The sequence below is a fragment of the Streptomyces sp. V4I2 genome, from assembly GCF_030817655.1.
GTDB lineage: Bacteria > Actinomycetota > Actinomycetes > Streptomycetales > Streptomycetaceae > Streptomyces > Streptomyces plumbiresistens.
This window is the reverse complement of the sequence record NZ_JAUSZM010000003.1, coordinates 3,719,727-3,830,881: the sequence shown is the minus strand read 5'-3', so window position 1 is coordinate 3,830,881 and position 111,155 is coordinate 3,719,727. Positions and strand designations below refer to the sequence as shown.

The following is a 111,155-nucleotide window of genomic DNA, read 5'->3' as shown; positions in this document are numbered from 1 at the left end:
CGGGCACTGCCGGTGCCCGGGCGCCGGCCCTTGCTGCCACGACTCATGACGGCGTCTCCTCCAGCAGGAATCCGATGTACTGCGACACCGCCGCGGCGGTCCCGGGCCCGGGCGGATCCAGCGAGGGGACCCCGGCGCAGGAGAGCAGCGCCAGGCCCAGCAGGACGCTCGCCGTCGTCGCCGCCCCGAGCTCCGGGTCCCGCGCCCCCGCCGTCCGGCACATCTCACCGAGCGCGGACCCGAGGGCGTCGCTCAGCCGCGCGGCCGAGGGCCGGTGTGTGAGCGCGGCGGCGAGCGCCGCGCGGCCGGCGGAGGGGGAGTCCCAGGGCAGCCGGACGGCCTCGGTGCACAGCTGCTCCTTGCCCGCGAAGTAGTAGCTCACCAGCCGTGCGTCCACCCCCGCACGGTGCGCCACCGCGCGCAGTGTCGTCCCTTCGAAGCCGTTTCGGCAGAGTTCCTGACGGGCCGCGCTGAGAATTCGGTCCTTGTTCACGGATTCAGAATTACGGCTTCCACATGTCGGCCACAGTCGAATTCCGGCAAAGTTCCGGTCGACTGCGGTGTGGGTGGGTGTCCCGGCCGGGTGGGCGTATGTCCCGGCCGGCCCTGGGTGATTGTCACGGATGTGCGGTGACGGGTGCCCGTAGAGGTGTTTCGCACGACCGCCCTAGAGTCGCTTTCCGAACGAGATTCCGGATCACAGCTTCCGGGTACCGGCGAGCGAAAGGCGGCCGATGAAACGCGTGCACCGAACCGACGTGAAGGCGGAAATCGTAAGGGAGCCGGGAGCGAAGGAAACGACGCACCGGAAACTGATCGACACCCCGGACGGCGCGGACCGCTTCGTGCTCACCGAGTTCGAGGTCTCGCCCAATGGTTCCACCCCGCCCCACTTCCACGAGTGGGAGCACGAGATCTACGTGCTCGAAGGCTCCATGGGGCTCGTGCTGCCCGACCAGGGCCGCACCGAGGAGGTCGGGCCGGGCGAGGCCATCTTCATACCCCGGGGCGAGCCGCACGGCTTCGTCACCGGGCCCGGGCAGACGTGCCGGTTCCTCGTGGTCGCCCCGTGCGAGCGGCCGCCGGTGCGCAACGTGTTCCTCTCCGAGGACCCCTACGAGTACACGCAGATGCCCGAGTACACCAACCTCCTGGAGAGCAAGTGACCAGCCCTCAGGCCGCGCGGGCCTCCGCCGACGGGGACTCGTCCCGGGTCCACTCCATCCTGACCGCCTACCTCCAGTCCAAGGCCGTGTTCACGGCGCTCGGCCTCGGCGTCTTCGAGGCGCTGGAGGAGCGCCCGCGCACCTTGGCCGAACTGGCCCGCGGGCTGGAGCTGGAGGAACGTCCCGCCCGTGCCCTCCTGGTCGCGCTCAAGGGCCTCGACCTGGTGCGGACCGAGAACGGGACGTACCGCAACTCCGACGAGGCGAGCCGCTACCTGGTCGCCGGGCGGCCCGAGTACATGGGCGGGTTCGCCGCGCACCAGAACACCCACTTCGGGCACTTCTCCCGCCTCGACGAGGCGGTCCGCACCAACACCTCGCTCAACCAGCGCGTCCTGAAGCAGGGCTACCGCGACCAGGGCGCCGCGGCCGGCGAGGGCCGTGAGGGCACCGGGCGGCTCATCCAGGCCATGCGGGTCAGCTCGCGTCTCCAGGCGGGCAAGCTGGCCGCCGCGGCCCCGCTGGCCGGTGTGCGCCGGGTCGTGGACCTGGGCTGCGGCTCGGGCGACTACTCGATCGCCCTGGCCACGCACCACCCGGAGCTGAAGGTCACCGCCCTCGACTACCCCGCGGTGACGGACCTGGCCCGCGCCAACGTGCGGGAGGCCGGTCTGGCGGACCGGATCGAGGTCCGGCCCGCCGACATCATGGAGGACCCCTGGCCCGAGACCGACGCGGTCCTCCTGTCCCACGTGCTCGACGGCTACGGCCCCGAGCGCGCCGCGCACCTGGTGAAGCGCATCCACGCCCATCTCCCCGACGGCGGGCTCCTGTTGGTGCACTCCCACATGCCCGCCCTGGCCACCGGGCTCTTCCCGTCGATGTTCGGGCTGATCCTCCTGGTCAACACCGAGGAGGGCGAGGTCCGCGACGTGGACGAGATCCGCGCCTGGGTGGAGGACGCCGGGTTCCGGGAGACCGGGACGCGCACCGTGTCCCTGCTCTCCGGCCTGCTCACGGCCACCAAGTAGGACGCCACGATGACGGACACCTCGGCGCCGGCCGCGCCCCCCGCCTCCCCCGCCGCGGCCCTCGCCCGCTACACGACCGCCCCCGACCCCGCTCCGCTCCTGGCCCTGAACTTCGGCTTCGCCCGGGCCAGAGCGCTCGGTACGGCCCTGGAACTGGGCGTCTTCACCGAACTGGCCCGGGGCCCGCGCACCTGCGAGGACCTCGCGGCGGCCCTCGGCTGCGACTCCCGGGCGCTGGGCGACCTGCTGGCCGTCCTCACGGAGTTCGGGCTGCTCACCGAGGACGGGCGGGAGCTGACCGAGCTGTCCCGCGCCTACCTCGTCGAGGGTGAACCGGCCTACCTGGGCGACCACTTCGCCGAGGTGCTCGGCCAGTGGGACCGCTGGAGCGCGCTGACCTCGGTCGTCCGCTCCGGCGACCGCTCCGGGGACCTCGGCGCACCGGCCTCGCGCGGCCGGCACCCGGGATTGTTCGGCGGCGGCTTCCCGATCGCCGTACGGGTCGCCTTCGCGGCGGTCGAGGCGCTGGGGCTGCGCGGGGCGGGCCGGGTGGGCCGGGTGCTGGACCTGGCCTGCGGGGGCGGTGAGTGGGGCATCGCCCTGGCCGCCGCCGATCCGCTCGCCGAGGTGACCGCGCACGACGATCCGGTGCTGCTCGGCTCCGCCCGGGCGAGGGCGGCGGAGTTCGGGGTGGCCGACAGGTTCCGGTTCGTGTCCGCCGACTTCGCCGCCCCGCCGTTCGCCGACGCCGGCTTCGACACCGTGGTGCTGGCGCACGCCGGCCGCTTCGCGGGGCCCTCGGCCACGGCCCGGCTGGTCGGGGAGTGCGCCCGGCTGCTGCGCCCAGGGGGCAGCTTGCTGCTGGCGGATGTGATGCGGCCGGAGCCGGGGCGGCCCGCGCTGAGCCGGCCGATGCTCGGGCTCAGCCTCCGGGTGAACACCGCGGACGGGGCCGTAATGGCGGCGGAAGAATACCGCGCCCTCATGGAAGAAGCCGGAGTGACGGCGAAGGAATGCGTAACGCGCGGGCTGGTGACGGCCCAGACAGGAGAAAGGCGGTAACCATGCGAGAAGTGGTCGTCACCGGGCTCGGCGTGATCAGCCCGGCGGGAATCGGGAAAGAAGCCTTCTGGGACACGGTCTCGGCGGGAAAGAGCGTCACGAAATCCCTTTCCGACATCACGAGTTCCACACTCTTCACGTCCTTCGAATTCGCCTCCGACGCGATAGCCGAGGTTCCCGGATTCGAGGATCAGATACCCTCACTGCCCCCGGAGGTCCAACGGCTGGACCGCTATGTGCAGTTCGCGGTCGCGGCGGCCTTGCAGGCCGTCCGGGACGCGGGCCTCGACGCGGGCGGCTACGACGCCGAGCGCACCGGTATCTCGCTCTCCACGGCGATCTGCGGCACACCCAGGATGGAGGAGGAGTTCCTCGCCGTCACGGACGAGGGCCGAAAGCCCATCGACCCGGCGAAGGCGGGCCGCGACCTGTATCTCGCGTCCATGTCGAACACGCCCGGGACCGTCCTGTCGGCCCTGCTCGGTGCCCAGGGGCCCTGCGTCACCCTGTCCACCGGCTGCATCGGCGGCATCGACGCGGTCGGGCACGCCTTCGAGACGATCGCCCACGGCGACGCGGACGTCATGATCGCCGGCGCCAGCGAGGCCCCCATCACCCCGGTGACCGTGGCCTCCTTCGAGATCATCAACTGCCTCTCCCGCGCCCATCGGGACCACCCCGAGGCCGCCTCCCGCCCCTACGACGCGGACCGCGACGGCTTCGTGCTCGGCGAGGGCTGCGGTGTCGTCGTACTGGAGGAGAAGGAGCACGCCCTGCGCCGCGGCGCCACCACCTACCTCGAGATCAGCGGCTTCTCGCACACCTCCAACGCCATCCACATGACCGACCTGCTGTCCGACGGCGAGGACCTGACCCGGGCCATGAAGCAGGCCGTCGAGGCGTCCGGGGTCGCCCCCGGCGAGATCGACCACGTCAGTTCGCACGGCAGCTCGACCCGGCAGAACGACACCTGCGAGACCAGCGCGCTCAAACTGGCGCTCGGCGAGCGCGCCCACGAGATCCCGGTGAACTCGGCGAAGTCCATGCTCGGCCACGCCCTGGCCGCCGCCAGCGCCATGGAGATCGTGCTGTGCGCCCTGGCGAGCCGGCACTCCTTCGTCCACCCCACGGCCAACTACGAGACCCCCGACCCCACCTGCGACCTCGACTACGTGCCGGGCACCGGCCGCCCCTGGGACGGCGAGGTCATCCTCAAGGACGCCAGCGGCTTCGCCGGGCTCCATGCGGCGATGGTCCTGCGGGCCGTGCGGGACGGGGGCCGGTCATGAGCATCGTCATCACCGGTGCCGGAGCCGTCACCCCGGCGGGCGACGGTCTCGAACCCCTGTGGAACGGCGCCCGCGAGGGCACCTCGCACCTGGCCACCATCGACCGCTTCGACGCCGGCGACTACGCCTGCCCCGTCGCCGGCCAGGCCGACTTCGACGCCGAGGCCGAACTGCCGTCCCGCTTCGTCAAGCGCACCGACCGCTTCACCCACCTCGCCGTGCACAGCGTCCGCCGCGCCCTCGCGGACGCCGGGATCGCGGTCGGCACCGACGTGGCGCCCGAGCGCACCGGCGTCATGGTGGGCAACATCCTCGGCGGCTGGGAGTTCGCCGAGCGCGAGCTGCGCAAGCTGTGGACCGACGGACCGCGCGCGGTCAGCCCGTACCAGGCCACCGCCTGGTTCCCGGCGGCCCCGCAGGGCAACATCTGCATCGACCAGGGCATCAAGGGCCCGGCCCGCACCTTCGTCGCCGACCGGGCCAGCGGCGCCTACGCGCTGATCGGCGGCGCCGAGACCCTGCTGCGCGACCGGGCCGACGTCGTCCTCGCGGGCGGCGTGGAGGCGCCGCTGTCGCCGTACGGCTGGCTGTGCCTGGAGACCAGCGGGCTCGTCGCCAAGGCCCGCGGCTCCCTCGCCCCGCACGAGCTGTACCGGCCCTTCGACGCCGGGCACGGCGGCAGCGTCTTCGCCGAGGGCTCGGTGTTCCTGGTGCTGGAGCGGCGCGAGCACGCCGAGCGGCGCGGCGCCCGCATCCTCGGCGAACTCGCCGGCTGGGGCGTCAGCACCGACGGCTACATGCCGTACTACACGGTCGAACCGACCGGCCAGGTGCTGGGCCGCGCCATGCGCACCGCCACCGAGCGCGCCGGGATCACCGGCGGCGACCTGGGCGCGGTCTTCGCGCACGGCTCCGGCATCCCCTTCGAGGACGTGACGGAGGGCTACGCACTGCACGAGGCGTTCGGCGAGAACGCGGCCCGACTCCCGGTCACCGCACCCAAGTCCGGATTCGGGCACCTGCTCGGCGCGGCGGCCCCGGCCGACGCGGTCCTCGCCCTGCGCGCCATGGCGGCGGGCTCGGTGCCGCCCACGGTGAACCTCGACCGCCAGGCGCCGGGCATCGACCTGGACCTCGTGCGCGGCGCGGCACGGCCGGTCCCGGAGTGGGAGCACACGCTGGTCGTGTCCCGAGGTCTTGGGGGTGTGAACGCGTGTCTGCTGCTGAGGCGTTGATCGCGGAAGCCCTCCGGGACGTCCCCGCGGCGGTCCGCGGTATCGGCATCGACGTCGTGGACGTACAACGACTGCGGGCGATGCTCGAACGCCGCGGACAGCCCCTGTACGACCGGCTGTTCACACCCGCCGAACAGGCCCTGTGCGAGGGCGGCTCGCCGCGCCACCGGGCGTACCGCCTGGCCGGCCGGATCGCGGCCAAGGAGGCCGTCCGCAAGACGCTCGGCGGACACGGCCTGGGCTGCGGCTGGCGGGACATCGAGATCGGCCGCGCGGTGTCCGGGCAGCCGGTGCCGCGGGTGTCCGGGCGGGCCGAGGAGGCGTTCCGGCGGGCCTCGTTCACCGGACTGCACCTGAGCATCACGCACGAGGCGGGGCTCGCGGTGGCGATCGCCCTCGCCGTCTAGACGAAACCGCAGGAACCACGGAAAGCACACGAACCAGGAGAGGGAAGCGATGGACGTACGAGAGCAGGTGGTCGCCGTCATGCGCGGCGTCGGATTCGACGGGGACGAACTGGAGGACGGCCGGCGGCTGGCCGAGGACCTCGACATCGACTCGACCGAGCTGGTGGAGATCGTCGTCGCCCTGGAGCAGCACTTCGGGATCGGTATCGACGCCGATGCCGAGGGCGGGTTCACCACGGTGGGCGACCTGGTGGCGTGTGTCGGGCGGCTGCTGTCCGTCGGCACCGGCGCGCGGAGGTGACGGGATGCCGTGGATCGAGAACAGCATCGTGATCGGGGCCGACGCCCGGCTCGTCTTCGACGTCACCAACGACATCGCCCGCTGGTCGGAGATCTTCGACGAGTACAGCGACGCCAAGGTCCTCTCCGAGGAACGCGAGGGCCGCTGGACGGAGATCGTGTTCGAGCTGACCAACGCGGAGGGGGCGAGCTGGCGCTCGTGGCGGATCATGGACCACCGCGAGCTCGTCGTGGTCGCCGAACGCCGCGACCCCCTCTACCCGTTCGGCTACATGCACCTGAGGTGGAGCTACCGGGCGGTCCCCGAGGGGACGCGGATGACCTGGACCCAGGACTTCGAGCTCGACGAGAAGTTCGACGTCCCGCTCGCCACCGTCCTGGAGCGGATGAACACCCACACGCGGCAGAACCAGGCCGGGATCAAGAAGAAGATCGAGTCGGGGGCCGTGGGGCCGTGACCCGACCCCCGTCCCCGGCGCGCATCGCCGTCACCGGGTCCATCGCGATGGACCACCTCATGTCCTTCCCGGGCCGGTTCGCCGAGCAGCTCGTCGCCGACCACCTGCACAGCGTCTCCCTGTCGTTCCTCTGCGACCGGCTGGAGATACGGCGTGGCGGCGTCGCGGCCAACATCGCGTACGGCCTCGGGCGGCTCGGGATGGCCCCGGTGCTGGTCGGCGCGGCCGGGGCCGACTTCCCCGACTACCAGGTGTGGCTCAAGCAGCACGGCGTCGACACCGACTCCGTACTGGTCGTGCCGGGCGAGCACACGGCACGGTTCGTGTGCACGACCGACGCGGACCACAACCAGATCGCCACGTTCCACGCCGGCGCGATGCGGGCGGCGTACACCATCGCCCTGCGGGACGTGCGCCAACGCGTCGGGGAGCTCGGCCTGGTGGTGGTGTCGCCGAACGACCCGGCGGCGATGCTGCGGCACACCGAGGAGTGCCGCGGCGCCGGACTGCCCTTCGTCGCCGACCCCTCCCAGCAGCTCGCCCGCATGGACCGGGCAGACGTCCGGTTCCTGCTGGGGGAGGCCCGCTGGCTGTTCACCAACGAGTACGAGGCCGCGCTGCTCCAGGAGTGCACCGGCTGGGGCGCCGCGAGCGTCCTGGACCGGGTCGGCACCTGGGTGCCCACGCTCGGCGCGGGCGGCGTACGCCTGCAACGCGCCGGCCACGAAAGCGTCGTCGTGCCCGCCGTGCCGGGCGTCGCGGTGACCGACCCCACGGGCGCGGGAGACGCGCTGCGGGCGGGCATGCTGGCCGCCCTCGCGCTCGACGTACCGGTCGAGGCGGCGGCCCGGCTGGGCTGCGCCCTCGCGTCCTTCGCCCTGGAGTCGATCGGCACGCAGACGTATGCGCCGGGCGCGCGGGCGGTGGCGGGGCGGGTGCGGGAGGCCTACGGCGAGCGAGTGATGTCGACGCTGGCCGAGGTGCCGGCGCTGGCCACGGTGTGCGCGCCGTCGGCGCGGAGGCTTCTGTGAAGCGCCGGCGCGGACATGTGCCTGTGAGCCCGGTGCGTGCGGAGGGGCGTGTGAACAGGGGCCGCGGGGAGGAAGCCGTGAATCAGGGGCGCGGGTATGGGCCTGTGAACCCAGTGCACGTGGAGGGGCCTGTGAACAGGGGCCGCGGGGAGGAGGCCGTGAATCAGGGGCGCGGGTATGGGGCTGTGAACCCAGTGCACGCGGAGGGCTCCGTGAACCCGGTACGCGGGCAAGGCCCCGCGAGCCCAGTGCGCGCGGCCGGCCCCGTGTACAAGGGCCACAGTGAGGATTCCGTGAGCCGAGGGCGCGGGGAGGAGCCTGTGAACCGCGTACACGGCGACGAGCCCGTGAACCGCCGTCGCCGTATACGCCCCGGTCCGCTCCTGATCCCGGTGACCGTCGCCGGGATCGTGCCCACGGTGCTGGGGTTGTGGCTGCCCGGCCCGCAACTGCCCCTGTTCCGCGCGCTGTCGCTGCCGATCGGGGTCCTCCTCGTCCTGCTGGGCGCCTGGATGACCGTGGACGCCGTGGACCGCGTCTATCTGCGCCAGCCCACGCCCCTCGGCGACCGGCCGCCCGAACACCTCGTGCGCTCCGGCTGGTACGGCGTGATCAGGAACCCCATGGCCGCCGGGATGACCCTCGTCCTGGCCGCCGAGACCCTGCTGTGGTCCGCGCCGGTCATCGCCCTGTGGGCCGCGTTCGTACTGGCCGTCTCCTGGACGACCGCCCGCCGGATCGAGGAGCCGGGACTGTCCGAGACCTTCGGTGCCGAGTACGCCGCCTACCGGCGCGCCGTGCCCGCGTGGATACCCGGCACCAGGGCGGGCACGGGGCGCCGGGCCGTCCGCCGCCGGCGGAACGCGCGCGAAGAGCAGCAGTCGCGACCGACCGGGGACCAGCAGCCGGGACCGACCGGAGAGCAGCAGTCGCGACCGACCGGGGACCAGCAGCCGGGACCGACCGGAGAGCAGCAGTCGCGACCGACCGGGGACCAGCAGCCGGGACCGACCGGAGAGCAGCAGCCGGGACCGACCGGGGACCAGCAGCCGGGACCGACCGGAGAGCAGCAGCCGGGACCGACCAAGGAGTAGCCCGTGTTCGTCGATCTGAGCATCCCCGTCAGCCGCCGCGCCCCCGGCGTCGAGTTCGAGCAGTGGCTCCACCGGGACGGGATCCGCCACCTCTCCCGCAGGATCAGGGCGTTGCCCGGTGACAGCCGCCGGGACCGTTTCGTCAACCACCTGCGCTGGCTCACCGGCAGCCGCCGCCTGCGCGAACAGGACCTGCCCGACGGCTGCTTCATGTCGAACGAGTTCTACCGGATGTCCGTCCACCAGGGCACCCACGTCGACGCGCCCTTCCACTACGGCCCGGAGTGCGAGGGACGCCCCGCGAAGAAGGTCATGGACCTGCCCCTGGAGTGGTTCCACGGCCACGGCGTCGTCCTCGACGTGCGCGGCTGCGGCGGCCGGGTGACGGCGGCCGACGTCAAGGAGGCGCTGCGCACGGCCGGTCGGGAGGTCGGACCCGGCTGGGTGGCGCTGTTCCGCACCGACGCCGATCTGCGGCTCGGCACCCCGGCGTACTACACCGAGTCCACGGCGATCACTCCCGAGGCCGTCGACCTCCTCCTGGACCTCGGCGTCAAGGTACTCGGCACGGACTGCTGGAGCTTCGACGGGCCGGCCCGCCGGATGGTCGAGGACTTCTTCGCCACGGGCGACTCCGGTGCGCTCTGGCCCACCCATCTGCACGGCAGGCGACGGGAGTTCATCCAGATCGAGGGCCTGGCCAGGCTGCGGACCCTCCCCGACGGCCCGTTCACGTTCATGGCGTTCCCGATCGCCCTCGCCGACGCGGGCGCGGCCTGGTGCCGGGCGGTGGCGCGCACGGGGCCCACAGACCCCGCCCCCAGGTGAAGGGCCCCCACCATGGCTTACGACCCCTCCGTCCCCGACCCCTCCGACCCCGCCGTCCCCGACCCCTCCGTCCCTAACGCCCCCCGCACCACCCACCTGCTCACCCTCTCCGCAGCCACCCCGGACGCCCTGACCGCCACCGCCCGCGACACCGCCGCCCACCTCGCCACGCTCGGCGACGCCTCCCCCGCCCCGCTGTGCTCCAGGGCCGCCGGAGGGCCGCATTCCGGCCACCGGCTCGGCGTGGTGGGCCGTACGGCGGGCGAGTTGGCCGACCGGATCGGTGCCCACCTGGCGGGCGAGCCGGTCCGGGAGGTCTTCGCGGGCCACGCCGCCCCGGCCCGTCGGCCGCCCGTCGCCTTCCTCTTCAGCGGCCAGGGAGCGCAGTACGCCGGCATGGCCCAGGGCCTCCACCGCACGGAACCGGTGTTCAGAGACGCCTTCGACCGGTGCGCGGAGGCCGCCCGGCCCTTCGTCGCCGTCCCCCTCCAGGAGCTGCTCGACCCGGGCGCCGGGCCGTCCGTGGTGTACCGGCTCGCCCACGCGGCCCTCGGCACGTTCTGCGTCGACATCGCCCTCGCCGAGCTGTGGCGCAGCTGGGGCATCGAACCCGCGGCGGTGCTCGGCTTCAGCTCGGGCGAGTACGCCGCCGCCTGCTGGGCGGGGATCCTCGCCCCGGAGGACGCGGTGCGGCTGCTCGGTACGCAGGTCACGCTGGCCGAGCGGGTCACCGACGGCGCGATGGCGGTCGTCGCCCTGGGGGAGGAGGCCGCGCTCCGACTCCTCGCGGAGACCGAGCCGTCGGTGGGCCTCGCGGCGGTCATCTCCCCGGGCGAGGTGTCCCTGTCGGGCCGGGCCACGGCGCTGGCCCGGATCGTGGACCGGCTCACGGCCTCCGGCATCCGGACCAGCAGCCTGCCGGTGTCGTCGGGCCTGCACTCACCGCTGCAGGAACCCGCGCTCGCCGAACTGCGCGCCGTGGCCGCCACGATCCCCACGTGGCCGCCCCGCATCCCCTTCGTCTCCACGGTCACCGGCACCGGGGTCACCGGCGCGCTCGCCCCCGAGCACTGGTGCCGGCATCTGCGCGGCCCGGTGCGGTTCCTGGACGCGGTCCGCGCCCTCGATGAACTCGGCGTACGCGCCCACGTGGAGGTCGGCCCGGGCCGGGCGCTGGTCGGCCTCGGGGCGCGCTGCCTGCCCGGCGAGTCACGCATGTGGCTGGCCTCGATCGGCCGGAGCACCGACGGCACGGCTCCCATGCTCATGGCGCTGGGGCGGCTGCACACGGCGGGGGTGCCGGTGAGCTGGAACCGCGTGTACCCCGGGTCCCGTTCCGCCGTATAACCGTCTCCGAGCGGCCTCGAGCAGCCCCGGAGTCGTCCCTATACTGGGCGCAATGGTTGAAGAAGATATCGCCCGGTCCACTCCGGGCCGCCCCCGCAGTGCGGAAGTGTCCAGAGGAATCAATCTGGCCGCTCTCGCCCTGCTGCGGGAACGCGGCCCGCAGGGTGTCACGGTGGAGGCGGTGGCCCAGTATTCGGGCTCGGCGAAGACGACCATCTACCGCCGGTACAAGAACCGTTATGAACTTCTTCGGTCCTCGCTCGCTTTCGTCGAGGACATCCCGGAACCGTCCCCCGGACTTCCGGTGCGTGAGCGGCTCATCTATTTGCTCAAGCAATTCCGATACGGTCTCGAAGAGGTCGTCGGGCTCCGGGCCCTGGTCGCCCTGCTGCACGGCGACGAGGACCCGGAGTTCACCCAGGTCTTCCGCGAGACCATCCTCGGGCCCCGCCTGGAGGTCATCTTCAGGACCCTTGAGTCCGGCGTGGAGGCCGGCGAGCTGAGGGCGGACGCCGACTACGAGACGGTCGTCAGCATGCTGGCCGGCTCCTTCATCGCCCGGTTCGCCGTACGGGGCGCGCCGCCGCCCGCCGACTGGGCGGAGTCGGTGGTCGACACGATCTGGCCGGCGATCCGGGCCGCCTGAGACCTCGGAGTCAGGACACGTGCTCCGGCCGCAGCCCCACCCCGATGAACTGTGCCGTCCACCGGTTCAGGAACGGGAAGCGCCGCACCAGCCGCGCCGCGAACGGCCGCTCCACCACCGACCGCCGGTCCTTCGGATACAGGTCCGCCAGCATGTGCACCTGCGCCAACTGCACGGCCCACACCGGAAGTTCACGCCGCCGCTGCACCCGGCGCAGCTCGTGCGGTGTCGGCGTACGTCCCGTGCGCAGCACCGGTCCGAGCATCCGGGCGGCGGCCACCGCGTCCTGCACGGCGAGGTTGATGCCGACCCCGCCGGCCGGTGACATGGCGTGCGCGGCGTCTCCGACGCACAGCAGGCCGGGCCGGTGCCAGGTGCGCAGCCGGTCGACCCGGACGCCGAGCAGCTTCACGTCGTCCCAGTCGTGGATCTCCCGTTCGACGCGCTCGGCGAAGGGCGGGTGCACGGAGGAGACGTCGGTCCGGAGGCGGCCCAGGCCCTCCGCGCGTACGGCGTCGTACTGGCCCTGCGGAATGACGTACGCGACCTGCCAGTAGGCGCCGCGGTCGATGGTGATCAGCACGAAGCCCGCCCCGGTGTGCAGGAAGCTCATGGTCTCGCCGGGTTCGCGGGCGAGCCGGAACCACAGCACGTCCATGGGGGCCGCACTGGCCGACACGGTGAGCCCGGCGGCCTTGCGCATGGCCGAATGGCGGCCGTCGGCGGCGATCACGAGGTCGGCTCGGATCTCCAGCGGGCCCTCCGGGGTGTCCGCGCGCACCCCGCGTACCTGGTCGCCCTCCCGGATCACGGTGGTCGCCTCGGCCTTCTGCATCAGGGTGAAGCCGGGCAGTTCGCCGGCCTTGCGGGCCAGGAAGTCGAGGACGTCCCACTGCGGCATGAAGGCGATGTACGGGAAGCGGCCGCGGATCTTGGAGAAGTCGGCGAACGTGGTGGGTCCGGCGGGGGTCCGCACGGTGATGTCGGTGACCTTGGTGTGCGGGATCCGCAGGAACTCGTCCAGCAGCCCGAGTTCGTCGATGACCTGGAGGGTCGAGGGGTGGACGGTGTCACCGCGGAAGTCCCGCAGGAAGTCGCCGTGTTTCTCGAGGACGGTCACCCGCACGCCCTGCCGGGCGAGCAGCAGTCCGGCCATCATGCCGGCGGGGCCGCCGCCGACGACACAGCACTGGGCGGTCTCGGTCTTCATGGATCGCTCCTGGGGTGGGTGCGGATCGGGTGCGGGCCGGTCAGTGTCCGGCCGCGATCGGCAGGGGCTCGCCGTCGGGCGCGGTCGTGGCGAGGTCGCGGCTGCGAATGAGCGGGATCACGGCGAGCGCGCCCACGAAGGCCACCACCGCCGCCACGGTCAGGATCGAGTTCAGTCCGTCGACGAACGCGGAGTGCGCCGCGTCGGTGAAGATCCCCCGCTGCTGCGGCGGGAGTTCCGCGAGGGCGGGACCGATCTGCCCGGAGGAGACGGCATGGCCCAGCTCGCCCGCCCGTTCCTGGAGCGGGGTGCCCGCGAGCGCCTCGTGCACCGCGTCGCGCACCCGGTCGGCGAAGACCGCGCCCAGGGAGGCGATGCCGACGGCGATCCCCAGCGACCGGCAGGTGTTGCTCAGCCCGGAGGCGACCCCGACCCGGGCCGGTTCCACCGCGCCCATCGCGGCGGCGACCACGTTCGGGTTGACCAGGCCGACGCCGAGGCCGGTGACCAACTGCCCGGCGAGGAGGGCGGTCCAGTCGTCGGACGCGTCGAGCCCGCCCATGAGCAGCAGGCCGGCACCGATGCAGGCGAGCCCCGCGGAGACCAGCCAGCGGGCCGGCAGCACCGTGCCCAGCCGGGCCGCGATCGCCGAGGCCGCGAAGATGGAGAGGGTCAGCGGCAGCAGTCGTAGCCCGGCCGCCAGCGGTTCGTGACCGAGGACCGTCTGCAGATACAGCGTCAGATAGAGCAACAGCGCGAACGCCGTGGAGCTCATCGCCAGTACGCCGACGGCGGCACCCGTGGTGGTGAGCTTCCGGAACAGGGCGCCGGGGAGCATGGGGTCGCGCCGGGCGCGCTCGACCAGGACGAACGCGGCCAGCGACACGGCGGACAGGACGAAGCCGCTCACCACCTGGGTGCTGCTCCAGCCCTCCTCGTTGGCGCGCAGCAGGGCGAACGACAGGGCGCCGAGCGCGGTGCCGAAGGTGAGGAAGCCGGGCCAGTCGATCCGCCCGGCGCTCTCGGCCCGGGACTCGGCGACGCGCAGTGCGGTGGCGAGCAGGGCGAGGACGCCCACGGGCAGGTTGACCAGGAAGATCCACCGCCAGCCGGTGGCCTCGACCAGGACACCGCCCGCGAGCGGCCCGACCGCGAGTGCGGCGCCGCTGACGGCACCCCAGACCGCGAGGGCCACATGCCGGTCGCGGTGGTCGGGGTACGCCGCGGCGAGCAGCGCCAGCGAGGTCGCCAGCAGGGCGGCGCCGCCCACTCCTTGCAGCACCCTGGCCGCGATGAGCGTGAGCGGGTCCTGTGCGATCCCGCAGAGCAGGGAGGCGAGCGTGAAGATCCCCATGCCCCAGGAGAAGACGGCCCGTCGGCCGAACCGGTCGGCGAGGGAGCCGGCGGTGAGCAGGGCGGCGGACAGCGCCACGGCGTAGGCCGCGACCACCCATTGCAGGTCCGTGAGTGTGGCGTCCAGGGCCTCCTCGATGTCGGGCAGTGCGATGTTCACGATCGTGACGTCGAGCAGCAGCATGAAGCTGCCCACGGACACCACGGTCAGCGTCCACCACCGGTTGGGCGCCATGCCCCCTCCTCCGGTCGTTCATATGCGAACCATTCAAATACGCTACGAGGAGCGTATCGTATTTGCCCAGGAGGGGGCCAGGTGCACCGAAACGGCAGGTCGGACAGGTGGGTCAGGGCTCGGCGACCGGTTGCGGATCCAGGGAGCGCTTGGCGTACAGCGCTGTCTGCACGCGGTTCTGGGTGCCGAGCTTGGCGTAGATACGGCTGAGGTAGTTGCGGACCGTCTTCGGGCTGATGCCCAGACGCTTGGCTATGCGGTGTGTCGCCTGCTCGTCGGCCACCAGGAACAGGATCTGCCGCTCGCGCTCGGTGAGCTGGGACAGCGGTGAACCGCCGTCCGCCGGACGCCCGGACAGCAGCTCCAGGACCTGACCGGCCGCGACGGTGGACAGCGCGGCGCCCTCGCGGTGCACGGTGAGCAGCGTGTCGCGCAGTTCGTCCGCGCCGATGTTCCGGGAGAGGTAGGCGTTGGCGCCGGCGGCGAACGCCGCGCGCATGTAGACCGGTTGCTGGTTGGTGGCGAGGACGACGATCCGTACGTGCTGGAAGTCCCGGCGGATCGCCCGGGCGACCTGCGCCCCGTCGGACCCGGCGGGACACAGGCCCATGACGACGACATGCGGCCGCTCCCGGCGTACCTCCTGCAAGGCCGACATCCCGTCGCGGGCGACGGAGACCACGGAGAACTCGGAGAAGCCCTCCAGTAACTTCCGGAACCCTTCGGCCACTAGGCGCTCGCTGTCCACGAGCAGGACTCGAATCGATGACATGCGATCCCTTCGTTCGCGTCAAACATTCGCGTGCGTGAAGAGAGTGCGCGGGTGCAGCGGTGGTGCCCCCGTTGATGGCCCGACTTCCTTCGCCGGTGAATTAGTGGGCCGCTGTCAGTCGATGCTACACGTACTCGCTGGTTCGTTTCGGTCAGAATTGGGAGGATCATCCCGACCGTAACGACGGACGTTTATCCGCTGTTCCGCAGATCGGCCGCGCGGGCACGGAAATTCCCCCACGACCTGGCAGTTCTCCCTGTGGGACACGAATCCGGACTTTATTGTTCCGCTCTGTTTGTTCGGTCCGCCGTCAATTTGTCGATGCGCCGAAAATGCTTAACGTGCACTGTTTGTAGCAGTGCGGGCGTGACCGGCCGAATATCGCTCTTGCCGTCATCAGTCCCCTGCGCATCAATGAAACCAGTAGTTCTGATGGTCCGTCAGATTCGTGGAGATTACGGAAAGGGAGCCGGACCCCCATGAGAGGCAAGCGCAAGCGCACAGGAACAGGTGCGGCAGTCCTGGTCGGAGCCCTCGCGCTCACCGGCCTCGCCCTCGCACCCACGGCGGTGGCCGTCACCCCGGACACCGCCACCATCACCGCCGACTGCGGCACCTTCGGCGGCGGCGAGGCCACCCTGACGGCGACGCAGGACGGCACCGCCGCCACCATCACCGTCACGTCCTCGGCGATCACCGCGCCGATCGCCCTCGGGCAGGACTCGATCAGCTCCACCCTCACCCTGGTGAACACCGCGGGCGGCACCACCGCCTTCACCGGCACGAAGAACCCGGCCATGGCGGCCGGCGACCCCGTCACGGTCGGCCCGCTCGACGGCACCGTGGCCTCCGGCGACACCTTGGAGGCCTTCGGCGGGTCCCTCCAGATGACGGTCCTCGGGATCACCATCACCTGCACGGCGGCCGGCCCGCAGTCGCCGGGTCCGTTCGTGTTCGACTGAGCCGCGCGCGAACGCGGCCCCCTGCCTACAGCGCGTCGGGGCCGCGCTCGCCCGTCCGTACCCGTACGACCGTCTCCACCGGGAGCGCCCACACCTTCCCGTCGCCGATCTTCCCCGTCTGCGCCGCCTTGACGATCGCGTCGATCACGGCGTCCGAGTCCGCGTCCTCGACGACGACCTCGATGCGCACCTTGGGGACCAGGTCGATCTGGTACTCGGCGCCGCGGTACACCTCGGTGTGGCCGCGCTGACGGCCGTAGCCACTGGCCTCGGTCACGGTCAGACCGTGCACGCCGAGCTCCAGGAGGGCGGTCTTGACCTCGTCGAGGCGGTACGGCTTGACGATCGCGGTGATGAGCTTCATGCCTGGGACTTGACCTTCCGAGGGGAGGGGACGGAGGCGGTGACCGGGGCGGCGTGGCCCGGGACGCCGTGATCGTATGCGGTCTCGGCATGGACCGTAAGGTCCGCACCGGTCTGCTCCCGCTCCTCGCTCGCGCGCGGCCGGCGGTGAGGAGTCCGGCGGTGACGAGTGCGGGCGGACGCTTGTGCGGCGGGGCGCTGTGGATCAGGGAGAATGGGCCGCATGAGCGTTCGCAGCCAGTCATCCGAGCCGTCGGAATCGTCGGAGACCGCCCACCGCGCGGGCTTCGCCTGTTTCGTGGGCCGCCCCAACGCGGGCAAGTCCACCCTCACGAACGCTCTGGTCGGGCAGAAGGTGGCGATCACCGCCAACCAGCCGCAGACGACGCGGCACACGGTACGGGGGATCGTGCACCGGCCCGACGCCCAGCTGATCCTGGTGGACACCCCCGGGCTGCACAAGCCGCGCACGCTGCTGGGCGAGCGGCTGAACGACATCGTCCGTACGACCTGGGCCGAGGTCGACGTGATCGGCTTCTGTCTGCCGGCGAACGAGAAGCTCGGTCCCGGTGACCGCTTCATCGCGAAGGAACTGGCGGCCATCAAGAAGACGCCGAAGATCGCGATCGTCACGAAGACCGACCTCGTCGACGGCAAGACGCTGGCCGAGCAGCTCATCGCGATCGACCAGCTCGGGCGGGAGCTGGGGTTCGAGTGGGCGGAGATCGTGCCGGTGTCGGCGGTCGCGGACACGCAGGTGGGTCTGCTGGCCGATCTGATCGTCCCGCTTCTGCCGGAGGGCCCGGCCCTCTACCCCGAAGGCGACCTCACCGACGAGCCCGAGCAGGTCATGATCGCGGAGTTGATCCGTGAAGCCGCGTTGGAGGGTGTGCGGGACGAGCTTCCCCACTCCATCGCTGTCGTGGTGGAGGAGATGCTCCCGCGCGAGGACCGTCCCGCCGACAGGCCCCTCCTCGACATCCACGCGTTCGTGTACATCGAGCGGCCCAGTCAGAAGGGGATCATCATCGGTCCCAAGGGCAAGCGGTTGAAGGAGGTCGGCATCAAGTCGCGCAAGCAGATCGAGGCGCTGCTGGGTACGCCGGTGTTCCTCGACCTCCATGTGAAGGTCGCCAAGGACTGGCAACGGGACCCCCGGCAACTACGCAAGCTCGGCTTCTGAGCCGCCCCTCTTAGCGCGCCCCCAGGGGGCTCAGCGTAGGGAGCGGAGCAGGTTTGCGAACCAGGTGTACGACGCCTTCGGGGTTCTGGTCAGCGTCTCGTAATCCACGTGGACCAGGCCGAAACGCCGTGCGTAGCCTTCCGCCCACTCGAAGTTGTCGAGCAGGGACCAGACGAAGTAGCCGCGGACGTCCACGCCCGCATCGACGGCGTTGTGCAGCGCGCGGATGTGGCCGTCCAGGTAGGTGATACGGGGCTGGTCGTCGATGCCGTCGTACGAGCAGCCGTTCTCGGTGATGACGATCGGGGGGAGTCGGTCGCCGTAGCGGTCCCGGAAGCCGGTGAGGAGTTCGGTCAGGGCCTCGGGGACCACCGGCCAGCCGAAGTCGGTCACGGGGACGTTCTCGATCTCGCGGACGGAGAAGGGGAGTTCCGCCGGGATCGTCAGGCCGCCGAACTCGATGTCCTCGCCCTGCGGGGCGCCCACGCGGGTCGGGGCGTAGTAGTTGACGCCGTACCAGTCCAGCGGCTCTCCGATGACCTTCAGGTCGGCCGCCACGTCGCCCGGCATCAACTCGCCCAGGCCCTCCGGGTATTCGCCGAGCAGCACCGGGTCCGCGAACAGGCGGTTGAGGAGGAGGTCGTAGAAGGCGGCCGCCTCCAGGTCCGCGGGGTCCTGCGACGCCGGCCACGTCGGGCCGTGGGAGTTGGCGATGCCGATGTCGGTCGCGCCGGACGCGCGCAGGGCCCGTACCGCCAGACCGTGGGCCAGGAGCTGGTGGTGGGCGGCCGGGAGCGCGTCGAACATCAGCTGCTTGCCGGGGGCGTGGGCGCCCAGCGCGTGCCCGAAGAGGGTGTGTTCGGCGGGTTCGTTGATCGTGATCCACTTCTGCACGCGGTCGCCGAGACGGTCGGCCACGAGCGACACGTACTCCGCGAAGTGCGAGGCCGTGTCCCGCTCCAGCCAGTCGAGTGACACCGGCAGGTCCCAGTGGAAGAGGGTCGGGACCGGGCGGATGTCCGCCGCGCACAGCTCGTCGACCAGACGGTCGTAGAAGTCCAGGCCGCCCGCCGCACGCACCCGCGGCCAGGAGATCGAGAAGCGGTACGCGTCCACGCCCAGGCCGGCCAGCAGGGCCACGTCCTCGCGGTAGCGGTGGTAGTGGTCGCAGGCCACCGCTGCCGTGGAGCCGTCCTTCACCTTTCCCGGCTCGGCCGAGAAGGTGTCCCAGACGGACGGCTCGCGCGCGTCCACCGCCCCCTCGATCTGATGGGCCGAGGTCGAGACGCCCCACAGGAAGCCGTCGGGGAACGCCGGGAACTGGGGTATCGGGTTCGTCGCCATGCGCCGGATCATCCGTACTCGCGGGTAGGGAAGTCAACGGACAGGCGTGAACAACGAGTTACGCGCCCTCCTCAAAGAAACGACCTACGCGCCTTCCTTGAGCACCTTCGAGATCAGCTTCCGCTGCTCCTCCGTCAGCCGGGGGTCCGAGCAGTACACGGTCTTCCCGTCCACGGTGATCTGGTAGCTGAAGCCGTCCGGCACCCCGACCGGTGGCGTACCCCGGCCGGCGGCCACCGCCTTCTCGGCCAGGGCGTGCCATTCGTGGGCATCGGTCCGGCCCGAGGTGCTCACCTCGGCGTGCCGCTCGATGCCCGCGAAACCGCCCGTGCGCCTCACCTGAATACGCATGGTCCCTGTCTAGTACGGAGTCAGAGAATGCGCACCCCGACCTGCTCCCACGCCTTCTCCACGGCCTGGAGTTCCTCACCGCCGTCGCCGAACCGCTCCCGCGCTGCCTTCACGGTGAGCTTCGCGAAGTCGCCGAAGAACGCGCGCTCCGACAGTTCGCCGCCGGACAGTGCGTCGTACCAGATCTGGCCCGCCTTCTCCCAGGCGTGGCCGCCGAGTGCGGTGGCGGCCAGGTAGAACGCGTGGTTGGGGATGCCGGAGTTGATGTGGACGCCGCCGTTGTCGCGGCCGGTGCGGACGTAGTCGTCCATGGTCGCGGGCTGCGGGTCCTTGCCGAGGACGTCGTCGTCGTACGCGGTGCCCGGTTCCTTCATGGAGCGCAGGGCCTTGCCGGTGACGCTCGGGGCGAGCAGGCCCGCGCCGATCAGCCAGTCGGCCTCGGCGGCGGTCTGGCCGAGCGTGTACTGCTTGATGAGCGAGCCGAAGACGTCGGACATCGACTCGTTGAGGGCGCCCGGCTGGCCGAAGTAGGTGAGGTTCGCGGTGTACTGCGTGACGCCGTGGGCCAGCTCGTGGCCGATGACGTCGATCGGGATGGTGAAGTCGAGGAAGATCTCGCCGTCGCCGTCGCCGAACACCATCTGCTCGCCGTTCCAGAAGGCGTTGCCGTAGTTCTCGTCGTAGTGGACGGTGGCGTCCAGGGGCAGGCCGTCACCGTCGATCGAGTGCCGGCCGTAGGCCTGGAGGAAGAGCTCGAAGGTGGCGCCGAGGCCGGAGTAGGCGCGGTTGGCCGTGGCGTCCCGGCCGGGCTCCGAGCCCTCCGCGCGCACCTTGGTGCCGGGCAGGCCGGTCTTGTGCTCGGCGTCGTAGATGGTGCGCAGCGGCTGGTCCGACGGTGCCTTCGCCGTCGGGGCGGCCGCGAGACGGAACTCGGTGGTCACGCGGCGCCTGGCGCGCAGCTCGCTGTCGCGCATCAGGGTGCGCTGGGCGGGACCGGACAGTGCGGGGTCGTCGTTCCGGGCCAGCTTGTCGAGGACATGCGGCGGTACGACAGTGCAGAAGACGGGCTCGAAGCATCCGTTCGTCGTCATGCCCGGCACCCTTGCACTGAGTTATGACGCTGTCACTACTCGCAACCTTGATTGGTGAAATGTGGGGACAGGAAGCCTCACTCTCCGTGGTCGAGTGGTATGGCGCACTTTTTGTCCCATTGATCCCCGGGGTCCCGCATACTGATACAGGCCCGCGCGACAGGCGTGGCTCGGCTAGGCTACGGAGCATCATGCGATTCGGGCTGCTTCTCCTTAGCTGCCGCGGCGAGGGCCTGTAACCGAGGCCGACCCCCTCCCCGCGGAGTTTTGGCGTTGCGCCGTCGGCCGTCCTTCAGGACCCGCCTTCGAGGAGCCCCCGCATCATGGCGAACCGCCAGCAGCCCAGTTCCATGCCGATCCACAAGTACGGCCGGTACGAGCAGGTCGACATCCCGGACCGCACCTGGCCGGACAACCGGATCACCGTCGCCCCCCGCTGGCTCTCCACGGACCTGCGCGACGGCAACCAGGCCCTGATCGACCCGATGTCGCCCGAGCGCAAGCGCCGGATGTTCGACCAGCTGGTCAAGATGGGCTACAAGGAGATCGAGGTCGGCTTCCCGGCCTCCGGCCAGACCGACTTCGACTTCGTGCGCTCCATCGTCGAGGAGCCCGGCGCCATCCCCGACGACGTCACCATCTCCGTACTGACCCAGGCCCGCGAGGACCTGATCGAGCGGACCGTGGAGTCGCTGAAGGGCGCCAAGCGCGCCACCGTGCACCTGTACAACGCCACCGCGCCGGTCTTCCGCCGGGTGGTCTTCCGCGGCTCCAAGGACGACATCAAGCAGATCGCCGTCGACGGCACCCGCCTGGTGATGGAGTACGCCGAGAAACTGCTGGGCCCGGAGACGGAGTTCGGCTACCAGTACAGCCCGGAGATCTTCACCGACACCGAGCTGGACTTCGCGCTGGAGGTCTGCGAGGCGGTGATGGACGTCTACCAGCCCGGTCCGGGCCGCGAGATCATCCTCAACCTGCCCGCCACGGTGGAGCGTTCGACCCCGTCGACGCACGCGGACCGCTTCGAGTGGATGAGCCGCAACATCTCCCGCCGCGAGCACGTCGTCATCTCCGTCCACCCGCACAACGACCGCGGAACCGCCGTCGCCGCCGCCGAACTGGCGCTGATGGCCGGCGCCGACCGCGTCGAGGGCTGTCTGTTCGGGCAGGGCGAGCGCACCGGCAACGTCGACCTGGTCACCCTGGGCATGAACCTGTTCTCCCAGGGCGTCGACCCGCAGATCGACTTCTCCGACATCGACGAGATCCGTCGCACGTGGGAGTACTGCAACCAGATGGAGGTCCACCCGCGCCACCCGTACGTGGGCGACCTGGTCTACACGTCCTTCTCCGGCTCCCACCAGGACGCCATCAAGAAGGGCTTCGACGCCATGGAGGCCGACGCGGCCGCCAAGGGCGTCACCGTCGACGACATCGAGTGGGCCGTGCCGTACCTGCCGATCGACCCGAAGGACGTCGGCCGCTCCTACGAGGCGGTCATCCGGGTCAACTCGCAGTCCGGCAAGGGCGGAATCGCGTACGTCCTGAAGAACGACCACAAGCTGGACCTGCCACGCCGGATGCAGATCGAGTTCTCGAAGATCATCCAGGCGAAGACGGACGCCGAGGGCGGCGAGGTCACCGGCTCCGCCATCTGGTCGACCTTCCAGGACGAGTACCTGCCGAACCCCGAGAACCCGTGGGGCCGTATTCAGGTCAAGAACGGCCAGTCGACGACGGACACGGACGGCGTCGACACGCTGACCGTCGAGGCCGAGGTGGACGGTGTCGAGACCACCCTGGTGGGCACCGGCAACGGTCCGATCTCCGCGTTCTTCCACGCGCTGCAGGGCATCGGCATCGACGCCCGGCTGCTCGACTACTCGGAGCACACGATGAGCGAGGGCGCGTCCGCGCAGGCCGCCTCCTACATCGAGTGCGCGATCGACGACAAGGTCCTGTGGGGTATCGGCATCGATGCGAACACGACCCGCGCCTCGCTGAAGGCGGTCGTCTCGGCCGTCAACCGCGCGGGTCGCTCCGCTGGGTAAGGCCGCGACAGGTAGTGCCGCGATGGGTTGTCGGTTTTCTGCGGCGCCGTTGTGGTTGGTCGCGCCCGCGCGGCGGAGCAGCATGTTCAATGCAAGCCCCGCGCCCCTGAAAACGCTGCCCCGCCCGCCGTACATCGGCGGGCGGGGTCCGTCGTTTTCCGGCCATTGACCTGTGCAGGTCACGGAAAGGTCTCGTCCGGGGTGGTGACTCGGCCTCCTCAATGTGGCTAACATCACGCAAGCGCGGCGATGTTGCCGAGGGGGGCACCTCCCGCGCCCTTAAGGCTGTGGGGGCGTTACGGAGGTGCGACGTGCTGCCAGGACGGGGACGAAACGGCCATGCCGCCAGGCCTGGGCGCCTCCTGGGCACCCGTACCGCGTGGACACCCGCCGGGGACGGGGAGTTCTTCTGCCCCGGCTGCGGGGGCGACCGCAACTTCCAGCGGCTGACCGGCCGTCGCCGCTTCATCCTCCTCGGTGTGCCCGTGCTGCCGCGCGGCGAGACCGGTCCCGTCGTGGAGTGCGCGGCCTGCCGCCGCCACTTCGGCACCGACGTCCTCGACCACCCGACGACCACCCGCTTCTCCGCGATGCTCAGGGACGCCGTCCACACGGTCGCCCTCGCGGTGCTGTCGGCGGGCGGCAGCTGTTCCCGTACGTCCCTGGAGACCGCCGCGGCCATCGTGCGCGCCGCCGGCTTCGACGACTGCACGGAGGAACAGCTGGGCGCCCTGGTCGAGGCGCTGGCCCTGGACACCGGGCGGGTCTACGGCCGCCCCTGCGGAGCCGGTCTGGCCATAGAGCTGCACGAGGCGCTGGACCCGCTGGCCCCGCACCTCGCCCCGGCCGGCCGCGAGTCGATCCTGCTGCAGGGCGCCCGGATCGCCCTCGCCGACGGCCCGTACACCCCGGCCGAGCGCGAGGTCCTCGCCACCGTGGGCGCCGCCCTCACCTTCTGCGCGGACGACGTGACCCGGCTGCTGGTGTCGGCGCGGACGCCGTCCTGATACTCCGCATACTCCCCCGGGAGTAGTTCCGCCCGCCCGTCACCCCGGGCAGTACCGCGCAACTCGCCCTCCCGTCCGACGTATCGCCCCCTCCCCGCCGGAAGTCTGGAAGCGACCCAGACACACCGACCGGAGGGAGGCCCGTCCATGGGGGCCGCAAGGACACCTACACGGCGACGGCGCGCAGTGCCCTGGGCGGTGCTCGGCCTGTGGCTGGCCGCGCTCGTGCTCGTCGGACCGCTCGCCGGGAAGTTCAGCGACGTCCAGCAGAACCGGGCGGTCGACTACCTGCCCGACAGCGCGGACTCCACCCAAGTGGCCCGGGTCCAGGACCGGTTGCCGGGCGGCGAGGCGACCGACCTGGTGCTCGTGTACCACCGGGACGGCGGGCTCACCGCCGCCGACCGGCAGACCGCGGCCGACCAGGTCACCGAGGTCGGCGGCGCCTACGACCTCTCCGGCACCCCGCAGGGCATCCCGTCCGAGGACGGCTCCACGCTCATGTACCCGGTGTCCAGCAACCAGCCGGGCCAGGACGAGGAGGCCCGCAACGCCTTCGTGGACGGGGTGCGCGACATCGCCGAGAGCGGCGCGGGGCTCAGCGTCGAGGTCGGCGGACCGGGCGCGCTCAACACCGACATGAGCAAGGTCTTCGAGACCATCGACGGCACCCTGCTGCTGGCCACGCTCGCCGTCGTCACCGTGCTGCTGATCCTCATCTACCGCAGCCCGTTCCTGTGGCTGGTCCCGCTCGCCGTCGCGGGCGTCGCCGCCGCCATGGCGATGGCCGCCGCATACGGCCTGCACGAACTGTTCGACGTCACCATCACCGGCCAGAGCGGCGGCGTGATGACCATCCTGGTCCTCGGCGCCGGCACCGACTACGCGCTCCTGCTGATCGCCCGCTACCGCGAGGAGCTACGACGCCACGAGCGGCCGTACGACGCCATGCGCACCGCCCTGCGCGGCTGCGGACCGGCGATCCTCGCCTCCTCCGGGACCGTCGCGGCCGGGCTGCTGTGCCTGCTCGCCGCCGACCTGAACAGCAGCAGCGGCATGGGGCCGGTCGGCATGGTCGGCGTGCTCGCCGCGCTGGTCGCCATGACCACGCTGCTGCCCGCGATCCTGGTCCTGCTCGGGCGCCGGGTCTTCTGGCCGCTGATCCCCGCCTTCGGCAGCACGCCCAAGGCCCGGCGCTCCCTCTTCGGCGCCATGGGCACCTCGGCCACCCGCAGGCCGGCCGCCGTGCTCGCGGGCGGTGCCGTCCTCCTCGGCGCACTCGCCCTCGGCGCCTTCAACCTGCCCGGGAGCCTCAAGCAGGAGGACTCCTTCACCGAGAAGCCCGAGTCGATCGCCGCGATGCAGACGCTGGCCCAGGAGTACCCCGGGCGCAGCAGCCAGCCGGTCACCGTCATCGCCCCCACCGACAAGGCCGGCGCCGTCCTGGACGAGGCCCGCGCGACCGACGGGGTCGCCGAGGCGACCGCCGGGCGCAGCGGCGAGGGCTGGACCGAGATCGCCGTCTTCACCACCGCGGCCCCCGAGTCGGCGGGCGAGACGAAGACCATCGAGGCGCTGCGTGACAGCCTCGACGGCTCCTACGGCGCCTACGTCGGCGGGCCCAGCGCCCAGCAGATCGACCTGGCCGACAGCCAGTCCCGGGACCGCATGGTGGTCGTGCCGCTGGTGCTCGCCGCCGTGTTCCTGATCCTCGTGTTCCTGCTGCGCAGCCTCGTCGCGCCACTGATGCTGCTGGTCGCCGTGGTCGCGGTGTGGGGCGCGGCGCTCGGCATCGGCGGCCTGGTCTTCGGACCGGTGCTCGACTTCGGGGGCACCGACCCCGGACTCGGACTGCTGTCCTTCGTCTTCCTGGTGGCACTGGGCGTCGACTACGGCATCTTCCTGATGCACCGGATGCGCGAGGAGTCCATGAACGGCGCCGAACCGCAGACCGCGGCGCTCACCGCCCTGCGCACCACCGGCGGGGTCATCGCCTCCGCGGGCGTCGTACTCGCCGCGACGTTCGCCGTGCTCACCACGCTGCCGCTGGTGGGGATGGTCGAGCTCGGGTTCGTCATCGCGGTCGGGGTGCTCCTCGACACCTTCCTCGTCCGGACGTACCTGGTGACCACGGCGAGCGTGCTGCTCGGCCGGAAGGTGTGGTGGCCCGGGAAGCTGTCGCGGATCCCGGAACCGGAGCCACTGGAACGCCAGCCGGAGCCCGTGTGAGCCGCCGGCACACCCTCAGGGCGTCCCTCCTCTCCCGGAGGGACGCCCTCGTGGCGGAGGATGGGTCCGTGCCGGACACCAGCCGACCCAGCCTCAGCGACCGGATCATCGCGGCGATCCACCGCGACCCGCGCACCGCCCCGCACGCCACCCGCAACGACGCGCTCTTCGCGCTCGTGCTCGCCGTCGGCGCCGTATGCATCGCGCTGTCCACCGACCCCGCCCGCCGCCCGGACGCGCTCGGCTGGACGCTGCTGCTCGCCGCCCATGTGCCGATCGTGTGGCGGCGGCGCCACCCCCTGCTCGTCCTCGCGGTGGTGATCGCACTCGTCGCGCCCTACCACGCGCTCGACAACAACCACAGCGCCCCGACCCCGGCGGCCTTCACCGCGCTGTACACGGTCGCGGTCACCGGCCGCCCCCTGCGCACGATCCTGACGGGGGTCGTGGTCCTCGCCACCGCCCTGAGCGTGATGCTCACCGTCGACACCAAACAAGCCGTCGAACTGCTGCGGATCTCCGGCTGGATCATCGCCGTGCTCTTCTGCGGCGTCGACATCCGCTACTACCGCCAGTACGTCGCCTCGATCGTCGACCGCGCCGAGCGCGCCGAACGAACCCGCGAGGAGGAGGCCCGCCGCAGGGTCGCCGAGGAGCGCCTGCGCATCGCCCGTGACCTGCACGACCTGCTCGCACACAGCATCACCCTCATCGGCGTCCAGACCTCCGTCGCCGCCCACGTCCTGGCCGCCGACCCCGAGCGCCTCGACCGGGAGACGGTCGCCAAGGCCCTCGACGACATCTCCGAGACCTGCCGGAGCGCGCGCGGGGAACTCCGTACGACGCTGGAGGTGCTGCGGGCCTCCGAACACGGCGACGCGCGCGGCCCGCTGCCCGGCCTCGACGGCGTGCCCGACCTGGTGGAGGCGGCACGGCTCGCCGGCGCCCGCGTCGAGCCCGACGTCCGGGTCCGGCAGGCGCCGCCCGCGGTGGGTGCCGCCGTGTACCGGATCGTGCAGGAGGCGCTGACCAACGCGGTACGGCACGCCGGGCCCGGACCCGCCGTACGCGTCGAGATGTACGAGGCGGAGGGCGCCCTGCACCTGTCGGTGACCGACGACGGCACCGGGCCCACGCCGGGCGGCACGCCGGGGTACGGGCTGGTCGGAATGCGGGAGCGGGCCCGCAGCGTCGGTGGCACACTCGACGCCGGGCCGCGGGGGCGGGGCGGCTTCGAGGTGAGCGCGGTACTGCCGCTCGCCGCCGCGCCCGTGATGCCTGTAGGGGGAACCGGATGACCATCCGCGTACTGCTCGCCGACGACCAGACGCTCGTACGGGAGGCCTTCTCGATGCTCGTCGAGTCGGCTCGGGACATGGAGGTGGTCGGACAGGCGGGCACCGGGCGGGAGGCCGTGGAACTCGCGCGCGGCGCGCGGGCCGACCTGGTGGTGATGGACGTCCGGATGCCCGACCTCGACGGCATCGAGGCGACTCGGCTGATCGCCGCGGACGAGGATCTCGCGGGGGTGAAGGTGCTGGTCCTCACCACCTACGACACGGACGAGAACATCGTCGAGGCGTTGCGGGCGGGGGCGTCCGGGTTTCTGGTGAAGGACACGCGGCCGGCCGATCTCCTCGACGCGATCCGTACGGTGGCGGCGGGGGAGGCGCTGCTGTCACCGGGGCCGACGGCCCGGCTGATCGAGCGGTTCCTGCGCAGTCCGTCGGTGTCGGTGTCGGGGTCCGTGACGGGGGGTGGGCCCGAGTGTCTGTCGGAACGGGAGCGGGAGGTGCTGGTGCTGGTCGCGCGTGGCCTCAACAACACGGAGATCGCCGAGGCGTTGGGACTGAGTCCGCTGACGGCGAAGACCCACGTCAGCCGCATCATGGGGAAACTGGGCGCGCGGGACCGGGCCCAACTGGTCATCGTGGGATACGAGTCGGGGATGGTGACGCCGGGGGGCGGCGGGTGACGGGTCCGGTGGGGGCGCGCGTCCCTGGGGGCTCCGCCCCCGGACCCCCTGCCTGTGCCCACCGACCACCCGTCTCGGTGGGTCGAGAGGTGGAGGTCGAGGGTTACTTCTCGTCCGACCGAGTCGGGTGGTTGGTGGGCGAAGGTCCGGGGGTCCAGGGGGCGGAGCCCCCTGGGGCGGGGTTGAAGGGGCGGCGCCCCTGGGGCGTGGTCGTTACGGGAGGGTCTTCTGGTAGGACTTGTCCTTGTCGGAGTCGTAGATGAGCTTGCCGCCGGCGTCGTAGCCCTTGATGTGGGGGGCGACCGTGACTTGCTGGTTCAGGACGCCCGACGCGATGAACCAGCCGTGGTCGAGCGTGGCCTCGCTCGTGGCGCCGCCGTAGGAGACGGTCACCTTCGCCACCGAAGGAACCACCGTGCCGATGAACCCCCACCGGAACGGCAGCTTCCAGTTCCCCTTGTCGAGGAACGACTGCTGGTACAGCTTGCCGCCGTTGATGTCGGCCAGCACGGGCGGGGAATCCGGCAACCGGTCGCTGCCGCCGCTGGTGTTGAGCCCCGATGCCTCGCCGCCCTTGGTGTTGCAGATCAGCCGGGTCTCCTGAGGCTTGTCCCGCACGGCGACGACGTACATGCCGTCACCGGGTGCGTTGGTGTCGCCGGTGCTGTTCATCGCCAGGATGATCCGGTAGCTGTCGGCCGTCCCCAGGTTCAGCTTGATCCCGCCGCCGTCCTTCTCGAGGTCCCGGTTGTAGGCAAGGCACTTCTCCAGCCCGTCCGCGGCCTGCGCAAGCGTGATCCCGTCGAGCAGCTGCCCCGGCGTGGCCGGCCCGGCGGGCCCGGACGGCGTCGGCGAGGGAGAGGGAGTCGGCGTCGACGCCCGCGAGGCGCTGACCGACGACTGCGGCGACGCCGTGACCGACCCCCCGCCCGAACCCCCCACCGCATACGCCCCCACCGGCACCGCGGCCAGCGTCACCAGCACCGCCCCGGCCGTCGCCACCCGGCGCCGCCGCTCCACCACGCCCCGGCGCCGGATCGCGGGGTACGGCGCGGCCGAGGGCCGGATCGTGTAGGCGTCCTCGGCGAGCAACTCACGCAACTGCTCCTCGAAGCCCCCCTCGGCTCCAGTTCCCTGACCCTGACCCTGACCCTGACCCTGAGCTTGTTCCTCGCTCACCTGGTTCCTCCCTGCCCGGCGGACGACGTGCCGGCGGATGACGTGCGACTCTGCTCGGGCCGGTCCATGACCTGAGCGAGCCCCGGATATGTACGCAACTTCGCCAGCCCCTTGGACGCCTGGCTCTTGACCGTGCCGGGGGAGCAGCCGAGCATCTCGGCGACCTCCGCCTCGGACAGGTCCTCCCAGTACCGCATGACGATCACCGCCCGCTGCTTCGGCGGCAGCCCGGCCAGCGCGCCGAGCAGCACACCGCGCTCGTCGACCCGTGACACGGCCTCGTCGCGCCCCGCCGTCTCCGGCGGCGCCGCGGTCAGCGACTCCCTGACGCGCCGCTTGCGGAACCGGTCGCTGTTGCAGCTGACCAGCATCCGGCGGACGTACGCCTCCGGGCTGTCGCTGCGCGACACGCGCCGCCAGGAGCGGTACGCCTTCGCCAGCGCCGTCTGCGTCAGGTCCTCGGCGTGGTGCACGTCGCCGGTGAGCAGATACGCGGTCCGTACCAGCCGGGACCACCGGGCTCTCACGAATTCCTGGAACTGGGCCTCTTGTTCGGCCTGCATCAAGCACCCTCCCTCGCCCTCCAGACCACCGTTCCGCCGGATTCGGTTGCCCGGGATCCGATGCCGCGTTCGAATGGTCTGGTGGTGAGTATGGAGCGGTGGGACGAGCGGGACACCGGGGTGCTGCGGCTGCCGTCCGGGCGGCTGGTGCGGGGCCGGGGTCTGCGGCACCCCCTCGCACCGGGGGCGCCGAGCCCGTCGTACGGCATCTATCTGCTCGGCCGGCAGCCGCCCGTGGTGGAGTGGGAGTCCCGCTGGCTGCGCTGGCCCGACTTCCGGCTGCCCGCCGACCACGCGGTGGCCCGCGCGGTCCTCACCGAGGCCTGGGAGCGGGCCGCCGGCGAGCGCGTGGAGCTGGCCTGCGGCGGCGGCCGCGGCCGTACGGGCACGGCGCTGGGGTGTCTCGCGGTGCTGGACGGCGTGCCGGCCGGGGAGGCCGTCGCGTACGTCCGCCGCCACTACGACCGGCACGCGGTGGAAACGCCGTGGCAGCGGCGGTACGTACGGCGGTTCGGGGCGGCGGCGGGTTCAGGGGCGGCGGGCGCGGAATCGTAGGCCGCCGCTCTGCGGGTGCGTGTCGACGGACACGTCCGTGAAGCCGGCCTCCTTGAGGCGGGCCGGCAGACCCGCCGGGTCGAGGGTGTTCATCGTGTCCCGGAAGTGGAGGATGCGGAAGCGCAGGCCCGGCTGGCTGTCGCTGCCGGCGAAGGTGCCGCCGGGGCGCACGACGCGGAACGCCTCGGCGAAGATGCGGTCCTGGTGGGCGGCCGTGGGCACGTGGTGGAGCATCGTGAAGCAGACGACGGAGTCGAAGGACGCCCCCGGCAGGGGGAGTTCGGCGCCGTCCGCGAGGAGGATGCGGGCGCGGTCGCCCCACGTGTCCTGGAGCAGCCGGACCGTGTCCGCGTCGATCTCGGCGGCCGTCAGGCGGGGGACCAGGTCGGCGAGGACGCGGAGGTTGGCGCCGTAGCCGGGGCCGATCTCCAGTACGTCGGCGCCCAGTTCCACGTGTTCGAGGGCCCAGGGCAGGATGTGGTCCTTCGTCGTCTGCGCCCACTTCTCGGAGCTGCACAGTTTGCGGTGGGCTCGGTTCATCGGCATGGCATCGACGCTAGGCGGGGCGTACGGCCGTCCGCCACGCGCTAGTGTGCCGTCCCATGTCGCCGAACGGACAGCCGGACGGACAGCCGGACGGACAGCCGAGCGGTCAGCCGGGCGGACGGTACCGCCCGTACGGCACCGCCGGTTCGGGCATCTTCGTCGGTCACTTCAGCATGCCGCGCGGCAGCGCCTTCACCACTCACTGGCATGACTTCCATCAACTCGCCTGGTCGGCCAAAGGGTTGCTGCGGGTGCGCAGCGAGCAGGGGGTGTGGCTGCTGCCGCCGTCGCTGGCCCTGTGGATCCCGGCGAGGGTCGTGCACGCCACGGAGTCGGCGGGGGACGCTGTCATGCGCAGTGCGTACGTCGATCCGGAGTGCTGCCCGCACATCGACTGGCGCGAGCCGACCGTGGTGGCGGTGACTCCCTTGCTGCGGGCGCTCATCGACCATCTGATCCACCCGGGACTGGGCCCGGACGCCCGGTCACGCGCCGAGGCTGTCCTCCTCGACGAGCTGCGTCCGGTGCCGGTCACCAGCGTTTCCGCGCCCCTGCCCCGCGACCCGCGCGCCCGCACGGTGGCCGAGGCGCTGCGGGCCGACCCCGCGGACGGCCGGAGCCTCGCCGACTGGGGAGGCCAAGCCGGCGCCAGCGCACGGACCTTGGCCCGGCTCTTCGTCGCGGAGACGGGCCTTTCCTTCGGGCAGTGGCGGGAGCGGGCGCGGATGCAGTCGGCGATGCCGTACCTCGCGGCGGGCCTGCCGATCGAGTCGGTGGCCCACCGCGTCGGCTACGCGACGGCCAGCTCCTTCACCGCCGCGTTCCACCGGCTGGTCGGGGTGACCCCGAGGCAGTACTTCCCGGTCAGCTGAGGGCTTCGGCGAGCAGCGCCGCCGCCTCCGCGACCAGGGCGTCGTCCCAGGCCGCGTCCTGGTCGGGCTTGGTCGACAGGACGGACAGGACGACGGGAGCGCCGGTGTCGGTCCAGGCGATTCCCACGTTGTTGGTGGTGCCGTAGGAGCCGGAGCCCGTCTTGTCGGCGATCGTCCAGGTCGTCGGGAGGCCCGCGCGGAAACGTTTGCCGCTGGTCGTGTTGTTCAGCAGCCAGTGCGTGAGGAGGGCTCGGTCCTTGCGGTTCAGCGCCTCGCCGAGGGCCAGCCGGCCGTACGTCCGGCCGATGGCGTACGGGCTTGTCGTGTCCGTGATCCGCCATGGCTCGGCCGAGTTGAGGTCCGTCTCCCAGCGGTCGAGGCGCGTCACCGGGTCGCCCAGGGAGCGGGCGAAGCGGGTGATCGCGGTGGGGCCGCCGAGTTCGCGCAGGAGGAGGTTGCCCGCGCCGTTGTCGCTGTAGATGATGGCCACCTCGGCGAGTTCGGCGACGGTCATGCCCTCGGCCAGGTGCTCCCTGGTCTTGTCGGAACCCGTCGCCGGCAGGTCGGCCTCCGTGTAGTGGATACGGCGGGCCAGGAACTCGCCGCTGCGATCCAGGTCGCGCAGGACGGCCGCGGGCGCGAGCGTCTTGAACAGGGAGCACATCGGGAACAGCTCGTCGGCGCGGTGGCGGACGGACCGCTGGGTGGCGAGGTTGTGGGCGAACACGCCCAGCCGGGCGCCGTGTCGCTCCTCCAGGCGGCGGAGGCGGGCGGTGACGCCCGGGTCGCCGGTGGCGTGCGCGGGAACGCCGGCGAGCAGCGTGGCCGTGGTGGCCGTGCCGGCCGCGAGGAGGGTGCGTCGGGTCATCGGGGAGGTGGCGGAGCCTAAGATCTTGTTCTCCTTCGCTCGCTGTGCGTCGACGATCTCTCCAGTGACCGACGCCGGATCTCATCCCTTGGTTGCGGGGCCGTAGACCATCGGGGGACGGCGGTGCGCTCCCGCGCTCGGCACAGTGACGGCATGGAGAAGACGAAGGGAATCAACCGAGCACAGTTCCTGGCCGGGGCGGCGGCCCTGGGAGTCGGGGCGGCGACACTGCCCGCACGCCCGGCCGCGGCGACCGCACGGGAGGCCGCGGGGACCGGACGCGGGCTGAGGCACCACGGCGTCGTCTACACCGTCGGGGCCGGCGAGACCCCCGGCACGGCCTTCAGCACCGCCCGCATGCGTGCCGACGTCCGCGCGATCCGCGAGGACCTGCACGCCGACACCCTCGACGTCACCGGCGACGGCGTCGAGCGCCTGACCGCCACCGCCGCCGAGGCCGCCGAGCGCGGACTGCACGTGTGGCTCCAGCCGACCCTCGGGGACGTTCCGGAGGGGGACATCCTCGAACACCTCGCGGAGACCGGGCGGTTCGCGGAGCGGCTGCGGCGGCAGGGCGCGAGCGTGGACCTCAGCGTGGGCTGCGAGTTCTGGCTGTTCGTGCCCGGGATCGTGCCGGGGGAGAACGTCCTGGAGCGCATCGAGAACCTGCAGAACGGCACGGTCGACTGGGAGCTGATGCAGCGCCGCCTGGACCGCTTCACCGCGAAGGCGGCGAAGGTGGGCCGCTCGGTCTTCCGCGGCCGGCTGAGCTACGCCGCCGGCCAGGACGACCGGGTCGACTGGAACCTCTTCGACATCGTCGGCATCGACTACTACTCGTACTTCCGCGACCGGAGCGCCTACGTACGGGAGCTGAAGAAGTACCTCCGGTGGGGCAAGCCCCTCGCGATCACCGAGTTCGGCACGTGCACGTACGTCGGTGCTCCCGAGGCGGGCGGCATGGGCTGGTCCATCGTCGACTACGAGAAGGACCCGCCGGAGATCAAGGGCGACCTGGTCCGCAGCGAGCGCGTCCAGGCCGCCTATCTGACCGATCTGCTCGACGTCTTCGAGTCCGTGGGCCTGTACGCGGCCATGGCCTTCGAGTTCGTCACCGCCGACGCCCCGCACCGCCCCGACGAACCGCGCTACGACCTCGACCTGGCGAGCTACAGCATCACCAAGTCCATCAAGGACCGTCCGGACGACCCGTCTTCGGGATGGCACTGGGAGCGGAAGGAGGCGTTCCACGCCCTGGCCCGACGCTATGCCAGGGCGTGCCGCTCCCGTCAGCCGCGGTAGACGTCAGTCGCAGTAGACGTCCGCGTCGGGCCGCTCACCCGTGGCGAGGAAGCGGGACACCGTGTCGTCCCCGCAGGCGTTGCCGTGGGCGAGGTAGGCGTCGTGGCCGGTGGAGTTCACGATGACCATGACGGCACGGTCGCCGAGGGCGCGGCGGAGCTTGAGGGCGCCGGCGAGCGGGGTGGCGACGTCCCGTTCGTTCTGCACGAGCAGGATGTTGGACGGCCCGCGGTCGGTGATCCGTACCGGCGCCTGCTTCGGCGGGGTCGGCCAGGCGGCACACACCATCGCGTTGCGCGGCATGCCCGCGGTCAGCGGGTACGTGACCCGGCTTTCGTCGACGCCCTTCTGGTACTCGGCGGCCGACGCGGGCCACGCCACGTCGTTGCACAGGGTCGCGGCGCCGACCGCGGCGACGTTCTGCAGGACCTGCTCCGGCGGGGCGGCCGGCGCGGGCGGCACGGTGCCGGCCCGGGCGGCCAGGATCAGCTTGGCCAGGGCGGGGAAGCGGCTGGGCGAGTACAAGGTGTCCAGCAGCGTCTGGCGCAGCACGTTGCCGTTCAGCTCCTCGGGGTTGGCGCCGGGCCACGGGATGGGCTTCCGGTCGAGCCGCGCGGCCAGCTTCAGGAACAGCGGCCGCACCTCGGCCGCCGTCCCGGCCAGCCGGTCCGGGTTGTCCGGCGCCGACGCCCACGTCGCGAACTCGGGGAAGACGTCCTCGACGCCCTGCTCGTGCCCGGCGAGCCAGGCGCGGGAGACGCGGGTGGGATCGGGGTCGTCGTTGCTGTCCAGCACGATCCGGTCGGTGCGCTGCGGGAACAGCTGGCTGTAGACCGAGCCGACGTACGTCCCGTACGACACTCCCCACGCCGAGATTTTCCGCTCTCCGAGCGCCGCCCGGATGCGGTCGAGGTCGCGGGCCTCGGCGACCGTGTCGATGTGCCGCATCAACTCGCCGCCGTTGCGGGCACAGGCGTCCGCCAGACGCTGCGCGGTGACCATGTTCTCGGCGACGGAACCGTCCGCGGCGGGCCACGGCCGCAGTTTCGAGAGGGCGAGGTCGGCGTGCTCGAGCCCGCAGTCGACGGAGGTGGAGGGGGCGACCCCGCGCGGGGCGAAGCCGATCAGGTCGTAGGTGTCGCGTACGTCCTGGGGCAGCTTCTGCCCCTTGCCGGACGGGTCGTTGAGACTGGATCCGCCCGGTCCGCCCGGGATCAGCATCAGCGCGCCGCGCCGGGTGGCGGGGTCCTCCGCGGGGATGCGCGAGACGGCGACGCCGATCTTCCTGCCGCCCGGGCGGGTGTGGTCCATCGGCACTTCGAGGGTGGCGCACTGTTGGCGGGGGTCGAGGCCGGTGCCCGCGCACTTGGTCCACCGGAGGGAGGGGGTGGCGGTGGCGGCGGAGGCGGACGTGGTGAGGGGGGCGGTGAGACCGAGGAGGACGGCGGAGGTGGCGATCAGGGCGGCGTTTCTCTTGATCTGCGTCGTCTGCGTCATGTGGACGAGCCTCGCGGATCTTTCCCGGCCGCCCCATCCGGCCAACTACCCGGTACTCAGGGGGGATTGCCCCCCGACCTAGGGGGCGGCCGGCTCGTCGCGCGGCCCAACGGCACCGACGAACTCCGTCCACGCACCCGCCCCGATCAACAGCACCGCTCCGCCGGGCACCTTGCTGTCGCGGACCGGTACGACGGCACCGGGGAATCCGTCGGCGACCTGGACGCAGTTGCCTCCGTCGCCGTTGCTGTAACTGCTCTTGCGCCAGGATGCGTTGCTCAGGTCGTACTCGTGCATCGTCTGAAGTCCTCAGCCGCCGACTCGATCAGGGCGAGGGACGCCTCCGGCGACAGCGCGGCACCCCTGAGCAGATCGTATGCGCGCTGTGCTCGCTTCACCACGGCTGGGTCATCCAGCAACGTCCCCGAAAACGACGTCTCTGTATAGGCGACCGGGGGCGCATCGTCGAAGTCCATGAGCCGCAGGGAGCCGCTGTCGGCGGGTGCCCCCGCTGCGAACGGAAACACCTGGAGCAGTACCTTCCGGTCCCTTGCCGATGCAGCCACGTGCTCCAACGCCTGTGCCGCGACTTCTGGCCCGCCCACCGGGATGCGGAGCGCGGCCTCATGCACGATCGCCCAATACACGGGCCTTGTAGCGTCCCTGAGGATCTGGGACCGCTCCATGCGGGCGGCGGCCCTGCCGTCGGCGAACTCGTCTGTGGCGAAGGGGTGCGTCGCCAGAGTGAGTGCCCTCGCGTAAGCCGGTGTTTGCAGGAGCCCGGGAACGGCGGCCAGCTCGAAGTCGCAGATCGACGTTGCCAGCCGCTCCAGCTCGACAACCCCCGCGAAGTAATCCGCATACCGCGGATCATCGATGAGCTTCCGGCACAGCCGCTCGAAAATACCGTCAGTTTGTAGTGCCTCGTCAATCCTCTGCGCCACATCCAATTGCGGTTTCCGAATAGCCTGTTCGAACTGCCCGATGTACCCGCCGGACACGAAAACCCGTAAGCCCAGCTCCACTTGAGTGATCCCGGCATCCTCCCGCCGTCGCTTGAGTTCCGCCCCGAAGAACTCCCAGACTGCTTGCCGTGAACCATTGGCCACAGCCAACCACCCTCCGCTGACCTCCACTTGTAGTGCACAGACTCCTGCCGAGTGTAGGCCCCGCAGGGCACCCTGGAGATGAGAAGAGTGAAACCCGAAAAGGAAGGGGAGCACGGTGAGGTCTGTGGAGTCACGGCACTCGGCGCACTGCGTCGAAGAGGCGGAGGAAACGGTGAAAGAATTGCGCTCGGCGCTTCTTGTGGCGGGAATTACGCTGCCGTCAATCGGGCTCGACCCCGTAAGTCTTGCGCGGGAGGTGCCCTGTCCGCTCGTCGAATTGGGGCGGTGTTCCGTCGAGACCGCGCAGCGACTCGCGGCGGTACTGCGGTGAAGCCGCCGGTGGGGGCGTATGTCGTGGACACCCGGAGCGGGCGGATGGGGATCGTGATGGGGCATGAGGGGCCGTATGTGCAACTGAGACCGTATGGCGGGGGGCGGGAGTGGGACGCCGAGCCGGGTGCCGTGCGGCATGCCACGCCTGCCGAGCGGCTGAGCGTGATGACGGCGTACGCCAACGCGCGAAGCCGCGGCGAGGTGCCTTGAAGCCCGGGGACGACGGGGGACAGCCGGCGTAGGCGAGAATGGGCCCATGAGTCTGTTCCGTGACGACGGCATCGTGCTGCGCACCCAGAAGCTGGGTGAGGCGGACCGGATCATCACGCTGCTCACGCGCGGTCACGGGCGGGTACGGGCCGTGGCCCGTGGGGTGCGCAGGACCAAGTCCAAGTTCGGGGCCCGGCTGGAGCCCTTCTCCCACGTCGACGTGCAGTTCTTCGCGCGCGGCAGCGAGCTGATCGGGCGCGGGCTGCCGCTGTGCACGCAGAGCGAGACCATCGCGCCGTACGGGGGCGGGATCGTCGCGGACTACGCGCGCTACACCGCCGGGACGGCCATGCTGGAGACCGCCGAGCGGTTCACCGACCACGAGGGCGAGCCGGCGGTGCAGCAGTATCTGCTGCTCGTCGGGGCCCTGCGGACCCTCGCCCGCGGCGAGCACGCCCCGCACCTCATCCTCGACGCCTTTCTCCTCCGTTCCCTCGCCGTGAACGGCTACGCGCCCACCTTCACCGACTGCGCGAAGTGCGGCATGCCCGGGCCGAACCGGTTCTTCTCCGTGGCGGCCGGGGGCTCGGTCTGCGTCGACTGCCGGGTGCCGGGGAGTGTCGTACCGTCGCCGCAGACCCTGGAACTCCTCGGGGCGCTGCTTACGGGAGACTGGGAGACCGCGGACGCGAGCGAGCCGCGGCATGTCCGGGAGGGGAGCGGGCTGGTGTCCGCCTACCTGCACTGGCATCTGGAGCGCGGGCTGCGCTCGCTCAGGTACGTGGAAAAGGCGTAAGCCACCGAGGACAAGCGCCACCGAGGACAAGCGCCACCGAGGACAAGCACACAGAGGAGACGAGAAGCACATGGCCGTACGCGGGATCCTGGGGCGCCAGCGCCGTGAGTACAAGACGCCGGAGCCGCACCCGTCCGGGGCCCGCCCGCCGAAGCTCCCCGGCGAGCTGGTGCCCACCCATGTGGCGATCGTCATGGACGGGAACGGCCGCTGGGCCAAGGAACGCGGCCTGCCGCGCACCGAGGGGCACAAGGTCGGCGCCGAGCGGGTGCTGGACGTGCTCCAGGGCTCGATCGAGATGGGCGTGAAGAACATCTCCCTGTACGCCTTCTCCACCGAGAACTGGAAGCGCTCGCCGGACGAGGTGCGCTTCCTGATGAACTTCAACCGCGACTTCATCCGCAAGTCCCGCGACCAGCTCGACGAGCTCGGTGTCCGGGTGCGCTGGGTGGGCCGTATGCCCCGGCTGTGGAAGTCCGTCGCCAAGGAACTCCAGGTCGCCCAGGAGCAGACCAAGGACAACGACAGGCTGACGCTGTACTTCTGCATGAACTACGGCGGCCGCGCCGAGCTCGCGGACGCGATGCAGGCGATGGCGGAGGACGTGAAGGCGGGGCGCCTGGACCCGTCGAAGGTCTCCGAGAAGACCATCCAGAAGTACCTGTACTACCCGGACATGCCGGACGTGGACCTGTTCCTGCGGCCGAGCGGCGAGCAGCGCACGTCCAACTACCTGCTGTGGCAGAGCGCCTACGCCGAGATGGTCTTCCAGAACGTGCTGTGGCCGGACTTCGACCGGCGCGACCTGTGGCGGGCGTGCGTGGAGTTCGCCTCGCGGGACCGGCGCTTCGGCGGGGCGATTCCGAACGAGGAGCTGCTGGCCATGGAGGGCGAGCAGGAGTAGGCCCGCTGTCGGGGCTGTCGGGGCTGTCGGGGCTGCTGGGGCCGCTACGCCGTCTTCGCCGCGCAGTCCTCGCACGTTCCGAAGATCTCCACCGTGTGCGCCACGTTCACGAACCCGTGTTCCGACGCGATGGCCTCCGCCCAGGTCTCCACCGCCGGGCCCTCGACCTCCACGGCCTTGCCGCAGACGCGGCAGACGAGGTGGTGGTGGTGCTCGCCGGTGGAGCAGCGGCGGTAGACGGACTCGCCGTCGGAGGTGCGCAGGACATCGACCTCGCCGGCGTCGGCGAGGGACTGGAGCGTGCGGTAGACCGTGGTCAGCCCGACCGAGTCGCCCTTGTGCTTGAGCATGTCGTGGAGATCCTGGGCACTGCGGAACTCGTCGACCTCGTCGAGGGCCGCCGCCACGGCGGCCCGCTGCCGGGTTGCGCGGCCCTTCACGGACGGTCCTGCGGTCGTCACCGGTTGCCTCCCTAACGTCTGCACCTGCCGGGCCATTGTGCCAGTCCGGCCTGTCAGCGGTCAGACGCCGACCTTTCCGTCGGATCCACGGCTGGCCGGAATCGCACACTCCGCCGGGTCCCCGGCGGGATGCGCGGCCGCCAGGGCCCGCGCGCGGCGCCGGGCCAGCGGGGCCGCCAGCGCGGTCATGAGGACGAACGCCCCAATGGCCAGCAGCACGATCGTCGCGCCGGGCGGCACGTCCTGGTAGTACGACGTCACGGTGCCGCCGACCGCCACCGAGACCCCGATGGCCACCGCGATCGCGAAAGTGGCCGCAAAGCTGCGGCTCAGCTGCTGCGCCGCCGCCACCGGCACCACCATCAGCGCCGACACCAGCAGCAGGCCGACCACGCGCATCGCGACCGTCACCGTGACCGCGGCCGTGACCGCCGTCAGCAGGTTCAGGGCCCGCACCGGCAGGCCGGTGACCCGCGCGAACTCCTCGTCCTGGCTCACCGCGAACAGCTGGCGGCGCAGGCCGACGGAGACCAGCACCACGAAGGCGGCCAGGATGCAGATCGCCGTGATGTCCGACTCGCTCACCGTCGACAGGGAGCCGAAGAGGTACGAGGTCAGGTTCGCGTTCGAGCCCGTCGGCGCGAGGTTGATGAGCATCACACCGCCGGCCATACCGCCGTAGAAGAGCATCGCGAGGGCGATGTCGCCGCGGGTCTTGCCGTACCAGCGGATCAGCTCCATGGCGACCGCGCCGAGCACGGACACCAGCGTGGCCATCCACACCGGCGACCAGGACAGCAGGAAGCCGAGGCCGACGCCGGTCATCGCCACGTGGCCGATGCCGTCGCCCATGAGGGCCTGGCGGCGCTGGACGAGGTAGATGCCGACGGCCGGGGCCGTGATGCCGACCAGGACCGCGGCCAGGAGGGCCCGCTGCATGAAGGCGTAGTTCAGGAGGTCCATCAGCTCAGCAGTCCCGTCCGGATCGGTTCGGCGTCGTGAGCCGCGTGCGGGTGTACGTGGTCGTGGCCGGGCAGCGCGTGCTGGCCGAGGGCCTGCGGGGGCGGGCCGTCGTGGGTGACGCAGCCGTCGCGCAGGACGACCGCCCGGTTGATCAAGGGCTCCAGGGGGCCCAGTTCGTGCAGGACGAGCAGGACGCTCGTGCCTTGGGCGACCTGCTCGCGCAGGGTCGAGGCCAGCACCTCCTGGCTCGCCAGGTCCACGCCCGCCATCGGCTCGTCCATGATCAGGAGTTCGGGTTCGGCGGCGAGGGCGCGGGCGATCAGTACGCGCTGGTGCTGGCCGCCGGAGAGGGCGTTGACGGAGTCCTTCGCGCGGTCGGCCAGGCCGACCAGGTCGATCGCGCGGCGTACGGCCTCGTGGTCGGCCTTGCGCAGGATGCCGAAGCGGGCGCGGGAGAGGCGGCCGGAGGAGACGATCTCGGTGACCGTCGCCGGGACGCCGCCCGCGGCCGTGGTGCGCTGCGGGACGTAGCCCACGCGCGCCCAGTCGCGGAAGCGGCGGCGCGGGGTGCCGAACAGCTCGATCTCGCCGGCGCTGACCGGGACCTGGCCGATGACGGTCCGGATCGCGGTCGACTTGCCGGAGCCGTTGGCGCCGAGCAGCGCGACGACCTCACCGCGGGAGACGGTGAGGTCGATGCCGCGCAGGACCGGGCGCGAGCCCAGCTCGGCGCGGACGCCGCGCAGGGATATGACGGCCTCGCTCACGAGGTCCTCCGTAACTCCGTGCTCCGCAGCGGTCACTTGGCGCCGAGAGCGGTTTTCAGCGCGGTCAGGTTGGACTCCATGACCTGGAAGTAGTCGTCGCCCTTGGACTTGTCGGTGATGCCCTCGAGCGGGTCGAGGACGTCCGTCTTGAGGCCCGCGTCCTGGGCGAGGGTCTTCGCGGTCTTGTCGGACACCAGTGTCTCGTAGAAGACGGTGGTGACGCCGTCGGCCTTGGCCTCCTCCTGGAGTTCCTTGATCCGGGCCGGGCTGGGCTCGCTCTCCGGGTCGAGGCCGGAGATGGCCTCCATGGTCAGGCCGTAGCGCTCGGCGAGGTAGCCGAAGGCGGCGTGGTTGGTGAAGAAGACCTTGCTGTCGGTGTTCTTCAGGCCGTCCGCGAACGCGGTGTCGAGGTCGCCGAGCTTCTTGGCCAGCGCGGCGGCGTTCTTCTCGTAGTCCGCCGCGTTGTCCGGGTCGGCCTTCTCGAAGGACTTGGCGACGCCCTCGGCGACCTCGGCGTACTTCACCGGGTCGAGCCAGATGTGCGGGTCGAGGGCGTGCTCCTCCTCCTCGGAGGGCTCCTCCGCGGCGGGCTCCTCGCCCTCGTGCTCGTGCTCCACGGAGCCGTGGTCCTCCAGCTTGGTCAGGGTGGCCGCGTCGATCTTGTTCTTGACGTCGGCCTGCGCGACCGCCTTGTCGACGGCGGGCTGGAGGTCCTTGAGGTAGAGCACCGCGTCGGACTCCTGGAGCTGCGCGGTCTGCTTGGCGCTGATCTCCAGGTCGTGCGGCTCCTGGCCGGGCTCGGTCAGACTGGTGACGTTCACATGGTCGCCGCCGATCTGCTCGGCGAGAAAGGCCATCGGGTAGAACGAGGCGACGACGTCGAACTTGTCCGTGCCGCCCGCCGCCTCGCTGTCGCTGGAGCAGGCGGAGAGGGTGCCGAGGCCGAGGGCGGTGGCCGCGGCGACCGCGATGCCGGATATGTGCTGTCGTCGTACGTTCATGACAGTCATTTTCAACAAATATGGAAACCGTTGTCAACAAACGTGGTGAGAGACCTGGTACCGGGACCGATTTGATTGGAGGGGAGCCCACGCCGGTAACCTGAAGCATTCGCTCTGAAGCAATGCTCTGAAGCATCTCGCTTCGTCGCCCGTCGTCGTAATGAAGAGAGCACCGTGGCCGCCGACAAGATCGACACCATCGTCAGCCTGAGCAAGCGCCGTGGCTTCGTATTCCCCAGCAGTGAGATCTACGGCGGCACCAGGGCCGCCTGGGACTACGGGCCCCTCGGTGTCGAGCTCAAGGAGAACCTCAAGCGCCAGTGGTGGCGCTACATGGTGACGTCGCGCGAGGACGTGGTCGGTATCGACTCGTCCGTGATCCTGGCCCCCGAGGTCTGGGTCGCCTCCGGCCACGTCGCCACCTTCACGGACCCGCTCACCGAGTGCACCTCCTGTCACAAGCGGTTCCGTGCCGACCACCTTGAAGAGGCGTACGAGGCCAAGCACAACCGCCCGCCGGCGAACGGCCTGGCGGACGTGAACTGCCCCAACTGCGGCAACAAGGGTCAGTTCACCGAGCCCAAGCAGTTCTCGGGTCTGCTCTCCACCCACCTCGGCCCGACCCAGGACAGCGGCTCGATCGCCTACCTGCGTCCGGAGACCGCGCAGGGCATCTTCACCAACTTCGCCCAGGTGCAGACCACTTCGCGCCGCAAGCCGCCGTTCGGCATCGCCCAGATGGGCAAGTCCTTCCGCAACGAGATCACGCCCGGCAACTTCATCTTCCGCACCCGCGAGTTCGAGCAGATGGAGATGGAGTTCTTCGTCAAGCCGGGCGAGGACGAGCAGTGGCAGGAGTACTGGATGGAGCAGCGCTGGAACTGGTACACCGGCCTCGGCCTGCGCGAAGAGAACATGCGGTGGTACGACCACCCCAAGGAGAAGCTCTCCCACTACTCCAAGCGCACCGCCGACATCGAGTACCGCTTCCAGTTCGGCGGCAACGAGTGGGGTGAGCTGGAGGGCGTCGCCAACCGCACCGACTACGACCTCGGCGCCCACTCCAAGGCCTCCGGCCAGGACCTGTCGTACTTCGACCAGGACGCCCAGGAGCGCTGGACCCCGTACGTCATCGAGCCGGCGGCCGGTGTCGGGCGCGCGATGCTCGCCTTCCTGCTCGACGCCTACATCGAGGACGAGGCGCCCAACGCCAAGGGCAAGCTGGAGAAGCGCACGGTGCTGCGCCTCGACCCGCGGCTGGCCCCGGTGAAGGCCGCGGTGCTTCCCCTGTCGCGGAACGCCGAGCTGTCCCCGAAGGCCAAGGGCCTGGCCCAGACGCTGCGCCAGAACTGGAACATCGACTTCGACGACGCCGGCGCCATCGGCCGCCGCTACCGCCGCCAGGACGAGATCGGTACGCCGTTCTGCGTGACCGTCGACTTCGACACCCTGGACGACAACGCGGTGACGGTGCGCGAGCGTGACTCGATGAAGCAGGAGCGCGTATCGCTGGACCAGATCGAGGGGTACCTGGCGAGCCGACTGATCGGCTGCTAGTGATCGGCCGCTAGTCACGAAGAGCACACGAAAACCCCGGTTCCGTAACAGACGTAACGGAACCGGGGTTTCGCCCATCCAGGACACCTGCTGCTCCGAAGAGGAGGTCATACGCGGCTCGCAGAGTGCGGGGCGCGGTGACCGACCTACACGGGGGCATCATGCGCAAGCAAGCAGTCATCGGGGCGGCCGTTCTGGCCCTGGCCATCGGTTCCGTCGGCTATGTCGCCGCGAGCGACAGGGGGCAGGGGCAGGGCCAGGGGCAGGAGAGCGACTCCTCGGCGATCAGCACCCAGGGCGGCTCGGTGGCCGGGGCGCAGGGCGTCGCCGGCGACCGGCTCACCGTGATCGGCCTCACGGACGACCGGCGTCTCGTCAGCTTCCGCGTCGACCGGCCGGACCGCGTCCTCCCGCTCGGCAAGGTGGGCGGCCTCAAGGGCGACAGCAAGCTCGTCGGCATCGACTACCGGGTGCAGAACGGCAAGCTGTACGGCGTCGGCGACAAGGGCGGCATCTACACGATCCGCGAGATCGGCGCCAAGGCCACCAAGGTCTCGCAGCTGAGCGTGGCCCTGCAGGGCGCGGCCTTCGGCGTCGACTTCAACCCGGCCGCCAACCGGCTCCGGGTCATCAGCGACACCGGCCAGAACCTCCGCCACAACATCGACGACCCGGCCGGCGCGCCCGCCGCCGGCACCACCGCGGTCGACGGCACCCTCACCAACCCGCCCGTGCCGCCCGCGACGACCGGTGCCACGGCGGCCGGCGTGACGGGTGCGGCGTACACGAACAACGACCTCTCCGCGACCACCGCCACCACCCTCTTCGACGTGGACACGGTGAACGACCAGGTCGCCGTCCAGTCCCCGGCCAACGCGGGCAACCTCGCGCCCACCGGCAAGCTCGGCGTCGACGCGGGCCCTGACGCGGGCTTCGACGTCTACACCTCGCGGCGCACCGGCTCGAACACGGCGTACGGCGTCCTGGCGGTCGGCGGCGCCCAGCGCCTCTACCGCGTGGACCTGCTGAACGGCTCGGTCACCCGCACCGGCACCTTCGACGGCGGCCGCAAGGTCGTGGACCTGGCGCTGCCGCTGAAGCAGGGCTGAGTGGGGAGCGGGGCTGAGTGGGGAGGGGGCTGAGCGCGGCTCGCGGGGTACCCGTGCAGCGGTAAGTGGCTGGCACCTGACACATGACAGCTGACAGATATTGATATCTGTCAGCTGTCATGTCATGGTGGGTGTCATGACGATGCACACGCGCACTCTCGGAAGCACCGGCCCCCAGGTCTCCGCCCTCGGCCTCGGCTGCATGGGCATGTCCGCGCTGTACGGCGACGCCGACCGCGCCGAGTCGATCGCCACCGTCCACGCCGCCCTGGAGGCGGGCGTGACCCTGCTCGACACCGGCGACTTCTACGGCATGGGCCACAACGAACTCCTCATCGGCGAGGCCCTGCGCACCGCGCCCGCCGCCCGTCGCGAACAGGCCCTGGTCAGCGTGAAGTTCGGCGCGCTGCGCGACCCGGACGGCGGCTGGTCCGGATATGACGGCCGCCCGGCCGCCGTGAAGAACTTCGCCGCGTACTCGCTCCAGCGCCTCGGCGTCGACCACATCGACGTCTACCGGATCGCCCGGCTCGACCCGGCCGTCCCGATCGAGGAGACGGTCGGCGCGATCGCCGAACTGGTCGAGAAGGGGTACGTCCGGCATGTCGGCCTGAGCGAGGTCGGCGCCGACACCATCCGCCGGGCCGCCGCCACCGCCCCCGTCAGCGACCTCCAGATCGAGTACTCGCTGATCTCCCGCGGCATCGAGGACGAGATCCTGCCGACCACCCGCGAACTGGGCATCGGCGTCACGGCGTACGGCGTCCTGTCCCGCGGTCTGATCTCCGGCCACTTCACCGGCGACCGGCAGCTCGCCGCGAACGACTTCCGGGCGATGTCCCCGCGCTTCCAGGGCGAGAACCTCCAGCACAACCTGAACCTCGTCGAGGCGCTGCGGAAGATCGCCGAGCAGAAGGGCACCAGCGTCGCGCAGATCGCCATCGCCTGGGTGCTCTCGCGGGGCGACGACATCGTGCCGCTGGTCGGCGCCCGTACCCGCGAACGGCTCACGGAGTCCCTCGGCGCACTCGACATCACGCTGGACGCGGCCGACCTCGCCGCGATCGAGGAGGCCGTACCGGCCGGAGCCGCCGCGGGCGAGCGCTACCCGGCGGCCCAGATGGCGCACCTCGAGGCCTGAGGCGGGCGCCGGGTACGGTCTGCTCATGCCACCGACCAGCGAGATCCTGACCGCCGAGCGCATCCTCGAAGCGACCGAGGAGGTGCTGCGCCGCCACGGCCCGGCCAAGGCGACCGTGGTGGACGTGGCCCGCGCGCTCGGCGTCAGCCACGGCAGCGTCTACCGCCACTTCCGCACGAAGGCGGCGCTGCGGGAGGCGGTCACCAAGCGGTGGCTGGACCGCACGTCCGAGTCCCTGGCCGGGATCGCCGCCGACGCGTCCCGTGACCCCCGACAGCGCCTCGGCGACTGGCTCGCGGCCCTCTTCGAGGCCAAGCGCCGCAAGGCGGGCGACGACCCCGAGCTGTTCGCCACGTACATGGTGCTGACCGACGAGAACGGCGGGGCGGTCGCCGAGCACATCACCGACCTCACCGGGCAGCTGACCCGGATCGTCCGGGCGGGCGTGGACGCGGGCGTGTTCACGGTCGCCGACCCGGCCGCCACGGCCCGCGCCCTGTTCCAGGCGACCGGCCGCTTCCACGACCCCGGCTACCACCGGGAGTGGGAACTGCCGGGCGTGGAGGACGAGTTCGATGCGGTGGTGGGGCTGCTGCTGCGGGGGCTGGGGGTCTAGGGCGGCGGGAATCGCCCGGCACAGCGCCGGGTTGTCGGGTTCAGAACCCGCGATCTCCGAGGAGCCGACATGTCCGAGAAAACCTCCGGGGAACCCGCTGTCCGCGAACTCCGCCTGGTGGTCACGGCGGCCGACTACGACGCGGCCCTGCACTTCTACCGCGACGTCCTCGGTCTGCCCGAACGCGGCGCGTTCACCTCCGAGGGCGGGCGGGTCACCATCCTCGACGCCGGCCGGGCCACCCTGGAGCTGACCGACCCGAACCACGCCGCCTTCATCGACGAGGTCGAGGTCGGGCGGCGCGTGGCCGGTCACATCCGGGTCGCCTTCCAGGTCGACGACTCCGTCGCCACCACCGAGAAGCTGGCCGCCGCCGGAGCGGAGGTGGTCGCCGAGCCGACCCGCACGCCGTGGAACTCGCTGAACTCCCGGCTGGAGGCACCGGGCGCCCTTCAGCTGACGCTCTTCACCGAGCTCGGTGACTAGGCCGACCGGTCTGTCGGATCGACCGTCGCCTGATGCGCCTCCGCCAGGTGTTCCTCCGCCTTCAGCCAGGGCAGGAACTGCGCACCCTTGCGCCAGCCGCACGTGTCGCAGCTGATCGTGCGCTGCATTCCCGCCCGCTGGACCCGGACGACGTGCTCGCGCCCGTGCTGGTCCCAGCGGCTCACCTTGCTCGTGTTGATCTCCAGCATGCTGCCTCCAGAGGCCGCGCCCTGCGAGTCCGTTGACGCAGCAAGGAGTGTGCAGCAAGACCAACATCAACGGGGGATCCTTCACAGCTCGTTGGCCAACCCGTGTTCTTGGGCTCAGTCGATCGTCCTCGGCAGCCGCAGGCTCAGCAGACCGGTCAGGGCGATCGCCGCCAGCTGTACGAGAAGCGTGATGACCAGGGCGTCCCGCATGCCCAGACCCGGAGTCAGGGACAGGAAGAGGGTGCCGAGGGTGGCCACACCCAGCGCCAGCGCCGACTGCTGGGTGGTGGTCATCACACCGCTGCCGACGCCGGCCCGCGCGGGCGGCACCTCGGACAGGACGATCCGGAAGATCACGGGAAGTTGGAGGGCCTGGCCCACCCCGGCGATCGCACCGCCCGGCAGCAGGGCAACGACGCCGAGGTCCGGCCAGGAACGCCACGCGGCCAGGGCGATCAGGCCCACGCCCACGACCTGGAACAGGGAGCCGGCCGTCACCACCCGGGTGCCGTACCGGGCGATGAGCCGGGGACCGGCGAGCGAGGTGAAGAAGAACGTCACCGCCAGCGGGGCGAGGGCGAGGCCCGCCTGGACGGGGCCGAGGCCCGCGCCCTGCTGCAAGGCCACCGCGATCACGAACATGAAGCCGCTGAACCCGATGGAGAACGGCAGGATCATCACCAGCCCGCGCCGCAACGACACCAGCCGGAACAGGCTCGGCGGCACCAGCGGCGTACGGCCCAGACGGTCCGCCCTGCGCTCCACCGCGTAGAACGCCGCCGCCAGGAACGGGAACGCCGCCAGCGACAGCCACGTCCACAGCGGCCAGCCCGCCGCCCTGCCCTCGGTGAGCGGGGCCAGCAGGGCGATCAGCGAGGCGGCCAGCAGGAGCGTGCCGGGGCCGTCCACCGGTTCCGGGCGCTGCGCCCGGGTCTCCGGGATCGCGCGGGCGGCGAGGACGAGGCCGACGAGGACGACCGGCACGTTCACCAGGAACACCGAGCGCCAGCCGGTGCCCGCGATGTCGGCCGAGACGAGGACGCCGCCCAGGATCTGGCTCGCCACCATCGACAGGCCGGCCGTCGCGCCGTACAGGCTCATCGCCTTGGCGCGGCGCGGGCCCGCGGTGGCCGCCTGGATGGTGGCGAGCACCTGCGGCAGCATCGCGGCGGACGCCGCGCCCTGCGCGACCCGGGCCGCGACCAGCGTCCAGGCGGTGGGCGCGAGCCCGCACGCCAGCGAGGTCAGCCCGAAGGCGGCCATGCCGCCCAGGAAGAGGCGGCGCCGGCCGAAGAGGTCGCCGAGCCGGCCGCCGAGGACGAGCAGGACGGCGTACGCCAGGCCGTACCCGGAGACGACGAGCTCCAGGACCGACTCGCTCGCGGCGAGGTCCGAGCCGATGGTCGGCAGGGCGACGTTGACGATGAAGAAGTCGACGAGGGGCAGTGCCGCGGCCAGCAGCACCGTGAACAGGCCGAGCCCGCCGAGCTCCGGTGGGGTGGGGGAGGGGCGGGTCGGGCGTGGGGTGGTCGTGGTTTCGGTCACGGGTATGAGCCTGCGGCCGCTCCGAGACGGGTACCAGAGTCTTCTTATCCTGGTACAAGAAGCACCTGGAAACAGGGTGTGGACGAGGTGCGGGCGGCGGCAGGCTGGAGGCATGACGACCATGACCCAGGAGATGGCGGGGACGGCGGAGACGGCGGGGACGGCATCGGGATCACCGACGGGAACGCCGACCGGAATGCTGTCGGGAACGCTGTCGGGAACGGCCGTCGCGGAGATCCGGCGGCATGAACTCGCCGCCTTCCTGCGTCACCGCCGCGAGCACATCGCCCCCGAACGGGTCGGGCTGCCCCGCGGCCGCCGGCGCCGCACCCCGGGACTGCGCCGGGAGGAGGTCGCCCAGCTCTCCGCGGTCGGCGTCACCTGGTACACGTGGCTCGAACAGGCCCGGGACATCCAGGTCTCCGTCCAGGTCCTCGACGCCCTCGCCCGCACCCTGCTGCTCGACCCGACCGAACGCGCCCACCTCTTCCGGCTCGCCGGCGCCGTGGATCCGACGCCGGCCACCGACTGTCCGTCGCTCACCCCGGGGCTGCGGGCGGTCCTGGAGCAGCTGGAGCCGGCGGCGGCCGCCGTGCAGAACAGCCGGTACGACCTCCTCGGCTACAACCGGACCTACAGCCTGCTGCTCTGCGACCTCGACGCCGTGCCGCCCGAGGACCGCAACTGCATGATCCTCTCCTACACGCACCCCGAGTGGCAGTCGTCCATCGTGCACCTGGAGGACGCCCAGCGCATGATGGCCGCCCGCTTCCGCGCCACGATGGCCGGGCATCTGGCCGAGCCCGCCTGGAAGATGCTCCTCAAGCGGCTGCGCGCCGAATCCCCGGACTTCTGCGAGGCGTGGGACCGCCACGAGGTGATCGCCCACCGCAGCAAGCGCAAGGAGTTCCTGAACCGGTACGTGGGCCGTGTCGTCGTCGACCACACCGACCTGTGGATCGGCCCGGAGAACGGGCCGCGCATGGTCACGTACACACCGGCGGACGAGGAGTCACGGGCGCGGCTGGAGCGGCTGCACGCGATCGCCGTCGAGCGGTCGCGGTCACGCGGATGAGGTAGTCCCCCTGACTCGGGATGACTCTCCGAACTGCGGGAACTCGGGTCACCGAAAGGTGAGGCACCATCCCGAGGAGAGTCATGGCCGAGCAGAAGTCGACAGGATCGGCCGGGTCGGCAGGGTCGACAAAGGATCTTCCGCAACCGCTGCGGGCGGCCGCCTCGGTACTGAGCCGGGTGCCCGGCGCCGGAACGGTGGGCCGGGCGGCCGAGGGGACACTGGACAAGATCGGAGCGGTGTCCCCGCGCGGGCGCCGGATCGCCGTGTACACCGGCGCCGGGGTGCTCGGCGTCGCGGGCGTCGTGGAGTGGCCCGTCGCGATCACCGGAGCGGCGGTGGCGTGGCTGACGCAGCCGCGGCGGGAGGAGACGGAGAAGGCGGAGAAGCAGGGGGAGACCGCGGAGGCGTCCGGCACGCGGCCCACGCCGCAGGTGCTGGCGTCGTCCCCCGGCAAGCCGTCCGCGGAGGGTACGGCGGCACCCGCCACGCCCTCCGACAGGCTGCCCGCGCACCACACGCCGCCCCCCGCCGGCGGCGGGCCGAGTGGCGCGACGACGGCCCGACCTGCCCGTGCGAACGGCTGAGGGCGAGTGATGAGCGGAGGACTTCTCAGCCGTCCCACGGCGGCCGCCGCCGGACTCGTGCTGGCCGGCCCGCGTCTGCTGGCCCGCGGTACGGCACCCGCCGTGGGCGCCGCCGCCGGGGCGGTCGCGGGCACGGCCAGGGCGGGCGTGCGCAGCGCGGACTTCGCCCTGCGCGTCGCCCGCGTCACCCGCGCGGCCCTCCCGGGCGCCCCCCGCGACTGGCGCGCCGGCACCCGCACCCACCTGGCCCTGCGCGAGGCCACCCCGGAGGAACTCCGGCAGGCGGCCGGCCGCGCGGAACACGCGGCGGAGCGAGCGGAGAAAGCGGGCGACGCGGAACGGACGGCACGACAGGCCGACGGGGCCTACGCGGCCGACGGGGCCGACCGGGCCGAGCGGGCATCCGGGGCGGACGGGGCGGTCGGGGCGGACGTGACCGACCGGGCCGCTGGGACCGCCGGGGCCGACCGGGACTCCAGGGCTGAGGTGGCGGACGGGGCTGACAGGGCGGTCGGGGCGGACATGACGGACCGGGCCGCCGGGGCAGACGTGACCGACCGGGCCGCCAGGGCTGACGGGGCTGGCCGGGCTGACGTGGCGGACAGGACTGGCGGGGCTGGCCGGGCCGCCGAGGCTGACGTGACGGACAGGGCTGACGGGGCCGACGTGACCGACCGGGCCGTCGGGGCCGTCGGGGCCGACCGGGCCTCCGGGGTTGACGGGGCCGCCAGGGCAGATGTGGCTGGCGGGACCGCCCGGGCCGACGTGGCGGACGGGACTGGTCCGGCCGACGGGGCTGAGGGGCCCGACCGGGCCGCCTGGGCTGAGCGAGCTGAGGGGGTCGACCGGGCCGCTGCCGACCGGGCCGATCGGGCCGGTGGCGAACTGGTCGTGGAGCGTGAGCCGGGGGGCGGAGAGCAGCCGGGTGCCGGTGCACGGAAACACCCCCGCCGTACCGAACACCTCGCCCGCCGCGTGGCCGCCGCTCTCGCCGAGCATCCGGACGTCGCCTTCGCCTACTGGGACCAGGGGCTGGGGCGGCTGGTCGTGGCGGCGACCGAGGAGGCCGTGAGTGACCGGGTCGTGGAGCGGGCGGCGGCGCTCGCCGAGCGGCACGGTCTGGTGCCCGCCGACGACGACAGTGTCGAGGAGCTCGGTCACCCCGGTGACCCCGCGTCCGTGCGGACCGCCGCCGAGGCGCTCGCCGCCGACGCGGTGGGTGCCGCGGCCGCGCTGGTGGGGTCCGCGATGCGGCTGCCGCCCTCGCCGCGCCTGGTGACCGCCGTGGTCACGCTGCTGCGCGAGAACCCCCGCTTCCGCGCCTGGATGCGCGCCCGCCTCGGCAACGCCCGCATGGAAGTGTTCTTCGCCGTCGCGAACGCGGCCGTGCACGGCGCCGGGCACACCCCGACCTCGCTGCTGCTCGACGGGATGCTGCGCACCTCCCAGCTGGCGGAGGCGGTGGTGCGGACGGCCGCCTTCGAGACCGTGCACGACCAGCTGTGCGCACCGGGCCGGGACAGCGTGCCCGTGGATCCGTCCCTGCGCCCGCCGCTGCGGACCTCCCCGGCCCAGGAGTACGCCGCCCACGCCTCGACCGGCAGCGTCCTGGGCGCGGCGGCGGCCCTGCTCGTCAAGCACGACGTCGCCGAGGCGGCGGAGGCGGTCCTCGCAGGTTCGCCCAAGGCCGCGCGGTACGGGCCCGCCGCCTTCCACGCCGTCCTGAGCGGCGCCCTGTCCGGCGCGGGCGTGCTCGTGCGCGACCCGGGCCGGCTGCGGCAGCTGGAGATGGCCGGCACGATCGTGCTGCATCCCAGTGCGCTCAGGAAACCCGGCGCGGGCGCCGACCCGTGGGCCGAGCCCGTCCTGGACGCCGCCCGCCGGGCCGGGCTGCGGGTCGTGGTCGTCGACGACCCCGCACTCGCCGACTTCACCGGCCTGGCCGACCAAGTCGTCGGCGCGGACCGGCCGTTGCGCGAGGTCGTGGACGAACTGCGCGACGAGGGCGGGGTCGTCACCGTCGCCCGCCCCCGCCCGCACGACGACGCGGACGTGACCTCCGGACTCCTCGGCGGTGACGTGGCCGTCGCCCTCACCGACGAGGACGGCCAGGTGGTGTGGGGCGCGGACGTCCTCGCCCCGCACGGCCTCGCCGACGTGTGGCGGCTGCTCATCGCCATCCCGGCGGAGCGTGGCGTCGGCCGCCGGTCACAGACCCTGGCCCGGTCCGGCGCCGCGCTGTCCGGCCTGCTCGTGGCCGTCGGCGAGTCCTCCCGCCGGGGCCGTGGGGCACCCCTGCCCGGCCTGCGGCACGCTCCGGTCGACATCGGCGCGGCCGCCGCCCTGTTCACCGGAGTACGCGCGGCCCTCGGCGTGGCGGTGGCCCGCGCCCCCCACCCCCGGCCGAGGGTCGCCTGGCACGCCCTGCATCCGGACGACGTACGCGACCGGCTGGAACAGGAGGCGCCCCCGGAGCCGACCCCCCTCGCACAGGCGACGGCACGGGCACGCACGGCCGCCGGCACGGTCGTACGACAGCCCGTGCTGGCCCCCGCGCGCTGGTCGTGGCAGCTCGGCCAGGCCGTACGCGGCGAGCTGGACGACCCCCTCACCCCGGTCCTGGCCGTCGGCTCGGCCGCGTCCGCGATCCTCGGCTCGGCCGTGGACGCCCTGCTGGTCCTCGGCGCCCTCGACCTGAACGCCCTGGTCGGCGGCGTCCAGCGGCTGCGGGCCGAGCGCGCGCTGTCCGGGCTGCTCGCCCAGCAGAAGCAGAAGGCGCGGGTCACGGACGACGGGGACACGGCCCGTGTGGTCGACGCCGCCAAGCTCAGCCCGGGCCACGTCATCGACCTCAAGACCGATGACGTCGTGCCCGCCGACGCCCGCCTGCTGTGGGAGGACGGTCTCGAGGTCGACGAGTCCGCGCTGACCGGCGAGTCCCTGCCGGTCGACAAGGGCATGGACGCGACTCCGCGTGCCCCCGTGGCCGAACGGAACTGCATGGTCTTCGAAGGGACGACGGTGGTGGCCGGGCGCGCCCAGGCCGTCGTCGTGGACACCGGCGACCGTACCGAGGCCGCCCGGGCCGTCTCCCTCGCCGCCCGCGTCCCGCCGTCCGCCGGAGTGCAGGCCCGCCTCCAGGAACTCACCCGCAAGGCCATGCCGTTGACGATGGCGGGCGGTGCCGCCGTGACCGGCCTGTCGCTGCTGCGGGGGACGCCGATCAAGCAGGCGGTCAGCGGCGGAGTCGCCGTGGCCGTGGCCGCCGTACCCGAAGGGCTGCCGCTGGTGGCCACCGTGGCGCAGCTCGCCGCCGCCCGCCGGCTCAGCAGCCGCGGCCTCCTCGTCCGCACCCCGCGCACACTGGAGGCGCTGGGCCGCATGGACACGATCTGCTTCGACAAGACCGGCACCCTCACCGAGAACCGGCTGCGCCTGGTCCGGGTGGCCGACGCGGACGGCACGGTCCACACCCTCGACCGGCCGGCCGCCGCCGAGACGCTGCGGGCGGCGGCCCGCGCCTGCCCCCGCCTCAACGGCGACTCGGTCCGGCCGGTGCACGCCACCGACGAGGCCGTCCTGGACGCCGCCGGACCCGACCCCGACTGGGAGCAGACCGAGGGCGTCCCCTTCGAGGCCGCCCGCGGCTACGCCGCCGCCGTCGGCCGGGCCGCGGACGGCACCCCGGTCCTGGTCGTCAAGGGCGCCCCCGAGACCGTCCTGCCCACCTGCGCCGACCTCCCCTCCCACATCTTTGACCGGGCCCAGTCGCTGGCCGGCGACGGGCTGCGCGTCCTGGCGGTCGCCGGACGCCCGCTGCGGGAGGGCGAGAAGGCGACGGACGTACTCGAAGCGCCCTTGCAGGACCTGGAGTTCACCGGACTGCTCGCGCTCGCCGACGTGGCGCGTGAGACGTCCCCGGCCCTGGTCCGCGGGCTGCGCGAGGCGGGCGTACGGCCCGTCGTGCTGACCGGCGACCACCCGCAGACCGCTCACGCCATCGCCGTCGACCTCGGCTGGCCGGACGACGCGAACGTGGTCACCGGCGACGAACTCGCCGCCGCCGACCGCACGGTCCGGGCCCGGATGCTCCGCGACGCCGACGTCGTCGCCCGGGTCGCGCCCGAGCAGAAACTCCAGGTCGTCGAGGCCCTCAGGGACGCCGGCCGGGTCGTCGGCATGGTCGGCGACGGCGCCAACGACGCGGCCGCCATCCGCGCCGCCGACATCGGCGTCGGCATCAGCGCCCGCGGCTCGGCCGCCGCCCGCAACGCCGCCGACCTCGTCGTCACCGGCGACGACCTCTCCGTGCTCATCGAGGCGGTCCACGAAGGCCGCGCCCTGTGGCACAGCGTCGCCGACGCCATCGCCATCCTCATCGGCGGCAACGCGGGGGAGGTCGGCTTCGGCATCCTCGGCACCGTCCTGTCGGGCTCCGCGCCCCTGTCCACCCGCCAGATGCTGCTGGTCAACCTGTTCACGGACCTGTTCCCGGCGATGGCGGTGGCGGTGACCCCCAAGGAAGACGGCGGCGAGTCCACAGCATCCGACCAACCCCTCGGTACGGCCCTCCTCGGGACCCCCCTCATCCGCCAGATCCGTCACCGAGCCCTCACCACCTGCCTGGGCGCAACGGTCGCCTGGCTCTTCGGCCGCTTCACCCCCGGCACGACCCGCCGCTCGACCACGATGGCCCTGTGCGCGTTGGTGGGCACCCAACTGGCCCAGACCCTGACCGACCGCCGTGACAGCCCCCTGGTCCGCCTCACCTCCCTCGGCTCGGCGCTCGTCCTCTTCGCCCTGGTGGAAACCCCGGGCGCGAGCCAACTCTTCGGCTGCACCCCGCTGGGGCCGATGGCGTGGGCGGGAGTACTGGCGGCGATCGCGGTGGCACTGGCGGGCCAGAAGGCTCTGCCGACGGTGGAGGAGGCACTTCTCAAGCGATGGCCGAGCTTGGCTGATCAACTGGGCTGAGCGGACTTACCCCAGGGGCGCGGGGCTGTGTCAATGTGCGGCTCCGCCGCGTGGGCGCGACCAGCCACACACAGCCCGCACTCGCCATACAAGCAACAACCCCTACGGCACTGAGGCGCTGACCCCCGCAGCCTCCCGCACCTCCGCCGACTCCAACCGCTCGGCCGTCCGCTCAGCCGTCCGCCGAGCCCAGGCCCCACTCGTCACAGCCCCGAGCACCAGCACCACCAGCCCGCATCCCGCCAGAATCCACCACCCCGGCCGAGCCGCGGACACGAAGACCTCCCGGTACGACGACGAGCCCACGCCCGTGGCCAGCACCGCCCCCACCACCGCGACACCGAGCGTCTGCCCCAACTGACGGCTGGTGGACGCCACGGCAGCCGCGACCCCCGCCTGACTACGAGGCATCCCCGACACGGCCGTATTGGTGATCGGCGCGTTCACGAACCCGAACCCGACTCCGAACAGCACGTATCCGATGAACATCGTGACATTGGACGTCTCGGCCTCGAACCCGGCGAACAGCACACCGCTCGCCGTCATCGCCACACCGGCGATCAGCAACGGAACACGCGGCCCGACAGACCCGATCAGCCGCCCGGACAACGGCGCGCACAGAAACGTCGGCACAGCCATCGGCAGCATCCACAGCCCCGCGTGCAGCGCGTCCAGCCCCCGTACGTTCTGCAGATACAGCGTCGACAGGAACAGGAACCCGCCCAGCGCGGCGAACGAGCTGACCGCGATGACGGTCGCCCCACTGAACGGCGCCGAACGGAAGAACCGCAGGTCGATGAGGGGTTCGTCGCGCCGGGGCTCGTACCAGAGCAGGCCCGCCAGCGCGGCCACGGCCACCACCGCGAACGGCAGGACCGCCGTGAACCCGGCGTTCGGCGCCTCGATGATCGCGTACGTCAGGCAGCCGAACAGCGCGATCACCATGACCTGGCCGAGCGGATCGGGCCGACGGGCCTTGGGCGCGCGGGACTCGGGGACGTAGCGCAGGGTGAGCAGCAGAGCGGCGAGCCCCACCGGCAGATTGAGCCAGAAGATCGACCGCCAGCCGACGGACTCCACGAGCAGCCCTCCGACCAGCGGCCCGGCGGCCATTGAGATGCCGACCACCGCACCCCACGCACCGATCGCCCGCGCCCGCTCGCGCGGGTCGGTGAAGGTGTTCGTGATGATCGACATGGCGACCGGGTTGAGCATCGAACCGCCCACCGCCTGCACCATGCGGAAGGCGACGAGCGTCTCCAGATCGGGGGCGACGGAGCACAGCGCCGAGCCGAGCGTGAAGACGACCAGCCCCGTCATGAACACCCGCTTGCGGCCGATCCGGTCGGCCGTGGACCCGGCGAGCATCAGCAGCGAGGCGAGCACCAAGGTGTAGGCGTCGATCGTCCATTGCAGGCCCGCCGTACTGGCGTGCAGTTCCTTCTGCATGGAGGGGAGGGCGACGTTCAGAACGGTGTTGTCGAGACTCACGATCAGCAGGCTCATACAGCAGATCGCGAGGACCAGCATGCGTCGGCGATGGCTGAGCTCGGGCATGCGTTCCAGCGTACGCCGACATCGATAGTGTGTCTAACTAATGACCGCCGCCCCTTCACCTGCCGCGGATCACGCTGCCGAGCACCCGTCGCCGTACGCGACAATGGGGGAATGTCCACGCCCGCCTCGCCCCTGCAGATCGGCCCGCACACCGTCGGGCCGCCGGTCGTCCTCGCCCCCATGGCCGGGATCACCAACGCGCCCTTCCGCACGCTGTGCAGGGAGTTCAGTGGCGGCAAGGGCCTGTTCGTCAGCGAGATGATCACGACCCGGGCGCTGGTCGAACGCAATGAGAAGACCATGCAGCTGATCCACTTCGACGCGACCGAGAAGCCGCGCTCGATCCAGCTGTACGGCGTCGACCCGGCGACCGTCGGCAAGGCCGTCCGCATGATCGCGGAGGAGGACCTGGCCGACCACATCGACCTGAACTTCGGCTGCCCGGTCCCGAAGGTGACCCGGAAGGGCGGCGGCTCCGCCCTCCCGTACAAGCGGAACCTGCTGCGGGCGATCCTGCGCGAGGCCGTCAGCGGCGCCGGTGACCTGCCGGTGACGATGAAGATGCGCAAGGGCATCGACGACGACCACATCACCTTCCTCGACGCCGGCCGTATCGCCGTCGAGGAGGGCGTCACCTCCATCGCCCTGCACGGCCGCACCGCCGCCCAGCACTACGGCGGCACGGCCGACTGGGACGCCATCGCGCGGCTCAAGGAGCACGTGCCGGAGATCCCCGTGCTCGGCAACGGCGACATCTGGTCGGCCGAGGACGCGCTGCGGATGGTGCGCGAGACGGGCTGTGACGGGGTCGTCGTCGGGCGTGGGTGCCTCGGGCGGCCGTGGCTGTTCGCGGACCTGGTGGCGGCCTTCGAGGGGCGTACGGAAGACATCGCGCGCCCCTCCCTGCGCGAGGTCGCCGACGTCATGGTCCGCCACGCCACCCTGCTCGGCGAGTGGATCGGCGACGAGGCGCGGGGCGTCATCGACTTCCGCAAGCACGTCGCCTGGTACCTGAAGGGCTTCGCGGTCGGCTCCGAGATGCGCAAGCGGCTCGCGATCACCTCCTCGCTGGCCGAACTCCGCTCCGGGCTCGACGAGCTGGACCTCGACCAGCCCTGGCCGACCGGCGCCGACGGGCCCCGCGGCCGTACCTCCGGCAACAACCGGGTGGTGCTGCCGGACGGCTGGCTGAAGGACCCGTACGACTGCGCGGGGATCGGCGAGGACGCGGAACTGGACACGTCCGGGGGCTGATGCCCCCCTCGTGACAGGGCTCAGTCCTTGCTGGGGCGCGGCGTCGACCCGTACGCCGTCAGGAACCGGTCCCGGAACGAGCTCATCTTCCACACCGGCGCGTCCTTGGCGGGCTTCAGACCGTCCGTCCAGTTCCAGGCGGCGATCTTGTCGAGGACCTTCGGGTCCTTCGCGACGATCGAGACCGGTACGTCACGGCTGGCACCCGCGCCGCTGACCCGGGCGATGGGCTGGTGGTCGCCGAGGAAGACGAGGACGGTGTCGTCGGTGCCGTAGCGCTCCAGCCACTGGGTGAGGCTGGTGACGGAGTACTGGATGGACTTGCCGTACTCCTCCTTGGAGCGGGTGGAGTTCGTGAGGAGTTCCGAGGGGTCGACGCCGGCCTTCTGGATCGGGCCGAAGACCGAGCCGTCGCCGAGCTCGTCCCAGTCGACCAGCTTCGGGATGGGCGCCCACGGCTGGTGGCTGGAGGTCAGGATGATCTCCGACATCAGCGGCTTGTCGCGCTTCTTGCCGTGCACCAGACGCTGGAAGGCCTCCAGGGTGTACTGGTCCGGCATGGTCGACCAGCTGAACTTCGGGCCCTTGTAGCCCAGCTGGAAGGCGTTGTAGACCTTGTCGAGGCCGTAGTACTCCTGCTCCGGCCAGCCCTTCTGCACGCCCGGCATGACGCCCACCGTGTCCCAGGCGCCGGTCTTCCCGAACGCCTTGGTCAGGCTGAGGTGGTCGCTGGACATGACGGTCCGGTAGCGCTGCTGGTTGTCGATCCACAGGCCCGACATGGTGGTGGAGTGGCCGAGCCAGCTGCTGCCGCCGTACGTCGCCGAGGTCATCCAGCCGCTCTTCGCGCGGTAACCGGCCTTCTCCAGCGCCTCGCTGCTCGCATCGAGGGTCTGGTCGACGCCCGGTGCGATCTCCGGGTCCTCGAGCGCGCTGCGGCCGTAGCTCTCGATGAACGTGAAGATGACGTCCTTGCCGCGCAGGTCGGGCAGCAGCTCGCCGGCCGGGGTGTTGCCGAAGGTGTCGGTCTTGGCCTCCTTCGCGAACGCGGCCTCGTCGCGCAGGGTGTCCTGCACCCGCCGCGCCTGGATCTTCAGCGCGTAGCCGGCCCGGTCGGAGGCGATCGGCATGCCGTTGACCTGGAGGCCGAGGCTGGAGCAGGTGATCCAGACGGTGCCCGCGATCAGGGTGGCCCGGGTGGCGGTCCGGGTGTCGCGGACCAGGAGGTTGCTCAGCCGGACCGTCGCCAGCGCCATGACGACCAGCAGCAGCGCGACCAGGGCGACCGCGCCGACCGTCGCCCCGATGGCCGTCGCGCTGCCCATCGAGTCCTCGACGTACGCCTGGGCGTCGTCCAGCAGCCCCCAGTCGAGCACCAGGTTGAAGCCCCGGCCCAGGTACTCGTAGAACCCGATGTCCAGCAGGTTCAGCACGGTCAGCGCGCCGAGGAGCGTCCCGGACAGCGCCGCCACGACCACCCGCGGCCGGCGCGGCAGCGCGAGCACCACGACGGCCCCGACGATCGCCTCCGCCGGCAGCCGCGTGAACCGGTTGTACTGGAGTGCGCCGAGGGTGTTCGGCAGCACCAGGGCGCCGAAGACCAGGCCGGCGGCGAGCGCGGTGGTCGTCCAGCTCAGGGCGCGGGCGGCGGCTGGGTGCCGGCTGCGCCAGGAACGCCAGTGGGCGAGACGGGCCTTGAGCGTGCCGGGCGGCTTCTCGCCGGGTGCGGGTTCGCCGGGCACGGCCTCATCGGACACGGCGTCTTCCTCGGGCAGGGCGTCGTCGCCCGTCGCCTCGGTTGCCTCAGTCGCCGCGGTCGCCTCTGCCGACACCCGAAGGTCCTTCCGTACGAAGCCCGGTGATACGGCGGACGCGGGCCCCAGGCAGGGCACCGCATCCGCCGTACTCCCGTACGGTTCGCCTCCGTCCGCTGTTCAGCCCATTTGCCCAGCGCTCGGCAAACACCGGGCAAACGCCTCACCAACCGGCCTTTTGCGAGCCTTGTCAGGCGCCCCCGACCGCCGTCAGCAGCGCGAGCGGCGCCGCCGCCGACCGCGACTCCCGCACGCACGCGTGCGGGTACGGCACCGGCTCCGCGTGGGTGTCCCGGCCGTAGCCCGCGAGGACCTCCGGCAGCCGGTGCCCGGTCGCCGTCGCCGCGTCGACCAGGCCGTGGGCGACGGTGCGGGCCTCGTCGTGCAGGCCGTAGCGGGCCAGGCCCAGTGTGATCAGCGCGTTGTCGTGCGGCCATACGGAACCGCGGTGGTACGACAGCGGGTGGTACGCCGGCTGCCCGGCGGCCAGCGTGCGCACGCCCCAGCCGGAGAAGAAGTCGGGTTCGAGCAGGCGCCGCCCGACGGCCTCGCCGTACTCCTTGTCGAGCAGCCCCGACCACAGCAGATGCCCGGCGTCCGAGGCCAGCGCGTCCACCTGGTTGCCCTCGCCGTCCAGCGCGAGGGCGGGGAAGGAGTGGTCCGGCATCCAGAAGTCGCGCTGGAAGCGGTCGCGCAGGTCGGCGGCGGCCTGCTCCAGCAGGGCCGCGTAGACCTTGTCGTCCCACGCCGTGCGCGCCAGCCAGGCGGTGCGGCGCAGCGCGTCGTACGCGTACCCCTGGGCGCCCGCCGCCATCACCGGGCCGCTCGCGCGGGTGCCGTCGGCCGAGCTGATGGCGCCGGGGGAGTCCTTCCAGTTCTGGTTGGCGAGGCCGCCCTGGTCGGCGCGGTAGACCAGGTAGCCGCGCGAGGTCAGCCCGCCGTGGTCCAGCATCCAGCCGATCGCCGCACGGGCGTGGGACTCCAGTCGGCGGGCCAGCTCCGCGTCCCCGGTGTGCTCGACGTACGCGCCGAGCAGCACGAGGAACAGCGGGGTGGCGTCGACCGAGCCGTAGTAACGGCCGTACGGCACCTGCCCGAAGTGCGCCAGCTCGCCGTGCCGCACCTCGTGCACGATCTTGCCGGGCTGGGAGACCGACTCCGGGCCGGTCTCCGTCGCCTGCGCCGCGGCCAGCGCCAGCAGCGTGGCGGCGGCCGGGCGGGGCCGGTAGGGCAGCGCGAACAGCGAGGTCAGCAGGGCGTCCCGGCCCAGCAGCGTCAGGAACCAGGGCGCTCCCGCCGCCGGTACGCGCAGTTCCTCGCCGTCCGGACCGGTCGCCGGCACCTGGAGCGAGGCGAGGTCGGCGAGCCCGCGCGCACAGGCCGCGGCCAGCTCCGGCCAGCCGGTCGGGAAGGCCACGCCCTCGACGAACTCACCCTCCAGAGCGAGGAGTTGGTCGTTCAGTGCGGCCGGGGAGCGCGGTACCCGCAGGGTCCGCCTGTCGCCGTGCGGGCGGGCCATCACGCGCAGCATCAGCTCGGCCGTGCCGTGCGGTTCCAGATCCAGGGTCCACACGAGGCGCCGGGCGCCGGTGCCGGTCTCCTCGACGCCCTCCGGGACGGGCTCGGCCGTCACCGTCGTACAGGAGCGCCACTCACCGCGCTGATAGGCGAACTCCACACCGCCGTCCAGGACCTGGCGGGAGCGGGTCGCTCCTATCTTGGCGTACGTACGGTGGTCGGAGCGCAGTTCGAACTGGTCGGTGAAGTCGGCGTCCGCGGTCACCGCGAGCCGGACCGTCGTCGGCACCGGGCGGTTGCTGGTCACCCGCAGGGACTCGACGAACGAGCCGTCGCCGACGGCCTGTTCCCGGAAGAGCGTGTACGCGGGCGGCTCCTGGCGCCCGCCGCGCGGTACGAGCACACAGCGCGCGGTGTCCCCGTCGGCGACCGGCGACAGCGCCTCGGGCACCGCGCCGTCGACGGTGAGCTGCCACCGGCTCAGGTGCCGGGCGTCCCGCACGAACAACCCGTCCGGGGAACTGCCGCCCCGTACGCCGCTGATGTCCCCGCCGTCGCCCACAGCGGCGAACGTCCCGCCGTGCACGAGCAGATGATGCCGGTCCGTCATCCCCGGTCCCCTCCCCTGTCACTCATCTCGAACGTCCGGATGCCCGTGGGGGACATGTCGTCTCCCGGGCCGGTGTGCAGCAGGTCGAGCGTGAGCGCGGCGGTCCAGCTGAAGCCGGTCGCCCCGCAGGCCTCGCCGGTGTACGGGTCGACGTACTCCGCGAAGTCGGTCGTGCCGGCGGTGTCCAGGACGGCCTGGCGCAGGGCGTCGGCCCGCTCCTGTTCGCCGTGGGTGCGCAGCCCGCGCTCCACCAGCCAGCTCGTGTTGAACCAGGCCGGGCCGCGCCAGTAGCGGTGCGGGTCGAAGGCCTCGCCGAGCAGGTCGTAGCTCGGGACCAGGCGGGTCGAGTCGCCGAGCCCGAAGTGCGCCCCGCCCAGCGTGCCCACCAGCGCGTCCGTGATCCTCTGCGGCAGGCCGGGCAGCAGCAGTGGAACGAGCCCGGAGACACTGCGCTCCCGGATCAGCTCCCCGCCCCGCACGTCCCGGCAGAAGAACATCCCCTCCGCCGGGTCCCACAGCCGCTCGATCAGCGCCGCCGTCAGCCGCTCGGCCCGCGCGTGCCGGGCCGTCCCGGTGGCCCCGAGCTCCTGCGCGATCCGCGCGAGGGCGTGCTCGGAGGCGATGAGCAGGGCGTTGAACGCGGGGTCCTCCACCGCGAAGTCACTGCTGCCGTCGGCGTATCCGGCGTCCCGGTAGTCGCTCGCCAGCCGCACGTACCGCCCGTAGTCCAGATCCGTCGGCCGGTCCTCGGGGGCGCCGTGATCCAGGTCGGCGCGGCGGAAGGAACGGGCCGGAGCCGGTGTGATCCTGCTCAGCGGGGCGTCCCAGCAGGGGCTGTTGTCCATACCCTGTTCCCAGGGGTGCACGACGGACGCCAGCGACCCTGCGCCCAGGTCCCGCCGGTGCAGCAGATACCGGTGCCAGGCCGCGAGCCGCGGATACACCTGGGCGAGGAAGCCGCGCGCCCGCGACAGTCCCGGGTCGGCGCAGTGCACCAGCCACGCGGCCAGCGCGTGCACCGGTGGCTGCACGATGCCCGAGGTCTGTACGGTGCGCGGGGCGCCCGCGGCGTGCCCCGCGGTCGAGGAGCGCCAGAAGTCGGGGCTCGGGAAGTACGCGTCGAGGGGGACGGAGGGGTTGAAGACGATGTGCGGGATCCGCCCGTCCTCCCACTGGCCGCCCAGCAGGGTCTCCAGTTCCGTCTGCGCCCGTAGCGGCGACAGGTGGCGCAGGCCGATCGCGATGAAGGCGGAATCCCAGGACCACTGGTGCGGATACAGGCCGTGCGAGGGCACGGTGGAGGTGCCGGTCCAGTTGCCTTCGAGGACGCGGGCGGCCCTGACGTGCAGGGAACGGGGCGCCGGGGCGGAATGTGTCGTGGTCGCCGGATCGTATGCAACGGCCTCGGGCCCCGACACCTCACCGTGCCCGGAAAAGGGTGGTGAGGAAAAGGTGCGTACGGGGGTGAAGTGCCCGGTGTTGCGGGCTGTGACCTGCGTTGCGCGATCCACTCAAGGCTCCCCGAAGACGTACGGCCGACCAGTTCGACAGTGGCTACCGTAGGGTTACGTCTATTTAACACGCAAAACTCAATATGTAATGCAAGCTTGAGAAACACAAGGGGGTGTGCATGACCGGACGACCCGGCAGGACCGGCAGGACCGGCAGGACACCGAGTCAGGCGAGCGCCGGAGATCTGCTCGAACTGGTCCGCAGCGGCCGCGCCACCACCCGTGGCGCCCTGCAGCACGCCACCGGTCTGTCCCGCGCCACCGTCGGCCAGCGCCTGGACCGCCTCTTCCGCGCGGGCTGGCTGCGCGAGGGCGCCGGCGGCCCCGTCGACTCACCGCTGGGCGGCCGCCCCTCCATCACCCTCGAATTCGACGACGCCCACGCGGTGGTCCTCTCCGCCGACCTGGACACGCGGCACGCGCGGGCCGCCGTACTGACCCTCACCGGCGAGATCCTCGCCGAGCACTCGGGCGTCCTGGTCCTCGAGGACGGCCCGGACGCCGTACTCGGCGAACTCGGCCGCTGGTTCGCCGAACTCCTGGAGAAGGCCGGCCACCGGGCGGACGAGGTCTGCGGCCTCGGCCTCGCGGTACCGGGCCCGGTCGACACCGACACCGGCCGGGTCGTCCAGCCGCCGATCATGCCCGGCTGGGACGGCTACGACATAAGAGGCCGCCTGGCGAGGGCCTTCACCGAGCACTCGGGCGCCGCACCGCTGCCCGTCCTGGTCGACAACGACGCCAACCTCATGGCGTACGGCGAACAGCGCACGGCCTACCCGGACTGCTCGGCCTTCGTGCTGGTCAAGGTGTCCACGGGCATCGGCGCCGGCGTCGTGGTCGACGGCTCGGTCTACCGCGGCATCGACGGCGGCGCGGGCGACCTCGGCCACATCCGGGTCCCGGCGGGCGCCGACGCGCTGTGCCGCTGCGGTTCCTACGGCTGTCTCGCCGCCGTCGCCAGTGGAGGCGCCGTGGCCCGGCGGCTGGCGGAGGCCGGGGTGCCGGCGGCGTCCGGCTCGGACGTGCGGGACCTGCTGGCGTCCGGGCACCCGGAGGCGGCGGCGCTCGCGCGGGACGCGGGCCGGCAGGTCGGGGACGTTCTGGCGACCGTCGTCACGCTGCTGAACCCCGGGGTACTGATGATCGCCGGGGATCTGGCCGGAACTCCCTTCCTCACGGGTGTACGGGAGCTGCTGTACCAGCGGGCGCTGCCGCGCTCCACCGCTCATCTGGACGTCGTCACCTCGCGGCTGGGGGAGCGGGCGGGGCTGGTCGGGGCCGGGGCGATGGTCGTGGAGTACCTGTACGCGCCGGAGCGGGTGGAGGAACGGCTGGCGGCGTTGGGGGTGTGACCACCGTGTTTCCGTCCGGATACGTGTCCGCATGGTGAAATTCCGGCGTCTGTGGCAGCGTGATTATCGCCACCCTTGATGAGGGTTGCGCTCAGATGAGCGGAACGTGATCGACTGCACTTCTCCAAGGGGTGGCACTCAGTGCCACCCCTTGATCGTTCATCGATCGAAAACAGACGGGCTCGGGGCCGCTCATCTGAGCCGAATTTTCGAAATGTGAGCGCCCATTCGTTCAAGAAGTGAAAACATCAGCCTGTCTCCGCTTGCCAAGCTTTGACTTTCGATCCGGTGGCGGACGAGTGGTTACAGGCGCATGACGCGCAAGTGGACGTACCCAGGCGCCTTCGATCTGGGTATGTTCCTGGCCGTCAGGGCAGCCACCGCGTCCTCGAGGAGTCGAGACCCGTGTCGGAAAACAAAGATCCCCAGGTAGCTGAGCACGGCACCAGCGTTGAGGGCGTGAAGTTCGTTTACGACTTCACCGAGGGCAACAAGGAGCTCAAGGACCTCCTCGGCGGCAAGGGCGCGAACCTCGCCGAGATGACCAACCTGGGCCTTCCGGTGCCTCCGGGCTTCACGATCACCACCGAGGCCTGCAAGGTCTACCTCGACAGCGGCGAGGAGCCGGCGGCACTGCGTGACGAGGTGAGTGCGCACCTCGACGCGCTGGAGCAGCGCATGGGCAAGAAGCTCGGCCAGCCCGACGACCCGCTGCTCGTCTCGGTCCGCTCCGGCGCCAAGTTCTCCATGCCCGGAATGATGGACACGGTCCTCAACATCGGCCTCTCCGACAAGTCGGTCCAGGGCCTCACCAAGCAGGCCGGCGATGAGCGCTTCGCCTGGGACTCCTACCGCCGCCTCATCCAGATGTTCGGCAAGACCGTCCTCGGCGTCGAGGGCGACCTCTTCGAGGACGCGCTGGAGGCGGCGAAGGCGGCCAAGAAGGTCACCGTCGACACCGAGCTGGAGGCCGCCGATCTGAAGAAGCTGGTCACCCGCTTCAAGAAGATCGTCAAGGCCGAGGCCGGCCGGGACTTCCCGCAGGACCCGCGCGAGCAGATGGACCTCGCCATCCACGCGGTCTTCGACTCCTGGAACACCGACCGCGCCAAGCTCTACCGCCGCCAGGAGCGCATCCCCGGCGACCTGGGCACGGCGGTCAACGTCTGCTCGATGGTGTTCGGCAACCTCGGCCCGGACTCGGGCACCGGCGTCGCCTTCACCCGCGACCCGGCCAGCGGCCACCAGGGCGTGTACGGCGACTACCTCCAGAACGCCCAGGGCGAGGACGTCGTGGCGGGCATCCGCAACACCGTCCCCCTCGCCGAGCTGGAGACGATCGACAAGAAGTCGTACGACCAGCTGATGCAGATCATGGAGACGCTGGAGAACCACTACAAGGACCTCTGCGACATCGAGTTCACCATCGAGCGCGGTCAGCTGTGGATGCTCCAGACCCGCGTCGGCAAGCGGACGGCGGGAGCGGCGTTCCGTATCGCCACCCAGCTCGTCGACCAGGGCCTGATCGACGAGGCCGAGGCGCTCCAGCGCGTGACGGGCGCGCAGCTGGCGCAGCTGATGTTCCCGCGCTTCGACGAGGACGCGAAGGTGGAGAAGGTCGGCCGGGGCATCGCGGCCTCGCCGGGCGCGGCGGTCGGCAAGGCCGTCTTCGACTCGTACACCGCGGTCAAGTGGTCGCGCTCGGGCGAGAAGGTCATCCTGGTCCGCCGCGAGACCAACCCGGACGACCTCGACGGCATGATCGCGGCCGAGGGCATCCTGACCTCGCGGGGCGGCAAGACGTCCCACGCGGCGGTCGTGGCGCGCGGCATGGGCAAGACGTGCGTGTGCGGCGCGGAGGAACTGGAAGTCGACACCAAGCGGCGTCGGATGACGGTCCCGGGCGGGCACGTGGTGGAGGAGGGCGACCTGATCTCCATCGACGGGTCGTCGGGCAAGGTCTACCTGGGCGAGGTCCCGGTCGTCCCGTCCCCGGTGGTGGAGTACTTCGAGGGCCGGATGCACGCGGGCGCCAACGACGCGGACGAACTGGTCGAGGCGGTCCACCGGATCATGGCCTTCGCGGACAGGAAGCGCCGCCTCCGTGTCCGCGCCAACGCGGACAACGCCGAGGACGCGATGCGCGCCCGCCGCTTCGGCGCCCAGGGCATCGGCCTGTGCCGTACCGAGCACATGTTCCTCGGCGACCGCCGTGAGCTGGTCGAGCGGCTCATCCTGGCCGACACGGAGGCCGAGCGCGAGGAGTCGCTGAAGGCGCTGCTCCCCCTCCAGAAGAAGGACTTCGTGGAGCTGTTCTCGGCGATGGACGGCCTCCCGGTGACGGTACGGCTGCTGGACCCGCCGCTGCACGAGTTCCTGCCGGACATCACGGAGCTGTCGGTCCGCGTGGCGCTGGCCGAGTCCCGCCAGGAGCCGCACGAGAACGAACTGCGGCTGCTCCAGGCCGTCCACCGCCTGCACGAGCAGAACCCGATGCTGGGCCTGCGGGGCGTGCGCCTGGGCCTGGTGATCCCCGGCCTCTTCACCATGCAGGTACGGGCGATCGCCGAGGCCGCGGCCGAGCGCAAGGCCGCGAAGGGCGACCCGCGCGCGGAGATCATGATCCCGCTCGTCGGCACCGTCCAGGAACTGGAGATCGTCCGCGAGGAGGCCGACCAGGTGGTGGCCGAGGTCGAGGCCGCCACGGGCACCTCACTCAAGCTGGCGATCGGCACGATGATCGAACTGCCGCGCGCCGCGCTGACCGCCGGTCAGATCGCCGAGGCCGCGGAGTTCTTCTCCTTCGGCACGAACGACCTGACCCAGACGGTGTGGGGCTTCAGCCGGGACGACGTGGAGGCTTCGTTCTTCACGGCCTACTTGGAGAAGGGCATCTTCGGCGTCTCCCCCTTCGAGACGATCGACAAGGACGGCGTGGGCTCGCTGGTGAAGCTGGCCGTGGAGGCGGGCCGCGCGACGCGCCCCGACCTGAAGCTCGGCGTCTGCGGCGAGCACGGCGGCGACCCCGAGTCCGTCCACTTCTTCCACGAGGTGGGCCTCGACTACGTCTCCTGCTCGCCGTTCCGGATCCCGGTGGCGCGGCTGGAGGCGGGGCGGGCGGCTTCGCAGTCGGCGGGGAGTGATCACCGGTAGGACTTGCGGGCACTGGCCTCACGGCCACTGAGCCCCGGGACCGCCGACCGTCCCCGACCGACCCTCACCGATGGGCGGCGGTTCCGGATCACGAAGAGAGGGCGGCACCCTGTGCGGGGGTGCCGCCCTCTCCCGCATCATCTGCGGATGCTGTCAAGCTACGGCGCTGACCAGGCTAAATGGCGCTTGTTGGCGTCGGCTGCCGTTGAACCCGCATGAAGCTGTTGTGCCCTCGTTGTGCCCTCCGCTTGCGGCTAGGCCCCGTCACGCGCTGTGGCAGCCGTCGAGGGCGCGTGTACCGGGTGCGACCCTGGCGGGACTGAGCTCGCGTAACCCGCTTTGCAGGTTTGTCCGGGCTGATCAGAGCGTGATCCGGCCTGGTTCGCGCGAGGTCAACGTCGTTCGGCGCTGTGAGGACCGGTGCATGTGGACGGCTTCGGACGCCCGCGTACGGCGATGAACGAGACGGTCACGGCCGAGATCACCGGCAAGGGACAGAAGGACCTGGTCCGGATCTCCCTGTCCATCGAGTCCGGCGGCGAGAAGCGCATCGCGTCGGTCACGGGCACGGCCGGACACCCTTTCTGCGTACCGGAGTTGGGCCCCTGGGTCGACGCCACCGACCTGAGCACCGGCGCGGAACTCAAGGCCCGGCACGGGGTCGTGGTGCGCGTCGTCGGCATCCAGCGCTGGACCCAGGCGCTCACTGTGCACAACCTCACCGTGGTCGACACCCACACGTACTACGTGATGGCCGGGACCGCGCCCGTCCTGGTGCACAACTGCGACGGGGACATCCACTGGGTCAAGGAGAACGCCAACATGAGCCAGGCCGCCCGGAAGTACGACTCCGGCGCACTCGGCTCGCAGGTCGGCAAGGCGCCGGCACTCCAGTGCTACAAGGCCGGCGGGAAGAGGCTCAGCACGGTCAAGTTCGACGGCATGGACGCGACGAACGGCGTCATGATCGAACGCGAACTCAATGTCACGGGCTACAAGAAGACGTACCGGCAGGCCCAGAACCAGTCGCTCTTACTGGAACAGAACGGGCTCACGGGAGTCTGGGAAGTCCCCGACATGTCCGTCGCCGCCCAAGCGCGAAAGATTCTCGGACGGTAAATGATCACGAACATAAAGTTTAGGATCGCGCTGTGACCAGCGTGGAGCGCGTACTCGCCAAAGCCGTCATGGAGCTCATCATCTCGATCGAGCTGACCGAGGACGAAGAGATCGATCCGGACGTCGCCACCACGATCGTGGAGCCGGTCGGCTTCCTGCTCAACGACGTTCCCGACGACGCTCGGGAGGAACTCGTCCGTCTGTTCCGCGAGGTGGCGGAGGACGAGGAGAATCCGGAGCGAAGGGCCATGGCGGACGAATTCCCCGAGGCCATCGGCCTGGTCGCGGAGGACTAATACTCCAGCCGTAGATCGTGATCTCGATGGTGAGGGCCGTCGAGGCGGCAGGTGTTCAGCGTGGATCATCTCGCCCGAGATCGCCCATGCCGTCGCGGGCGTCGGCTCCTTCTCCGTCTACCCGAGTTCACCGCGACGGAGGGCGTCCCTTATCTCGCTGAGCTTCGCGGTCGTTGCCGGGGTCCGCTCCTGTGCTTGTTCAGCGAGTCGGAGGGCATCGTCGATCTCGCTGAGCTTCCTGGAGGACAGGACGGCCGCCCGCTCTATCAGGTCGTCCCGGGACACGGTGGTCAGCCACGTGCACGGGGTGAAGCCTGGACGCGGGAACGCGAGCCGCAGCACGCCTTCGAGCGGCAGCCCTTCACCGGCGCCGACCGTCACTTCGATGCCCAGACCGCTGATGTCGAGGCCCGCCGGAGCGACGACCTGCATCACCTGGAACCCGGACGCGTCGTCTCCTGACAGCAGTACGACCAACCTCCGCTCGTCGAACTGGACCCACCAGACTTCGCCACGTTGCACAAGCCCTCCGATACACAGGACGGCAGGCAGACGCTGCGCGACCTGACGCGGTGTGGAGACGGGTGCGGCCACCGTTGATCATCGGTGTGTGAAGACAAACGATCATGCGGTGGCCGCAGGTCACAGCGTAGACCCTGCCTGCTGGCAGGAGGCGTTCGAGGGCCTGATGAGCCGGATAGCGGGACGCTTCACACGGGTCGAATCCCGACGCCGGGCCCGGAAGTTGGTACTCGGCGGGAGGTTTCGCGCCGACATGTTGGCCAGGTAGGTGCCCAAGAGGGCAGGCAGAAGCTGTCCGCAGGGGCCGGAGCCAAGGGCCACCGCTTCTACGACTGGGCCGTCATCGACCTCACCGATCCCCGGCCCGGGAGCCGGCAACTGCTGATCCGCCGCAACCGCAGCACCGGCGAACGTGCCTACTACCGCTGCTACTCGCCTGCCGCAGTACCGCTGACCACCCTGGTGCGCGTCGCTGGATCAAGGTGGCGGGTCGAGGAGTCTTTCCAGTCCGGCAAGGGCCTGGGCGCCCTGGACGAGCACCAGGTCCGCCGCTACCCGTCCTGGTCCCGCTGGGTCACCCTGGCCATGCTCGCGCATGCCTTCCTCGCTGTCCTCCGCGCGAACGAACACGAGGGTCATCCCTCGCCCGACGAGCTGATACCGCTCACTTGTGACGAGATCCAACGACTGTTCATCACGCTCGTCAACCGGACCGTCTTTGACCCTGTCCACCGACTTCGCTGGTCCGTCTGGCGACGCCGCCACCAGGCCCGATCCCAGACCAGCCACTACCGGCGTCAAGCCGCTCAAGCATGAAGAACGTGCGGAGCCGTCGGCGCCTTCTCTCAGGTGTCCGAGCTGTCCCCGGCCGGTCGCAGTGCGGCCAGTTCGGTGTCGGACGGGCGATGGACCGCCTCGGCCGCCTCGCGCAGGACCGTGCGGTCGACCTTCTCCTTGTCGGCGATGAGCCGTACCACCACACCGTCGCGGGGCACCGCGTACTCGTGGACCCCGCCCGCCGTGCGGTACCAGGCGTCGCCGTCCTGCTCGCAGGCGACCGGCTTGAGCGCGTCGGCTCCCAGCGGCTGCTCGGCGCAGTTCTCGGCCGTCAGCGTGCTGTGGTCCGCGAAGAGGCCGATCCGCGTGGAACCCTTGTCGGACCGGTACGCGGCGGCGAACTCACCGTCCCCGTACGCGCCGATCGACGCCTGGAACACGGTGAAGCCGGAGACCTCGGTGACATAGACGAGTTCCGGCTCGACACCCCAGTCCTCGGCGGCGGCCGCAAGCTCGGCGCTGTCGGCGGCCGCCCCTCCCGTGCCGCTCTCCTTGTCCGCGCCGCATCCCGTCAGAAGGACCGGCAGCAGTGACAGAGTGAGTAGAGCACGCGCGTTTCGTGTCATGTGCACATCCTGTCGTACGGGCCCGCCGCGGGTGGTACCGGTTTCCGGATTCCCCTCCACCTGAGCCCACCGTCACGCGCCCGGCGCCGCCCTGCTCGCCCTTCCACCAGCCGCGTCGACAGCTCCGTCCGCGTGCTCTCCGGTCGGTCGCCGTCCATCATCCGTATCAGCAGGCGCAGTGCCGTCGCCGCCATCTCCGACGGCGGCATGTTCGACACCTACGCCGAGAGCTTCGACGCCGTGTGGACGACGGCAACCCCCGTACGAGAGGAAGGCTGACCGTGGCCCGCACTGAGTACTACGACGACCTCAGCGCGCCCAAGCCGAACAGCATGGTCGTCGCCGCCTCCGTCTGCCCGGCACGGCCGTCCGCGAGGTCAAGGAAAAGACCGGCCCCGACGTCGAGATCACCGGCCTGGTCTGCACCTACACCGACCCGAAACACATCATCGCCTACACCAACGGCGAGGTGCGCCGCCAATCAACGTCTGCTTCACCGCCCGCATCACCGGCGGCCAGCTGGAGATCTCCGACGAGTCCACCGAACTCCGGTTTGTACCGCCCCAAGAGGTCGAGCAGTTGCCGATGCACCACACCCAACGGCTCAGGCTCCAGCACTACCGAGGCCTGCAAGGTCTACCTCGACAGCGGCGAGGAGCCGGCGGCACTGCGTGGTGAGATGAGTGCGCACCTCGACGCGCTGGAGCAGCGCATGGGCAAGAAGCTCGGCCAGCCCGACGACCCGCTGCTCGTCTCGGTCCGCTCCGGCGCCAAGTTCACCAAGCGGCGTCGGATGACGGTGCCGGGTGGGCACGTGGAGGAGGGCGACCTGATCTCCATCGACGGGTCGTCGGGCAAGGTCTACCTGGGCGAGGTACCGGTCGTCCCGTCCCCGGTGGTGGAGTACTTCCTCATGCCTTACGGGCGCTGGCTCGTTCCCTGTGGGCCTTGGCCGGCCGAGGCCTTGGCCCGCTGAACGCCGGAACCGCCGACCGTCCCCGACCGACCCTCACCGATGGGCGGCGGTTCCGGATCACGAAGAGAGGGCGGCACCCTGTGCGGGGGTGCCGCCCTCTCCCGCATCATCTGCGGAGACTGTCAAGCTACGCGGCTGAGCAGGGCACATGGCGTTTGCTGGCGTTGGTCTCTGCCAGTCGTTGCGGACGACGTACGGGATCTTGAGACCACGAGCAGCCCATGGCAGGCTCATGCCGCATGATCGATGAATTCGCGAAAGACAACCTGCACGGGAGACTGCGGCGGGACCGCAAGGCGCTGCTCTGGAAACTCGACGGCTTGTCCGAATACGACGCCCGCCGACCTTTGACAGCGACCGGGACCAACCTCCTCGGCCTGGTCAAACACGTGGCCACCGTCGAGGCCAGGTACTTCGGCGAGGTCTTCGACCGCCCATCCCCGGAACCGCTGCCCCGGTGGCAGGACCACAACGGCAGCGATATGTGGGCGACCCAGGACGAGACCCGCGATCAGATCATCGGGTTCTACCGGCGCACGTGGGAACACTCGGACGCGACGATCAACGAGCTTCCCCTCGACGCCCCCGGCCACGTGCCGTGGTGGCCGGAGCCTTATCCCAACACGAACCTGTTCGCCATCATGGTCCATGTCCTCGGCGAGTCCATCCGGCATGCCGGGCACGCCGATATCCTGCGCGAGGGCCTCGACGGCCGGACCGGGGTACGTGCCGAAAACGAGAAGCAGATCGACGAGGAAGCCCGTGCAGCCCACTGCGCGAAGATCGAGCAGGCTGCCAGGTCGGCCGCACCAATGAAGGCTTTAGTATGCGGAGCATGACGCGGTATGCCGACGAGGATCTGCACGGTGCGGAGTTCCGCGAGTGCGACCTGACCGGGGCACGCCTGATCGGCGTCGTCATGCAGGATGCCGTGATCGACGGGCTCATCACCAACCTCGTGGTGAACGGTGTCGAGGTCACCGAGTACGTCGAGGCAGAGCTCGACCGGCGTCATCCGGTGCGGGTGCTGATCCGCTCCGAGGACCCTGCCGATCTGCGCGAGGCATCGCGTCAGCTCCATGCCGGCTGGACCGCCACGATCGAGCGAATCCGCCGTACGCCCGGCATCGAGCGCCGCAGCGTGAACGACGAGTGGTCGGCGGTGCAGACGATGCGCCACCTGGTCTTCGTCCACGACTCGTGGTTCCGCCGCTGCTGCCTGGGCTCGACGGAGCTGTTCACGCCGATGGGCATCGGGACGACCGTCGAGCCCTACCGTGGAGCGCACGGGCTTGACCTCTCGCTCGATCCGGCCCTCGACGAGATCGTGAGCGTGCGTGACGCACAGGCCGCCGAGCTCGAGGCCTGGCTCGACGAGGTCACCGCTGTGCGGCTCGCAGCGCGAGCGCCGGTGCCCGACGACGATGTCTGGCCGCCGTACGCCCGGGGCCGCTCGGTGCGGCAGTGCCTCGGCACGGTGCTCAACGAGACCTTCGAGCACCACGGCTTCTGCGTCCGCGACCTCGACCTGATAGAGGCACAGGACGCTGAGTAGGGCCGGCTACGGACTCAGCATCTCGCGGATGCGGGCATCGCCGACCGTCTGCGCGGTGCCGAGCTGCTGGGCCCAGAGCTGGACGCGGTACTTCTCGAGCATCCGGCGGGCACCGACATCCGCTTCCCTGGTCTCCTCGACGCCTGCCTATTGACGGCTCACGTGTCGCAGGCCACGCCGTCGTTGTCGCGGTCGAGGTGGGAGGCGTAGCCGGGTTCGCCGCGGCGGATGGGGGCGGCGCCGGCGGCTCGGACCGCGGTGCAGTTCTCGTAGTAGACGTCCGTGTCCGCCTCGGAAGAACCGTCGTCGCTGCCTGCCGCCGGCTGCGCTGTGACCGTTCTGGTGACTTTGACCTTCACCGTTTCCGTGGCCGTGATGGTGCGCGCCGGCTCCGGCTCCGGCTCGGGCGCGGTGGCCGTTGTCGTCACGGTGACCGTCGGCTGCGGTTTGGCGGCGGGCTTGGCGTCGGTCGTCTTCGTGGTGTCGCCGCTGCCTATGCCTACGCCGATGAAGAGGGCCAGGGCGAGGGCGGGCAGTACGTACCGCTTCCGGGCCCACTTGGGAGCGGGGCCGGAAGGGGTCGGCGGCATCGGGTGGGTCGGGTGGGTCGGGTGGTTGTACGGGCTGCTCATGTCGTCCCCCATAGGTGCTACGTGAGGAGATGACCGTATTGCTGGGCTCCCGGTTGTGTGGGTTACGTGTTCATTTTGTGATCGGACCGGGCGGGGTGGCGCGGCGCCTGCGGGCGGCCAGGAGCAGGCCGCCGCCTGCGAGCAGAACCGTCGCGCCGCCGGCCGCGAGGTACGCGGTGCTGTCGTCGCCTCCGGTCTCGGCCAGGTCCGGGTCCTGTGCCGCGGCATCGGTGGACGTGTCCTCGGCCGGAGCGGCCGCGCCCTCGTCGGCTCCCTCGTCCTCGGCGGGGACGAAGTCGGCGGGGGGCTGGTCGCAGCCGATGCCGTCCCCGTCGCGGTCCAGGTGGGAACCGTAGTGCTCGTCGTCCTCGGGGATGTCGGAGTGCCCGTTGGCGTACGCCTCGCTGCAGTTCTTGAACGGGTGAGTGCCGTCGTGAGCCGCGGCGGTGGAGGGGAGGGCGGCCAGTGCCAGCGCGGCGACGGCGATGGCGCCGGGCTTGCGGAACAGGTTCACGGAGGGTCCTTCCGGGTTCAGTTTCACGTTCACGTTCACGTTCGGGTTCATGGCGATATCCGCTTGTCTGAGCGCTTGTGATCCAGAAGGTGCGATCGGCCGGATATGAGGTGACGAACCTAGTGAGGGGCCACTGGTGTGGTGGAGATATGGAGGGCCCGTGATGCGAACGTGACGTGACCGGACGGTAGCTCTCCGCATATGTACCGCCGGCCCTGGCCGCCGGGCGCACCTCCTGGGTGCCCGGCGACTCGGCGCGCTAGGCCCGGAACGGGCCCTTCACCTCGTACGTGATCCCGCCCGACGAACTCCCGCTCGTCCCCCGCTGGCTGGAGAAGTACAGCCGTGTGCCGTCGGGGGAGAACGCCGGGCCCGTTATCTCCGAGCCCGACTGGCCGTCGATGCGGAGGAACGGGGCGATCACGTCGGCCGGTGTGATGACGCAGATCTCCATGTTGCCGCCGTCCTCCGCGACGAAGAGGTCGCCCGAGGTGGTGCCGGTGATGTTGTCGACGCCCGTGAGCGGGGCGGTGCCGCCTGTGACCAGAGAGTCGTCGTACGCCAACTCGTACGTATTCGTCGTCAGGTTGAGCTGCCAGACCCGGTTGTCGCCCTTCGTGGTGAACCAGACCGTGTCGTTGGCGTAGTAGCAGCCCTCGCCGCCGTTGAAGGACTTCGAGCCGGAGACCTGGGTGCGGGTCGTGGTGGGGGAGCCGTCCGGGTCGGGGACGTTCGCCCAGGTGAAGGAGCCCGACGTGGCGGTGCCGGCGACCATGACCTGGAGGGTGCCGGAGGAGAGGTCGCCCCAGGTCGTCGGTACGAAGCGGTAGAAGCGGCCGTTCGTCTCGTCCTCGGTCAGGTAGATCACCCTGCGCACCGGGTCCGCGGCGGCCGCCTCGTGCTTGAAGCGGCCCATCGCGTCCCGGCGGGTGGCCGACTGGACGCCCCAGGGGTCCGTCTCGTAGACGTAGCCCAGCGACACCTCCTCGCAGGACAGCCACGTGTTCCACGGGGTCTTGCCGCCCGCGCAGTTCTGGCGGGTACCGGCCAGGATGCGGTACGCGCCCGTGATCGTGCCCGTCGACGAGAACTTCACCGCGCTCGCACCGCCCGACGGGTTGATCTCCGAGTTGGAGACGTAGATCCAGCCGGTGCCGTCCACGTAACAGGCGCCGCCGTCGGGGGCGTTGTGCCAGGTGTACGAGGTTCCGGTGACCGTCTGGCCGGAGCGGGCGATGACCCGGCTGGTGAAGCCGCTGGGGAGTCTGATGCCGTTGGCGTCGGGGGAGCCGAGCGCTCCGTAGGGGCCGGCTCCGGGCTGGGCGGGCGCGGCGTAGGCGGCGCCTCGCCACAGGGTTCCGCCGAGGGCGGCGGAGGACCCGCCGAGGACGGCCGCGCGCAGGAGGGTTCGACGTTCCACGCTTGCTCCAAGGGTGTGTCGTGACCGGCCCGCCACCGGTCGGCGGCGGGGTCGCGCGGTCACGGACCCTAGGTGCGCGGGGTGGAATCGCTGTGCACGGGCTGTGAAGCGGGAGCGCGGTGCAGATGACCAGCGACGTGCAGCGCCAGTACCTCGCGCCCGCCTCGCTGGACCCCCGACGCTGCCTCCGCCGACGGCAGCCGCACCACCGCGTCCACCCCGCCCGTCGCCGCCGCGCGCAGGCTCGCCTCGCCGCCGCTCGCGTGGGCGAGCCGCTGGACGAGGGCGAGGCCGAGGCCCGTACCGCCCTTGGGGGCGCCCGGTGCGCGCCAGAAGCGGTCGAAGGCGCGGGCGCGTTGCTCGGCCGTCATGCCGGGACCCTCGTCGGTGATGTGGAGGTCGACCCAGCAGGGGCGGGCGTCGCGCAGGGCGCGGCGGGGTGGGACGTGGAGGCGGAGCTCGATGGTGACGGTGGTGGCGGGCGGGGAGGCCCGCAGGGCGTTGGAGAGGAGGTTGTCCAGGATCTGCTCGACGGACCCCGGCAGGGCAAGCACCGGGCCCACGCTGCCCGCGAACAGGACCAGGGAGACGTTCTGCCGGTCGAAGAGCGGGGCCCAGGTACGGTGGCGTTCCGCGCAGACCTCGCCCACGTCGACCGGGCCGGGGGTGGCCGCGTGTTCCTCCAGCCGTGCCATCGCGAGCAGGCCCTCGACCATGCGGGAGAGCCGGTCGGTCTCGGTGACGGCGGCGGTGAGGCTGCCCCGGCCGCGGGCGGCGACATTCGGTTCCAGGTTCTCAAGGCGCAGGCGCAGGGCGGCGAGCGGGGTCTTGAGCTGGTGCGAGGCCTCGCCGGCGAACGCGTGCTGGGAGTCGAGGAGATGGGCGAGACGAGCGGCCGTACGGTTGAACGCGGCGGCGAGTCTGCGGACTTCGGGCGGGCCCTTGGTGACGGTCACCGGCTCCGCGCGGCCGCCCTCGGCCAACTCATGGGTCGCGCGCTCCAGTTCGCGGATGGGGCGGCCCGTCCAGCGGGCGATGCCGAAGCCGACGAAGGTGACCGCGGTGAGGACGCCGAGTCCGCCCGCGGCGAGCAACATCCATACGTGGTGGACGCGTTCGTGCACCATCCGGGTCGGGACCGTGAGCCATACCGCACCCTCAGGTCGTACGCCCTGGCCCACGGGCGCGGCGACCGACAGGTACTCCACTCCGCCGATGGTGGAGGTGCGGACGTCCTCCGTGGAGCTGCCGTGCAGGGCGGCCGCGATCCCCGGGCGGGACATCAGCGCGCGGGACGCGTCGGCGCTCAGGGGGTGCGAGGTGGCGAGGGGCGCGCCCGTGTCGTCGACGACCACCACCTTGCCGCCGATGCGCTCGGCGCAGTGGCTCACCCGGGCGGGCAGGTCCCGCTCGGCGCGGCCGGCGGCGAGGGACAGCGCGGCGTACGCGGCGACCGACTCGGCCTCGTCCTTCGCCGCGTTGACCACCCGATCCCGCTCGCCCCGCGAGTACACGAAGCCGAGCGGTATCTCCAGGCAGAGCAGGACGAGCGCGGCGAGCGTGAGGTAGCTGAACAGGAGGCGGCGGGTCATGTCGGGCCCTGTTGCGGATCGTTCGGCTCCCCGTGCACCGACAGCCGGAAGCCGACCCCGCGCAGTGTCCGGATCCATGCCGGGTGGCCCAACTTCCGTCGTAGTGAGGCGACATGGACGTCGAGGGTCTTGGTCGGGCCCTCGTAGTGCGGGTCCCAGACCCGGTCGAGAATCTGCTGCCGGGAGTAGACCGCGCCCGGATCCTCGGTGAGCAGCGCCAGCAGCTCGAACTCCTTGGGAGTGAGCGCGACCTGGGTCTCGCCGACCCAGACCTGCCGGGTGCGGCGGTCGACGACGAGCGGGCCTGGGTCGGGCGAGGGGGTTGAGGCCGGGTCTGGGTCTGGGGCTGGGGCTGAGACGGGTTGCTCGTACGACGTCGGCGGCAGAGGTTCGTACGACGGGGCCGACGCGAAGTCGTACGACGGGCCCGGCGCGCGGTCGTACGACGACACCGGCGCAGACACCGGCGCAGACACCGGCATCGACACAGACATCGGCATCGGCATCGACCCCGGCTCCACCCCCACCCCCACCTGCGTCCGCTGCGTCCGCCGGGTCACCGCCCGCACCCGTGCCACCAGCTCCCGCATGCTGAACGGTTTCGCCAGATAGTCGTCGGCGCCCAGCTCCAGGCCCAGTACCCGGTCCGCCTCCTCCCCGCGGGCGCTGAGGATGACGATGGGGACGTCGGAGACCTGCCGGATGCCGCGGCAGACGTCGATGCCGTCCATGTCCGGCAGCCCGAGGTCGAGCAGGACGACATCGCCGTACGGGCCTCTCAGGCCGTCGGTGCCGGTGGCGACGTGGTCGACCGTCAGCCCGAAGTGGCCGAGACCTTCGGTGAGCGGTTCGGCGATTGTCGCGTCGTCCTCGATGAGCAGCACTCGTAGGCCCATGCGTCCCGTCTCTCCGTGAATTCGATTTTCGCGCTCTGGAGTCGACACGTTACAAGATGACAGCGCTTGTGCGGAGTCCGGACAAGAAATGTTCAATTCCTGTCCGCGCTCTGGCTGTTACTTAACCTTCCACTGTTCCGCGCCCCTCTACGGTGTGGTGACCTGGCTGAACTTCCCATCGAGGAGGCATCGTTGAAGGCTCTACTGGACCGTGCCCGCGCGTTCACGCAGCGGGTCGAATTCGAGCACGACGAATACCGGAAACTGGCCGAGGGGCAATATCCCGAGGCGCTCTTCATTACCTGCTCGGACTCTCGGGTGATACCCGCGCTCATCACGGGCGCCCGGCCCGGAGAGATATTCGAGCTGCGCAACGCGGGCAATATCGTGCCGTCGTACGGGCAGTACGGGGCCGGTGGTGAGGCCGCCACCATCGAGTACGCACTGGAGGTGCTCGGGGTTCAGGACGTCGTGGTGTGCGGTCACTCACACTGCGGGGCGATGGGCGCGCTGAAGTCCGGCGACGACCTGGCCGCGCTGCCCGGCGTGGGCGCCTGGCTGGAGGTGGCCCGCCCGGAGCTGGCTCCGACGCTCGCCGGCGCCTCCGACGATCCGGCGCTGTCCGAGGTGGCACAGCGCAACGTCGTCAACCAGCTGGCCGCGCTGCGGAGTCACCCGTCGGTACGGCAGCGGCTGGACGCGGGCGGGCTGCGGCTGCACGGCTGGTACTACGAGGTCGACACCGGGCGGGTGTACGAGCTCGACGAGGACGGTCGTTTCCGGGTGCACGCCGGATGAGCGGGGTGCACGCGCGGGGCCGGGGTGCCGCCTTCCCCAAGTCCACCGGCCCAAGCAGCACAGGTCCGAGGCCCACCGGCCCGAAAGCCGACCTCGGCACCGAGATCACCGCCTCCCTCGTCGTCTTCCTCGTCGCCCTGCCCCTGTGCATCGGCGTCGCCGTCGCCTCGGGCGTCCCGGCCGAGCTGGGGATCATCTCCGGGGTGATCGGCGGGCTGGTGGTCGGCGCGGTGCGGGGCAGCACGCTCCAGGTCAGCGGGCCGGCCGCGGGGCTGGCCGCGCTGGTCGCGGAGACCGTCGCCGAGCACGGGGTGGCCATGCTCGGCGTGATCGTGCTGGGGTCCGGGATCCTGCAGATCGTCCTCGGCGTCGTACGGCTGGGCCGGATGTTCCAGGCGATCTCCCTCGCCGTCGTCCAGGGCATGCTGGCCGGCATCGGACTGCCGCTGATGTTCAGCCAGGTGTATCCCATGGCCGACGGCAAGGCGCCCGGCACGCCGATCGAGAACATGGCCGGGATCCCGGGGCTGTTCGCCGACATCCTCACCGACCGGCAGGCGATGATCGCGGTGCTGCTCGGGGTGGTCACCGTCGTGCTGAGCTTCGTGTGGAAGAAGGTGCCGGGGCCGGTCAAGAAGATCCCGGCCGCGCTGGTCGCCGTGGGCATCGGCATCGCGGTCGCCGCGCTGCCCGGCGTGGACGTGAAGACCCTCCAGGTCGGCAACCTGCTCGCCGCTGTGAGCGTGCCCGGCGGGGAGCAGTTCGCGGGGCTCGCCGACGCGGCGATCATCACGTCGATCCTCACCTTCACGGTCATCGCCTCCGCGGAGAGCCTGTTCACGGCGGCCGCGGTGGACCGTATGCACAGCGGTCCGCGCACCCGGTACAACACCGAACTCATCGCCCAGGGCGCCGGGAACACGGTCGCGGGCGTGCTCGGGGCCCTGCCCGTCACGGCCGTCGTCGCGCGCAGTTCGGCGAACGTCCAGGCCGGCGCCAAGACCCGGCTCTCCCGGACCCTGCACGGCCTGTGGCTGCTCGCCTTCGCGCTGCTGCTGCCGCAGGTCCTGGCGCTGATCCCGATCTCGGTGCTCGCCGGGGTGCTGGTGCACAGCGGCTGGAAGCTGTTCGCGCCGGAGGAGTTCCCGAAGATGTGGCGCCAGGACCGGGGCGAGTTCGCGGTGATGACCCTCACCACGCTGGTCATCGTGGCGACCGCGCTGCTGGAGGGCGTACTCGTCGGGCTCGCCGCCGGGATCGTGCTGGCCGCGCTGCGGATGTCGCAGACCGTGATCCGCCAGCACCTCGACGAGGACACCGCCAAGGTCGTCATGGCCGGCAACGCGACCTTCCTGCGCCTGCCGAAGGTCATCGAGGCGCTGGAGGCCGCGGCGGCCTCGGGCAGACCCCGCATCCGCCTGGACCTGACCGGCGTGACCCATCTGGACCACGCCTGCCGCAACCAGGTGGAGGAGTTCACCGCCCAGCAGCGAGGAAACGGCGTACGGGTGGAGCTCCTGATGCCGGGCCCGGCGAAGCAGCCGGCCACCGAGACCGAGCCCCGGACAACCGAGACCGCGCCCCGGGCCCCCGAACCCGCGGCGTCCGCTCCAGGCCCCGGCCCCGGCGCCGAATGGTTCTACCTGGACACGCGGCCACTCCCGGACGATTACCTGGAGCGCCCCCCGCTCGTAGGCTGAACCCGACCCCGTCACCGGAGGGAGGGTCGGCCATGGCCGGCTGGACCGAGAAGGACATCCCCGACCAGGACGGCCGTGTCGCCGTCGTCACCGGGGCCAACAGCGGCCTCGGGTACGTCACCGCGCGCGAGCTGGCCCGCCGGGGCGCCCGGGTGGTGCTCGCCTGCCGGAGCGAGGCGCGCGGCACCGAGGCCGGGGACCGGATGGCCGCCGAAGTGCCGGGCGCCGAGGTGGAGTTCGGGCGGCTCGACCTCGGGGACCTCGCCTCCGTACGGCGGTTCGCGGCCGCCTTCCCGTACGACCGGCTCGACCTGCTCGTCAACAACGCGGGCGTGATGGCGCTGCCGTACGGGACGACCGCGGACGGGTTCGAGACGCAGTTCGGCGTCAACCACCTCGGGCACTTCGCGCTCACCGGGCTGCTGCTGCCCACGCTGCTCGGTACGCCCGGGGCGCGCGTCGTGACCGTCTCCAGCACCATGCACTCGGTGGCCAACATCGACATCACGGACCTCAACAGCGAGCGCCGGTACCGGCGTTGGATCGCCTACGCCCGCTCCAAGACCGCCAACCTGCTCTTCACGCACGAACTCGCGCGCAGGCTCCCGGCCCACGGCTCGGACCTCGTCGCGGCGGCGGCGCACCCCGGGTACGCCGCCACCAACCTCCAGACGGAGGGCGCCCGGATGTCCGGCCGCAGGGTGAGCGAGCGGTTCATGCAGATCGGCAACCGCTTCTTCGCCCAGTCCGCCGAGGCGGGCGCCCTGCCCACGCTCTACGCCGCGACCGCGCCCGAGGTCCGCCCCGACTCCTTCACCGGGCCCGCGTTCGCCGGCTGGCGCGGGTCGCCCGCACCGTCCTGGCGAGCACCGTGGACGGTCGACGACCGGGCGGGGGAACGGCTGTGGACCGCCTCGGAGGAGCTGACGGGCGTGACGTACGACCGGCTGAAGGTGTGAGCACGCTACGAGGTACGCACCTCGTACGTCGCGATCCGCACCGACTCGTCGTCCAGGCACTGCCCCGACGCCAGGTCGAAGCGCTGCTTCAGCAGGGGTGAGGCGACGAAGGGCCGGCCCTGGTGGGAGCCGATCAGGCCGCGGGAGAGGACCGCCGCGCCGTTGAACGGGTCGCGGTTGTCGATGGCGTAGAGGGTGCCGGCGCGGTCGCGGAAGAGGGCGACCTGGTGGCCGTCGGGCAGCAGGGCGGCCACTCCGCGGCCCGGCAGCAGCACGGTCAGGTCGCAGACCGTGAACCAGCTGTCGGCCAGCCTCAGTTGGACCTTCAGGTCGGTCGTCTCGGGTGCCAGGGTCATCGCTGGGCGCTTCCTTCCAGGACGTCTGCCGGGTTCTCACTGGGGCGCATGCCGATGGACAGCAGCGGCAGGTCGGGCTTGATCTGGTCGCGCTCGGGGACGAAGCCGACGACCGGGTCCGGGGTGTCGGGCGCGTTCACGAAGGAGACGAACCGGGAGAGCTTCTCGGGGTCGTTGATGGTCGTCGCCCACTCGTCGCGGTAGTGCGACACGTGGTCCGCCATCAGGGACTCCAGCTCCTCGCAGATGCCGAGGGAGTCCTCCACCACCACGTCCCGGACGTGGTCCAGGCCGCCGGGGATCCGCTCCAGCCAGGTCGACGTGCGCTCCAGGCGGTCGGCCGTGCGGATGTAGAACATCAGGAACCGGTCGATCAGCTTGATCAGTTCGGCGTCGGTGAGGTCCTGGGCCAGCAGGTCCGCGTGGCGCGGGGTGGCGCCGCCGTTGCCGCCGACGTACAGGTTCCAGCCGTTGGAGGTGGCGATGATGCCGAAGTCCTTCGACTGGGCCTCGGCGCACTCGCGGGCGCAGCCCGACACCGCCGACTTGAGCTTGTGCGGGGAGCGCAGGCCCCGGTAGCGCAGCTCCAGGTCGATCGCCATGCGGACGGAGTCCTGGACGCCGTAGCGGCACCAGGTCTGGCCGACGCAGGACTTCACCGTGCGCAGGGCCTTGCCGTAGGCGTGGCCGGACTCGAAGCCGGCGTCCACCAGCCGGGCCCAGATCAGCGGGAGCTGCTCGACGCGGGCGCCGAACATGTCGATCCGCTGGCCGCCGGTGATCTTCGTGTAGAGGCCGAAGTCGCGGGCGATCTCACCGATGACGATCAGGCCCTCGGGGGTGATCTCGCCGCCGGGGATACGGGGGACGACCGAGTACGAGCCGTTCTTCTGGAGGTTGGCGAGGAAGTGGTCGTTGCTGTCCTGCAGCGCCGCCTGCTCGCCCTCCAGGACGTAGTTGCTCGCGCCGATCGTCGGGGCGAGGGAGGCGATGATCGAGCCCACCGTCGGCTTGCAGACCTCGCAGCCGTCGCCGCCCTTGGCACCGTCACGGCCGTAGCGGTCCAGGAGGTCCTGGTAGGTGTTGATGCGCAGGGCGAGGACGATCTCGTACAGCTCCTCGCGGGTCTGCGAGAAGCAGCCGCACAGGCCCTTGTCGACCTCGACGCCGCTGGCCTCCAGCTCGGCGGTGACCAGCTGGCCGAGGACCTTGACGCAGGATCCGCAGCCCGTGCCGGCCTTGGTGCACTTCTTGACCTCGGGAACGGTCGTGCACTGATGGTCGGTGACCGCGCCGCGGATCGTGCCCTTGGACACGTTGTGGCAGGAACAGATGATCGCCTCGTCCGGCAGCGCCGACGGGCCGAGCTGGACGCTCTCACCGGATCCGGCGGGCAGGACCAGCGACTCGGGGGAGACCGGCGGGACCGACCCGGTGAACGCGCGCAGCGTGCCGTACGCCTCCGCGTCGCCGACCAGGATGCCGCCGAGCAGCGTGCCGTCGCGGCCGATGACCAGCTTCTTGTACAGGCCGGCGCGGGAGTCGGAGTAGACGACGTCGAGGCAGTCCTCGGTGGTGCCGTGCGCGTCGCCGAAGGACGCCACGTCCACGCCGAGCAGCTTCAGCTTGGTGGACAGGTCCGCGCCGGTGAAGGAGGCCTCGTCGGCGGCGATGGTCGCGGCGGCCGTCTCGGCCTGCTCGTAACCGGGGGCGACCAGGCCGTACACCCGGCCGTCGGAGGCCAGCGCGCACTCGCCGATCGCGAAGACGTGCGGGTCGTTCACCGTGCGGCACTGCTCGTCGACGCTGATGCCGCCGCGCTCGCCGACCGTCAGACCGCTCTCGCGGGCCAGCTGGTCGCGGGGGCGGACACCGGCGGAGAACACCACCATGTCGGCGGCGAGTTCGGAGCCGTCGGACAGCTTCATGCCGGTGACCGCGCCGTCCTCGCCCACCACGATCTCCTGGGTGCCGACGCCGGTGTGGACGCTCAGACCCATGTCCGCGATGGTGCGCAGCAGCGCGGCGCCGCCGCCCTCGTCGACCTGCACCGGCATCAGGCGGGGCGCGAACTCCACGATGTGGGCGTTGAGCCCGAGGCCCTTGAGCGCGCCCGCGGCCTCCAGGCCGAGCAGACCGCCGCCGACCACCGCGCCCGTCGTCGCCCTGGACTTGGCGTACTCCTCGATGGCGAGGAGGTCCTCGATGGTGCGGTAGACGAAGCAGCCCTCGGCGTCCTTGTTGGGGACGGGCGGGACGAAGGGGTACGAGCCGGTGGCGAGGACCAGCACGTCGTAGTCGACGACCAGGCCCGAGCGGGCGGTCACCTTCCTCGCCTCGCGGTCGATCGTCTCCGCCGGGTCACCGACGTACAGCTCGATCCCGTGGTCGGCGATGAACTGCATGTCCGTCATGGACAGGTCCTCGGGCGTCTTGCCCGAGAAGTACGAGGTGAGCGCCACACGGTCGTACGCGGGACGCGGCTCCTCGCACAGCACGACCACGCGGTGCGTGGCGGTCAGGCCGCGCTCGGCGAGCGCTTCGAGGAAGCGCTGGCCGACCATGCCATGGCCGACGAGCACGATCGTGGGGCGGGGGCCGTTCCCCACAAGTGCGGTCGTGGACATCAGGAGCCTCCATCGTTGGTGAGCAGGTGGAGCAAGGGGGCACCGTCGGCGGGGAGCGGCTCTGCTCCCTCCCAGGCGCGGGCAAGAGCGCCGACGGTGCCCAGTTCGCCGACGAGGACCCCGCCGACCAGGCGGTCGTCGCGGACGACGACCTTGCGGTACGTGCCTCGGGTCGCGTCGGTGAGCTGCACGACGTCGTCACCGGGGAGGGCCTCGGTCTCGCCGAACGCGGCGAGGTCGAAGGCGGTCTGCCCGGTGAGGGTGAGTCGGGTCAGCGAACGGGTGCCGGTGTAGCGGGCGTTCGCCCGGCCGGCGAGCGACTCGGCCAGCACATCCGCCTGTTCCAGCGCGGGAGTGGCCAGTCCGTACACCGTGCCGTCGTGCTGTGCGCAGTCGCCGATCGCCCGGATGTGCGGGTCGGAGGTGCGCAGTTCGTCGTCGACCACGACGCCCTTGCGGACGTCGAGGCCGGAGATCTGGGCGAGGCCCACGCGCGGGTGGACCCCGCAGGCCAGGACCACGAGGTCGGCGTCGAGGGCGTACCCGTCGGACATCTCCACCGAGCGGACCGCGCCGCCGACGCAGCGCACGTCCCGGACCCGGCACTCGGTGTGGATCTCCACGCCGAGGTCGGTGAGGTGGCGCCGGACCAGCTTGGAGGCGGACGGGTCGAGCTGGCGCTCCATGAGCCGCTCGGACTGCTGGGCGAGGACGACCTGGGCGCCGCGCAGGGCGAGCGCACGGGCCGCGGACACCCCGAGGAGCCCGCCGCCGATGACGACCGCCTTCACACCCGGACGTACCGCCTTGGACAGGCCCAGGCAGTCGTCCATCGTGCGGAAGGCGTGGACGCCCTCGGGCAGCACGTGGTCGGGGCTGAACAGGCCGCGCAGGGGCGGGAGCACGGGGTTGGAGCCGGTGGCCAGGACCAGCGTGTCGTATGCGATCTTCGTGCCGTCCGCGCACTCCACGGTCCGCCCGGCCCGGTCGATGCCGGTGACCCGGGCGCGCGTCAGTTCCGCGGGCGCCGGGAGGGCGATCACGTCGGGGCTGTAGCGGCCGGCCAGCACTTCGGCGAGCAGGACCCGGTTGTAGGGCCGGTGCTCCTCCTCGCCGATGAGCGTCACGGGAACGCCGAGCTCACCGAGCCGCCGGGCGAGACGGACGCCCGCGAGCCCGGCGCCGATCACCACCACACGCGTATTCGAGGTCATGCCTAGGAGCGTGCGGTGCCGGTGTTACCCGGCCGCATCACGTCTGTTTCCCGCGGGGAACGCTGCCCTCAGCGGGGGCGGGGGATGGTTGTGAGGGTTCGGGACGGGCGCCGGGGGTGCGCTGTGAGGCCCGGTACGGCGGGGACGGGCCGGGGCGGCCGCATCCCCCGGTTCCGTGCAGTCGCCATCGTCTACGACCGGGGCCGGCCTGCGCCGGGAGCGGCGGGTTTCACCAGCTCACGCGCGGGGGGACGGAGGAGGGGCGGTGCCCGGAACGTCCCGGTTCGGCCGCCCGGGGCGCCGGCTCGCGGCAGGGCCGTCGTACGGATCCGGAGGCGGCCGGGGAAGCGGTTCGGTGCCGGAGAACCGGCGCCGAACCGCGTACGGGAGGCTCACCGAGCCGGTGGTGTGGCGTGCGTCCCACTGGCAGCCCGCCACCGCACGTGGCGTACGAGCAGTGGGTGGCCCAGGGGCCGTCCGCCGCACCGGCTCAGCGGCCCGCGAGGAGTTCGATCAGCCCGGTGGTGCCCTCGTCCCCGTGCCCGCCCGCCAGGCGGCGCTCCATCAGGTCCATGTAAGGGGAGAGCAGCTCGACGCTCACGCCCTGCTCCTCGGCCGTGCGCAGCAGGGTCGCGTTGCCCGCGACCTGCATGGCCAGGTTGGAGACGACGTCCTTCCCGTAGTCGCCGCTCTCCAGCTGGTCGGCCGCCTGGTGGGCCATGGGCGCCATCGCGGTGAGCCAGGACACGAGGAGCGGCGCGAAGTCCTTCGGGGCGATGTCCTCCGGGCGGATCAGCGCGAAGGCGTGCGTGATGCCCGCGAACATCCCGCCCATCGCGCTCAGCAGCGCCACGTCGTGCAGCGCGGCGAAACCCGGGTCCGCGCCGACGTACGTGGTGCCGGCCGGGACGGCGAGGGTGGCCCGGTGCTCCTCGAAGAGGGCCGCGGAACCGCTGTAGAAGACGTACGCCCCGGAGCCCGCGGCACCGATCATCGGGGGTACGGCCATGATCCCGCCGTCCAGGAAGCGGGCCCCGCGAGCCTCGGCCCAAGTGGCGCGGGACCGTCCCTGTGCGGGCGTCCCGGTGGTGAGGTTCACCAGGTCCCGGCCGGTCAGGTCGGCCGCGTCGAGGGCCTCGCCCACGGAGGCGTCGTCGAGGAGACAGGCCACCACGAGCCGGTTGGCGGCCACCGCGTCGGCGGCACTCGCGGCGACGGTCGCACCCTCGGCGGCCAGGGCCTCGGCGCGGGCGGGGGAGCGGTTCCAGACGGTGACGGGATGCCCGGCGGTGAGCCAGGCGCGGGCGAGGGCGGTGCCCATGGCTCCGGTGCCCAGGAGAGTGAGGGGGGTGGGGCCGGTCTGGGCGGCTGCGTTGTCAGTCATGGCGTTTAGGCTCGTCGCGGGGGGACCGCCTGCTCAAGTACGTACTTCGGAGTGGGTGGTTACCGGTGGGAAAGGGTCCAGGCAGGAGGAGGGGGCGGCATGGTGACCGTACGGCGGCCGGGGGCGTACGTCTGCGGGGTCGACGCGGCGATGGACGTGATCGGCGGCAAGTGGAAGGTGCTGATCCTGTGGGCGCTGAGTGTGCGGCCGTGCCGCTTCGGCGAGCTGCCCGGTGTGACGGAGAAGGTCCTCGCGGCACACCTGCGGCAACTGGAGGCGGACGGCATCGTGCACCGGGAGGCGTTCGACGAGGTGCCGCCGCGCGTCGAGTACTCGCTGACACCTCGGGGCGCTGCGCTGAACGCGGCGCTGGCGCCCCTGGGCGCGTGGGGGCGGGTGAACGTACTGGGCGGCTCAGCGGCTGCCGGTGAGGTGCGCGAAGACGACGACGTTCCCCTGATAGCCGGTGCTCCGTGAGTAGCCGCCGCCGCACGTGATCACCCGCAGCTCCGGCCGCGCCGCCGCCCCGTACACCTTCTCGTCGGGGAAGTCCTTCGCGTCGTAGACCTCGACGGTGTCCACGGTGAAGACGGCGACGTCTCCGTCACGCCGGTCGACCTCGATGACCGCGCCCTTCCTCAGCGCGCCGAGGCGGTAGAAGACGGCGGGGCCGTCGGCGTTGTCGACGTGGCCCGCGACGATCGCGGTGCCCCGCTCGCCGGGAGTGGTGCCCGCCTCGTACCAGCCGGCGAGGTTCCTGCGCGCGGCGGGCGGGACGTCGAGGCTGCCGGACGCGGTGAGGCCGAGGCCCGTCAGGGGAGCGTTCACGCGGATCGAGGGGATGCGGATCCGGTCGGGCGGGGAGGGCGGCAGCGCGGGCGCGGCGGAGCCCCGGGCGCCCGGGTCGACGCGGGCCTCGGCCGCGGCCGGCTGCGGCGGCGCGTGCGTCTCGGCGCCGCTGCGCAGCAGCCACGCACCGGAGCACAGGGCCGCGGCGGTGACGGTCGCTATCGCGGCGTTGCCGAGTCTGCGCATGGCGATGCTCTCTCTCCTGAACGGACCCGTTCCCCCTCCGGGCCGCGAGGGGCGTCGGACCCGGAGGGGGAGGGGGCTTGCGGTACCGGCGGACGGACAGCGGAGGGTGTCCGTCAGATCCCGTCGCCTCTCGCCCGGCGATGCAGGAGCCAGGTACCGCCCGCGGCGGCGACGGCGAGAGCCGCCACGCCGGCCGCGGTCTGTACGGGGTCGGGGCCCAGTGCGCCGCCGACCCCCGTCTTCACACTTCCCCGCGGCGCCACCGGCTCGCGCGCGGACGTCAGCGTCACGGCCAGGTCGCCCGTGACCAGCCGGCCGTCCTCCGCGCACGTCGCGACGATCTCGTACGTCCCCGGCTGCGCGCTCGGCGGCACCCGGAACTGCCCGATCGCGTCGCCCTCGTGCGTGCTGGGCGCGAGCGTGAACGTACCGGCGCCCACCGCGCCGGCTTCGCCCGCCGCCGAACCGCCGTCCCCGCACTCCGCCGTGTTCACCGTGACCTGTCCGCCCGGCACGGCGGAGGACGGGTAGACCTCCAGGCCGCCGGTATCGCCGCTGCCGCCGCCGTACGCGGGCGTGGCGCCGAGGCCTGCGACGGCGACGGCGAACGCGGTACCGGACAGCAGACGGGCGGTACGTCGCATCGGTGCTCCCTCGAGCTCTGCGGTGCACTTCGGTGGGGCGCTGCCCTTCCGAGGTAACTGGCACCGGGCCGAGACCGCTTCCTGAGGGGGCGTCAGAAATAGGGTGAATGGGTGTCAGGCGGAGCTCGGGCGGAGGGTCACGGTCGCTGTTTCAGCAGGTCATCGACGCGAGGCGGGCATGACGGGAAAAGAACCCGAAGGGTGCAGGGCGGGGGTGTGAACGGGTGACCGGGGCGGTCTCGGCATCCGTCCGGCCGAATTGCCGTGAAAATCGGCAGAGCGGTTGCGGCCGCTTTGCTCGCGCTGGTCCTGGTGCCGGTCAGGGGTGCCGGTCACGGGCGCCGGTCCCGCCGCCGGCGCGGACGCGTCGCGCCTCTCGTTCACCGCGGCGGGTCTCGTTGGCCTGCCCGCGGTGAAACCCGTGCTGGACTGAGGTCGCCCGCTACGACGGCACCGGCAGCGTCGACGACGCCGCCGACTCCGTCCCCCACACGCCGCCGGCCCGCCCCGACGCGGGTGACTACGACTGGCCCGGCGAGCGCCTCTACTCCAGCGACCACCAGACCGTCGGGGGCCGGTGGCCAGTGATCGGCGGGCGGCATGCGGAGGTCAGGTCCGCATGCCGCCCGCGTACTCGGTGAGAACCTCCCGCACCGCCCGCCGCCCCACCGCCGCGAGCACCGGGTTCTTCCCGCCGCGGTAGTAGTGCTCCGCCGTCAGCCCGAAGCACAGGGCCCAGCCGCGCCCCCGGGCCCACGTCAGGTCGTCGACGTCGGCGGCCCCGCGGAACAACCCACGGGTCTCGGCGTCGAAGAGCGTCCACCCGGCCAACACATCCGCCGCGGGATCACCGACCCCCAGCCCGCCGAAGTCGATGACCGCGGTCAGCCGGCCGTGCGCGGTCAGCAGGTTGCCGGGCAGCAGGTCGCCGTGGAGCCAGACGGGAGGACCGTCCCACTGGGGCAGCCGGAGCGTGTCCTCCCAGACGGCCGTGGCGGCGACCGCGTCCAGCGTCCCGTCGGCGCCCATGTCGTCGATCGCGGCACGGACGGCCTCGTCGTTGCCCGCGACCGGACCACCCCGCCAGGAGACCGGCCCGCCCGTGGCGTCGACCCGCCGCAGCGCCGCGACGAACCGCCCCAACTCCACGGCCGCCTCCGCGAGTTCGGTGAGCGGCGAGTCGTAGGCGTTGTCACCGTCCAGCCAGCGGTACACCACCCACGGCAGCGCGTACCCGCGCCCGGGCTCGCCCATCGCCAGCGGCACCGGTACGGCCAGCGGGAGACGCGGGGCCAGCCGGGGCAGCCACCGCTGCTCGATGCCGACCTGGTGGGCTCCGCCGGGCAACCGCGGCAGCCGTACGACCATCTCGTCGCCCAGCCGGTACATCGCGTTGTCGGTCCCGGCGGACTCGACCCGCGTGACCGGGAGCCCGGCCCACTGCGGGAACTGGTCGCAGAGCAGAGCCTCGACCAGGGTCGCGTCGATGTCGAGTTCGTCGGGGTGCATCTTGGTCGTGGACGGCGGCATACGGCTTCCCGGGGGTGGGGCGGGTGGGCGGCAGGGGAGCGTATCCGGCGGGCGAGGGGCGCCGCCATGGATTTGTTCACCCACCCGGAGTGCCGGGTCAGTCGATGATCGCGGTCCCTCCAGGAACAGGGTGTTTGTGCAGGGGGCTCACTACTGGAGCTTCATGCCCTCGGGCGAGGTGAGGCCCTGGTCGGGGTGGGCACCGAACGTCGCCGTCCACGTGGTGGGCGGGCAGGACGTGCCGTTGGGGTGCTGCTCCTTCAGCCTGGCTCGGGTGCTGTCCTCGACGACCGTGTCGGCGCCCTTCGCGGAGGTCACGGTGAGCCGCACCGGCACGGTGGACGCACCGATGTCGTCGGGGAGCCGGACCGACAGCGAGGCGAACGGGTCCTCGGGACTGCCCGATGTCCGCTCCTCGCAGGTGTCGCCCACGCACAGCCGGATCCTCGCCTCGTCCCGGCCGCCGAAGTCGGCGGGCCGCCATACGGCGGAGACCTGCGAGTCCGCGTCGGCTTCGGTGCACGGTGCGCTTTGGCCGAGGAGCGAGCATCCGGTCAGGGGTACTGCCAGCAACGGTATGAGAAGGGCGCGGCGCATAGTCAGTACCTCGCTACCGTGCCGGGGAAGGCGCTGTGGGCCAACCCGATGTCGGTGAAGAATAGCCAGCACGGGGCAACAACCCGCCGCCACCGCCACCACCGCCGTCGGACACGATGCCCACGCGTTGCGTCGGCGTACGCTTCAGCGCTTACGGGAGCGGGCGTGCGGGTGGGCGTGGGAGTGCGGGTGCGGGTGCGGGTGCGGAATGTGGTGCGGTTCGTGGAGGTACCAGTAGCGGCCGACGAGGGCGCCGCCGAAGACGACGAAGCCGACACCCACCAGCCAGGACGTCACGATCAGGACGGTGCCGACCGAACCGTACGAGACGGCGTTGCTCACGATGAGCGGGGAGAAGACCAGGGAGGAGAACAGCCGCAGGCCGCCCAGGCCCACCATCGTGGCGATGGCGCCCGGCAGGAGGGCGCGCCAGGAGATCCGGCCGCCCAGCAGGAAACGCTGCCCCCACCAGAAGAAGAGCACGCCGAGCAACGAGGACAGTCCGATGCGGGCCGATGAGCCCAGGACTCCGGGCTCCAGGACGGTCCCGCTCTGCGCTTCGGCGAAGAGGTAGGCAGTCAGCGCGACGAGCCACGCCGCGCGTCGCCAAACGGTGTGCCAGCGTCCGGCCGCCAGGTCCCACACCTTTTCGTAACCGGTCTGCACGCTGCCCGCGAACGGCACTCCGAAGAGCGCGACCAACACCACGCTCAGGACGCTGGTCGTGCTCAGGACCTTGCGGGGTGCGGCGAAGAGGTCCTGCACGGCGTCGGCGGGACGCCCGGACAGCCCCATGCCGTCCACGACCCACTGGGCGAAGCCGCGTTCCTGGATCGGGGCGGTCGCCGCGACCACGATCAGCAGCGGGGCGATCGTCACCAGTCCCAGCGCCGCGAAGCCCATGGCCCGGTGCATCAGCTCCACTTCCTTGCCGCGCTGCCATACGCGCGTACTCCTGGCGTGGACGAATCGGCCCAGTGCCCGCCACCGGCCTCCGCGGCTGCGGGGCGGGCCCTGGCCCCCAGAAGCCTCGGGCGGCTCAGGAGTATCCGGAGCGTGCGGTGAGCCGGACGGTTCAGACGGCCCCGGAGCACCCGAGGGTCCGACCGGTTCTACAGGGCCCACAGAGCCCAAAGGGCCGAGGGGCCCGCCAGGCGGCTCATGCCCACCGCTCCCGTCCTCGCCGAAAGGGCCCCGACAAGCCTGGCGCACCGGCGGCACGAACCCATGGCGCATCCGTCGTCACCTCGTCCTGTTCCCGTGCACCGGCGTACCCGCGCACGGGCTCGTCTCCACACCGGCGAGCCGTGCAGCGCGAGTGGCTGATTCCAGCGTGCCCCTCCCGCTCCGGATGTGCGAGCGGCTCAGCAACCTCGGCATCCGTACCGGGGATACAGAAAGACTGCTTGACTTCGACACCGGTGTTTCTCTGACCGGGGGCGACGGACGGGCGCTGCCCCCGGTGCCGGGCCCATCGCCGGCCCTGACACAGAGCCCGGATATTGCCTGATGAACGAACGTGAGTCGACGGCCTGAGGGGACTCATTCAGCCAGCTCAGACCACATCCGGACAAATGTTCGCGGCGTGAGTCACAGTCGATTGACTCCTCGGTAACTCCACATCAGCTCTGCGCATCCTGTGTGAATTTTGCGACTGGAGTGAACTCTGTGAAGCGGGGGTGGGGGTCAGTGAGCGTTTTCAGCGTTGCCGCTCCAGGGTGAGGACGGCGGCGGCGATTGACGACATTTGATTCGGGCTGCATCGCGCCTTGCGGAAGATCCGCCAGCACTTGATCCGTGCGACGCCGCGCTCGATCGGTGCTCGGGCTGCGGACAGCGCGCGGTTGACGGTTTGCTGGGTGGGTGTGAGGTCGCGGCCTGGCGGGCGTCTGAGGGGTGTTGTCCCCCATGGGCCGACTCCCATGTAGGCGCGGTCGGCGAGGACTGGGATGCCCTGGCGTTCGCAGATTCGGATGATCCGGTGGGTGCGGGCTGCGGTCAGGTCGTGCGCACGGCCTGGCAGTGCGGGCGAGATCCACAGCAGTCGTCCTGCTGGATCGGTTACCACCTGGACGTTCACCCCGTGGCGTCGGTGTTTTTGTGAGAAGTCGGCTCGGCTGTCGCCGACCCGGTGGCACTCCGCGAGGGTGCCGTCCAGCAGGACGTAGTCGGGGTCGGCTTCGCGCAGGGTCCGCAGGAGCCCGGGTGCCCGGTCGGCGAGCAGGTCGATGACGCCTGCCGTGTAGGCGTGGGCGGTGCCAACGGAAATACCGAAGCCGGCGGCGAGTTGGGCGAGGGTGTCGTGCCGCCGCAGGTACACCAGGCCGACGAGGGCACGCTGGTGCGGTGGGAGTTTGCAGCGGCGGTCACCCTCTCGGGTGACGACGAGCATGGTTACCCACTCGACCAGGGCATGAGGCAGGTCGAGTGCGGCTCGATAGGGAACCAACAAGGCTCCTGTGCCAATGAGTTGAGACGTCGAACACCTCTCTCAACGGCATAGGAGCCTTGTCCGTTGCGGATGCCCCCGTCGGTCACCTCACCAGTGGCCACGCTGAAGGAGCCCACTGATTCCTAATGCGATCTGTCAAGCCGCAGGAATCACTGATGGCGGCGGAAGCGACTCGCGCGAGGCACGGGGCGAATGAGTGTCCTGCAGAGCTCGGTGTCGGCAAGATCGGGGAAGGGCATGCCGGCGGCGTGGTAATGGGTTCGGGACTGCTGGAGGGTGTGGAGGACGTCGTGATGCCGGCCAGCGGCGCCGTAGAGACGGGCAAGGCGGAAGCTGGCCTGAGCGGCGCCGACGTGGTCGTGGGGGCCAGCGAGGGCTTGTTCTGCCAGCATGATGGCGTTGCTGAGGCGGTTTGCCTCGGCGTGCAGCAGGGCTTGCACGGTCAGTGCTCTGCTGCGGCCTCGATGGTCGCCGCAGGCGTCGGTCTCCTGAAGCGCGCGGCTGATCAGTTCGGCGGCGGTGTGGTCGCCCTCGTAGAACGCCATGTCGGCCAGCCCCAGGGTGGCCCAGGTGTGCCCGCGGTGGTCCCGGACAGCGTGCAGGGCCTGAGCACCGTGCTCGTAGTGGGTGCGGGCCGCGGCCCACCGTGGATCCTTTGCGGGACGGCTTGTGACGTGGAACCCGGGCCAGGGGCCTGTGTACCAGCGGTGAGGGAGTGGGCAGCCGCCCATCGTGCTCTCCTTCTCGGTGTCGGCGCGGGTGCGCAGGATCCAGCCGACACCGCGGGTTTCCTCGTTGGCGGCGAACAGGGCCTGTGCTTCGTCGAGTTGGGCGAGGGCTTCGGTGTAGTGAGCGTGGTGTCGGCTGATCACCGCCCTTTCCCTCAGGGTCCAGGCCAGTCCGCGGTCAAGCGGCAGGGCCCTGAAGAGACTCTCGGCCGCGGTGAGCGTTCGCGCCGCTTCCCGCAGCTCGCCCTGCTGGCGTTGCAGGATTCCCAGGTTGCCCAGGGCGTCGCTTTCGCCGTGTGCGTCGCCCGAGCTGTGGAAGAGAGCGATTGCTTCGCTGAAGCACTCTGCGGCCCTGCCCACGTCACGGCCGCCGTCACGCAAGGCTTCGCCGAGGTTGCGCAGCAGCGCGGCACGGGCCCCGCCATCCCCCAGACGGTCGGCCGCGTCCAGAGCAAGCTCATGGACCTGGCTGCTGATGTCCCAGCGCCACTGATGCTCAAGAGCGATACTCATCGCGTCGGTGATCTCCCAGCACAGCTCCCACCACCCGCGAGCGTGAGCATGGGCGACAGCTGCCACCAGCACCACACGTTCGGCTTCGAACCACTCGACGGCCTCCCACACATCACCCGCCACAGCGTCGTCCGGCGGCGGACGGCGGACCGCCCCGTCACGGCCGCTGTGCCGAGCACCGGCCGGCCGTAACTGCGCGTCGGCTGCGTCGGCCGCGCTTAGGAGGGCACCCAGCAGACGCCGCACGGCGCTGTCGGACTCGTCCGCCGGCTGCTCGGCCACTCGCTCCTTGGAGAAGCCGCGCGAGAGATCGTGCAGCACGATGCGCTGGCTGTCTGCGTCGCCGCGGCGAGCCTGCACGAGATGCGCCAGCAGCAGTCCCTCCAGGCACGCGTCGGCCGCATCGGCGTCCACGTCCAGCAAAGGCGACAGCGCCCAGGCTGGCAGGTCGGGAGTGTCCAGGGCCGACAACAGCCTGAACGCACGCTGCTGCAACGACGGGAGCGCCTGATAACCGGCGCGGAAGACCGCGCGCACGCTGCGCTCGCCCAGGCTCAGCACATCCAGCCGCCGGTAGTCGTCAGCGAGATCGCGGGCGAAGGAGCCCACAGTACGGGCGGGAAACGTGGCCAGCCGCGCTCCCGCGATGCGCAGGGCCAGCGGCAGCCCGCCGCACAGACGGACCACGTCGCGACCTGCTTCGGGGTCCTCGTCCACCCGGTCCCCGCCGCCGATCCGTCTCAACAGATCCCAGGCGGTACCCTCGTCCAGCCCCGGCAATGCGACGCGCTCATCCACGGCCAGCGTGGCAAGGCACTGGCGGCTGGTGATCAGGACAGCGCACGAAGACCCACCCGGCATTAGCGCACCCACCTGCTGTTCACAGGCCGCGTTGTCCAGGACGATCAGGACACGCCGGTCGGCCAACTCCGTACGGAACTGCCGTGTCCGTCCGGCCTCGTCATCGGGAATTCGTCCGCGCGGTACTCCCAGAGCCACCAGGAAGTCAGACAGGACCTCGCCCACGGCAGCAGGACGTTCCTCCACCCCGTTCAGGTCGACGAAGAGCTGGCCGTCGGGGAAAGACGGCATCAGTCGATGAGCAGCCTGCACCACGACAGCCGTCTTGCCGATCCCGCCCGGACCGTGCACCAGGCACACCCTGCCCCCGCCCGCGCGCTCAGCAGCCTCCACCAGCTGCGCCAACTCCTGGCCGCGACCGGTGAAATCCGCCACCGCCAGCGGCAGCTGACGCGGGATGCCGGACGATTCCGGGAGAAGGAAATCGCCATGGGCGAGGACCGGCGCGTGCGGCGACAGCAGCACCCGCAGCTCCTCAACGCCTGCGGGATCCTCACCCAGAGCCAGTACCAGCCGCCGTCGCAGCAGAGCCTGTGCAGCCGGAGAACGGCCCGCCTCATCGACCAGAACCGCTCCCTCCTCACCGGGCAGCCGTCCGGCGACCCACCGGTACAGCCGCCCCAGCCGGTCGGCTACCGACTGCTCCACACCCTCAATCGCGCGATTCGCCAGACCGGCACCCAGCCTCTTCGCAGACACGATCGCCAAGGCGACCGCTGCCGCCACGAGCTCCTCGACCGTCATCGACCGCCCCCCGGTCCTCCGCCGTAGCAGCCGCGCCGTCCCCCAACGCGCCACCGCCGCCCCGACATCAGTCATGCCCAGAACGCCGCCAAACGGCACCTGGCCGCTCTTCCAATGGCCATCAATGATGCTCCTCGCGGCTCCCTGCCAGAAGTTCACGGCACAGCGGTCGTTAACTGAGACACTGTCAAGATCTCCGGCCGGGCGCATGGTCAACCGCGAGTTCTCCGCAGCGCGAGTTCCGGTGGAGCGGGGCAGGCGCGCCGTCCGAGGTCCTGGCGCATCGTCCGAAGAGCGTGTGCAGCACGAATCGAGTGTCGTCAACTCCCGCAGACGTCCTCACCCTGGAGCAGCCCCGCTGAAAGGGCTCAGTGACGGCTGGGCAGGCTACCTCACGGGCACTGGCAGCGCGGGGTAACGTGCAGGTGGTGATCAATTGATTTGGTCGGCTGCTATGGGTCTTATCCGCGCTGCCGGGCAGTCCGTACGACCTGACCGCGTGCCTGCACACACCGGTTTTCCGGATCTGTGAGCGCGACAGCGTTCCGATGCTCGCAGACCGACGCCTATCTGGATGCCGGACTTAAGCCGCGGGACCCAAAACCTCAGGAGCGACGCGTCGCTTGGCTCAAAGCATCGTGCGTGAGCAACGCCTGGAAGGCCGACCACACCGTGGGGTGAATGCGGAGGTGTGAGCCACAGGGGTTCTTGGAGTCGCGTATGGCGATGACGGTCGGGATGTTGGTGGCTATTTCGACGCACTCTGCCTCGGGGTCGCTGTAACTGGACTTGCGGTACTCGAACTCGGTCATGGCTCAGAGTTCCTTCCGGAGCTTGTGGAGGAACGAGACGGACTCCCGCTCGCCGAGGGACCGTTCGGCGATCTTTTCGAACAGCTCATCGTAGGCTGCGGCGCCGTCTCCGCCTTCTACCCATTTCTGGGCGAAAGGGGCCTCGACGTACACGATGTCCATGGCTCCGGGCTCGGTGAACGAGAGGATGTTGAACGAGCCGTTCAAGCCGAAGTGCGTGCCCGCGTTGAAGGGGAAGACCTGGATGGTGACGTTGGGCAGGTCGGACAGTCGGAACAGTTGGTCGAACTGGCCGCGAGCGGTTTCCGCCCCACCGGGAAAGTTGCGGAGAACCGCCTCGTAGATCACCGTTCGCAGGAGGAGTGGAGTGTCACCGGACAGACGCTGCTGCCGCGCGATCCGAGCAGCGATGAACTCGTCGTCCGGCTGCCGCTTCATGGCCACAGAAGTGATCGGGCCGCCCCTCAAGGCCCTTGCGTAGTCCGGGGTTTGCAGCAAACCGGGGATGAACGCCGGCTGCCACGCCTTGACCGCCGTTGCCCCACTCTCGAGTGCGACGTACTCCTGCATGACCCCGTTGAGGGCGTAGTCATCCCACCACCCCTTCGCTTTACGGCGCTCGCGGTCGACTCTGGCCAGCTCCAGAAGCCCGCCGACGACGCCGGGGTCGTGGATCTCGTACGCCTCGCACAGTGCGCGGATGTCCGGGTCGCGCATGGGCACCCAGCCGCCCTCCATTTTGGCGACCTTTGCCGTCGAGGCGGAGAGCACCTTCGCGGCCTGGGGCTGTGTAAGTCCCGCCGTTGTACGCAACCTGAGGAGTTCGGTGCCCAGTCTGCGCCCCAGAACGCTGGACGTGCTGTTGCCCTGCCGTGCCTGACCTGTTGTCACTTGGTCGCTCCTTCGAACCTGCGCGGGGTCAGTTTGATGGGCGCTGAGCGTCACTCGCAACACGGACGGTGGATATCTTCCGGGAAGAGGTTGAACCATGCGTGCCCCTCTCGCTACCTTCCGTTGTGAACGGTTCACAGAACGGCGTCAGTTGGTCGCCGTCCGCCCCTGCCCGGAGGTGAGCGACATGGTCGCCCCCGAAGAGCCCCTCCATTACGACCGCTTCGACTACACCCCGCTCCCCAAGAGCGTCACCCTGGCCCGCCGCCGGGCCCACCGTCTCCTCACGGACTGGGGTCACCCCGAACTCTCCGCAGATACAGCCCTGTTGGTCTCCGAGCTGGGCGGCAACGCCGTACTGCACGGGTGCCTGAGCGACCGCCTCTTCCGCGTCGAACTCACTCTCACGGAACGCGTCGTGCGGATCTCCGTGTCCGACCCGAAGGGGGAGTTACGGCCAAGCCTTCGCGAAGCGACCGCCGATGACATGTTCGGACGCGGACTCCTGATCGTCGGACACGTGGCCGACCGTTGGGGCGTCTGCGAGCTGACCGTCGGCAAGGCCGTCTGGTGTGAGCTGGACGTCGTACGGGAGGCAATGTCGGCCCGCTACGGTGACGGCAGCGAAGCCCCGCCACCAAGGAGGATGACGATGGCCGAACCGTTGAAGACCTTCGTCGACGGCGTCGAGGTCGAGGTCCCCAACACCATTCCCGGTATCCGAGCGGCCCTCCCGGAAGGTCGGCGGGAGGAGTTCGACCAGGCCGTCGACGAGGCCGGAGTGGATGAGATCCACGCCGTCATGCGGCACTGGATGCTCGAAGCCGTCCCCGACCCGGCGGCCGACGCGCTCCTGGAGCGGCTGGCGGCGGACGAGGCCGAGAGGCGGGGTGCCGCTTGAGCTTCCGCATCACCTACGCCCCGCCGGCCGACGACACCCTGGCCAAGATGCGGAACGGCGAGGCGTTTCGTGACGCGATGGTGCGGACCATCGGCCGTGATCCGTACGGTCATGGGTCGACTGCGGTCAGAGGCGAGCGAGACCGTCGGGAAGCGACCGTCCTCGGCGCCATCGTTCTCTACTACGTGTCCCGTTCCGTGCTCACCGTTACGGTCGTCAGACTCATCGCCGGACTCTGAAGCTTAAGCAAGGCAACGGCCGCCCCGGCCCGAAGAACCGAGGCGGCCACCTCAGGCGTCAGCCCGACTCACCTCACGCCCACCGCACTCCACGCCGCGGCCACCGCCCCGTACTCCGCGCTCCCCGCCCCGTACAGATCCTTCGCCGCGCTCAGCGTCGCCGTCCGCGCACCGGCGTAGTCCGTCGACGACGTCATGTAGACGGTCAACGCCCGGTACCAGATCGCGCCCAGCTTGGCCCGCCCGATCCCGGTGACCGAAGAACCGTCGCAGGTCGGCGAGTTGTGGCTGACGCCGTTCACCGTCTTGGCGCCGCTGCCCTCCGCCAGCAGGTACGCGAAGTGGTTGGCGACCCCCGACGAGTAGTGGACGTCGAGGTCGCCCACCGCCGGGGTCCAGCAGTCCGCGGAGGCGCCGTCCTTGGACGGCTTGTCCATGTAGCGCAGGGCGTCGCGTCCGAAGCCGGAGCGGACGATCTTCTCGCCGATCAGGTAATCGCCCGGATCCGACGCGTTGTCGGCGTAGAACTCCACCAGCGTGCCGAAGATGTCGGACGTGGCCTCGTTCAGGCCGCCGGACTCGCCGGAGTACGTCAGCGCCGCCGTTTTGGAGGTGACGCCGTGCGACATCTCGTGGCCCGCCACGTCGAGGGAGACCAGCGGGCCGAGCTGCGTGCCGTCACCGTCCCCGTATGTCATGCAGAAGCAACTGTCGTCCCAGAAGGCGTTGTTGTACCGGGTGCCGTAGTGCACGCGGTTGTACGAGCCCTTGCCGTCGCCCGCGATGCCGTTGCGGCCGTGGACGTTCTTGTAGTAGTCCCAGGTCACGTCCGTGCCGTACTGCGCGTCCACCGCCGCCGAGGCGCGGTCGGCGTCCGTGCCGGTGCCCCAGTGGTTGTCGGCGTCGGTGAAGACCGTCGAGGGGGCCCGGCTCAGGCAGATGCCCAGGACGCACAGGTCGTTCTGGTTCGCCGCGTCGCCGGTGTACGTGTTCCCGCGCGTCGCGTCCTTCAGCTGGTACGTCGATCCCGACTGCGTCGTCTCCAGCGGAACCGTGCCGCCGTACAGGGACTTGCCGTCGCCCGACGCCGTCTCGAGGGTGTCCCAGGCGTCGATCTGGGTGCCTGTGGCGGCGTCCGTCAGGATCGTCCGGGCGGTCGGGTTGCCGAGGGAGTCCTGCGCCACGGCGTTCGTCTGCCAGGCCAGCTTCGGGGCGCCGTGCAGGGCGTCGACGACGAGCTGCGGCTTGGCGGTGATGCTCCGCAGGGTTTCGCCGAGGTGGGCGGCGCGCAGCGCGTTCACCGCGAGGTCGGCGGCCTTCGGGGCGGACAGCTTCGGGGTGACGCTCGCGAGCGAGACCGTGCTCCTGGTGGCGCGGTCGGCGCCGCGGTAGCCGCCGTCGGGCGACAGGTGGACCACGAAGTCGCCGCCCAGGATGGGGATGTGGCGGTACGTGCGGTCGTAGCGGACGTGCTGCGTGCCGTCCGCGTCCACCACGACGTCCCGGACGGTCGTGTCCTGTGCGGCGGTGAGCCCCAGCGCCGCGGCCCGGTCCGCGAGCACCGACGCCGCGTTCTCGATCGCGGAGGCCCGGCTCGGCCGGTCGGCCGCGCCGGCGGCGGGGGAGAGCGCGGCGGCCAGCAGGATGGCGGTGGTGGCGGCAGCGCCGGCGGTGGTGAGACGACGGGAACCTCGGACGTACGGCCGTATCCGGCTCATCGGTCTCCTCGGGAAGGCGCCCGAAAGGGCGTTAAGGGGCGCGCGGAACGTGGGGGTGGCGCGGATCTTGACCAAGATTTAAGTGGCCATGACATGTCATGTCTATGGCGCGGATGCGCAGGTGTGTGAGAGGAGAGAATCGTTTCTGTGAGCGCCCCGAAACTGCCCTTCTTCGTCTACGGCACCCTCCGCCCCGGCGAGCCCAACCACGACCGCTTCCTGCGCGGACGTATCCGCGCCGAGGAACCGGGCCGGCTCACCGGCGCGATGCTGTACGAAGGGCCGGGCTATCCCTACGCCGTGGAGGAGTACGCGGACGACCGCGGGGGAGTGGTGCGCGGCGAAGTCGTTACCGCACTCCCCGAGGCGTACGGGGAGTTGCTGGTCGCGCTGGACCGGCTGGAGGAGTACACGCCGGGAGACCCGCGCAGCCTCTACGAACGCGTGGCGCGCGAGGTGACCCTCGACGGCGGCGGGCGCACCGTCCGGGCCTGGGTGTACGTCGCCGCACCCTCCGTGGCCGCCCGCCTGCGCGCCCGCGGGAAGCCCATCGGGAGCGGCGACTGGCTGGTGCGGGGCTGAACCGAGCCGTGCGGGCTAGGTGAGCCTCACCAGCGCCATTGACGGGGCATCGGCCAGCCGCACCCGCAGGCCGCCCCCGCTCCCCTCCCACTGCGCCGACGCCACGCCGGCGGAATGCAGGACCTCGACCTTCAGCTCCTCGGCCCCTGCCAAGTGCCGTACGGAGAGCACCCGTTCGGCCTCCCCGCCCCTGCGCCACACCATCACGTACGTCGCCCCCTGCACCGGCGCCCGCACCCCCAGAGCCACCCACTCGTCGGTCCACCCCGGCAGCCCGAGCGGCCAGAAGGACACGGCCGACCGCAGATCCCCGCGGATCTCCTTGTACGTCCGCACGGCCTCCCGCACCAGCTCCAGCTGACGTTCCGTCATGCGGTCGAGGTGCCCGGAGAGATGGATCCGCCCGAGCATCGCCGTACCGAGCGTGAAGGCGATCCCGGCATCGCTGAACTCCGGCTGCGGATACGCCCACACCGCCCCCTGCTCCGGCGGTACGACCGTCGGGGCGGCGGCCGCGATCGGTGGGTAGCCGACCGGGTCCTGCTGGTCGGACGTGGACTGGAGCTGGGTGACCGACAGCGACGCGCCGTCCATGCGCATGCCGCCGGACGCGCAGTTCTCGATCACCAGGTCCGGGTGGCGGTCCAGAACGGCGGAGATCCACTCCCGCCACGCCCGCGTGTGCGCCAGCAGCCCCGGTGCCGACGTCGTGATGTTGTAGTCCAGCTTCAGATAGCCCACACCCCAGTCGCCGACGATCCGGTCGACCGTCTCGTCCAGGTGCGCGCGGGCCGCCGGATGGGTCAGGTCCAGCTGGTGGCGGCCCTGTTCGGTGACCCGGCCGCCGTCGTCGTGGCGCAGGAAGGCGGCGGCGGGCAACACGTCGGCCACCGGGCTCCGCACCCCCACCACCTCCGGTTCCAGCCACAGCCCCGGCACCATCCCGCGTTCGCGGATCCGGTCCAGCACCTCCCCGATGCCCCCGGGGAAGCGGCGCGCGGACGCCTGCCACGCGCCGACGCTGTCCCACCAGCCGCCGTCCGCCGTGTCGTCGTACCAGCCGGCGTCCACGCAGAAGTACTCCGCGCCCGCCCGGGCCGCCGCGTCGACCAGCGGCAGCAGCTTCTCGGTCGTGGGGTCGCCCATCAGGGTGTTCATGTAGTCGTTGAAGACGACCGGGAGGTGTTCGTGGTCCGGATGCGGACGGCGGATGCGGCGGCGGTACGACGTCAGCGCGGCGAGCGCCCCGTCGAAGCCGTCCCCGAGCGCCACCGCCGCGTACTCCGAGGCGAACTCCTCGCCAGGAGCGAGCACTTGGCGCCAGCCGTGGTCGTCGTACGTCGGCCCGCCCAGCCCGATGTACGTCCGCCGGGCCGGAGCCTCGCCCGCGTCCCAGCCCCACCCGGCCGCCGACTCGACCTGCCACAGCCAGCAGCGCCCGTCACCGCGGTCGGTGAGCGCGCCCATCGCCAGATGCCCGTCGGTCGGCCAGCTGCCCCGGCCGGTCAGCCGCAGGGCCGCGCGGGCGTCGTGCTCGTGGACGCTGCGGTTGATGTCCGGTACGGCGTCCCGCAGCGGCTCGGTGTACCAACGGCACTCGGCGAGCCAGTCGTTGCGCGCGCGGTGCGCGTCGAGGACGTCGGGGGAGGGCAGCCCGCCGAGCAGCAGACTGCCGACGGCACGTACGGTCAGCGGCTCCCGTCCGTCGTTGCGCAGCCGGACCCGGGAGCGCAGCACCGGCACTGAGTCGGGCGAGGAGTACTCGGCGAAGACGGTCAACCCGCTTGTAGGATCCCGCAGTTCGACCGTGAGGCGGTGCCAGCCGTCGCCGTACGTGGCGTGGTGGGCCCGGTACACCAGCCGCGGCCCGAGCGCGGTACCCCGGAACCGCGGGCCCGACCACCCCGTGCCCGCGCCGGACAGTGTCACGTCGACGAGCGGGAGGTCTCCCGGCGGCGCCTCGGGGTCACCGGGCCGTGTCACCCGCAGCAGCCGAGGAGTGGTCTCGTCGAGGTCGAAGTCGACGGTGAGCGCGGAATGGCCCCAGCGGTGGCCGTGGTTGTGCGTCATGGCCTCCTCACCTGCCCGGCCGGAGGATCACGGCAACGTCATCCTGATGTTGCGTATGTCACACACAACCTCCTCATTCCGCAGTATGAAACTTCAATCAATCTTGGCAATGATCGCCGCATGAACGAGCGGAAGGCGGTTACCCGCGCGGCGGACCTGGCGAGTCTCGTCCCTGCCCCGGCCGCCCTCAGCGTGCCCGGTGACGTCCTCGTCGGTGCGACGGCGGCCGGACGCCCACTCGGTCTGCGGACGGCCGGAGTGATGGCCTCGTCCGTGTGCCTCTACTGGGCCGGTATGGCGCTCAACGACTACGCGGACGCCGCCGTCGACTCGGTGGAGCGGCCCGAACGCCCCATACCCTCCGGCCGGGTGCCGCGCCGGACCGCCCTGTCCGTCGCCACCGGTCTGACCGCCGCCGGCCTCGGCCTCGCCACCCTCTCGGGCGGCCGGCGCGGCCTCGCCGCCGCCCTGCCGCTGACCGCGCTGGTGTGGGCGTACGACCTGAAACTGAAGTCGACCCCGGCGGGACCGGCGGCCATGGCCGGGGCGCGGGCGCTGGACGTGCTCGCGGGGGCGGTGGCGGGCGGCGGGCAGGTGCCATCGCCCGCGTCCGGCGGAGGAGCCGGCACCGCCGGAACCGCTCGCGCGCTCGGCCGCGCGGCCGTCCCCGCGCTCCTGACCGGGCTGCACACCTACACGCTCACGCTCCTCAGCCGCCACGAGATCTCCGGCGCCCCGGCGCGACTGCCCGCGGCCCCGCTCGCCGTCTCGTCGGCGACAGCGGTGGCCAGTGCCTGGCCCCTCGGGCGGTCGGCACGGTCCACATCGACACCCCGCCGGGCCGCGGCCGGTACCGCCGTCGCCGCCGCCGGAGCCCTCGCCTACCTGGGAACCTACGGCCGGGCCCAGGCGCTCGCCGTGCGCGATCCGCGTGGCGGCACGGTACGGCGGGCGGTCGGGGCCGGGATCATGGCCATGGTCCCGTTGCAGACGGCGCTCACCGCGCGCGGCGGCGCGCCCGCTGCCGCCGCCCTCCTCGGCGCCGTACATCCCCTGGCGCTGCGGCTGGCCAGACGGGTGTCGCCGACATGAGCCTCAGATTCGGCTACGGCACCAACGGGTTCGCCCACCACCGGCTGACCGACGCGCTCGGCGTCCTCGCGGACCTGGGCTACGACGGCGTCGCCCTCACCCTCGACCACCACCACCTCGATCCGTACGCCAGGGACCTGGGCCGGCAAGTCGCGATGGTGGGGCAGGAGTTGGCGCGCGAAGGGCTCGACGTCACCGTCGAGACCGGGGCGCCGTACTTCCTCGACGCCTGGGCCAAGCACCAGCCGACGCTGATGTCCTCGGAACCGGAACGGCGGATCGACCTGCTGCGGCGCGCCGTGCGCATCGCGGCCGAACTGGGCTCGCCCACCGTCCACCTGGGCAGCGGCCCGGCCCCGGACGGGGTGTCCGAGACGGCGGTGTGGCAGCGCCTCGCGGCGGGCGTCGGGGCGGTGCTGGAGACGGCCGAGGCGTACGGGGTCGCCCTGGCCTTCGAGCCGCAGCCGTACATGTTCGTCGACACCGTCGAACGGTGTCTGCGACTGCGCCGACTGGTCGGCGGACACGAACTGTTCGGCATCACCCTGGACATCGGGCACGCCCACTGCGTGGAGGAACGGCCGCTGCTGGAGTGCGTGCGGCTCGCCGCGCCGTACCTGCTGAACGTGCAGATCGAGGACATGGTGCGCGGCGTCCACCGGCACCTGGAGTTCGGCGTGGGCGACATCGACTTCCCGCCGGTGCTGGCGGCGCTGCACACCCTCGGACACGAGGGCCTGGTGTCCGTCGAGATCCAGGGCGGTTCCCTGGACGCCCCCGAGGTCGCCCGTCGCTCGATCGATTTCCTGCGCGCGGCCGAGGCCGGACTACTCGCCTCCTGAGGCTCCCCGAAGACCCAGGAGCCCCCCACTCACAGAGGTTCGACCATGCACGACCTCCCCCTCACCGTTCCTAATCAGTGAGCAGGAGTGGGTCTTGGACCCATACCTGGTCACTGCGGACACCCCGAACGGTTGTGGGTGTCCTGGTCGCCCGCGTACTCGCCGCGTCCGGCGGCACGGATCGTGTCCGTGGTCCGGGGATGCGGGGGCGGGGTCCCTCACGCCCGGGGGCACGCCGGTCGGCCTGGACGGTCCGATGCCCGTGCACATCACTCTGGTGTGCACGGGGCGGTGTCGTCCTCCCCCAGTGCCTTAAGGGCCTGGGAGGTGCCCCCAGCCGGATCGGGTGTCCCTGGGCGCGTCGTCCGATCGCGATGCCGGCCGCATCGTGCCGGGTGGTTTTACGGGTGGGGCCGGCCATCGGCTTTTGCCAGTGCTGGGCGCCCCACTTGCTGGTGTAGGCCGGGTCCACGGCGATGATCGCGATATCTGTGGCGTCGGCCATGGAGGTCAGCCGGGCGCGGAGCTTGCCGGTCGGCATGCCGGAGATGAGCTGCCGGAATCGGCGCTTGCGCCCGTGCTTCTCTCTGGTTTTCTCGGCCTGGAAGCCGAGGTCTTCGACCGCGATGGCCTTGACGCCGCAGGTCTTGGCCCAGTTCAGCAGCCGTGTGAGGGCGTGCCGTACCTGGGCGTCGCGGTGCTGGGCGTTGCCGGACAGGTCGTAGAAGAACCGGCGCGGCCGGCCGATCGGGTCCGTCCATCTGTCCGGGCCTGCCGCGACGGAGGGCGAGATCGTGCTCGTCGCCGCGCACAACCTGCCGCCGTCGGTGCAGAACGGCACCGCCGTCATCCCCGTCGGCAAGGGCATGGCCGGAACCGCCGCCGAGCGCCGGGCACCCGTCGCCGTCGCCGTCTCCGACTTCCAGACCGACACCACAGGGGTCGCTGTCCCCGGAGGCCGCGCCGCGCGGGCGAAGGGCTCTCTCACGCTCCCCGTCTTCGATCCGGCGGACGACACCCGGCTGCTCGCGGTGGTCGGCCTCGGCTTCACGGAAACACGTGAGTTCACCGAGGCGGAGATCGCGGCCTACGGGGCGGACGCGGCGACGGTCCTCAAGGCCGTGTAACGGGATTCACCCGCGTACGGTCTCCAGCCGTACCGCGCACGCCTTGAACTCCGGCATGCGGGAGGTCGGGTCGAGGGCCGGGTTGGTGAGGGTGTTGGCGCGGCCCTCACCGGCCCAGTGGAAGGGCATGAAGACGGTGTCGGGGCGGATCGCGGTCGTGATCCGCGCCGGCGCCACCGCCCGGCCCCGCCGGGAGACCACGGCCACCGGGTCGCCCTCGGCCGCGCCGAGCCGCTCCGCCAGCCGCGGGTGCAGCTCCACGAAGGGGCCAGGGGCGGCGGCGTTCAGCTCGTCGACGCGGCGGGTCTGGGCGCCGGACTGGTACTGCGCCACGACCCGCCCGGTCGTCAGCAGCACCGGGTACTCGTCATCGGGCTCCTCGGCGATGGCCCGGTGCGCGACGGCAACGAACCGGGCCCGGCCGTCCGGGGTCGCGAAGCGGTCGAGGAAGAGGCGGGGGATGCCGGGGTGCACGGCGGCGGCGAGGTCGTCGTCCTGCTCCTGCGCCGGGTCGTCGGCTCCGCGGGCATCCAGGGAGGCGTCCTCGGAGTCGTCGGTCTCGGCCGCCGGGCACGGCCAGAACACCCCGTTCTCCTCCGCGAGCCTGCGGTAGGTGATCCCGGAGTAGTCGGCCGGCCCGCCCGCGCTCGCCCGGCGCAGCTCCTCGAAGACCTCCTCGGGGTCGGTCGGGAAGCCCTTCTCCACGCCGAGCCGGGCAGCCAGCTCGTGCATCACTTCCAGGTCGCTGCGGATGCCCTCGGGCGGGGTGATCGCCTGCTTGCGCAGCAGCACCCTGCCCTCCAGGTTGGTCATGGTGCCCGTCTCCTCGGCCCACTGCGTGACCGGCAGGACGACGTCCGCGAGGGCGGCCGTCTCCGACAGCACGACATCGCACACCGCGAGGAAGTCCAGCGACCTGATGCGCTCCTCGATGTGGGCGGCGCGCGGCGCCGACACCACCGGGTTCGAGGCCATCAGCAGCAGCGACTTGATGTCCGTACCCAGCGCGTCCAGCAGCTCGTACGCACTGCGCCCCGGCCCGGGAAGGCTGTCGGGGTCCACGCCCCACACCTCGGCGACATGCCGGCGGGCCGCCGGGTCGTCCAGCTTGCGGTAGCCGGGCAGCTGGTCGGCCTTCTGGCCGTGTTCACGCCCGCCCTGCCCGTTGCCCTGCCCGGTCAGACAGCCGTACCCGGACAGCGGGCGCCCCGCGCGGCCGGTCGCCAGGCACAGGTTGATCCAGGCGCCCACCGTGTCGGTGCCCTTGGACTGCTGCTCGGGCCCGCGGGCGGTGAGCACCATCGCCGACTCGGGCTCGCAGAACATCCGCACGGTCTCGCGGAGCTGCGGAACGGACACCCCCGTGATCCGTTCCACGTACTCCGGCCAGTGCGCCATGGCCGCGGCTCGCGCCTCCTCCCAGCCGGTGGTCCGCTCGCGGACGTACTCCTCGTCGACCCGCCCCTCGGCGACGACCAGGTGCAGCAGCCCGAGCGCCAGCGCCAGGTCCGTCCCCGGCCGGGGCGCCAGGTGCAGGTCCGCCTGCTCGGCGGTCTTCGTGCGGCGCGGGTCGATGACGATCAGGGTGCCGCCGTTCTCCCGCAGCTCGTTGAAGAACCTCAGGGACGGCGGCATGGTCTCCGCGAGATTGGACCCCACGAGGATCACGCAGCCCGTCTTCGGGATGTCCTCCAGCGGGAAGGGCAGACCGCGGTCCAGGCCGAAGGCCTTGATGCCGGCCGCCGCCGCGGACGACATGCAGAAGCGCCCGTTGTAGTCGATCTGGGAGGTGCGGAGCACCACGCGCGCGAACTTGCCCAGCGTGTACGCCTTCTCGTTGGTCAGGCCGCCCCCGCCGAAGACCCCGCACGCGTCCGGACCATGTTCCGTACGCGTGCGGGACAGCCCCTCGGCGATCCGGTCCAGTGCCTCGTCCCAGGAGGCGGGCACGAGCGTGCCCTCGGAGCGCACCAACGGGGAGGTCAGCCGCACCCCGGACGAGAGCACCGCGGGCGCGGTACGGCCCTTGCCGCACAGCGCGCCCCGGTTCACCGGGAAATCCGCGCGCTCGCTCACTTCGACGGTCCCCTCCGGGGTGGCCGTCAGGTTCATCCCGCACTGCAGGGCGCAGTACGGGCAGTGCGTGGGCGTCGCGGTGTTCTGCATGCCTCTCAGCGTGCTTCCGCCGTGTTACGCGGACGGGGGCTCCCTGTTACGCGCCCGGCACGGCGACCTCCCCGCCGCCTCCCCGCCGCCGTGAGGCGCGTCGTCACCGACCGCCGGCGAGCGCGTCGGTGACCCCCGGTTCCCTCGGCCCGAGGAAGCGCGGATCCGGCTCGAACACCGCGTCCAGGACCGCCTTCCCCGCCGCGACGATCTCCCGGGCACCCCCGTAGTACCAGGTCACGTCGTGCACCGCGTCGACCCCGACGCCGTACGACGTGACCCCCGCCGCCTGGCACAGCGCGACCGCCCGCCGGATGTGGAAGCCCTGGCTGATCAGCACGGCCCGGTCCACGCCGAAGATCTTCTTCGCCCGGACGCAGGAGTCCCAGGTGTCGAAGCCGGCGTAGTCACTGACGATCCGCCCGTCGGGCACCCCGTGTCGCGTGAGATACGTGCGCATCGCGTCCGGCTCGTCGTAGTCCTCGCGGCTGTTGTCACCGGTGACCAGGACGACCTCGATCCGGTTCTCGCGGTACAGCTTCGCCGCCGCGTCCAGCCGGTGGGCCAGATACGGCGACGGCTCCCCGTCCCACAGACCGGCCCCGAACACGACGGCGACCTCGGTGCGCGGCACGTCCGCCGCCGTCCGCAGCCGGTCGCCCGTCACGGCGTACATCCAGGTCGCGGGCAGCAGCGCCAGCACGCACCCGGCCATCACGGCCTGCACCAGCCGCCGCTGCCCGGCACGGGTGCGCGGCAGACGCGGCGTGCGCAGCTGTCTGAGCAGCGGCCCGAGCAGCTGTCTGCGCGGCCTCGGCAGTCGCATCGGACGGTCCCTCCCCGGTCGGCTTTCGACAGTCAGAGACGTCCTGTAAGGCCCCCCCGGTTCGCCCGCACCCACGTGACCAGCTTCACTCTGGCCTGGGAAACCGCAGGTCACAAGACCTCACACACCCCCTGCACCCCACCGTGAACCCCCCGAAAACACCCGTCATTCCCGTGCAACGGGGTGGCAACCTCCCGCCGCCACCATCGGTTCATGACGGCGACGAGCAAGACGAGCAAGTCGAACGTTCCTCGTGAGAAGACTCCGCGTGAGAAGACCACGACCCTCCCCGTCGGAGCCCTGCCGCTTCCGGGGGCCGACCTCGACAGTACGGCGCACATCATGAACCGGATCAGCAGCCAGCTCGCCACCCAGCTCGGCCTCGTCTCCCTCGACGGCCGCCGACGCCCCGAGCCGCCCGCGCTCGTCCTGGTCGCCCACGGCAGCCGCGACCCGCGCACGCTGAGCACGGTCCACACGCTCATCGAGCGCGTCCGCGAGCTGCGCCCCGGTCTGCCCGTGCGCCTCGGCCACATCGAGCTGAACGAGCCCCTGCTCCCCGACACGCTCGCCTCCCTCGGCACCGGCGAGGCCGTCCTCGTACCGCTGCTCCTCAGCCGCGGCTACCACGTCAAGCGCGACATCCCCGAGATGGCCGCCGCCGCCCGGGCACACACGCGCGTGGCCGCCCCGCTCGGCCCGCACCCCCTCCTCGTCGAGACCCTGCACGCCCGCCTCGTCGAGGCCGGCTGGCGCACCCGCATGGACGACACCACCCGCCGCTCCAGCGCGGTCGTCCTCG

Annotated in this window: 104 protein-coding genes and 7 pseudogenes (2 of these 111 cut by a window edge); 57 read left to right on the top strand and 54 right to left on the bottom strand. The window is 71.4% G+C overall.

Translation table 11 applies throughout. The annotated features are described in order from the left end of the window. Positions 1 to 47 carry the beginning of a TetR family transcriptional regulator gene (locus tag QFZ76_RS18275; protein ID WP_307674740.1) on the bottom strand. 538 nt of this gene lie to the left of the window's left edge, so 47 of the gene's 585 nt are visible here — the first part of the coding sequence; it begins with the start codon at positions 45 to 47; its stop codon lies beyond the left edge, outside the window. Then, a complete protein-coding gene (locus QFZ76_RS18270) occupies positions 44 to 493 on the bottom strand; it encodes a helix-turn-helix domain-containing protein (protein WP_307674739.1) in 450 nt (149 codons plus the stop codon). The genes QFZ76_RS18275 and QFZ76_RS18270 overlap by 4 nt, the downstream gene beginning before the upstream one ends. A gap of 265 nt (positions 494 to 758) precedes the next feature. Between QFZ76_RS18270 and QFZ76_RS18265 the strand changes: the two genes are divergently transcribed. The 13 genes from QFZ76_RS18265 (at position 759) to QFZ76_RS18205 (ending at position 11,894) form a co-directional block, all read left to right on the top strand. After that, positions 759 to 1,166: a cupin domain-containing protein gene (locus QFZ76_RS18265; RefSeq protein ID WP_307674738.1), complete on the top strand. Its 408-nt coding sequence runs from the start codon at positions 759 to 761 to the stop codon at positions 1,164 to 1,166. Beyond that, complete coding sequence (locus QFZ76_RS18260) at positions 1,163 to 2,197, top strand: methyltransferase (protein WP_307674737.1); 1,035 nt, start codon at positions 1,163 to 1,165, stop codon at positions 2,195 to 2,197. Before QFZ76_RS18265 ends, QFZ76_RS18260 begins: the two co-directional genes overlap by 4 nt. A 9-nt stretch (positions 2,198 to 2,206) precedes the next feature. Beyond that, positions 2,207 to 3,259, top strand: a complete 1,053-nt coding sequence (locus tag QFZ76_RS18255) for a class I SAM-dependent methyltransferase (RefSeq protein ID WP_307674736.1) — start codon at positions 2,207 to 2,209, stop codon at positions 3,257 to 3,259. A gap of 2 nt (positions 3,260 to 3,261) precedes the next feature. Further along, entirely contained in the window at positions 3,262 to 4,548 is a 1,287-nt protein-coding gene (locus tag QFZ76_RS18250; RefSeq protein ID WP_307674735.1) for a beta-ketoacyl-[acyl-carrier-protein] synthase family protein, read from the top strand. Further along, positions 4,545 to 5,783 carry a beta-ketoacyl synthase gene (locus QFZ76_RS18245; protein ID WP_307674734.1) on the top strand — a complete coding sequence of 413 codons (1,239 nt, stop codon included), beginning with the start codon at positions 4,545 to 4,547 and terminating at the stop codon, positions 5,781 to 5,783. Before QFZ76_RS18250 ends, QFZ76_RS18245 begins: the two co-directional genes overlap by 4 nt. Beyond that, positions 5,762 to 6,190: a holo-ACP synthase gene (acpS, locus tag QFZ76_RS18240; protein WP_307674733.1), complete on the top strand. Its 429-nt coding sequence runs from the start codon at positions 5,762 to 5,764 to the stop codon at positions 6,188 to 6,190. Before QFZ76_RS18245 ends, acpS begins: the two co-directional genes overlap by 22 nt. 49 nt (positions 6,191 to 6,239) lie before the next feature. Next, complete coding sequence (locus tag QFZ76_RS18235; protein WP_307674732.1) at positions 6,240 to 6,491, top strand: acyl carrier protein; 252 nt, start codon at positions 6,240 to 6,242, stop codon at positions 6,489 to 6,491. A 4-nt stretch (positions 6,492 to 6,495) separates the two neighbouring features. Continuing rightward, entirely contained in the window at positions 6,496 to 6,948 is a 453-nt protein-coding gene (locus QFZ76_RS18230) for an SRPBCC family protein (RefSeq protein WP_307674731.1), read from the top strand. Positions 6,949 to 6,995: 47 nt separating this feature from the next. Beyond that, positions 6,996 to 7,979 (top strand): carbohydrate kinase family protein, encoded by a 984-nt coding sequence (locus QFZ76_RS18225; protein ID WP_307680055.1) that lies wholly within the window; start codon positions 6,996 to 6,998, stop codon positions 7,977 to 7,979. Between the two features lie 320 nt (positions 7,980 to 8,299). Continuing rightward, positions 8,300 to 9,073, top strand: coding sequence for a methyltransferase (locus QFZ76_RS18220; RefSeq protein WP_307674730.1), 774 nt, complete (start codon positions 8,300 to 8,302; stop codon positions 9,071 to 9,073). 3 nt (positions 9,074 to 9,076) lie between these two features. Further along, positions 9,077 to 9,901, top strand: a complete 825-nt coding sequence (locus QFZ76_RS18215; RefSeq protein WP_307674729.1) for a cyclase family protein — start codon at positions 9,077 to 9,079, stop codon at positions 9,899 to 9,901. 12 nt (positions 9,902 to 9,913) lie between these two features. After that, on the top strand, positions 9,914 to 11,248 hold the full coding sequence (locus QFZ76_RS18210; RefSeq protein ID WP_307674728.1) for an acyltransferase domain-containing protein: 1,335 nt from the start codon (positions 9,914 to 9,916) through the stop codon (positions 11,246 to 11,248). 52 nt (positions 11,249 to 11,300) lie between these two features. After that, positions 11,301 to 11,894 (top strand): TetR/AcrR family transcriptional regulator, encoded by a 594-nt coding sequence (locus QFZ76_RS18205; RefSeq protein WP_307674727.1) that lies wholly within the window; start codon positions 11,301 to 11,303, stop codon positions 11,892 to 11,894. Positions 11,895 to 11,904: 10 nt separating this feature from the next. On the opposite strand, the gene QFZ76_RS18200 is transcribed toward QFZ76_RS18205, so the two are convergent. From QFZ76_RS18200 to QFZ76_RS18190, 3 genes are all read right to left on the bottom strand, one after another. Then, the gene (locus QFZ76_RS18200) at positions 11,905 to 13,104 is read right to left on the bottom strand and encodes an FAD-dependent oxidoreductase (RefSeq protein ID WP_307674726.1); all 1,200 of its coding nucleotides are present in this window, start codon (positions 13,102 to 13,104) and stop codon (positions 11,905 to 11,907) included. A gap of 40 nt (positions 13,105 to 13,144) precedes the next feature. Further along, on the bottom strand, positions 13,145 to 14,692 hold the full coding sequence (locus QFZ76_RS18195; protein WP_307674725.1) for an MFS transporter: 1,548 nt from the start codon (positions 14,690 to 14,692) through the stop codon (positions 13,145 to 13,147). Positions 14,693 to 14,804: 112 nt separating this feature from the next. Continuing rightward, positions 14,805 to 15,464, bottom strand: coding sequence for a response regulator transcription factor (locus tag QFZ76_RS18190; RefSeq protein WP_307674724.1), 660 nt, complete (start codon positions 15,462 to 15,464; stop codon positions 14,805 to 14,807). 479 nt (positions 15,465 to 15,943) lie between these two features. Here QFZ76_RS18190 and QFZ76_RS18185 point away from each other — a divergent pair, with 479 nt between their 5' ends. Further along, the gene (locus QFZ76_RS18185; protein ID WP_307674723.1) at positions 15,944 to 16,426 is read left to right on the top strand and encodes a hypothetical protein; all 483 of its coding nucleotides are present in this window, start codon (positions 15,944 to 15,946) and stop codon (positions 16,424 to 16,426) included. A 25-nt stretch (positions 16,427 to 16,451) separates the two neighbouring features. On the opposite strand, the gene QFZ76_RS18180 is transcribed toward QFZ76_RS18185, so the two are convergent. Further along, entirely contained in the window at positions 16,452 to 16,790 is a 339-nt protein-coding gene (locus QFZ76_RS18180; protein ID WP_266439722.1) for a P-II family nitrogen regulator, read from the bottom strand. Next, a pseudogene (locus QFZ76_RS18175) lies at positions 16,787 to 16,927 on the bottom strand (ammonia channel protein); the annotation flags it as partial. The gene QFZ76_RS18180 and the pseudogene QFZ76_RS18175, both read right to left, overlap by 4 nt. A gap of 76 nt (positions 16,928 to 17,003) precedes the next feature. Between QFZ76_RS18175 and era the strand changes: the two are divergent. Beyond that, positions 17,004 to 17,972 (top strand): GTPase Era, encoded by a 969-nt coding sequence (gene era, locus QFZ76_RS18170; RefSeq protein ID WP_307674722.1) that lies wholly within the window; start codon positions 17,004 to 17,006, stop codon positions 17,970 to 17,972. 30 nt (positions 17,973 to 18,002) lie between these two features. Here the strand turns inward: era and QFZ76_RS18165 are convergent, their stop codons facing one another. From QFZ76_RS18165 to QFZ76_RS18155, 3 genes are all read right to left on the bottom strand, one after another. Next, positions 18,003 to 19,328 carry a GH1 family beta-glucosidase gene (locus QFZ76_RS18165; RefSeq protein ID WP_373464315.1) on the bottom strand — a complete coding sequence of 442 codons (1,326 nt, stop codon included), beginning with the start codon at positions 19,326 to 19,328 and terminating at the stop codon, positions 18,003 to 18,005. Between the two features lie 72 nt (positions 19,329 to 19,400). Further along, the gene (locus tag QFZ76_RS18160) at positions 19,401 to 19,667 is read right to left on the bottom strand and encodes a protealysin inhibitor emfourin (RefSeq protein ID WP_307674720.1); all 267 of its coding nucleotides are present in this window, start codon (positions 19,665 to 19,667) and stop codon (positions 19,401 to 19,403) included. 20 nt (positions 19,668 to 19,687) lie between these two features. Then, positions 19,688 to 20,758 carry a M4 family metallopeptidase gene (locus QFZ76_RS18155; protein WP_307674719.1) on the bottom strand — a complete coding sequence of 357 codons (1,071 nt, stop codon included), beginning with the start codon at positions 20,756 to 20,758 and terminating at the stop codon, positions 19,688 to 19,690. A gap of 323 nt (positions 20,759 to 21,081) precedes the next feature. On the opposite strand from QFZ76_RS18155, the gene leuA reads away from it, so the two are divergent. From leuA to QFZ76_RS18130, 5 genes are all read left to right on the top strand, one after another. Further along, positions 21,082 to 22,812, top strand: coding sequence for a 2-isopropylmalate synthase (gene leuA, locus QFZ76_RS18150; protein ID WP_307674718.1), 1,731 nt, complete (start codon positions 21,082 to 21,084; stop codon positions 22,810 to 22,812). 311 nt (positions 22,813 to 23,123) lie between these two features. Continuing rightward, a complete protein-coding gene (locus QFZ76_RS18145; protein WP_307674717.1) occupies positions 23,124 to 23,819 on the top strand; it encodes a TerB family tellurite resistance protein in 696 nt (231 codons plus the stop codon). Between the two features lie 147 nt (positions 23,820 to 23,966). After that, positions 23,967 to 26,048, top strand: a complete 2,082-nt coding sequence (locus QFZ76_RS18140) for an MMPL family transporter (RefSeq protein WP_307674716.1) — start codon at positions 23,967 to 23,969, stop codon at positions 26,046 to 26,048. A 68-nt stretch (positions 26,049 to 26,116) separates the two neighbouring features. Continuing rightward, entirely contained in the window at positions 26,117 to 27,346 is a 1,230-nt protein-coding gene (locus QFZ76_RS18135) for a sensor histidine kinase (RefSeq protein ID WP_307674715.1), read from the top strand. Continuing rightward, positions 27,343 to 28,023 carry a response regulator transcription factor gene (locus QFZ76_RS18130; RefSeq protein ID WP_307674714.1) on the top strand — a complete coding sequence of 227 codons (681 nt, stop codon included), beginning with the start codon at positions 27,343 to 27,345 and terminating at the stop codon, positions 28,021 to 28,023. Before QFZ76_RS18135 ends, QFZ76_RS18130 begins: the two co-directional genes overlap by 4 nt. Positions 28,024 to 28,236: 213 nt before the next feature. Here QFZ76_RS18130 and QFZ76_RS18125 read toward each other — a convergent pair whose 3' ends face one another. Both QFZ76_RS18125 and QFZ76_RS18120 read right to left on the bottom strand, forming a co-directional pair. Beyond that, a complete protein-coding gene (locus QFZ76_RS18125) occupies positions 28,237 to 29,202 on the bottom strand; it encodes a hypothetical protein (RefSeq protein WP_307674713.1) in 966 nt (321 codons plus the stop codon). Further along, complete coding sequence (locus QFZ76_RS18120) at positions 29,199 to 29,765, bottom strand: SigE family RNA polymerase sigma factor (RefSeq protein WP_266439737.1); 567 nt, start codon at positions 29,763 to 29,765, stop codon at positions 29,199 to 29,201. Before QFZ76_RS18120 ends, QFZ76_RS18125 begins: the two co-directional genes overlap by 4 nt. A gap of 90 nt (positions 29,766 to 29,855) precedes the next feature. On the opposite strand from QFZ76_RS18120, the gene QFZ76_RS18115 reads away from it, so the two are divergent. Beyond that, positions 29,856 to 30,320, top strand: a complete 465-nt coding sequence (locus QFZ76_RS18115; RefSeq protein ID WP_307680054.1) for a protein phosphatase — start codon at positions 29,856 to 29,858, stop codon at positions 30,318 to 30,320. Here the strand turns inward: QFZ76_RS18115 and QFZ76_RS18110 are convergent. Beyond that, positions 30,294 to 30,866: a class I SAM-dependent methyltransferase gene (locus tag QFZ76_RS18110; protein ID WP_307674712.1), complete on the bottom strand. Its 573-nt coding sequence runs from the start codon at positions 30,864 to 30,866 to the stop codon at positions 30,294 to 30,296. The two genes, QFZ76_RS18115 and QFZ76_RS18110, sit on opposite strands and share 27 nt — an antisense overlap. Positions 30,867 to 30,922: 56 nt before the next feature. Here QFZ76_RS18110 and QFZ76_RS18105 point away from each other — a divergent pair, with 56 nt between their 5' ends. Then, positions 30,923 to 31,738 (top strand): helix-turn-helix domain-containing protein, encoded by an 816-nt coding sequence (locus tag QFZ76_RS18105; protein WP_307674711.1) that lies wholly within the window; start codon positions 30,923 to 30,925, stop codon positions 31,736 to 31,738. Here the strand turns inward: QFZ76_RS18105 and bla are convergent. Continuing rightward, positions 31,731 to 32,606 (bottom strand): class A beta-lactamase, encoded by an 876-nt coding sequence (gene bla / locus QFZ76_RS18100; protein WP_307674710.1) that lies wholly within the window; start codon positions 32,604 to 32,606, stop codon positions 31,731 to 31,733. The genes QFZ76_RS18105 and bla overlap by 8 nt on opposite strands. A gap of 153 nt (positions 32,607 to 32,759) precedes the next feature. On the opposite strand from bla, the gene QFZ76_RS18095 reads away from it, so the two are divergent. Next, positions 32,760 to 33,908, top strand: a complete 1,149-nt coding sequence (locus QFZ76_RS18095; protein WP_307674709.1) for an abortive phage infection protein — start codon at positions 32,760 to 32,762, stop codon at positions 33,906 to 33,908. A gap of 3 nt (positions 33,909 to 33,911) precedes the next feature. On the opposite strand, the gene QFZ76_RS18090 is transcribed toward QFZ76_RS18095, so the two are convergent. The 3 genes from QFZ76_RS18090 to QFZ76_RS18080 all read right to left on the bottom strand — a co-directional run bounded on the left by QFZ76_RS18090 (position 33,912) and on the right by QFZ76_RS18080 (position 36,514). After that, a complete protein-coding gene (locus QFZ76_RS18090) occupies positions 33,912 to 35,405 on the bottom strand; it encodes an alpha/beta hydrolase (protein ID WP_307674708.1) in 1,494 nt (497 codons plus the stop codon). Between the two features lie 78 nt (positions 35,406 to 35,483). Continuing rightward, a complete protein-coding gene (locus QFZ76_RS18085) occupies positions 35,484 to 35,702 on the bottom strand; it encodes a DUF397 domain-containing protein (protein ID WP_307674707.1) in 219 nt (72 codons plus the stop codon). Further along, positions 35,684 to 36,514, bottom strand: coding sequence for a helix-turn-helix transcriptional regulator (locus tag QFZ76_RS18080; protein WP_307680053.1), 831 nt, complete (start codon positions 36,512 to 36,514; stop codon positions 35,684 to 35,686). Before QFZ76_RS18080 ends, QFZ76_RS18085 begins: the two co-directional genes overlap by 19 nt. Positions 36,515 to 36,841: 327 nt before the next feature. Between QFZ76_RS18080 and QFZ76_RS18070 the strand changes: the two genes are divergently transcribed. From QFZ76_RS18070 to QFZ76_RS18060, 3 genes are all read left to right on the top strand, one after another. Next, entirely contained in the window at positions 36,842 to 37,057 is a 216-nt protein-coding gene (locus tag QFZ76_RS18070; RefSeq protein WP_307674705.1) for a hypothetical protein, read from the top strand. A gap of 46 nt (positions 37,058 to 37,103) precedes the next feature. After that, complete coding sequence (gene recO, locus QFZ76_RS18065) at positions 37,104 to 37,853, top strand: DNA repair protein RecO (protein WP_307674704.1); 750 nt, start codon at positions 37,104 to 37,106, stop codon at positions 37,851 to 37,853. Between the two features lie 70 nt (positions 37,854 to 37,923). Beyond that, positions 37,924 to 38,757, top strand: a complete 834-nt coding sequence (locus tag QFZ76_RS18060; protein ID WP_307674703.1) for an isoprenyl transferase — start codon at positions 37,924 to 37,926, stop codon at positions 38,755 to 38,757. A 44-nt stretch (positions 38,758 to 38,801) separates the two neighbouring features. On the opposite strand, the gene QFZ76_RS18055 is transcribed toward QFZ76_RS18060, so the two are convergent. From QFZ76_RS18055 to QFZ76_RS18040, 4 genes are read right to left on the bottom strand one after another with little or no spacing between them, the layout of a single operon-like run. Then, on the bottom strand, positions 38,802 to 39,218 hold the full coding sequence (locus QFZ76_RS18055) for a Fur family transcriptional regulator (protein ID WP_266439755.1): 417 nt from the start codon (positions 39,216 to 39,218) through the stop codon (positions 38,802 to 38,804). A 60-nt stretch (positions 39,219 to 39,278) separates the two neighbouring features. Further along, positions 39,279 to 40,181, bottom strand: a complete 903-nt coding sequence (locus QFZ76_RS18050) for a metal ABC transporter permease (RefSeq protein ID WP_307674702.1) — start codon at positions 40,179 to 40,181, stop codon at positions 39,279 to 39,281. Then, on the bottom strand, positions 40,181 to 40,948 hold the full coding sequence (locus tag QFZ76_RS18045) for a metal ABC transporter ATP-binding protein (RefSeq protein WP_307674701.1): 768 nt from the start codon (positions 40,946 to 40,948) through the stop codon (positions 40,181 to 40,183). Before QFZ76_RS18045 ends, QFZ76_RS18050 begins: the two co-directional genes overlap by 1 nt. Positions 40,949 to 40,980: 32 nt before the next feature. Further along, positions 40,981 to 41,949 carry a zinc ABC transporter substrate-binding protein gene (locus tag QFZ76_RS18040; RefSeq protein ID WP_307674700.1) on the bottom strand — a complete coding sequence of 323 codons (969 nt, stop codon included), beginning with the start codon at positions 41,947 to 41,949 and terminating at the stop codon, positions 40,981 to 40,983. A 174-nt stretch (positions 41,950 to 42,123) separates the two neighbouring features. Here QFZ76_RS18040 and QFZ76_RS18035 point away from each other — a divergent pair, with 174 nt between their 5' ends. From QFZ76_RS18035 to QFZ76_RS18015, 5 genes are all read left to right on the top strand, one after another. Then, positions 42,124 to 43,506, top strand: a complete 1,383-nt coding sequence (locus tag QFZ76_RS18035; RefSeq protein WP_307674699.1) for a glycine--tRNA ligase — start codon at positions 42,124 to 42,126, stop codon at positions 43,504 to 43,506. Between the two features lie 161 nt (positions 43,507 to 43,667). Continuing rightward, a complete protein-coding gene (locus tag QFZ76_RS18030) occupies positions 43,668 to 44,615 on the top strand; it encodes a DUF4394 domain-containing protein (RefSeq protein WP_307674698.1) in 948 nt (315 codons plus the stop codon). A gap of 142 nt (positions 44,616 to 44,757) precedes the next feature. Further along, a complete protein-coding gene (locus QFZ76_RS18025; RefSeq protein ID WP_307680052.1) occupies positions 44,758 to 45,756 on the top strand; it encodes an aldo/keto reductase in 999 nt (332 codons plus the stop codon). A gap of 25 nt (positions 45,757 to 45,781) precedes the next feature. Further along, positions 45,782 to 46,372 carry a TetR family transcriptional regulator gene (locus QFZ76_RS18020; RefSeq protein WP_307674697.1) on the top strand — a complete coding sequence of 197 codons (591 nt, stop codon included), beginning with the start codon at positions 45,782 to 45,784 and terminating at the stop codon, positions 46,370 to 46,372. Between the two features lie 69 nt (positions 46,373 to 46,441). Next, positions 46,442 to 46,858, top strand: coding sequence for a VOC family protein (locus QFZ76_RS18015; protein ID WP_307674696.1), 417 nt, complete (start codon positions 46,442 to 46,444; stop codon positions 46,856 to 46,858). Here the strand turns inward: QFZ76_RS18015 and QFZ76_RS18010 are convergent. Both QFZ76_RS18010 and QFZ76_RS18005 read right to left on the bottom strand, forming a co-directional pair. Beyond that, positions 46,855 to 47,067, bottom strand: a complete 213-nt coding sequence (locus QFZ76_RS18010) for a hypothetical protein (RefSeq protein ID WP_266439770.1) — start codon at positions 47,065 to 47,067, stop codon at positions 46,855 to 46,857. The two genes, QFZ76_RS18015 and QFZ76_RS18010, sit on opposite strands and share 4 nt — an antisense overlap. Positions 47,068 to 47,181: 114 nt before the next feature. After that, positions 47,182 to 48,612 (bottom strand): MFS transporter, encoded by a 1,431-nt coding sequence (locus tag QFZ76_RS18005; protein ID WP_307674695.1) that lies wholly within the window; start codon positions 48,610 to 48,612, stop codon positions 47,182 to 47,184. Positions 48,613 to 48,808: 196 nt separating this feature from the next. On the opposite strand from QFZ76_RS18005, the gene QFZ76_RS18000 reads away from it, so the two are divergent. From QFZ76_RS18000 to QFZ76_RS17990, 3 genes are all read left to right on the top strand, one after another. Continuing rightward, positions 48,809 to 49,687 carry a helix-turn-helix transcriptional regulator gene (locus QFZ76_RS18000; RefSeq protein ID WP_307680051.1) on the top strand — a complete coding sequence of 293 codons (879 nt, stop codon included), beginning with the start codon at positions 48,809 to 48,811 and terminating at the stop codon, positions 49,685 to 49,687. An 83-nt stretch (positions 49,688 to 49,770) separates the two neighbouring features. Then, positions 49,771 to 50,274: a hypothetical protein gene (locus tag QFZ76_RS17995; RefSeq protein WP_307674694.1), complete on the top strand. Its 504-nt coding sequence runs from the start codon at positions 49,771 to 49,773 to the stop codon at positions 50,272 to 50,274. 9 nt (positions 50,275 to 50,283) lie between these two features. Beyond that, positions 50,284 to 55,248 (top strand): HAD-IC family P-type ATPase, encoded by a 4,965-nt coding sequence (locus tag QFZ76_RS17990; protein WP_307674693.1) that lies wholly within the window; start codon positions 50,284 to 50,286, stop codon positions 55,246 to 55,248. Positions 55,249 to 55,350: 102 nt separating this feature from the next. On the opposite strand, the gene QFZ76_RS17985 is transcribed toward QFZ76_RS17990, so the two are convergent. Beyond that, the gene (locus tag QFZ76_RS17985; protein ID WP_307674692.1) at positions 55,351 to 56,805 is read right to left on the bottom strand and encodes an MFS transporter; all 1,455 of its coding nucleotides are present in this window, start codon (positions 56,803 to 56,805) and stop codon (positions 55,351 to 55,353) included. Between the two features lie 111 nt (positions 56,806 to 56,916). Here QFZ76_RS17985 and dusB point away from each other — a divergent pair, with 111 nt between their 5' ends. Continuing rightward, positions 56,917 to 58,059, top strand: a complete 1,143-nt coding sequence (gene dusB / locus QFZ76_RS17980) for a tRNA dihydrouridine synthase DusB (protein ID WP_307674691.1) — start codon at positions 56,917 to 56,919, stop codon at positions 58,057 to 58,059. Positions 58,060 to 58,079: 20 nt separating this feature from the next. On the opposite strand, the gene QFZ76_RS17975 is transcribed toward dusB, so the two are convergent. The 3 genes from QFZ76_RS17975 to QFZ76_RS17965 form a co-directional block, all read right to left on the bottom strand. Continuing rightward, complete coding sequence (locus QFZ76_RS17975) at positions 58,080 to 59,891, bottom strand: CDP-alcohol phosphatidyltransferase (RefSeq protein ID WP_373464313.1); 1,812 nt, start codon at positions 59,889 to 59,891, stop codon at positions 58,080 to 58,082. Positions 59,892 to 60,063: 172 nt separating this feature from the next. After that, the gene (locus tag QFZ76_RS17970; RefSeq protein ID WP_307674690.1) at positions 60,064 to 62,001 is read right to left on the bottom strand and encodes a glycogen debranching N-terminal domain-containing protein; all 1,938 of its coding nucleotides are present in this window, start codon (positions 61,999 to 62,001) and stop codon (positions 60,064 to 60,066) included. Further along, positions 61,998 to 63,512, bottom strand: coding sequence for a trehalase family glycosidase (locus tag QFZ76_RS17965; protein ID WP_307674689.1), 1,515 nt, complete (start codon positions 63,510 to 63,512; stop codon positions 61,998 to 62,000). The genes QFZ76_RS17970 and QFZ76_RS17965 overlap by 4 nt, the downstream gene beginning before the upstream one ends. Before the next feature lie 119 nt (positions 63,513 to 63,631). Here QFZ76_RS17965 and QFZ76_RS17960 point away from each other — a divergent pair, with 119 nt between their 5' ends. From QFZ76_RS17960 to QFZ76_RS17945, 4 genes are all read left to right on the top strand, one after another. Further along, positions 63,632 to 64,867 carry an ROK family protein gene (locus QFZ76_RS17960; RefSeq protein WP_307674688.1) on the top strand — a complete coding sequence of 412 codons (1,236 nt, stop codon included), beginning with the start codon at positions 63,632 to 63,634 and terminating at the stop codon, positions 64,865 to 64,867. A 405-nt stretch (positions 64,868 to 65,272) separates the two neighbouring features. Continuing rightward, positions 65,273 to 68,020, top strand: a complete 2,748-nt coding sequence (gene ppdK / locus QFZ76_RS17955) for a pyruvate, phosphate dikinase (RefSeq protein ID WP_307674687.1) — start codon at positions 65,273 to 65,275, stop codon at positions 68,018 to 68,020. Between the two features lie 426 nt (positions 68,021 to 68,446). After that, on the top strand, positions 68,447 to 69,139 hold the full coding sequence (locus QFZ76_RS17950; RefSeq protein WP_307674686.1) for a polymorphic toxin-type HINT domain-containing protein: 693 nt from the start codon (positions 68,447 to 68,449) through the stop codon (positions 69,137 to 69,139). Between the two features lie 32 nt (positions 69,140 to 69,171). Then, entirely contained in the window at positions 69,172 to 69,435 is a 264-nt protein-coding gene (locus QFZ76_RS17945; protein WP_307674685.1) for a hypothetical protein, read from the top strand. 117 nt (positions 69,436 to 69,552) lie between these two features. On the opposite strand, the gene QFZ76_RS17940 is transcribed toward QFZ76_RS17945, so the two are convergent. Then, a complete protein-coding gene (locus tag QFZ76_RS17940) occupies positions 69,553 to 69,957 on the bottom strand; it encodes a type II toxin-antitoxin system PemK/MazF family toxin (RefSeq protein WP_031080431.1) in 405 nt (134 codons plus the stop codon). A gap of 235 nt (positions 69,958 to 70,192) precedes the next feature. On the opposite strand from QFZ76_RS17940, the pseudogene QFZ76_RS17935 reads away from it, so the two are divergent. Further along, positions 70,193 to 70,773: pseudogene (locus QFZ76_RS17935) on the top strand (IS701 family transposase); the annotation flags it as partial. 29 nt (positions 70,774 to 70,802) lie between these two features. Here the strand turns inward: QFZ76_RS17935 and QFZ76_RS17930 are convergent. Further along, positions 70,803 to 71,360 carry a hypothetical protein gene (locus QFZ76_RS17930; RefSeq protein ID WP_307674684.1) on the bottom strand — a complete coding sequence of 186 codons (558 nt, stop codon included), beginning with the start codon at positions 71,358 to 71,360 and terminating at the stop codon, positions 70,803 to 70,805. Then, positions 71,357 to 71,566 (bottom strand): annotated as a pseudogene (locus tag QFZ76_RS17925) (hypothetical protein); the annotation flags it as partial. The gene QFZ76_RS17930 and the pseudogene QFZ76_RS17925, both read right to left, overlap by 4 nt. On the opposite strand from QFZ76_RS17925, the pseudogene QFZ76_RS17920 reads away from it, so the two are divergent. The 5 genes and pseudogenes from QFZ76_RS17920 to QFZ76_RS17900 form a co-directional block, all read left to right on the top strand. Next, a pseudogene (locus QFZ76_RS17920) lies at positions 71,562 to 71,639 on the top strand (XRE family transcriptional regulator); the annotation flags it as partial. The pseudogenes QFZ76_RS17925 and QFZ76_RS17920 sit on opposite strands and share 5 nt — an antisense overlap. A gap of 2 nt (positions 71,640 to 71,641) precedes the next feature. Then, positions 71,642 to 72,038 (top strand): annotated as a pseudogene (locus QFZ76_RS17915) (NUDIX hydrolase). A gap of 1 nt (position 72,039) precedes the next feature. Further along, positions 72,040 to 72,336, top strand: a complete 297-nt coding sequence (locus QFZ76_RS17910; protein ID WP_307680389.1) for a hypothetical protein — start codon at positions 72,040 to 72,042, stop codon at positions 72,334 to 72,336. A gap of 239 nt (positions 72,337 to 72,575) precedes the next feature. Next, a complete protein-coding gene (locus QFZ76_RS17905) occupies positions 72,576 to 73,175 on the top strand; it encodes a DinB family protein (protein WP_307674683.1) in 600 nt (199 codons plus the stop codon). Beyond that, a complete protein-coding gene (locus QFZ76_RS17900; RefSeq protein ID WP_307674682.1) occupies positions 73,172 to 73,891 on the top strand; it encodes a DinB family protein in 720 nt (239 codons plus the stop codon). Before QFZ76_RS17905 ends, QFZ76_RS17900 begins: the two co-directional genes overlap by 4 nt. Positions 73,892 to 73,897: 6 nt before the next feature. Here the strand turns inward: QFZ76_RS17900 and QFZ76_RS17895 are convergent, their stop codons facing one another. The 6 genes from QFZ76_RS17895 to QFZ76_RS17870 form a co-directional block, all read right to left on the bottom strand. Further along, entirely contained in the window at positions 73,898 to 73,993 is a 96-nt protein-coding gene (locus tag QFZ76_RS17895) for a DUF3418 domain-containing protein (protein WP_307674681.1), read from the bottom strand. A gap of 56 nt (positions 73,994 to 74,049) precedes the next feature. After that, positions 74,050 to 74,523: an excalibur calcium-binding domain-containing protein gene (locus QFZ76_RS17890; protein WP_307674680.1), complete on the bottom strand. Its 474-nt coding sequence runs from the start codon at positions 74,521 to 74,523 to the stop codon at positions 74,050 to 74,052. Between the two features lie 70 nt (positions 74,524 to 74,593). Beyond that, positions 74,594 to 75,037, bottom strand: a complete 444-nt coding sequence (locus QFZ76_RS17885) for an excalibur calcium-binding domain-containing protein (RefSeq protein ID WP_307680049.1) — start codon at positions 75,035 to 75,037, stop codon at positions 74,594 to 74,596. A 259-nt stretch (positions 75,038 to 75,296) separates the two neighbouring features. After that, positions 75,297 to 76,457, bottom strand: coding sequence for an alkaline phosphatase PhoX (locus QFZ76_RS17880; protein ID WP_307674679.1), 1,161 nt, complete (start codon positions 76,455 to 76,457; stop codon positions 75,297 to 75,299). Positions 76,458 to 76,525: 68 nt separating this feature from the next. Continuing rightward, positions 76,526 to 78,049, bottom strand: coding sequence for a HAMP domain-containing sensor histidine kinase (locus tag QFZ76_RS17875; RefSeq protein WP_307674678.1), 1,524 nt, complete (start codon positions 78,047 to 78,049; stop codon positions 76,526 to 76,528). Further along, positions 78,046 to 78,945 carry a response regulator transcription factor gene (locus tag QFZ76_RS17870; RefSeq protein WP_307674677.1) on the bottom strand — a complete coding sequence of 300 codons (900 nt, stop codon included), beginning with the start codon at positions 78,943 to 78,945 and terminating at the stop codon, positions 78,046 to 78,048. Before QFZ76_RS17870 ends, QFZ76_RS17875 begins: the two co-directional genes overlap by 4 nt. Before the next feature lie 192 nt (positions 78,946 to 79,137). Between QFZ76_RS17870 and QFZ76_RS17865 the strand changes: the two genes are divergently transcribed. From QFZ76_RS17865 to QFZ76_RS17855, 3 genes are read left to right on the top strand one after another with little or no spacing between them, the layout of a single operon-like run. Then, the gene (locus QFZ76_RS17865) at positions 79,138 to 79,743 is read left to right on the top strand and encodes a carbonic anhydrase (RefSeq protein ID WP_307674676.1); all 606 of its coding nucleotides are present in this window, start codon (positions 79,138 to 79,140) and stop codon (positions 79,741 to 79,743) included. Continuing rightward, positions 79,740 to 81,443 carry a SulP family inorganic anion transporter gene (locus QFZ76_RS17860; RefSeq protein ID WP_307674675.1) on the top strand — a complete coding sequence of 568 codons (1,704 nt, stop codon included), beginning with the start codon at positions 79,740 to 79,742 and terminating at the stop codon, positions 81,441 to 81,443. Before QFZ76_RS17865 ends, QFZ76_RS17860 begins: the two co-directional genes overlap by 4 nt. Positions 81,444 to 81,475: 32 nt before the next feature. Then, positions 81,476 to 82,402: an oxidoreductase gene (locus tag QFZ76_RS17855; protein WP_307674674.1), complete on the top strand. Its 927-nt coding sequence runs from the start codon at positions 81,476 to 81,478 to the stop codon at positions 82,400 to 82,402. A 5-nt stretch (positions 82,403 to 82,407) separates the two neighbouring features. Here QFZ76_RS17855 and nirD read toward each other — a convergent pair whose 3' ends face one another. The 4 genes from nirD to QFZ76_RS17835 form a co-directional block, all read right to left on the bottom strand. Further along, the gene (nirD, locus tag QFZ76_RS17850; protein ID WP_307674673.1) at positions 82,408 to 82,758 is read right to left on the bottom strand and encodes a nitrite reductase small subunit NirD; all 351 of its coding nucleotides are present in this window, start codon (positions 82,756 to 82,758) and stop codon (positions 82,408 to 82,410) included. Next, the gene (gene nirB, locus QFZ76_RS17845) at positions 82,755 to 85,385 is read right to left on the bottom strand and encodes a nitrite reductase large subunit NirB (protein ID WP_307674672.1); all 2,631 of its coding nucleotides are present in this window, start codon (positions 85,383 to 85,385) and stop codon (positions 82,755 to 82,757) included. The genes nirD and nirB overlap by 4 nt, the downstream gene beginning before the upstream one ends. Continuing rightward, positions 85,385 to 86,599, bottom strand: coding sequence for an NAD(P)/FAD-dependent oxidoreductase (locus QFZ76_RS17840; RefSeq protein WP_266439812.1), 1,215 nt, complete (start codon positions 86,597 to 86,599; stop codon positions 85,385 to 85,387). Before QFZ76_RS17840 ends, nirB begins: the two co-directional genes overlap by 1 nt. A 490-nt stretch (positions 86,600 to 87,089) precedes the next feature. Continuing rightward, positions 87,090 to 87,983, bottom strand: coding sequence for an NAD(P)-dependent oxidoreductase (locus tag QFZ76_RS17835; RefSeq protein WP_307674671.1), 894 nt, complete (start codon positions 87,981 to 87,983; stop codon positions 87,090 to 87,092). Between the two features lie 99 nt (positions 87,984 to 88,082). On the opposite strand from QFZ76_RS17835, the gene QFZ76_RS17830 reads away from it, so the two are divergent. Further along, on the top strand, positions 88,083 to 88,460 hold the full coding sequence (locus QFZ76_RS17830) for a helix-turn-helix domain-containing protein (RefSeq protein WP_307674670.1): 378 nt from the start codon (positions 88,083 to 88,085) through the stop codon (positions 88,458 to 88,460). On the opposite strand, the gene QFZ76_RS17825 is transcribed toward QFZ76_RS17830, so the two are convergent. The 9 genes from QFZ76_RS17825 to QFZ76_RS17785 all read right to left on the bottom strand — a co-directional run bounded on the left by QFZ76_RS17825 (position 88,398) and on the right by QFZ76_RS17785 (position 98,790). After that, positions 88,398 to 89,018 carry a class F sortase gene (locus QFZ76_RS17825; protein WP_307674669.1) on the bottom strand — a complete coding sequence of 207 codons (621 nt, stop codon included), beginning with the start codon at positions 89,016 to 89,018 and terminating at the stop codon, positions 88,398 to 88,400. The genes QFZ76_RS17830 and QFZ76_RS17825 overlap by 63 nt on opposite strands. Before the next feature lie 113 nt (positions 89,019 to 89,131). After that, positions 89,132 to 89,662: a hypothetical protein gene (locus QFZ76_RS17820; protein ID WP_307674668.1), complete on the bottom strand. Its 531-nt coding sequence runs from the start codon at positions 89,660 to 89,662 to the stop codon at positions 89,132 to 89,134. 609 nt (positions 89,663 to 90,271) lie between these two features. Next, on the bottom strand, positions 90,272 to 91,192 hold the full coding sequence (locus tag QFZ76_RS17815; RefSeq protein WP_307674667.1) for an aminoglycoside phosphotransferase family protein: 921 nt from the start codon (positions 91,190 to 91,192) through the stop codon (positions 90,272 to 90,274). 150 nt (positions 91,193 to 91,342) lie between these two features. After that, complete coding sequence (locus QFZ76_RS17810) at positions 91,343 to 91,765, bottom strand: hypothetical protein (RefSeq protein ID WP_307674666.1); 423 nt, start codon at positions 91,763 to 91,765, stop codon at positions 91,343 to 91,345. 168 nt (positions 91,766 to 91,933) lie between these two features. Continuing rightward, on the bottom strand, positions 91,934 to 92,704 hold the full coding sequence (locus tag QFZ76_RS17805) for a ribonuclease BN (RefSeq protein ID WP_373464311.1): 771 nt from the start codon (positions 92,702 to 92,704) through the stop codon (positions 91,934 to 91,936). Positions 92,705 to 93,488: 784 nt separating this feature from the next. Further along, a complete protein-coding gene (locus QFZ76_RS17800) occupies positions 93,489 to 94,238 on the bottom strand; it encodes a transposase family protein (protein WP_307674665.1) in 750 nt (249 codons plus the stop codon). A 152-nt stretch (positions 94,239 to 94,390) separates the two neighbouring features. Further along, a complete protein-coding gene (locus QFZ76_RS17795) occupies positions 94,391 to 97,246 on the bottom strand; it encodes an NB-ARC domain-containing protein (protein WP_307674664.1) in 2,856 nt (951 codons plus the stop codon). 446 nt (positions 97,247 to 97,692) lie between these two features. Then, positions 97,693 to 97,899, bottom strand: a complete 207-nt coding sequence (locus QFZ76_RS17790) for a DUF397 domain-containing protein (protein ID WP_307674663.1) — start codon at positions 97,897 to 97,899, stop codon at positions 97,693 to 97,695. Positions 97,900 to 97,902: 3 nt separating this feature from the next. Then, positions 97,903 to 98,790 (bottom strand): helix-turn-helix transcriptional regulator, encoded by an 888-nt coding sequence (locus tag QFZ76_RS17785; RefSeq protein WP_307680047.1) that lies wholly within the window; start codon positions 98,788 to 98,790, stop codon positions 97,903 to 97,905. Between the two features lie 97 nt (positions 98,791 to 98,887). Between QFZ76_RS17785 and QFZ76_RS17780 the strand changes: the two are divergent. The 3 genes and pseudogenes from QFZ76_RS17780 to QFZ76_RS17770 all read left to right on the top strand — a co-directional run. After that, positions 98,888 to 99,265, top strand: a pseudogene (locus tag QFZ76_RS17780) (ATP-binding protein); the annotation flags it as partial. A 177-nt stretch (positions 99,266 to 99,442) separates the two neighbouring features. Next, on the top strand, positions 99,443 to 99,691 hold the full coding sequence (locus QFZ76_RS17775; RefSeq protein ID WP_307680046.1) for a hypothetical protein: 249 nt from the start codon (positions 99,443 to 99,445) through the stop codon (positions 99,689 to 99,691). After that, on the top strand, positions 99,688 to 99,930 hold the full coding sequence (locus QFZ76_RS17770; protein ID WP_307674662.1) for a hypothetical protein: 243 nt from the start codon (positions 99,688 to 99,690) through the stop codon (positions 99,928 to 99,930). The genes QFZ76_RS17775 and QFZ76_RS17770 overlap by 4 nt, the downstream gene beginning before the upstream one ends. Before the next feature lie 68 nt (positions 99,931 to 99,998). Here QFZ76_RS17770 and QFZ76_RS17765 read toward each other — a convergent pair whose 3' ends face one another. Beyond that, the gene (locus QFZ76_RS17765; protein WP_307674661.1) at positions 99,999 to 101,648 is read right to left on the bottom strand and encodes a M4 family metallopeptidase; all 1,650 of its coding nucleotides are present in this window, start codon (positions 101,646 to 101,648) and stop codon (positions 99,999 to 100,001) included. Positions 101,649 to 101,795: 147 nt separating this feature from the next. On the opposite strand from QFZ76_RS17765, the gene QFZ76_RS17760 reads away from it, so the two are divergent. Continuing rightward, positions 101,796 to 102,230: a gamma-glutamylcyclotransferase family protein gene (locus QFZ76_RS17760; RefSeq protein WP_307674660.1), complete on the top strand. Its 435-nt coding sequence runs from the start codon at positions 101,796 to 101,798 to the stop codon at positions 102,228 to 102,230. Between the two features lie 15 nt (positions 102,231 to 102,245). On the opposite strand, the gene QFZ76_RS17755 is transcribed toward QFZ76_RS17760, so the two are convergent. After that, the gene (locus QFZ76_RS17755; protein ID WP_307674659.1) at positions 102,246 to 104,300 is read right to left on the bottom strand and encodes a glycoside hydrolase family 36 protein; all 2,055 of its coding nucleotides are present in this window, start codon (positions 104,298 to 104,300) and stop codon (positions 102,246 to 102,248) included. Between the two features lie 120 nt (positions 104,301 to 104,420). On the opposite strand from QFZ76_RS17755, the gene QFZ76_RS17750 reads away from it, so the two are divergent. Then, positions 104,421 to 105,392 (top strand): SCO3242 family prenyltransferase, encoded by a 972-nt coding sequence (locus QFZ76_RS17750; protein WP_307674658.1) that lies wholly within the window; start codon positions 104,421 to 104,423, stop codon positions 105,390 to 105,392. Beyond that, complete coding sequence (locus QFZ76_RS17745; RefSeq protein ID WP_307674657.1) at positions 105,389 to 106,234, top strand: sugar phosphate isomerase/epimerase; 846 nt, start codon at positions 105,389 to 105,391, stop codon at positions 106,232 to 106,234. The genes QFZ76_RS17750 and QFZ76_RS17745 overlap by 4 nt, the downstream gene beginning before the upstream one ends. A gap of 70 nt (positions 106,235 to 106,304) precedes the next feature. Here QFZ76_RS17745 and QFZ76_RS17740 read toward each other — a convergent pair. Continuing rightward, positions 106,305 to 106,988: pseudogene (locus tag QFZ76_RS17740) on the bottom strand (IS200/IS605 family accessory protein TnpB-related protein); the annotation flags it as partial. A 73-nt stretch (positions 106,989 to 107,061) separates the two neighbouring features. On the opposite strand from QFZ76_RS17740, the gene QFZ76_RS17735 reads away from it, so the two are divergent. Beyond that, entirely contained in the window at positions 107,062 to 107,361 is a 300-nt protein-coding gene (locus QFZ76_RS17735; RefSeq protein WP_307674656.1) for a GAF domain-containing protein, read from the top strand. A gap of 6 nt (positions 107,362 to 107,367) precedes the next feature. Here the strand turns inward: QFZ76_RS17735 and QFZ76_RS17730 are convergent, their stop codons facing one another. After that, a complete protein-coding gene (locus QFZ76_RS17730) occupies positions 107,368 to 109,527 on the bottom strand; it encodes a molybdopterin oxidoreductase family protein (RefSeq protein WP_307674655.1) in 2,160 nt (719 codons plus the stop codon). A gap of 103 nt (positions 109,528 to 109,630) precedes the next feature. After that, complete coding sequence (locus tag QFZ76_RS17725) at positions 109,631 to 110,353, bottom strand: vancomycin high temperature exclusion protein (protein WP_307674654.1); 723 nt, start codon at positions 110,351 to 110,353, stop codon at positions 109,631 to 109,633. A gap of 342 nt (positions 110,354 to 110,695) precedes the next feature. Here QFZ76_RS17725 and QFZ76_RS17720 point away from each other — a divergent pair, with 342 nt between their 5' ends. Next, positions 110,696 to 111,155 carry the 5' portion of a sirohydrochlorin chelatase gene (locus tag QFZ76_RS17720; protein WP_307680045.1) on the top strand. Its footprint extends 347 nt past the window's final position, so the window shows 460 of its 807 coding nt (coding positions 1–460); the start codon lies at positions 110,696 to 110,698; its stop codon lies beyond the right edge, outside the window.

What these genes read in the sequence shown, in the direction of transcription:
- QFZ76_RS18085 (WP_307674707.1), bottom strand. Translation starts at nt 35,702, where the DNA reads ATGCACGAGTACGACCTGAGCAACGCATCCTGGCGCAAGAGCAGTTAC.
- QFZ76_RS17970 (WP_307674690.1), bottom strand. Translation starts at nt 62,001, where the DNA reads ATGACGGACCGGCATCATCTGCTCGTGCACGGCGGGACGTTCGCCGCT.
- QFZ76_RS18225 (WP_307680055.1), top strand. Translation starts at nt 6,996, where the DNA reads ATGGACCACCTCATGTCCTTCCCGGGCCGGTTCGCCGAGCAGCTCGTC.
- QFZ76_RS18040 (WP_307674700.1), bottom strand. Translation starts at nt 41,949, where the DNA reads ATGAACGTACGACGACAGCACATATCCGGCATCGCGGTCGCCGCGGCC.
- QFZ76_RS18010 (WP_266439770.1), bottom strand. Translation starts at nt 47,067, where the DNA reads ATGCTGGAGATCAACACGAGCAAGGTGAGCCGCTGGGACCAGCACGGG.
- QFZ76_RS18235 (WP_307674732.1), top strand. Translation starts at nt 6,240, where the DNA reads ATGGACGTACGAGAGCAGGTGGTCGCCGTCATGCGCGGCGTCGGATTC.
- QFZ76_RS17870 (WP_307674677.1), bottom strand. Translation starts at nt 78,945, where the DNA reads ATGGGCCTACGAGTGCTGCTCATCGAGGACGACGCGACAATCGCCGAA.
- QFZ76_RS17905 (WP_307674683.1), top strand. Translation starts at nt 72,576, where the DNA reads ATGATCGATGAATTCGCGAAAGACAACCTGCACGGGAGACTGCGGCGG.
- QFZ76_RS18230 (WP_307674731.1), top strand. Translation starts at nt 6,496, where the DNA reads ATGCCGTGGATCGAGAACAGCATCGTGATCGGGGCCGACGCCCGGCTC.
- QFZ76_RS17815 (WP_307674667.1), bottom strand. Translation starts at nt 91,192, where the DNA reads ATGCCGCCGTCCACGACCAAGATGCACCCCGACGAACTCGACATCGAC.
- QFZ76_RS18030 (WP_307674698.1), top strand. Translation starts at nt 43,668, where the DNA reads ATGCGCAAGCAAGCAGTCATCGGGGCGGCCGTTCTGGCCCTGGCCATC.
- QFZ76_RS18140 (WP_307674716.1), top strand. Translation starts at nt 23,967, where the DNA reads ATGGGGGCCGCAAGGACACCTACACGGCGACGGCGCGCAGTGCCCTGG.
- bla (WP_307674710.1), bottom strand. Translation starts at nt 32,606, where the DNA reads ATGACCCGACGCACCCTCCTCGCGGCCGGCACGGCCACCACGGCCACG.
- QFZ76_RS18105 (WP_307674711.1), top strand. Translation starts at nt 30,923, where the DNA reads ATGTCGCCGAACGGACAGCCGGACGGACAGCCGGACGGACAGCCGAGC.
- QFZ76_RS17745 (WP_307674657.1), top strand. Translation starts at nt 105,389, where the DNA reads ATGAGCCTCAGATTCGGCTACGGCACCAACGGGTTCGCCCACCACCGG.
- leuA (WP_307674718.1), top strand. Translation starts at nt 21,082, where the DNA reads ATGGCGAACCGCCAGCAGCCCAGTTCCATGCCGATCCACAAGTACGGC.
- QFZ76_RS18245 (WP_307674734.1), top strand. Translation starts at nt 4,545, where the DNA reads ATGAGCATCGTCATCACCGGTGCCGGAGCCGTCACCCCGGCGGGCGAC.
- QFZ76_RS18210 (WP_307674728.1), top strand. Translation starts at nt 9,914, where the DNA reads ATGGCTTACGACCCCTCCGTCCCCGACCCCTCCGACCCCGCCGTCCCC.
- QFZ76_RS17985 (WP_307674692.1), bottom strand. Translation starts at nt 56,805, where the DNA reads ATGCCCGAGCTCAGCCATCGCCGACGCATGCTGGTCCTCGCGATCTGC.
- QFZ76_RS18250 (WP_307674735.1), top strand. Translation starts at nt 3,262, where the DNA reads ATGCGAGAAGTGGTCGTCACCGGGCTCGGCGTGATCAGCCCGGCGGGA.
- QFZ76_RS17855 (WP_307674674.1), top strand. Translation starts at nt 81,476, where the DNA reads ATGGCCGGCTGGACCGAGAAGGACATCCCCGACCAGGACGGCCGTGTC.
- QFZ76_RS18130 (WP_307674714.1), top strand. Translation starts at nt 27,343, where the DNA reads ATGACCATCCGCGTACTGCTCGCCGACGACCAGACGCTCGTACGGGAG.
- QFZ76_RS18190 (WP_307674724.1), bottom strand. Translation starts at nt 15,464, where the DNA reads ATGTCATCGATTCGAGTCCTGCTCGTGGACAGCGAGCGCCTAGTGGCC.
- QFZ76_RS18195 (WP_307674725.1), bottom strand. Translation starts at nt 14,692, where the DNA reads ATGGCGCCCAACCGGTGGTGGACGCTGACCGTGGTGTCCGTGGGCAGC.
- QFZ76_RS17730 (WP_307674655.1), bottom strand. Translation starts at nt 109,527, where the DNA reads ATGCAGAACACCGCGACGCCCACGCACTGCCCGTACTGCGCCCTGCAG.
- QFZ76_RS17930 (WP_307674684.1), bottom strand. Translation starts at nt 71,360, where the DNA reads ATGACACGAAACGCGCGTGCTCTACTCACTCTGTCACTGCTGCCGGTC.
- era (WP_307674722.1), top strand. Translation starts at nt 17,004, where the DNA reads ATGGGCCGCATGAGCGTTCGCAGCCAGTCATCCGAGCCGTCGGAATCG.
- QFZ76_RS18180 (WP_266439722.1), bottom strand. Translation starts at nt 16,790, where the DNA reads ATGAAGCTCATCACCGCGATCGTCAAGCCGTACCGCCTCGACGAGGTC.
- QFZ76_RS17895 (WP_307674681.1), bottom strand. Translation starts at nt 73,993, where the DNA reads ATGCTCGAGAAGTACCGCGTCCAGCTCTGGGCCCAGCAGCTCGGCACC.
- QFZ76_RS17910 (WP_307680389.1), top strand. Translation starts at nt 72,040, where the DNA reads ATGAGTGCGCACCTCGACGCGCTGGAGCAGCGCATGGGCAAGAAGCTC.
- QFZ76_RS18090 (WP_307674708.1), bottom strand. Translation starts at nt 35,405, where the DNA reads ATGACGCAGACGACGCAGATCAAGAGAAACGCCGCCCTGATCGCCACC.
- QFZ76_RS17725 (WP_307674654.1), bottom strand. Translation starts at nt 110,353, where the DNA reads ATGCGACTGCCGAGGCCGCGCAGACAGCTGCTCGGGCCGCTGCTCAGA.
- QFZ76_RS17990 (WP_307674693.1), top strand. Translation starts at nt 50,284, where the DNA reads ATGAGCGGAGGACTTCTCAGCCGTCCCACGGCGGCCGCCGCCGGACTC.
- QFZ76_RS17765 (WP_307674661.1), bottom strand. Translation starts at nt 101,648, where the DNA reads ATGAGCCGGATACGGCCGTACGTCCGAGGTTCCCGTCGTCTCACCACC.
- QFZ76_RS17805 (WP_373464311.1), bottom strand. Translation starts at nt 92,704, where the DNA reads ATGCACCGGGCCATGGGCTTCGCGGCGCTGGGACTGGTGACGATCGCC.
- QFZ76_RS17835 (WP_307674671.1), bottom strand. Translation starts at nt 87,983, where the DNA reads ATGACTGACAACGCAGCCGCCCAGACCGGCCCCACCCCCCTCACTCTC.
- QFZ76_RS17820 (WP_307674668.1), bottom strand. Translation starts at nt 89,662, where the DNA reads ATGCGACGTACCGCCCGTCTGCTGTCCGGTACCGCGTTCGCCGTCGCC.
- QFZ76_RS18120 (WP_266439737.1), bottom strand. Translation starts at nt 29,765, where the DNA reads ATGCAGGCCGAACAAGAGGCCCAGTTCCAGGAATTCGTGAGAGCCCGG.
- QFZ76_RS18020 (WP_307674697.1), top strand. Translation starts at nt 45,782, where the DNA reads ATGCCACCGACCAGCGAGATCCTGACCGCCGAGCGCATCCTCGAAGCG.
- QFZ76_RS18255 (WP_307674736.1), top strand. Translation starts at nt 2,207, where the DNA reads ATGACGGACACCTCGGCGCCGGCCGCGCCCCCCGCCTCCCCCGCCGCG.
- QFZ76_RS18205 (WP_307674727.1), top strand. Translation starts at nt 11,301, where the DNA reads ATGGTTGAAGAAGATATCGCCCGGTCCACTCCGGGCCGCCCCCGCAGT.
- QFZ76_RS18165 (WP_373464315.1), bottom strand. Translation starts at nt 19,328, where the DNA reads ATGATCCGGCGCATGGCGACGAACCCGATACCCCAGTTCCCGGCGTTC.
- dusB (WP_307674691.1), top strand. Translation starts at nt 56,917, where the DNA reads ATGTCCACGCCCGCCTCGCCCCTGCAGATCGGCCCGCACACCGTCGGG.
- nirB (WP_307674672.1), bottom strand. Translation starts at nt 85,385, where the DNA reads ATGTCCACGACCGCACTTGTGGGGAACGGCCCCCGCCCCACGATCGTG.
- QFZ76_RS17790 (WP_307674663.1), bottom strand. Translation starts at nt 97,899, where the DNA reads ATGACCGAGTTCGAGTACCGCAAGTCCAGTTACAGCGACCCCGAGGCA.
- nirD (WP_307674673.1), bottom strand. Translation starts at nt 82,758, where the DNA reads ATGACCCTGGCACCCGAGACGACCGACCTGAAGGTCCAACTGAGGCTG.
- QFZ76_RS17890 (WP_307674680.1), bottom strand. Translation starts at nt 74,523, where the DNA reads ATGAGCAGCCCGTACAACCACCCGACCCACCCGACCCACCCGATGCCG.
- QFZ76_RS17825 (WP_307674669.1), bottom strand. Translation starts at nt 89,018, where the DNA reads ATGCGCAGACTCGGCAACGCCGCGATAGCGACCGTCACCGCCGCGGCC.
- QFZ76_RS17840 (WP_266439812.1), bottom strand. Translation starts at nt 86,599, where the DNA reads ATGACCTCGAATACGCGTGTGGTGGTGATCGGCGCCGGGCTCGCGGGC.
- recO (WP_307674704.1), top strand. Translation starts at nt 37,104, where the DNA reads ATGAGTCTGTTCCGTGACGACGGCATCGTGCTGCGCACCCAGAAGCTG.
- QFZ76_RS18200 (WP_307674726.1), bottom strand. Translation starts at nt 13,104, where the DNA reads ATGAAGACCGAGACCGCCCAGTGCTGTGTCGTCGGCGGCGGCCCCGCC.
- QFZ76_RS17860 (WP_307674675.1), top strand. Translation starts at nt 79,740, where the DNA reads ATGAGCGGGGTGCACGCGCGGGGCCGGGGTGCCGCCTTCCCCAAGTCC.
- QFZ76_RS17995 (WP_307674694.1), top strand. Translation starts at nt 49,771, where the DNA reads ATGGCCGAGCAGAAGTCGACAGGATCGGCCGGGTCGGCAGGGTCGACA.
- QFZ76_RS17900 (WP_307674682.1), top strand. Translation starts at nt 73,172, where the DNA reads ATGACGCGGTATGCCGACGAGGATCTGCACGGTGCGGAGTTCCGCGAG.
- QFZ76_RS17750 (WP_307674658.1), top strand. Translation starts at nt 104,421, where the DNA reads ATGAACGAGCGGAAGGCGGTTACCCGCGCGGCGGACCTGGCGAGTCTC.
- QFZ76_RS18050 (WP_307674702.1), bottom strand. Translation starts at nt 40,181, where the DNA reads ATGGACCTCCTGAACTACGCCTTCATGCAGCGGGCCCTCCTGGCCGCG.
- QFZ76_RS18185 (WP_307674723.1), top strand. Translation starts at nt 15,944, where the DNA reads ATGAGAGGCAAGCGCAAGCGCACAGGAACAGGTGCGGCAGTCCTGGTC.
- QFZ76_RS18110 (WP_307674712.1), bottom strand. Translation starts at nt 30,866, where the DNA reads ATGCCGATGAACCGAGCCCACCGCAAACTGTGCAGCTCCGAGAAGTGG.
- QFZ76_RS17755 (WP_307674659.1), bottom strand. Translation starts at nt 104,300, where the DNA reads ATGACGCACAACCACGGCCACCGCTGGGGCCATTCCGCGCTCACCGTC.
- QFZ76_RS18115 (WP_307680054.1), top strand. Translation starts at nt 29,856, where the DNA reads ATGGAGCGGTGGGACGAGCGGGACACCGGGGTGCTGCGGCTGCCGTCC.
- QFZ76_RS17830 (WP_307674670.1), top strand. Translation starts at nt 88,083, where the DNA reads ATGGTGACCGTACGGCGGCCGGGGGCGTACGTCTGCGGGGTCGACGCG.
- QFZ76_RS17775 (WP_307680046.1), top strand. Translation starts at nt 99,443, where the DNA reads ATGGCCGAACCGTTGAAGACCTTCGTCGACGGCGTCGAGGTCGAGGTC.
- QFZ76_RS18015 (WP_307674696.1), top strand. Translation starts at nt 46,442, where the DNA reads ATGTCCGAGAAAACCTCCGGGGAACCCGCTGTCCGCGAACTCCGCCTG.
- QFZ76_RS18095 (WP_307674709.1), top strand. Translation starts at nt 32,760, where the DNA reads ATGGAGAAGACGAAGGGAATCAACCGAGCACAGTTCCTGGCCGGGGCG.
- QFZ76_RS18000 (WP_307680051.1), top strand. Translation starts at nt 48,809, where the DNA reads ATGCTGTCGGGAACGCTGTCGGGAACGGCCGTCGCGGAGATCCGGCGG.
- QFZ76_RS18160 (WP_307674720.1), bottom strand. Translation starts at nt 19,667, where the DNA reads ATGCGTATTCAGGTGAGGCGCACGGGCGGTTTCGCGGGCATCGAGCGG.
- QFZ76_RS17960 (WP_307674688.1), top strand. Translation starts at nt 63,632, where the DNA reads ATGACCGGACGACCCGGCAGGACCGGCAGGACCGGCAGGACACCGAGT.
- QFZ76_RS17875 (WP_307674678.1), bottom strand. Translation starts at nt 78,049, where the DNA reads ATGACCCGCCGCCTCCTGTTCAGCTACCTCACGCTCGCCGCGCTCGTC.
- QFZ76_RS18155 (WP_307674719.1), bottom strand. Translation starts at nt 20,758, where the DNA reads ATGACGACGAACGGATGCTTCGAGCCCGTCTTCTGCACTGTCGTACCG.
- QFZ76_RS18060 (WP_307674703.1), top strand. Translation starts at nt 37,924, where the DNA reads ATGGCCGTACGCGGGATCCTGGGGCGCCAGCGCCGTGAGTACAAGACG.
- QFZ76_RS18025 (WP_307680052.1), top strand. Translation starts at nt 44,758, where the DNA reads ATGCACACGCGCACTCTCGGAAGCACCGGCCCCCAGGTCTCCGCCCTC.